Here is a 115,343-nt window from a genome sequence, read left to right on the forward strand (position 1 = left end):
CATCACGGGATATTACAGCCAGCTCAGACCTCATCAATATAATGGAGGTCTGACGCCGAATGAATCAGAGCGATTGTTCTGGAAAAACGCTAAAACCGTGGCCAGTTTTAGTTGACCACTACATGGATGCGTCATTGACCTTGCGGATCTTATCTGACTGGCGAGCCTGTGTCGGACTGACTCCATCCGCGACTTGCTTTTGTGTCTGCTGGCATTTATCACAGGCTGCTGCAAGTTTCACTCTCGGATATTCACCCAAGGCAAACATGCTGGATTTACCGTTGAGTTTAAACCGATAGCGCTATGTCTTTTTGCCATTGGGCTTCACCTGTAGGTAGAGACCGTTGAAGTCGTTAAGTCGGTAGGTTTTTTCTTTTGGCCTGGCAGTACGGCATGCGTATCAATGAGCATAACGGGGCCTTGTTTATTTATTATACCGTTATTGCACTCACTTAAAATGATGATGGAAGAATGTCGTACTCATCCATATACTCATTTTCGACTGCGTTGTTGCGAGATGAGTTGAGACTGTATGAAATGAAAAACCCACGCAATAGCGTGGATTTTATAGGTTTTTTATAACTCTATGAGATTCAATGAAACCTCACGAGACAACAAATTTTATTTAGACGTTAAACAGGAAGTTCATCACATCGCCATCTTTAACGATATAGTCCTTACCTTCTGAACGCATCTTGCCGGCTTCTTTCGCGCCTTGCTCACCTTTGTAGGTGATGTAGTCTTCAAAGCCAATTGTCTGGGCGCGGATAAAGCCTTTCTCGAAGTCGGTATGGATTTTACCGGCGGCCTGCGGCGCGGTGGCACCGACAGGAATGGTCCAGGCACGAACCTCTTTCACGCCCGCAGTGAAATAAGTTTGCAGGTTTAACAGGGCATAACCGGCGCGAATAACCCGATTCAGACCTGGCTCTTCCAGGCCCAGCTCGGCCATAAACTCTTCGCGATCTTCGTCTTCCAGTTCGGCGATATCGGATTCCACTGCGGCACATACCGGTACCACCACGGAGCCTTCTTTCCCGGCAATCTCACGGACCTGATCCAGATACGGATTATTTTCAAAACCATCTTCGTTAACGTTGGCGATATACATGGTTGGCTTCAGGGTCAGGAAGCTCAGATAGCGGATTGCCGCTTTGTCTTCTTCGCTCAGGTTCAGCGAGCGCAGCATCCCGGCATTTTCCAGGTGTGGCAGACATTTTTCCAGCGCGGCCTGTTCGGCTTTGGCGTCTTTATCGCCGCCTTTGGCGCGTTTCTGCACGCGCTGCAGCGCACGTTCGCAGGTATCCAGGTCAGACAGCGCCAGCTCGGTGTTGATCACCTCGATGTCGTCAGCCGGGTCAACTTTGTTGTTTACGTGAATGATGTTGTCGTTCTCGAAGCAGCGCACCACGTGGCCGATAGCTTCGGTTTCACGGATGTTGGTCAGGAACTGGTTGCCCAGACCTTCACCTTTGGACGCGCCTTTCACCAGGCCTGCGATATCGACGAACTCCATGGTGGTCGGCAGGATCCGCTGTGGCTTGACGATTTCTGCCAGCTTATCCAGACGATAATCAGGCATTGGCACCACGCCGGTATTCGGCTCAATGGTACAGAACGGGAAATTAGCTGCTTCAATGCCCGCTTTGGTCAACGCATTGAACAGGGTGGATTTACCGACGTTAGGCAGGCCCACGATACCGCATTTGAATCCCATAGTTGAATCACCTTAATCGCTTTATAATCAGAAAGTTGTGCATTTTTCTGATGTGTCTGAGAGTGTTGCCACTGCAAGTTTGTGCGCATTATACACGTTATCCGTGGCTATATGGCGCGGAATTCCGGTCACCGTCCGGGTTTGAGGTTGAGATCTGCTTCACATTCCTGGATACTGACACAACTTGACAACTGAGGGAGTTACCACCGATGCATCACCTGTTGCTTTTGATGCCCTGAGTTTCCTTCTCTGTGATTATCCTGTCTTTCTGCCTGTTCTGCCCCGGCTTTTTCTCTGGCAGAGCGCGAAGTCATCTGTATCATTATAAATAACGGAAAGTAAGTATGTTCAATCTGAGCAACGTCAGCGCTGTCGGCGTAAAAAATGACCTGCTGGCTGGTGCTGTTGTCTCTGTGGCACTGATCCCCGAAGCCACCGCCTTTTCTCTGTTGGCCGGACTGTCACCTGGCATTGGTCTGCACACCGCCTTTATTCTGGGCGTGGTTACCGCGTTGTTTGGCGGTAAACCGGGAATGATCTCCGGTGCGGCCGGCTCTATTGTGGTGGTGCTGGTCAGTCTTATTCAGAGCCACGGTTATCAGTATGTGCTGCTGGCTACCATTTTTGCCGGTGTTATCCAGATAGTAATCGGTGTTTTTCGCCTGGGTAAATTTATTCGTCTGGTACCACAGCCTGCGATTTATGGCTTTGTTAACGGGCTGGCTATTGTGATCGCGCTGGCGCAAATCCCAATGATCAAACATCAGGGACCGGTGATGTACGCACTGGTCGCCCTGGCGATGCTGATTGTCTGGCTGTTCCCAAAGTTAACCAGGGCGATACCCGGCTCACTGGTGGCACTGATTGCCATCAGTGCCATTGCGATTGGCTTTGGTCTGGATACAAAACGGGTTGGCGATCTGGCGGATATTTCCGGCACGCTGCCCGTATTTCACCTGCCTGATGCGCCGCTAAGCGTGGAAACACTGAGAATTGTGCTGCCTTATTCACTGATTATCGCTCTGGTGGGACTGATAGAATCTTTGCTGACGCTGGCGGTACTGGACGAAATGGGCAGCGGGAAGGGCGATGGTAACAAAGAGTGTGTGGCTCAGGGCATTGGCAACACGATTTGTGGTTTTTTCGGCAGCTTCGCCGGTTGCGCAATGATTGGTCAGTCGATCATTAATTTTACTTCCGGTGGTCGTGGTCGTCTTTCAAATCTGGTGGGGGCAGTGTTACTGATCCTCTTTGTAGTCAGCCTGTCAAAATACATTGCTCTGTTACCCGTGGCGGCACTCGCAGGCATTATGTTTGTGGTGTGTATCAACACCTTTGAATGGACCTCACTGAGCCGCCTGAAGCGAATGCCAAAATCGGATGCGGTGATCATGATTGCCGTAACGGTGGTGACTATCTTCACCGACCTTGCCATGGCGGTGATCTTTGGGGTGATTATTTCGGCGCTGGTTTTTGCATGGCAACATGCACGCATTACGCTGATTGCGCAGGAAGAGGGGGAGGGGCTAAAGATCTGCCGACTGGAAGGGCCGCTATTTTTTGGTTCTGTCGCCAGCTTCCATGAGCTGTTTCACCCGGAGAATGACCCGGAAAACGTGGTAATTGATTTTGCCCGCACGCGGGTGATGGACTCCAGCGGGGTAGAGGCGATTGATAAACTGACGGCCCGTTACCTTGCGGCTGGAAAAAACGTGCGTTTACGCCATCTCAGCCGCGATTGTGTCAGTCTGTTAAAGCAGGCAGGCCCGTTCTGTAGCTTTGACATGGATGACCCTGACTACAAAGTTGCCGCCGATAAGGCTTAATGCTTAAAGCCGTGAACATTAGTGCCGATATAGATAAAAAATCGTCGTACTGATGGTTAGGTACAGAGCAAACGGCTGAAGTTTATCTGTACGACGATTTTTAACACTGGCAGGATGCTCAGAAAACTGGCCTTTGAAGCATGATAAATAACTTAATTTGCGTTCCGATCCACACCCTTAACGGGGAATTGATCGCGCTTGATTTCACACAGATTAATTATCCGCTGAAGAAACATGTGCCGGAAATGGGGCAGATTGCGGAAAGTCGGCTGCTGAATCAGCTGCTGACCATTGAGCAATATGCTGACTATTTCAGGCTGCACAACCTGCTGTGCTGCGTCACGATCAATTTCCAGCTGGCGAAGGCGGTTATTGAATCAGTGCTTATCCAGCGTATTCTCAGCCATTTGCCGTTTGTGCGGCTGAAACTGTCAGAGGATTTTCCCAATCTGCATGATGGTCCCAATAACCCCATTCTGCGCACGCTGGTTGAACAGCTCAATGTTTTGTGGCTGGACGATTTGGGTGCCGGTGCGGCTAATCTGAACGCGCTTCAGTCAAAAATGTTTGAAGCGGTGAAGCTGGATCGACAGTTTTATCTTAAGAACGTCGGGAAGCCCTTTTTTAACGTGTTAATGAAGCATATTCGCCAGTATACCCACCGGGTGATTGTGGAAGGGGTTGAAAATAACCTTGGACTGGATAAGCTGGCAGACAATAAAATCTGGGGCGTACAGGGATACTACTTGCCCGTGGTGCCGTTTTCAGACCTCAGTGATATCAGCCCGCAAAAACATCCCTGATATCCCGGCACTGACGGCGTGATGTCCATCAGTGCCAGCCCTGACAAAAAAGCACTATTCCGCCTTAAAACTGTGCAGGCGGTTGATTGCTTTCACACTGCCTTCCTTTAGCCACAGTTCTGTACATCGCACTGCTTCATCCGTGGCCTGATCGATACGCGTTTGCTCGCTGGCTGGTGGTTTACCCAGTACAAACCCCACCACTTTATTCCTGTCACCGGGGTGCCCGATACCAATACGCAGGCGATGAAAATTCTGATTGTTGCCCAGTTTGCTGATGATGTCTTTCAGTCCGTTGTGACCACCGTGCCCGCCTCCCTGTTTGAATTTTGCCACGCCCGGAGGTAAATCCAGCTCATCATGTGCCACCAGAATCTCGTCCGGGGTAATACGATAAAACGTTGCCATGGCAGCCACCGATTTACCGCTCAGATTCATAAAGGTGGTGGGAACCAGTAGCCGCAGATCTGCACCGCCCAGGTTCAGACGGGCAGTGTAGCCATAGAATTTACTCTCTTCTTTTAACGGCTGATTATGGCGCTCTGCCAGTAAATCAACATACCACGCGCCAGCATTGTGGCGGGTTGCCGCATACTCGGCCCCCGGATTGGCAAGTCCCACAATCAGTTTGATGCTGCTCACTTATCTGTATTCCTGAAGAGTGCTAAAGAGGTGCGTCAGTTTACTAAGAGTGTCAGCAGAACTCAAAACCGTGTGCAGTAAACCTTCGTTCAGCCAGGTGATAATCTATTTTCTGTAAATCACACAGGGCAATGAATGTAAATCATTGTCAATAAATACGCTGTAAATGTGATCTGACCCGCAACCGATCAGGCCACTATTGCCTAAAATTATTGCCAGAAAAGCAGGTTAACAATCAGTCTGGAGGGGCGAAATGAAACGTAAACATGTCTGTTTAACCGGTAATGCGCTGATGGCGCTGGGGCTGGCGGTAATGGTTGTTGGAGTGGGCTTAGCGGTTTTAAACCAGTTACCTCAGCTACAGTTGCCTGAATTTATGGTTCATGGCGCGATTTTCAGTATTTTTGTTGGGGCGTTAATGTGGCTGGTAGGCGCACGTATCAGCGGGCGGGAAAAAATCACCGATCGTTATTATTGGGTGCGCCATTACGGTGATAAACGCTGTCGCAGAACGCCAAATCATCCTCAACACTGACAGACGTTTATTCAGCTCACTGCTGGAGCGCCAGGGCCTCAGAAAAATTTCAGCGAAGGTAACTGCTCATCCGCACGGTAAGCCGCAAAAAGAAGCGTCCGGCGTTTCTCAGACTCAAATGCAAAAACGAGGCTGGCAGTACGTGGTACTGAGTGGGTAAAAAAAAGGACGGAGTGTCCGCCCTTTTTCTTACCGCCGGATCTCAGACCGCGTTTATTAATGCTCAAACATTGCTGAGATAGACTCTTCGTTGCTGATGCGACGAATGGCCTCTGCCAGCATGCCAGAGAGCGTCAGAGTACGTACGTTAGGCAGTGCTTTAATCTCTTCCGGCAGCGGAATGGTGTCGCATACTACCACTTCATCAATTACTGAATGGCGCAGATTTTCCACAGCATTACCGGAGAAAATAGGATGCGTTGCGTAGGCGAAAACCCGTTTTGCGCCGCGCTCTTTAAGCGCTTCCGCCGCCTTGCACAGCGTGCCGCCTGTGTCGATCATATCATCGACCAGAACACAGTCCCGACCTGCTACGTCACCAATAATGTGCATCACCTGAGAAACATTGGCACGGGGGCGGCGTTTGTCGATAATCGCCATGTCCGTGTCGTTTAGCAGTTTAGCGATAGCGCGTGCGCGAACCACACCGCCGATATCCGGTGAAACCACAATCGGATTCTCCAGACCAATCTGTAACATGTCTTCCAACAGGATCGGGCTGCCAAAAACGTTATCAACCGGGACGTCAAAGAAGCCCTGAATCTGCTCTGCATGCAGATCAACCGTCAGTACACGGTCAACGCCCACGCTTGAGAGAAAATCGGCAACCACTTTGGCAGTGATAGGGACACGGGCAGAACGCACGCGGCGGTCCTGACGGGCATAACCAAAGTAGGGGATGACGGCAGTGATACGACCAGCGGAAGCACGGCGTAGCGCATCCACCATCACCACCAGTTCCATCAGGTTATCATTGGTGGGGGCACAGGTGGACTGGATGATGAAAATATCACCACCGCGCACGTTTTCATTAATTTGTACGCTTACTTCACCATCGCTGAATCGGCCAACGGCGGCATCGCCCAGGCTGGTATAGAGTCGGTTGGCAATACGTTGTGCTAGTTCCGGGGTGGCGTTACCAGCAAAAAGCTTCATATCAGGCACGAGAAGAACCTCAGGCTTTGCGTCCAGAGAATGAACATCATGGTCAGCAGCACTGGGCGGTATACCGCTGACTGGTTCATACGGATGTATCTGTGAGTGCTGTGCAACATCTGGAACAGGTTGAGGCTGTCACAGCAGCTCTTTATTACTTTGGCCCGAAAGGTGACGGTGCAGAGGCGACACATTGACGCCCCGTGCGACAAATGCCTGCCACTTTCTCGGAACAAGCTTATACACCTGACGGGCAGCACACTCGGTGTCAAATTCGGCAAACACACAAGCACCAGTCCCGGTCAGGCGTGACGGCGCGTATTCTAGCAGCCAGGAAACAAGCTGTTCAACCTCACGAAAACGTTTTCTTACCACTGGCTCACAATCATTGTGGTAATCCGCGAGTAATAAGTCAGTCAGTTCCCGTGATGGGGTATTGCGTGTCAGTTCGGGATCGTTAAAGATCAACGGAGTGGGGATATGCACCCCAGGATGGATCACCAGAAACCACTTTTCAGCCGGGGTTACCGGGGTCAGTTGTTCACCAACCCCTTCCGCAACCGCCGCATAGCCGTGCACGAATACCGGCACATCGGCCCCCAGTCTCAGGCCCAATGCAGCCAGCTCACTGAGGGTAAAACCCGTGTTCCAGCAGTAATTGAGCGCCAGAAGGACCGTGGCAGCATCGGATGACCCTCCACCCAGCCCACCGCCCATCGGCAGGTTTTTGGCGATCGCCAGACTCACGCCAGCCCGATCTGGCAACGTGCCGCGAAGCCGGGCCTGTTCACGCAGCAGCCTTGCAGCACGGACTATCAGATTTTGTTCTTCCGGCACGCCGTCCATGGCGGTCAACAGTCTGATTTCACCGCTGTTATCCGGCGTGAAGGTCAACTCATCGCCAAAATCCAGAAACTGAAATAACGTTTGTAGATTATGGTAGCCGTCGGGCCGCTTTCCGGTGACGTAAAGAAACAGGTTTAGCTTGGCGGGAGCCGGTAACGTTATGGACGATGACCCTGCTGTGAGGCGGTCTGCAATCATTTAACCGTCCAACCGTCCATTTTCAGTTTAATGCGCTGACTGCCTTCGTGCAGTTCAAGACTGGCGGGCAGAGTGGGGTCCTGCCTGGTGTCATAGCTCAGATAGTTCACCGTCCATTGCTGATTGTTGCGGCTGTAGTGGACTTCACGCAGGCGATACTGTTCATCCAGCGAATAATCCGTGGCATCACCTGGCAGGCCCATCATCCACTGGCGAAGGTTGTTAAGTGGGATCGCCATCCCGGTGAGCTGGGCGATCATTTTTTCGGCATCATTGCTGACATAGCGTTTGCCTTTATTGTCAACAATCTGCACCACGCTACCCTGGGCGTCCAGTTGCAGTTCGGTGCTGCCGAGCGGGTTGGTCAGCAATAAGCGATAGCGGTCTGGCGCGGTTTGCTGCCAGTTGAAACGTGCGTAGACTTTCTGGCTATCAGAAAGATAGGCAAAAGCGCCACGGGTCTGATATTGGACGATTTTTTGTACGGCCTGCTGGTGGTGCTGCCACTGTGGCGAGGTAATGCTCTGCCCAGGACCCTGGGGTTTATTAATGCTACAGGCTGCCAGCAACAGGCCAGCAAGCGGGAGAAGCCGCATCAGGCGGGGTTTCTGCATAAACATAAAGGGTCAGCTCCTCAGACTCCGGTCGGGAATAGATGCCAAAAATAACCGTTCACGCTAGCGACCCATCGGCATAACGTCAATGCTCAATTTGTCTTTTTTGCCAGAGGATGGCGGTATCCTGTGGCAGCGAACGATAAAGGACGGCTTTTATTGATCCCGCGCATCTTGTAGAATGCGCTGCACAAAACCCTATCAACAGTGGGATAACCCCCAATCACTTCCTATGACGTTGCTGGCTCTCGGAATTAATCACAAAACGGCACCTGTAGCTTTGCGAGAACGTGTGGCGTTCTCACCTGAGGCACTGGATCAGGCGCTGGACAGCCTTCTCTCCCAGCCGCTGGTGCAGGGCGGTGTGGTGCTGTCTACCTGTAACCGGACCGAATTGTATTTAAGTGTTGAGCAGCAGGAAAATTTGCAGGAACAACTGGTGCAATGGCTGTGTGATTATCATCAGCTCAGTGCTGATGAAGTTTGCGCAAGCCTTTACTGGCATCATGACAATGAGGCGGTCAGCCACCTTATGCGCGTCGCCAGCGGGCTGGACTCGTTGGTGTTAGGTGAGCCGCAGATCCTGGGGCAGGTAAAAAAAGCTTTCGCAGATTCTCACCGTGGCCTGCCGCTGGCCAGCGAGCTGGAGAGAATGTTTCAGAAGTCCTTTTCGGTGGCCAAGCGGGTGCGTACGGAAACGGATATCGGAGCCAGTGCCGTGTCGGTTGCCTTTGCCGCCTGTACGCTGGCAAGAAAAATCTTCGAATCCCTGTCGACGGTAAACGTGCTGTTGGTCGGCGCGGGTGAAACCATTGAGCTGGTAGCCCGCCATCTGCGCGAGCACCGTGTTCACAGGATTATGATTGCCAACCGTACTCACAGCCGTGCTCAGCGACTGGCGGATGAGGTGGGCGCTGAGGTCATTGGCCTTGCTGACATTGACGATCGTCTGGCGGAAGCCGACATCATTATCAGTTCCACGGCCAGTCCGCTACCGATCATCGGTAAGGGAATGGTGGAGCGGGCGCTGAAAAAACGCCGCAATCAGCCGATGCTGCTGGTGGATATCGCCGTGCCACGCGATGTGGAGCCGGAAGTGGGTAAGCTGGCTAATGCTTATCTTTACAGCGTGGACGATTTGCAGGTGATCATCGAAAGCAATATGGCCCAGCGTAAAGCGGCGGCGGTGCAGGCGGAAAGTATCGTTGTGCAGGAAAGCAGTGAATTTATGTCATGGCTGCGGGCCCAAAGCGCGGTCGACACCATCCGTGACTATCGATCGCAGGCAGATCAGGTGCGAAAGGAGCTGGAGGCTCGTGCGCTGGCGGCGCTGCAGCAGGGCGACGATCCCCAGACCGTGTTACGTGATATGGCCCACAGACTGACCAACCGTTTGATCCACGCCCCGACAAAATCGCTTCAGCAGGCTGCCCGTGACGGGGATGCTGAACGTTTGCAAATTTTACGTGACAGTCTCGGACTGGATTAGCGTTTTCTCTCAGGAATTATAAGGTAAGAAATTATTAATGAAGCCTTCTATTGTTGCCAAACTGGAAGCCTTGCAGGAACGTCATGAAGAAGTCGAGGCGATGCTGGGCGATGCGGGCGTGATTGCCGATCAGGACCGTTTTCGTGCTCTGTCGCGCGAGTATGCTCAACTGACCGATGTCAGCCGTTGCTTTCAGCGGTGGCAGCAGGCACAGGACGATATCGCTACCGCAGAAGAGATGCTGGGCGACAGTGAGATGCGTGAGATGGCGCAGGAAGAACTTAACACCGCGCGCGAAGCTAGCCACACTCTGGAGAAGGAACTGGAGATCCTGTTGCTACCGAAAGATCCCGATGATGAACGTAACTGTTACCTTGAAGTGCGTGCCGGGACGGGCGGTGACGAGGCCGCCATTTTCGCCGGCGATCTGTTTCGCATGTACTGTCGCTATGCGGAATCGCGCCGCTGGAAGGTGGAAGTGATGAGCGCTAACGATGGCGAGCATGGCGGTTACAAAGAGGTGATTGCCAAAGTGGCCGGAGAGGGTGCTTATGGTCGCCTTAAGTTCGAATCAGGTGGGCATCGCGTGCAGCGTGTACCGGAAACCGAATCGCAGGGGCGTATCCATACCTCGGCCTGTACGGTTGCGGTAATGCCCGAAGTCCCCGAAGCGGAATTACCGGATATCAATCCTGTCGACCTGAAAATTGATACCTTCCGCTCCTCTGGCGCGGGTGGTCAGCACGTTAACACCACTGATTCAGCTATCCGTATTACCCACCTGCCTACCGGCATTGTGGTGGAGTGCCAGGACGAACGCTCTCAGCACAAAAATAAAGCCAAAGCGTTGTCGGTGCTGGGGTCGCGCATTCGTGCGGAGGAGATGTCCCGCCGTCAGCAGGAGGAAGCTTCGACGCGTCGCAACCTGCTGGGCAGTGGCGATCGTTCCGACCGTAACCGCACCTACAATTACCCTCAGGGACGTATTACCGATCACCGTATTAATCTGACCGTCTACCGTCTGGATGAGGTGATGCAAGGCAAGCTGGATACGTTGATTGAACCGGTGGTACAGGAACATCAGGCGGATCAGCTGGCGGCGCTGTCCGGGCAGGAGTAATGCAGATACGCCAGTGGCTGCGGGCCGCGATTGTTCAGCTCGACGGGAGCGACACGCCGAAACGTGACGCAGAAATCCTGCTGAGTTTTGTTACCGGCCAATCCCGCAGCTGGCTGGTTGCCTTTGACGATACCTTTCTCAGCGTGGAAAATTTGGCACAGCTGTCTGCTTTGCTGGCCCGTCGCGCCGGCGGGGAACCGATCGCTTACCTTACCGGTGAACGCGAATTCTGGTCGCTGTCTCTTGCCGTGTCTCCTGCCACCCTGATCCCCCGTCCCGACACCGAATTACTCGTTGAGCAGGCGCTGTTGCATTTGCCCGCAGACGCAAAGGTTCTCGATCTGGGGACAGGCAGTGGGGCGATAGCGCTGGCGCTGGCCAGCGAACGACCAGACTGCACGGTGACCGGCGTGGACCGCATTGCGGCGGCGGTGGAACTGGCACGGCAAAATGCACATCATCTGGCGATAAGCAATGCGTCGTTTTACCTCAGTAACTGGTTCAGCGCGCTGGCCGGTGAGCAGTTCGATATGATCGTCAGTAATCCACCTTATATTGATGCCGCTGACAGACATCTCGCGTTGGGCGATGTGCGTTTTGAACCTGCCAGCGCGTTGATTTCGGCAGATAATGGTCTGGCTGATATTCGCCATATAGCTTCAACGGCGGCTGAGCATTTGCTATCCGGCGGCTGGTTGTTTTTGGAACATGGCTGGCAGCAGGCACCGCAAGTGCGCCAAATATTGAACGAGAACAGGTTTTTTCGCGTAGCAACCTGCCAGGATTATGGCGGTAATGAGCGGGTAACCTTTGCTCAGAAACCGTAGCCAGAGAGAGGCCACTGGTGACAGCCACAGCCCGGTAAACACAGGTCTCCTGCTTTTATCCCTTTTGACGACAGGAGCCAGGCTGACTGAAAAGCCATTTGGCGTTATTATCTCTGCCGCTCCGGGGTTTATTACCCAGGGGGGCGGCCAGTGGTGCGAACTCAGGGAGTGGGAATGTGTTTGTGTCCGTACCTGCCATACTGGCGCTGGTTCTTACCTGGCCACCACCAAAATGTCATTGTTGGGGAATGTATGACGTCGAGAGTAACAACAGATTTCACAGTGGCACCGCTGTGCGAGGGCGTGATAGCCGCGACGCAGGCTATTCGCGCGGATTTTTCTGCCGAAGAGGTCACCCGGCAGCTGGCGGCACTGGTGTGCGAAGCTCGCGCTGCTATCCCGCAAGATCTTGAGCAGGATTTGCAGCTCGAACAACTGATCGAGCTGTTCTGGACACAGTGGGGATTTGGTGGTGCCAGCGGTGTTTACCGTCTTTCTGATACGCTATGGCTGGATAAGGTCCTGAATTCGCGGCAGGGTACGGCGGTATCACTGGGGATAATTTTCCTGCACATTGCCGAGCAGCTCTCGTTACCGCTGATGCCGGTGATTTTTCCAACACAGTTGATACTCAGGGCAGACTGGCTGGATGAGGAGATGTGGCTGATTAACCCTTTTAATGGCGACACGCTGGACGAGCATACGCTGGAAGTGTGGCTGAAAGGAAACATTGGCCCGGTGGCGGAGCTGTATGAAGATGATTTGCTGGAAGCTGCACCGCAGCAGGTTCTGAGTAAAATGCTCGACACGCTGAAAGCCGCGTTGATGGATGAAAAGCAGATGGAGCTTGCCCTTCAGGTCAGCCAGCTACTGGTGAATATGGACCCGGAAGATCCGTATGAAATTCGTGACCGGGGGCTGATTTTTGCCCAGCTTGATTGTGAACATGTGGCACTCAGCGATCTGAACTATTTTGTTGAGCACTGCCCGGAAGATCCGATCAGTGAAATGATCAAGATACAGATCCATTCTATTGAACAAAAACAGATTACGCTGCACTGAATATAAGGCGATGACATGAAACAAAAAGTGGTAAACATTGGTGATATACAGGTGGCAAACGATCTGCCGTTTGTACTGTTTGGCGGTATGAACGTGCTGGAATCGCGCGATTTGGCGATGCGCATCTGCGAACACTATGTAACCGTGACTGGCAAGCTGGGTATCCCTTACGTGTTTAAAGCGTCGTTTGATAAGGCCAATCGTTCCTCAATACGTTCTTATCGTGGTCCGGGGCTGGAAGAAGGGATGAAAATCTTTCAGGAACTGAAGCAAACATTTGGTGTGAAGGTCATTACTGATGTGCATGAGGCCACTCAGGCGCAGCCGGTATCTGAGGTGGTGGATGTGATCCAGCTACCTGCATTTCTTGCCCGTCAGACCGATCTGGTTGAGGCGATGGCGAAAACCGGTGCGGTAATCAACGTTAAGAAACCCCAGTTTGTCAGCCCCGGTCAGATGGGGAACATTGTCGAAAAATTCGCTGAAGGGGGTAATGAGAAGGTGATCCTGTGCGATCGCGGCGCCAATTTCGGTTACGACAATCTGGTGGTTGATATGCTGGGCTTCAACGTGATGAAGCAGGTTTCAAACGGTAGCCCGGTCATTTTCGACGTGACCCATGCGTTGCAATGCCGCGATCCGTTCGGCTCTGCATCCGGTGGCCGTCGTGGACAGGTGACCGAACTGGCCCGTGCGGGTATGGCGGTGGGCCTGGCTGGTCTGTTTATTGAGGCGCACCCGGACCCGGCCCACGCAATGTGCGACGGCCCTTCAGCATTGCCACTGGATAAGCTTGAGCCTTTCCTCAAACAGATGAAAGCAATTGACGATCTGGTGAAGAATTTCCCGGAGCTGAATACCGATAACTGACTCGCACTGAGAGCTGGCCCGTGATGCCAGCTTTTTTACATGGAGTGAACGAATGAAGAAAAAGGGCATGGTGATACTGGCGGCAATACTGCTTTCGGGCTGTGGAGCCTTATCGGGGAACGCCGGCAATAATCCGCTGACCGATCATAATTATATTCTGAAAAGCGTCGATGGTAAGGTGGTGACGTCTCCCGCCGGAATGAAGCCAGGTATCAGCTTTTCGCAGGATATGCATGTCAGTGGCGTGATGTGCAATCGTTTCTTCGGTCAGGGTAAGCTGGAACACGGGGTTCTCAGTGTGCCCCAGATGGCTTCCACCCGAATGCTGTGTATCGACCCAGAACTGAATCAGTGGGAAGCGATTATCGGGAAAATGCTGGTGGCGGGTGCCACACTGCACCAGGATCGGAACACGCTGACCCTGGAGGGATCGGGGCATTCGCTGGTATACGTGAGAGATAATTAACCGGTATGGTTTGTTCAGAAACGGCCCCGAGTGCTAAATGCAACGGGGCCGTTTTTTTACAGCATGACGGTGATCAGATAACCGGCAAACAGGGCCAGATGCGCGGCTCCATTGAGTACGTTTGTACGGCCAGTGGAGAATGAAATCTGACACAGTAAAAGGGCCGCCACCATCATTACCATTTGCGGTGCATCAAGTCCGAAAATCAATCGCTGTCCGGTCAGGGTGGCGATGATTGTCACTGCCGGTACGGTCAGCGATATGGTGGCCAGCACCGAACCAAAAAAAAGATTCATCGCCCGTTGTACCTGATTAGCCAGAACGGCTTTGATCGCCCCCAGACCTTCAGGAGAGAGGATCAGCAGGGCCACCAGAAAGCCGACAAATCCTTCCGGGGCATTAAGCTGTTCCAGCAGCATTTCCAGCGGGGGCGCATCGGTTTTGGTGACGGCGATAACCGCGATCAGATGGACCACCAGCCATACGCTGTGCCAGCGGCTGGAATGATCTGACGGTTTCCCGTGATGTGGATCGCCATCGTCACTGTCGTCTTCATGCTGATAAACAAACAGACTTTGATGGGTTCGGGTTTGAATAAGCAGAAATACGCCGTACATTGCGGCGGAGATACCCGAGATAATCAGTGCCTGGCCGACACTGAAGTCGCCACCGGGCAACGCATTCGGGAACACCAGAACCAGGATCCCAAGTGGAAACAGCGCAATCAGATACTGTTTTACCCCAACGAGGTTGACAAACTGCGTGGCGAATTTACGGCCACCCAACAGCAGGGCAAATCCCACCAGGCCGCAGGTGACAATCATAATGATCGAATAGAGCGTATCGCGCATCAGCGCCGGTGCCGCATCACCAGTGGCCATCAGGGCTGAAATCAGGCTGACTTCAAGGATAACCACCGACAGGCTAAGGATCAGGGAGCCATAAGGTTCCCCCAGACGATGTGCCAACACGTCAGCATGGCGTACCACGCTGAAGGCACTGAAAAGTATCGCCACCAACGCGATAAGATTGATGCCGATGATCACCGGCATGGAACTACTTTGTCCCCAAAACCCTAAAATAACCAGTGCAGCGACCGTCAGCAGCAGCGACGTCTCTTTATGACGGGTTTTTGTACTATCTAATTCAGCCAAGGGTATCGTCTCCTTACTTTAGTGAGTCAGGGCCTGAGATCCGTCTGTTTAGTATTAACAGACGACATATTGTCATTGATTTGCTCAGGCATTATCACACAAGTTACAGTGTATTGAACCATTAATGAATAATTTTGATATTTACTCTTTTTTGCTGTAATAGCTTGTTTTTGTTTTTTTGCGCCTTATATTCCAATTATCTTTTTCATCATTATGATTTTAAAGTGTTAATTTAATATTTTTCAGCGTGCAGAAATGTAATTAAAGCCTCGTTGTGGTGGTTTTTTTGGCTAAAAAAAGCATCTTAACCACATATTTTATCAGGAGCTATAAAAGTATGTGAAAAATCAATGTGCTGTTTTTTTTCTCCGCCGTTAAGTTTTATCTGGCACTGCCGATAACCGGCATAAGGAATATTTTTTCTTTTGTGATGTGCATCAAACTTGATTGCCCAGTCTGAAATGGCTTATGGTCATAACCGACATTGAAATAAGGCGTTTCCTGGTAATCATTATTCAGGAACTGCCATGCAGGTTTTACCGGGAAACGTGAAGTGGCAGAGGAGGTTCTGTGTTAACAAGAGATTTCCTGAAAAAAGCAGATTGCCGTACGGCTTTTGGTGACGTTGAGGAATCCCTCTTATGGACCTGTGAACAGCGGGCAGCCTCGCTTGCTAACGTTCTGGCGCGTCGCCCGGACAGGAGTCCGGTATGGATTTTCGGGTATGGTTCACTGATGTGGAATCCGGTATTTGAATCTGACGATGTGGCCGTGGGGACTTTACAGGGCTGGCATCGGGCATTTTGTCTGCGGCTGACAGCCGGACGAGGAAGTGTGACTCATCCCGGCAGGATGCTGGCGCTGAAAGAGGGAGGAAGTACCACCGGACTGGCATTTCGGCTATCCGAAGCGCAGGTACAGGAAGACCTGGAGTTACTGTGGAAGCGTGAAATGCTTACCGGATGCTATCTTCCGACCTGGTGTGAGCTGGAACTGGCAGATGGCCGTCATGTGACGGCACTCGCTTTTGTTACGAATGCATGTCATCCGCTGTATGAAACCGACTCCTGTCCAAAAACTATCGCCCCGCTGATTGCTCAGGCCAGCGGACCGTTGGGAACCAACGCCCAGTACCTTTATTCACTGGAGCATGAACTGCAAAAACGCGGCCTGTATGATGATTGCCTCACCGATTTAGTGGAGCGAGTACGGGAGCTACAGCAATGCAGTGATCATGGGCTGGCAGGTCGGGAAATGACCTGCTGTGGATCAATTAACCATGTGCCCACATGACTTACCTCCAGCTGTTGCCATCGCACTGCGTTAGCGCTTTGCAACTCAATTTTATAGCTGCCTGCTGAAAGGTTAAGTGAAGCAAAACCGTTGATGTCCGGCTTCACATCCACAGGTTTACCATCCACGGTTAACCGTTCAGTGTTACTCATTTTCAGGTACACCCTTGCCATCAGAGTTCGGGTGTCCGCACCTGAAAAGGAGGGCTGCGAGGAGCCGTTCTCCTGCGAGATTTCGCCCACCTCCTGCCCCTTAGCGGGCGCATCATTGCGGTTCATCAACACTGTCGCCAGCGCTATGATCACGCCCAGTAGCGCCGTTACGCCAGTGACGGCCATCTTTTTTGAGATGTGGTGTACTGGCCTGGTGGTGACAGTTTCCATTTTCGCATCCGTCCCGGTGGGGGTGACCCCCTCAGGTTCAGCAAACGACGGTGGTTCAGCGCCAGGTCCCAGGAGAGGAGTGGCGGTGGCGACCAGCTCCTCTACCGTGCCGACGGAAAGTTCTATTAGCGACGCCAGCTCATCAATGCTCTGCGGGCGATCCTGTGGTTTCATGGCCAGCGAACGATCGATGGCGTTTAACAGGGGGAGTGAGAAACCCGGTGGACGTAACAGGGTCAGCGGCTGGTAGCGATCCTCAATGCAGCGTACCACGCTGACCGGCGGCGGTGACCCCATGACCAGCGTGTGCATTACGGCACCCAGCGCGTAGATATCTGTCCAGGGTCCCTGATCGTTATTGCTGTCTTCGCTATACTGCTCAATCGGCGCATAGCCCGGTTTGAGCATGATTTCGGTTTCATCAGAAAGGTTACCTATCTCCTTACGGGCTGAACCGAAATCAAGTAGCACCGGCAACTGATTGTCCTGAATCTGAATATTATCCAGAGAGATATCCCGGTGCAGATAACCTGCCTGGTGGATGGTGTTAATGGCCCCGAACAGAGGGGGTAACAGCTGACGTATCCAGGCATCGGTCAGCGTCTCCGGGCTGTTGTGTTGCCACTCTTTAAGCGTCATACCGCTGTAGTAGAGCGTGCCCATATAGGCTGTGCCGTTCTCTTCCCAGAAACGCAGAACGTGCAGCAGTCCCGGGTGATTAAAGCGCGCCAGCAGCCTTGCTTCGTGGATAAAACTGTTGAGCCCCGCGTTAAACAGTTTCTGACAGCGCTCCCCACGTATGACGATATTCTGATGATCGTGGCGGGTAGCCAGCGAGACGGGAAAGTATTCTTTGATAGCAATAGTCCGCTCAAGAAGATGATCCCAGGCACGATAAACAATGCCAAAGCCTCCTCCTCCAATGACCTCTTTTATTTCAAATTCATTGAAACGGTGTCCCGCCGGAAGTGCAGCGGATACATTTTTTGTTTTATCGTTTGCCGACATAGTAAGCACTCTCTGAGAGCTGATGCCCTGGATTATCCGGTAATAAGCAGATCAGTTAACGGTGCGCCAGGCACCAATGGTTGGGTCAGCCAGACCGACATGCGGGCCATCAACCAGCAGCACATTTATCTTTATTTGCTGATCCACCACTGAATTCCATGCGTGAAGTACCGACGCCACCCGCTGTTTCAGCAGGAGGGGATCGTCAGCCTCAGACCGCTTCATCTTGAGCAGCAGCGATCCCTCAAATGACCAGACATGCAACACAGGGTCAAATATCAGTACCAGCCAGGAGTCCGGTATGGCCTTTTTGCTGACGATAAGACGCTGATTATTTGCCGAGACAATGTTCAACTCTTCCGGCGCCGGATGCACCTTACGTAAAGGGAACCCCTGATAAAATTGCACGGGAACCTGTTGATTTTTACCTTTCACGGAGAGTGTCAGCACGCTCTTGCCTTCAAGCCAGCCGCCGGATGAGCAGGCGAGATTTTTGTCTTCAGGAATAAAAAGTGCTTTGCCATTTCCCTCCCATGAGGTACGAAAGTAACAGCCTGTCGGAAGGGTGAAACGCGGTAATGGCGCCCGACTGGCAGGTTGTGCCGCACCGGGCGTGATGTTAGCTGCTTCGCTGGCATCTGCAATTACAACAGGCCGCCAGCTCTGCTCTTTCGCTGCCGTACCAGTAGCCACTACCGCCCCCTTATCGTTGGTCATCTGCCAGGGCATTTCTTCAAGTTTGCCACACTGATTTTGCAGTAATGTGCCCACGCGTGGCAGAAAGCTGTTCAGTATGTTGGATTCCATGTTATTGCCAGAGACGATGCGTAACTGGATGTTTTCCTTACACCAGTCGCGCGGAGCACTGCTTGGCACATTATCGATAAACACCTCCAGCTCCATGCTGGGGGAGTAAACCACGCGATAATCCTCCGCCTGTACGGCAGTCGCTATCAACAGTGTGGCAGTGACAGGCAACCCAAATTTCATAGTGTTCCTTGATGTTATTTGCACGGCGGCAGAAACCGGGCTGAGTCCGCCATCAACTGTATCAGCGTGGCTTCCTGAGGTGAGCCGATCCAGATGGCCACCGCGCTTAAATTATCTTCTTTTTTACTACGATCAATTGCCGTATGCATCAGGGCCAGCCACTCTTCAGGTGAGTTGACCATGCGGAGCGCCTGTTCCATTTCTTCAGGCGTCAGATTGCACCAGAAACCGTCAGTGCAGACCAGAAAAGCATCGCCATCTTCCAGCAGATGTATGCCACTGTAGCTGGCCGGCTGTTGGCCGTCTGAACCCAGTGCATTATAAAGTAAATTACTGTTTATACCGGTATTATCAACACCAGCATCCTTTAATTGCTGAGCGAGGCTGTGATCGCGGGTGAAGGAGTGAATATAACCCCGGCGAAAGTGGTAAACGCGACTGTCTCCGGCGTGCATCCACCAGCATTGTTGAGAGAGACGATCGATAAACAGGGCGGCGAGTGTGGTACTCATCTGACTGAAATTTACCATCGTCTGCTGTGCCTGCCGGACGGCCTGTTCGGCATTTTCTACCCAACATTCGGTCTCCACGGGGGTGATAGGGAGGTCGTTTGCCACTGCCGAGAGCAACACATCTTTCGTAATACGGGCGGCAATTCCCCCACCCGCGGTGCCGGCTACGCCATCACAGACCAGAAAACAGGCGCAGTACTGTCCAAGCACCGCGCCTGTTTCATCCTGATTATTCTCCCGTGCGCCCTGATGCGACGTGGTTGCATAATTGATGTTCATTCTTCTTCCGGCCGGGACTGGGAGTCTTTGTACTGATTGACTTCCATATCATAGGCTTGCAGGAATGCGTTGCCAAAAAGCGTGTGGAAGTCGTCTTCTATCTCACCTGACATCTTCTGATAATGACGAAGAAAATAGTCCCACAGCGCGGCTTTTTTCATCATTCCCGGACTGATGCGTGGCATGTTTCCGTCGCGGCGGGCGAAGTCTTCCAGCCGCTGCGGGTTGAATGATTGCAACATGGCCGCAATAATGGCCCGGATCCCGGCAATCATTCCCAACTGATGTGCCTGCAAATCTACCAGAGCATCCCGAACGGCCTGTTCAGGCGGCATAAAGCCGGGCATCTCGCTTTGATAGATTTGCATCAGTACCGTTTTACCGGAGGGCAGGATCTTGAACGGGTTGTTAGCCTCATTGAGGATCATCGTCATTTCGGCTTTCACCCCACGTTTAAGGATGGAGCGTGAGGAGAGCAGGGCAACGGTCCCCTGTGAGAAAAGGCTGAGCATCCTTCCGGTGATGCGCATCTGATCTTCCGTCAGTGTCGGTTTATCGGCATGATAATCCAGCCCCATTCCGTCCATCAGCGCGGCGAGCAGGCGCTGTTCATTGCCAGGCGAAGTGGTGCGTTCTGACGGCATCATCGCATGATTAACCGGGTCAATACTTAACCGGGCGACGTTCTGCCGGGCTTGACGGGCGGATAATTGCTCCTCGGTGTGCAGCTCAAAAGTCTCCATCAGCACCGCTTCCTGATGACGTGAAATGCCCAGCGGATCGGACGCAGAGTTATCATCATGGGTAAACAGAGTCAGCGGGTCGATATCGCTGAAAGCCGTCTCCTCCTCGTGTGCCGGGTCACTGACCCGAATCTGGTAATGGCCAATGTTTAGTACGTCAGCATGCTGTAACAAAATCTGGCTTCCCCGCGCCAGCGGGACACGATTATGCACTACGGCAGTGACGCTGCCATGATTGGTCAGACGACAATCACCATTGCTGGCAACATGCACCACTGCCTGTAAACGTGAAATAGCACGGTCTTCATCCGGGAGTACCAGATCGTTGTCGACGCTCCGGCCAATGGTGCCGCCGGGTGGCACAAAATCACAGCAGGTAAGGGGTGTTCCATTTTTGCTTTCAACAATGGTAAATCGCATACGCTTTTCCTGAAGCCAGGGCCATCACAGGCCAAGAGACGCTATTCAAACATGGGGGGATAGAGTCCATGCCGCCCTGTTTGTGCCATAGCGGCCGGGTTGAATAGTTGCGAGAACAGCTGAGCAGTAAGGTTACCGCTGTGTTTGTGACTGGTAAGAGGATAGCCATCACTCTGATTGGTCCACCAGTAGCTGGTGTACCCTGTTGGATCAAAATGTGCGGCCACTTCCGGCCAGGCAAGCGTGCAGGGCATATTCTGATAGCCAATGATATCCATAATATCTGAACGACCATTGTCGGGGATCGCCAGCGATGGCAGGTTATCCAACGCCTGATCCAGTTGGTTGACCGTGAAAGGTACTTTCACCGCCTGATACATTGTGGCACCCAACAGCTGAAACCAGTCGCCGCAGATCATCAGTTGAGCCGGGTGCCAGTGCTTCAGCGCAACACGCTGCAGTACCAGTAGCGGCCATGCCCGTCCCACGCGATCTCTTGAAGGCATAAGACAGCCAATTTGCACTTGCTGCACGCCAAGCGTTGCCGGCATAGCAAAGTTCCACACTGGCGCATGCCTGAATTGTTCGCTAACGGCGTCACTGTGATGATGCCAGTGTGTCAGGCCCAGCTGGAACCAGTTAGACCAGTTGGTAACAATGTTCTCAGGAAGATGGCGTTGCAAAAAGTCACCGGTACCCGGCAGCTTGCCATACCATCCGGGCTGTTTTTTATCTGCCATGATCAATCCTCACCGGACGGATAATCGTCAGAAATCATTGGAATGGCAATCGAGCTGCTTGCGGCATGCTGGGGTTCACTGTCTGTATTTTTCAACATTTTATGCATGAGCGAATTATCGCGCGCATAAGGTGAGGTCTGGATTTGCCTGTCGAGCAGCTGGCTGAGGTGCCAGTCAAGCTGCTGAAGTTGCCTGGTGGTTACGCTATTTGGCAGCGTACGTTGCAGATTTTGCATCACCCAGCCCCGTAAAAATTCGCCATCGTAACTGCGTGGTTGATACAACATCTGATAGGCCCGCAAGGCATTACGGCTGAATTCACTGTCCCCACCTTTGTCATTCCGTAAAGCAAGGGTAATGGCCTGTGCCACACGAGGCAGCAGCAGGCTTCTCAGCGCGTTTTGATACAACCCCCACGCTGCGTTACCAATCTGCATACCCTGATATAGTCCTCCCCGCATACTCAGGGGTGGGTCATTGAGCGAAAAATGCGAACTTTGTGGTAATGCAACCAAATCGTTAAGGAAAGGTAGCAGATCAATAATTTCTCCGCGATTGTGGTTCTGAAATAGTGTGGCCTGCTGCTCAATGGGGACCAGACGGCTATCCACCTGTTGCAGATAGTGCTTATTTTGGTAATAGCTGGTGGTCCATAAACATGTGGCAGCGACCAGCGCCATCATCATCAAGGCATAACCTGCCCAGTGCATCTGCCGGTTGCGACGTTCCCACAGGGGATCGCTACCTGCGAGGCTACTCTCCTTAAAAACCAGATCGCTGAGCAGGGAGTGAATAAAATAGCTCTGGCCTTTGGTCGCCGGAATGGGGGCGTGGCGGGTGACACTGTTCCAGTTGGCAATGGTTTGATCGGCGTCCTGCGGCAGTTGTAGCTTCCGCGTTAGCTCACCCATAATACGGTCAAAAGGCAATCCCTCCTGAGTACCACTGGTGAAAAACAGTCCGCGAGGAACCCAGGGCATTTTGCCATTTTCTGCGGTGAAAACGATCTCGAAATATTCAGCCAGCAAGGGTTGCAGCGAGGCAAACTCCTGTGGAAACAGGAAACAATCCGCACGGAGGCTCAGGTCTTTCTCTCTGGCCATTTTGTCCGCCAGATTATCCCGCAGGCGCTGGGTCAGCTGACGGAACTGCTGTTCAAAGTATTTTTCCTGTGGGATGGCATTTTGCTGGTCTGGTTCAAGGGGAAAGGAGAAGCCCCATACTGCATCACGCTGTGCTTTATCCAGGTTAGCGTAATAGCTCATAAATCCCTTCAGCAGGTCGGTCTTGGTCACCATCACGTACACCGGGAAGTGGATACCGGTTTGCTGATGAAGTTCTGCCATGCGCTGACGCAGGGCATTAGCCTGAGTATAGCGGGCCTCAGCGGAATCACTTAGCAGGTCTGCGACGCTGATGGTTATAATCACGCCGTTGATGGGTTGCCGCGCGCGGTAGCGTTTCAACAGGGCGATAAATGTTTGCCATTCACCAGCGTCTCTTTCGCGCTGGCTCTCCTGTAGGGTGTAACGTCCTGCCGTGTCCAGCAAAACGGCGTCACGGGTAAACCACCAGTCACAATGGCGTGTGCCACCAACGCCGCGCAGCGCCGTTTTGCCCAGGCTGTCACTGAGTGGAAATTCCAGCCCGGAATTGATCAAGGCGGTGGTTTTACCTGCACCCGGCGCGCCAACAATCATGTACCAGGGGAGCTGGTAAAGGTACTGAGCGCTGAAGCGCTGCAGCCAGGCGTACTGTTTATTTTTCTGCGGCGAACTGAACTGGATCCTCTTCAACAGCATTGCCGCTTCGCTAAAGCGACTATTCAGTAGCTCGCCGGTTGCCTCCTGTTCGGCATAATCGATGCTATGTTTTTGTAAGTTGTGCAGCAGTTTGCTGTTAAACCATGCGCGGTAAAGCTGCGGGATCAGCTGCAATAAAATCCACAGGAAATAGCACAACCCAATGGCAATCTGGCGGTGGATGCCACTCTCCAGCCAGCGATTTCTGCCAAATGTGACCTGTGGGCCGATTGTCCAGATCAACGCAGACAGTGCGGTAATCCCCAAAAAACTCCACAGCAGTCGACTGAAGATGATTGTGGTGAAGAATGGCGGCATCAGGATTTATCCTTCTGACTGTCTGCTGTTACTGTTACAGGGAAAAGAATAATTTCCACACGACGGTTTTGTGCCCGGTTTTCATCACTGTCATTTGGTAACAGTGGATTGCTGTTGCCGAGCCCTTCACTACGGATAACATGCCCCGGTTTTTGTATCTGCAACATCAGCGTACTGATACCGCGTGCCTGTGCCAGTGAGATGTCGTGGTCAGATGTGAAGTGGGAGACTGGCATCGGACGATCGTCGGTGTAGACCCTGACCACCACCATGCCCTGAATATTATCCATAGCAGCCGATACACGGGTAATAATCGCACGCCCCCGTGGCGTCAGCTCGGTACTTGCTTCGCGAAACAGTCTGTCAGCGGCAATGATAACCTTGCTGCCGTTGCTGGTGTCAGTGACATCCACTTGACGGCTGATAATGAGGTCATCAAGGCGTTGGCGGATATCCAGTAAAGCCTGTGAAGCGTGGCTGAGTTTGCCCGGTTGCATCCTCGGCAGTGGTGTCTGCCAGATAGCGCGTAACAGAGGCCCGCTGGTGTTGTTCAGCTGCCAGTTAAAAGCGGAGTAGATGAGACTGGCAATAAATGCGGTGATGGTGATACAAACCCACAGTGGCACAGGAGGGCACCACCGCGCATTTTGGCTGGTCGCGGTTAATGGCTGAGGGACTGGGGTGCTTTCCGTTAACCCACGGGTATCGCGGATCAGCTGAGCCAGGCGTTCCCGCATTGCCTCACGTTGCAGGTGGCCTTGTTCCATTGCCCGATAACGCCCCTCATAGCCAAGCAGCAGGCAATAGTTAATGACTTCCAATAGCCAGAGATGTTGAGCTGGTGTCTGCGAAATGCGAGACAGCAACTGAAAAACTTTTTCGCCACCCCAGCTTTCGTTATGAAAAGTCACCAGTAATCCATTACCCGACCAGACGCTTCGGCTTCCCCATGGGGTTTGTCCCGCAGCTTCATCCAGTACACTGCACAGGCAGTAACGTGCACCAATAATCATATCAAAGGGTAAACCGGCTTGTTTGCTACGTCGTTCAAACTGGCGGACTTCATCAACGAGTTGCTGACGCAGCATGACAGGATCGTCATGGGTTGCAGCCGTGCGGATCTGCACGATGGCATTCAGCAATGGTGCGGCAGCTGTCATTAACCGATTTTCCTGGCCGACTGAGAGAGACGTGTCAGGGTGGTGTTCCTTATTCATCTGGTTTACTGTCTCTGCTGTAAGACCCTGCTGGGTAGGCATTTTGAACTGGTCAGACGCTGAACTGTTTCCTTTATGTGGTTCGTTGAGCCTATTCCAGAATCCAGGTTGCATTGTTGTTGTCACGACAGGCTTTGCTTTTATCGCCAACGTTCACGCAGATTTTTTTGCTATTTTTACGAACTTTTGGCCGATCGCTTTTAAGTGTGGCGTCATACAGAACACTTTTTACTCCAGCTTTAAATGGTACATAGCCGGTCAGCAATTGCCCATCGTCATCTGCTATCGCCAGCCAGTGGTTTTCCACCTTACCCAGCACGGTGAACGGTTTGCCATTTTCAAGATAGCGAATAATCTTGCCATCAAAGCCAGGCCTGTCCATCACTGATGCATTATACAATGCCCGATAAGTTTCATTGACTGGCGTAAAAGAGTGTGGCGCCTCAATGGCATGGCGATGGGTTAACTGGACTCCATCAACGACAGAGTTAATGAGTGTATCATCGGTAATCGGTGGGGTTGTTTGACAACCAGTCAGAAACAGCGCGGTCAGGAAGCTGAACGCGACGCTTAATTTCACATCATTTCTGGTGAGCATCATAACTAAGCCTTATATTTCACAAGCTAAATCCCAAATACGCACAGCAGTCCGAAGATAAAAATGACCGCTGCGCATTAAAAATATGCTGATTTATATGAAGATAAATTTCATGCCAGTTTACCTTAGGCTTTTAGGAATGGAAACAATTGAGGCGTACCACTTTACATGTTATTGGCCTCTCAGAGGGAGATAGTGCCGTAATGCCATTTCAAATAAGAGACAATGGTTAGCAATATTGATTATTCGTTTGATGTCCGATGCTTCGGGGCCATGTGCGGGGGGGACTGGCCTGCGGTTGAGCACCGCCGTATCAGCGGGAAACACATCAGCCCTGGCTGAAGAAGGGGGGGGCACAGGGTTGATCATTGCTTCTTACCGCACCTGGGCGGCTAACAGATTATGTTGATAAGCCACCAGATGGTTAGCAGCCAGTACTCTTATATTAACCGGCCCTGTCACGGTCACCGGCATCACCATCCCTGACACAGTGGCATTTTTTCATCAGACTCTTCCTGTTGTGAAATGCTCCCGGCTCTTGATGATAATCAGATGGTCTGTCAGTGAGTTATCTCTGCCCATTGACCGAAAAGAAGCGCTGGCTGGTGGGCGCACACGGGCAAAAATGTTAAGCTGGTCATGTTTTGAGGTCCTGAGCTACGTGTAACTTTGCCCTGACGGTGGGCAATGATGAGGTTATGAGAAGAGTAAATCGTACGGTATCCCTTCATCGCAGACTCATTTTGCTGGTTGCCGCGTTCAGCTGCCTTCAGGTGGCAGATGCCACCACTCCCGGTACCCAACTTGCCGATACACCTTTTGACGATCCTGCCCGTTTCAGTCGCTCACTTCCCGATTTGGGCAGTGCCGCATCATCCGATGCGGCGTTCGAAAAGCGTGTGGCACAGGCGATGAAAAGCATCGGTGAAGCCAGCATGAACAGTGATGATGATAAATCACTGGGTAGCTCTGCCGGGCAGTGGGCTTTTGACCATTTTCGTGATGAGGCTACCAGCCGGGCAGAAAGTGAAGGCAGGCAACTGCTTTCACCCTATGGTCGCGCCAGCCTGTCGCTGGACGTTGACAGTCGGGGGAATTTCGATGGTACATCGGCGCAACTGGTGACGCCGTGGCGGGATAATTACGCCGGGCTGACCTTCAGCCAGATTGGCATTCAGCAGAGCAGTAATGGCCTGTCAGCCAGCGCCGGACTGGGCCAGCGTTGGCTGACAGGCGGCTGGCGGCTTGGCTATAACGCGTTTATCGACGACCTGGTGGCGTCAGGACAACAGCGGGGATCGCTGGGCGCGGAAGCATCCGGTGACTTTCTGCGTTTCTCGGCTAACTACTACCAGCCGCTATCCGGCTGGCGTGACAATACCGAGATCACGCAGATGCGTATGGCACAAGGTTATGATATTACCACTGAAGGCTTTCTGCCGTTTTACCGGCAACTTGGGGTTTCACTGAGCTACGAGCAGTATTTTGGCGATAATGTTGGCCTGTTTAACAGTGGCACCTATGGCAATAATCCTGCTGCCGTTGAGCTGGGGATCAATTATACCCCCATGCCGTTGTTTACGCTTACCGCGTCAAGAAAAACGGCAGATACCGGTGAAACTCAGGATCAGCTGGGTCTGAAAATGAATTATCAGATTGGAGTAGCATTGAGTAAGCAATTGTCAGCCAGTAACGTCGCAGCCTCCCGATCCCTGAGTGGCAGCCGTTACGATCCTGTCAAGCGCAATAACACGCCGGTAATGGATTTCCGCCAGCGTAAAACCCTGTCGGTGTTCCTTGCCACGCCACCCTGGCAGCTTCATCCGGGTGAAGCATTGCCCCTGAAGCTACAAATCCGCCATGCTAATCCCATCAAAGCTATCAGCTGGCAGGGGGACACGCAGGCGTTGAGTCTGACCTCTGCGGCGAACAGCAGCGATCCGCAGGGCTGGAGTATCATTATTCCACAATGGGATAACTCACCTGATGCTGCCAACGCGTATCATCTGTCGGTAACGCTGGAAGACAGCCGGCAACAGCGGGTAACGTCGAACTGGATCACCATTAAACTGGCTCAGCCAGTGGCGATGGATAACCGTGACGATAATCAGTTTGATGTGATGGCTCCCTGACAGGCAACCGTATCAACGGCAGTGGCGGTGCTCCCGTCTGCCCGACAGGGCACCCGGCATATGAGATGCGGTGCAAAGGTTTTTTGTTCGGCTGTTGCAATGTGGAAGGGGGATGACCGGCTCGCCCGCCTTTGTGGAAGGGGGATGACCGGCTCGCCCGCCTTTGGCCGGCGCACCGGGAGTTTGCTGGTCCTTCCTGTGGCACAGCGCATTGGTGTGCCCTTTATTTCCTCAGTGTGATGAGAATAAGCTGCGCGAAAGGTTAAAAACAGAGATTCTTCATGACGCTTGTACCCTCAGTGATAACGGGGTTAAGCGCCACCCTGTCATCTACGGGTAAACAGCTCGCGTTTTTTTTCTCTGAAGCACTGTGCTACCAGTACCAGTAAACCAATGACCATAAAAACGGCGAAAATAATAAGCAGCCACTGAGGCATTTCCAGTGAGAATAACGACCACTGTTTTGCCGCGCAGTCACCGGAAGCGACAAAAACGGAAGGCAACCATTTGTCAAGTGGCAACCAGTCCGGGAACCGGACTGCGAAGTCGCAGGTGGTGAAGGGGTTTGGATGCAGCTGGATCATGGTGTGCTCCCAGGACAAACGCAGTCCTGTATATGCGCTGTAAAGCCATATCATGATTGCCACCCAGCGCAGTGGGGTTTTGGGGGCGATGGCACCCAGTAGTCCTGCTCCCATTACACCAAACAGCGCACAGCGCTCGTAGATACACATCACGCAGGGTTTCAACAGCATCACATGCTGGAAATAGAGCGCGACCATTTCCAGACAAAAGGCCGTGAATGCCATTAACAGCCAGGCACCACGGCCACGGGAACAACCATTTAAATATCGCAACATAATCAATCCATGTATTGGACACCAAACCGGCAGTGTAAACCAAAAGCGGCGGTGTTCCAGCGGCACCGCGCAAAATTTTCATCACCTGAAGGGTTTAAAAGCAATCTCACAACGCATTTATCTGTTTTTGTGCCTCATTGTTAATGAAAGTTAACTTTCAGATGCAAAAAATTAAGGACCTCATTATTTTGGGGGAATTAAGCGCAAGAATGTGGATTTTCATCTGTGGCCAGTCTAGGTGATGCAGAGGGCATCTGATATTATGAGCGGAATTTTTGCACATTGTGAATGTAACGGAAACAAAACCCTATGGTCATTAAGGCGCAGAGCCCTGCCGGTTTCGCGGAAGAATATCTTATCGAGAGTATCTGGAATAACCGTTTTCCTCCCGGAACTATTCTCCCCGCTGAACGGGAACTGTCGGAACTGATAGGTGTAACCCGAACCACGCTGCGTGAAGTTCTGCAACGTCTGGCCCGTGATGGCTGGTTGACTATTCAACATGGCAAGCCAACCAGGGTTAATAATTTCTGGGAAACATCAGGGCTTAATATTTTGGAAACGCTTGCTCGCCTGGACCACGACAGCGTTCCACAGCTGATTGATAACCTGCTTTCCGTGCGCACTAATATCTCATCTATTTTTATCCGCCGCGCAATTCGCATGTACCCTGATAAAGCGAAAGAAGTCCTTTTCACCGCAAAGGATGTCGAAGACAGGGCAGATGCTTATACCGAGCTGGATTACAGTATCTTCCGTGGACTTGCCTTTGCATCAGGCAACCCCATTTACGGACTGATCCTTAACGGACTGAAAGGCCTCTACACCAGGGTGGGGCGTCATTACTTTTCTAACCCGGAAGCGCGCCAGGTCGCACGCGACTTTTATCAGCAGCTCCTCGCTATCTGTCAGCAGCAGGAACAGTTTGATAAAATTGTCGACGTCGTAAGGGATTACGGACGTCGCAGTGGAGAAATCTGGCATGGTATGCAAAAAAGTATGCCAGCTGACCTGTCGGCTCAGTCGTGACAGGCCATAGCCGGCTGAGGGTAATCCGGCTACGCTGACAGGATGAAATCACAGGACAGAGGAACGGGGTGGACAGCGGTCAAGAATTTCAGTGCTGCCGTCTTCGTTCTGTTGTTCGAGGTGCACATCAAATCCCCACAGCCGGTGAACGTGCTTTAACACTTCACGGCGGCTTTTATCCAGTGGCGCACGGTTTTGCGGTACATAGCGCAACGTCAGGGAGCGGTCGCCGCGTAAATCCACATCGTAAACCTGAATATTCGGCTCCAGATTACTCAGATTGTACTGTGCAGACAGCTGTTGGCGTATCGCTCTGTAGCCTGCTTCATCATGGATTGCCGCAATCTCCAGAAAATTATTGCGATCGTCGTCCATCACCGTAAACAGACGAAAATCCCGCATCACTTTTGGTGACAGGAACTGACTGATAAAGCTTTCATCTTTAAATTCACGCATGGCGAAATGTAGCGTTTCCAGCCAGTCGCTTCCGGCGATATCAGGAAACCAGTGACGATCTTCTTCCGTGGGCTGCTGGCAAATGCGTTTAATATCCTGAAACATGGCAAAACCCAGCGCGTAAGGGTTAATGCCGTTATACCACTGACTGTTATAGGGTGGCTGATAAACCACGTTGGTATGACTGTGTAAAAACTCCAGCATAAATCGCTCGGAAACTTTTCCCTCGTCATACAAGTGATTAAGGATGGTGTAATGCCAGAATGTTGCCCAGCCTTCGTTCATAACCTGCGTTTGTTTTTGCGGATAAAAATACTGGCTGACTTTACGAACAATACGCAGGATCTCGCGCTGCCATGATTCCAACAGTGGCGCATTTTTTTCCATAAAATACAGCAGGTTTTCCTGTGGTTCAGAAGGATAACGTGTCGCTTTTGCCTGCGTTGATTCTCGTTCACGCCGTGGCAGCGTACGCCACAGCATATTAACCTGGCTTTGCAGATACTCCTCGCGGCTTTTCTGGCGGGCTTTCTCTTCCTGCAAAGAGATTTTTTGTGGTCTTTTATAGCGATCCACGCCGTAATTCATCAGGGCATGACAGGAATCCAGCAGCTTTTCAACTTCTTCCACGCCAAAGCGTTCTTCGCAATTTCTGATGTAATTGCGTGCAAAAATCAGGTAATCGACGATGGAACCGGCATCGGTCCAGCTGCGGAACAGATAGTTGTTTTTAAAAAAGGAATTATGTCCGTAGCAGGCATGTGCCATCACCAGTGCCTGCATGGTAATGGTATTTTCTTCCATCAGATAGGCGATACAGGGATTGGAATTGATGACGATTTCATAGGCAAGGCCCTGCTGACCGTGCTTATATCGTTGTTCCGTCTCAATAAACTTTTTACCAAAAGACCAGTGCGAATAGTTAATGGGCATACCAACGCTGGAATAGGCATCCATCATCTGTTCTGAGGTGATTACTTCAATCTGATGTGGGTAGGTTTCAAGCCGGTAAAGTTTGGCGACCCGATCGATTTCACCCAGATATACATCGAGTAGCTCGAAAGTCCAGTCCGGGCCATCACTCAGGCGTTTACCTGTTGTCATGGCATCATCAAAGATAGTCGTCATAGCGTGCCCCTTTTTTAAAACCGGTTTTCGGCGTTACAACACGTAGCGGCAAAACATCGGTTTTCATATTGACCTGCTGACACAGGTCTGTAACCAAAGCCAATCTTTCAATGATAGTTCACTCTCTCTGATTGGTCTGACGAATACAATTGAATTATTTAACAGAAAACAGAGTTGTCAGGGTGAATTTAAATGCTGCATATTTTATTATTATCAGCATAATGCTCTTTACGTTATGCGTGTGTGTTTTGATTGCTTTATTCTGTTAAAAGTGAAAAAAATCAACCTCGTAACAACATGATTCTTAAAAATAATGATTGTTAGTATATTACTCTGAATTTAAGGGTGGGGTTTATTTTTATTCGCATCCGGGATGAAAAAAAGGTGAAGTATATCGGCGCAATGTGGTCAGGCTGACCCCGGTTATTTCAACTGTTATTGTTGCAATAAGGCAGTGTATTCTTCTTTTGATAATCGGTGGAGCGGATATGCGAGTTGTCATTCTGGGGAGTGGGGTGGTTGGTGTGGCCAGCGCGTGGTATCTGGCGAAGGCAGGACATGAGGTCACGGTAATTGACCGTCAGCCTGATGTGGCAATGGAGACCAGTGCCGGTAATGCCGGGCAAGTTTCTCCGGGGTATGCCGCCCCCTGGGCAGCGCCGGGTGTACCGCTAAAAGCGGTTAAATGGATGTTTCAGCGACATGCGCCGCTGGCTATCCGTCCCGATGGCAGTCGTTTTCAGATACAGTGGATGTGGCAGATGCTGCGCAATTGTGATATCCAGCACTATCAACAAAATAAAAGCCGGATGGTGCGCATTGCCGAATACAGCCGTGACTGCCTCAAATCGCTGCGCCAGGAAACCGGCATCGCCTATGAGGGGCGTCAGGGTGGGACACTACAGCTGTTTCGCACTCCGCAGCAATTCGAAAGCGCCACCAAAGATATCGCCGTATTGAAAGAAGCGGGCGTGCCTTATCAGCTGCTTGAAGCCAGTCAGCTGACTGATGCTGAACCTGCACTGGCCGCCGTCCAGCATAAACTCACCGGTGGGCTGCGACTGCCCAACGATGAAACCGGCGACTGTCAACTCTTTACCCGGCGTCTTGCGGAGATGGCCACGGCGGCGGGGGTGAACTTCAGACTAAATACATCAATCGACGTACTGTTACAGGAAGGGAACCAGATCGTTGGCGTAAAATGTGGTGCTGACACGGTCACTGCTGATGCATTTGTGGTGGCGACAGGATCGTATTCCACCGGTTTACTGCAAGGCATCGTAGAGATACCGGTTTATCCCCTGAAAGGCTACTCGATTACCATTCCGGTTAAAAACAGCGCGGCCGCACCCGTATCCACCGTTCTCGATGAAACCTATAAGGTCGCCATTACCCGTTTTGATGATCGTATCAGGGTGGGCGGTATAGCGGAAATTGTTGGCTTCAATACCGCCCTGAGGCAGGCCCGCCGGGAGACGCTGGAAATGGTTGTTGGTGACCTCTTTCCACAGGGAGGCCACATTGAACAGTCCTGCTTCTGGACCGGGTTACGCCCGATGACACCGGACGGCACGCCCATTGTGGGCCGAACGCCGCTAAAAAATCTGTATCTGAATACCGGTCACGGAACACTCGGTTGGACCATGGCCTGCGGTTCCGGGCAGCTGATCTCTGATATTATCTCCGGGCGCACGCCGGCCATTAACGCGGACGATCTCTCAGTGATGCGCTATTTGCCGGGTTTTGAGCCTCATGTCGGGCAGTCGCTGCATGCGGTCCGTTAGTCTTTATCTGCGTATTTATAACCAGGAGAAGTTATGTCTCGTCCTATTGTCGCAACGATTGACACCAGTGCGTTGCGACACAACCTGGCCATTGTTCGTAAGGTGGCCGCCCGCTCGCGTGTCTGGTCAGTGGTTAAGGCCAATGCTTATGGTCATGGCATTGACCGGGTATGGCAGAGCCTGGCTGAAACCGACGGGTTTGCCTTACTCAATCATGAAGAAGCCATTCTGCTTCGCGAGCACGGCTGGAAGAAACCGATTCTGCTGCTGGAGGGTTTTTTTCATCAGGATGAACTGCCCCTTCTGGACCAGTATCGCCTGACAACCAGCGTGCACAGCCACTGGCAGATTGCAGCGCTGGAAAAGGCACGGCTCTCTGCGCCGCTCAATGTCTATCTGAAAATGAACAGCGGCATGAACCGGCTGGGATTTCAGCCTGAACAGGTTAATGAAGCATGGCATCGTCTGCGCGGGTTACGAAATGTGGGTGAAATAACGCTGATGGCGCATTTTGCCGATGCGGATACGCCGACAGGGATCACAGAGCCAATGAAGAAGATTAACCTTGCGGCACGGGGGCTGGAGTGCTCACGTTCCCTGGCGAACTCTGCAGCAACGCTCTGGCATCCTGACGCGCATGGCGATTGGGTGCGTCCCGGTATCATCCTCTATGGCGCTTCCCCCTCCGGGCGTTGCCAGGATATCGCCGACAGTGGATTACGCTCAGTAATGACACTGCAAAGTGAGATTATTGCGGTGCAAACACTGAAAGCCGGTGACGCCGTTGGCTATGGTAGCCGCTACCGTGCAACCGGAGAACAGCGGATTGGTGTCGTGGCCTGCGGTTATGCCGATGGTTATCCCCGCCATGCTCCTGGTGGCACGCCGGTCTGGGTTGATGGGGTTAAAACCTGCACCGTAGGCGCTATATCGATGGATATGATCACGGTGGATCTGACGCCCTGTCATCAGGCAGACATTGGCAGCCGCGTTGAGCTATGGGGCAACAGGGTGAAAATTGATGAAGTCGCTCAGGCTGCCGGTACGGTGGGCTATGAACTGATGTGTGCGCTGGCACCACGCGTACCGGTTCAGCTAAGCTAACTTTTCAGCGCGGTCAGCGTGCCGCGCACTTTTTTACTGTAGCGCCAGGCCAGCCCGGTCAGCACCGTACCTGCCACCATCATCAGCGCCAGCGCGGCTTTTTCCGCCAGTGGAAGTGCCATCATCAGCAGACCTGCCGACGCACCTCCCGCCATCTGAATAAATCCTGCCAGGGCAGAAGCCACGCCGGCCTGCTGCTGGTAAGGCTCCAGCGCATAGCTGGTGGCGGGACCAACGGTAAAGGCCAGCCCGGCCACCGAGATTGCCACCGGAAACATATAAAGCGCCCAATGGGTCTGCCAGTCAGTTGGCAACAGCCACACGCCACCCATCAGCGTAATCGCCCCCAGCGCCATCGCCAGACTGCCGGTTGCCAGGCAAAACGGCCGCCCCAGCTTACGGATCATTTTATTCACCAGCACGCTGACCAGCATGATCCAGAAGCCGTTTGCGCCAAAGGCAATGGAAAATTGCAGTGCGCTCAGTTCACCCTCGGTCATCAGCACCTGCGGCGCCAGCGAGACATAAGTCAGTACCATCCCCAGTGCCCCAGCGTTAGCAAAGGCGAAAGCAAGAAAGCGTGGCTGACGCAAAATGTTGTAATACTGCGTAAAAGGAAGGCCTTTCACCGCAACGGTATCCGCCGGACGGGTTTCAGGCAAAAAGGCGATCGTCAGCAGGGCGATCAGCCCGGCGTAGCCAGCCAGAAACCAGAACGGCGCACGCCAGCCAAAGGCATCCGCCAGAAAACCACCCAGCATCGGTGCCAGTGCCGGGACAATGTTCAGTGCGCCATTGAGAAAGCCGTAAGCCTTCGCGGCTTCATCACCATTTAATCGGTCGCGGACGCCGCTGAAAGCCACTACGGCGGTGCAACACACCGCGCACCCCTGGACCAGACGGGCAAGTAAAAATTGCGACCATCCATCTGCGCTGGCGGCCAGAATGCTCCCCAGCAGGTAAAGCAGCAGCCCGAGCAGCGCAATGGGTTTTCGGCCCAGTTTATCCACCAGAGGGCCGGCAACCAGCTGTCCCAGCCCCATGACCAGCAGGAACAGCGGAATAGTGGTCTGGATTTTACTGACCGGGGTATTCAGCCCCAGAGCGATCTCCGGCAGCGTGGGCAGATAAAGATCGATACCTAATGGGCCAAGCAGCACCAGGCTTAAAAGCAGTAAGGTAAATTTTTGCATCAGGTAAGGCGACGTCCGTTAACACAGCAGGCCGGACAGGGTAGTGACTAACGGGGAAAAAGAAAAGGATAATCTGGGATTGAACACGGAAGCCACGTTGCCGTCGGCATGTGACTTCCGTGTTCTGTTATCAGTAAGCGCCGTCCCGACGCAGAACCACACCGGCCGTTTTGAACAGAATAGCGATGTCGGTCCACAGCGCCCAGTTTTTCACGTACCATGAATCGAAATAAACGCGCGTATCGTAGTCGATGTCGTTACGGCCACTCACCTGCCAAAGTCCTGTCATACCGGGCTTGGCCATCAGATAGTAATCAACATCACCGGCATAGCGCTCAAGTTCTGCTTCGATCACCGGGCGAGGGCCAACCAGACTCATTTCACCGCGTAAAACGTTCCACAGTTGTGGCAGTTCATCGAGGCTGGTTTTACGCAGAAATGCGCCAATGCGGGTCACGCGGGGATCGTTTTTTAGCTTAAAGTCTTTATCCCACTCAGCCCGCGCTTCTTCACTGGTTGCCAGCAGTTCTTCAAGCACTTCTTTCGAGTTGGTTACCATTGAACGAAACTTCAGGCATTTAAATTTTTTGCCATCCTGGCCAACACGTTCATGACCATAGATTTTGTTGCCACCGTCGCGGCCCACCATCCAACAAATCAGGCCAAAAGCCGGGGCAAGCAGTAGCAGCAGCAATGACGCAACGACCACATCGAACGCGCGCTTCAGAATGCGTGAGGAACGCTTCGCGAGACTGTTGCTGACCCGCAGGATCATCACCTCATGACTGAAGATAAACGACATATCGGTTCCGTAAAGAGGCACACCACGCAGGGTAGGCACCACTGATACCGAGCGGCATTTCTTTTTCGACAGTCGCTTTAGCCAATTATCACGCAAGGCCTGCTGCTCATACTCCATCGCGACGATAAACTGCGTATTTTCAAGATCGATGGTGTCCCAGACAATATCTTTCGCGGTGATCACCGGCACACCATGCAGACTCTCCGCACCCTTATGGTTATTAGAAGCGACAAAGGCTTTCACTTCATAGCCGAGCAGCTCCTCGCTTTGTAACGCGGCGTAAGCCTCACGGGCATTTTTACCGGAACCGATGATGATGGTCTGTTTCTGCCAGTGACCTGCTTTAAGGATGGCGTTTTTGACACCGGAGCGAAGTAGTGGAACAAGGATCAGCGCGTATGCCCAGGTGAAACTCCATAACATGCGGGAAAAGTCCCATTTGGAGAATGCAATCAGGGCGAGATCCAGCAGGGAAAAGATCACCAGCGTTTTGAGTACTTCTTTTAGTTCAAACCAGAAAGGCTTACGGTAAGTGTAATGTCGCAGACGCATCCAGAACCATGCTGTGCAAACGACAGACATAACAAACTGAGCTATAAAACGGACCTTAACTTGCTGAGGTGGAATAAATATATCTAAATTACCCCAAATCCCTTGCACGGTTGCCGTTGATAAAAACAGCGCAAGATTAATTGAAATTAAATCCGCAAGACTTAACGCTATCTTTGAAATAATGTTTTTTCGTGTGCCGCTGAAGGCGCGACGTCGATCGTTCAGCACCAGAGTACTTGCCATAATACCTGCTCTCTTTTCATAAGGAGTAAGTGACCTGACGAGGATCAAACACGCGTTCAGGGGCTGGGGAACCAAATTAAACGCCTTTGGTTTCAATTCATTGTTGTGTTTTCTTTTGTAATAACTTTCACAAGGGCACGCTGAACCTGGTCAGACTTCAATTTTTATCATTCAGCGTCAGCAAGTATGCAGGAGAGATTTGGCTTAGTTAATACGGGTAATTCCTAAAATTTCCATGTTGATTTTTAAAGGAAATAGCAGAAACGGGGTGAGAAACAATAAAATAAATAAGTAAATTTGGTCTTCATTTGGCGCGAGGATAATCGTTGCCGGCAAAACAGCGAGCTACTCACCATGGTGGAAATCTGCGACGGTGAGTGGGGGTAAAAAGTCAGGCAGGTTTCTTCAGTACCCAGCGATGCTGCTGCTGGTCATAGTGCCCGATAGCCAGATCTACGGTCTGACCATCAATCCAGGCCGGCACACTGGTTTCATCATCCCAGCCATCCAGCTGACAGGTCAGACCCGGGTTGGTTTTGCAAGGAATACTGATGGTTTGCGCCTCCTGTCTGCCCAGCTCTGCATCAATAACTTCATAATGACCGATCTTTACGACATGACCCATGATATTCTCCAGTCGGCTAAGGCAAGAATATTAAGCGTAGTCGTTATTTCACACAAATCGAGCGATGATAACCAGGGCTATTCTTTATTCTCAGCCATTCTTAAACCGATCTTCATAATGTCGTTTCCTTCTTTCTCGGCAACCGTCCAGAGCATATTTTTCCATTCCACCTGATCGCCAACGACGGGAGCACCACCAATCATTCCGGCTATATGGTGGCCAAGCGTCTGTTGAACATTAATATTTTCCTCAAGCTCAATACCATAAATCTCTGAAATCGCGAGCAGTCTGGCATCTGCCTGTAAAATAAAATCGCCGAAAAAACGCTGATCGAGTGCCACAGGGGGGGACTGACTGAACAGCTTACCTAACTCTGGCAGATCTTTTTCACGACCAATGACGCAAAGTACATCGCCCTCATTCAACCGGGTATTGCCGGTGGGATGCAGTAACTGATTATCGCGAAACAGTGCGGCAATGCGCGTCTCTCTGGGCATGTGCAGGTCACGCAGCGCCGCACCCACACACCATTTATCCGCCCCAAGCTGATAAACGAACTGTTCCCACGGATTCTCAGGATGAATATCGAGACCAACACGGGAAACCGGCGAGGCCGTAGGGGGAACGATAACCCGTGCTTTGCGGGCAGCAAAGCCCAGGGAAGTTCCCTGTATCATCAGGGATACCAACACCACAAAGAAGGCAATATTAAAAAACAGGGTGGCATGCGGCAGACCTGCCATCATCGGAAATACGGCGAGAATGATTGGCACTGCCCCGCGCAGGCCAACCCAGCTGATAAATAATCGTTCGCGCAGATTAAAACCACGAAATGGCAACAGTCCAGCCAGTATCGATAACGGGCGGGCAACCAGAATCAACCAGACGGACAGTAGCATGGCGGGCAGGGCAATATTCCACAAATCGCTGGGTGTCACCAGCAGACCCAGCACCAGAAACATGCCAATCTGACTGAGCCACGCCATACCATCGAAAGTTTGCAGGATACCGTAGCGGTTGCGGATGGGGCGATTGCCAAGTACAAGGCCGCACAGGTAGACGGCCAGAATACCACTGCCTTCCAGCACGGTAGTCAGTGCAAACACCAGAATACCGCCACTCACTGCCAGCAATGGATATAATCCAGTGGCAAGAGAAACCCGGTTTATCAGTTGCAATAATGCCCAGCCCCCGCCGATACCCAGCACGATACCCAAGCCAAATTGCTGAACGAGGTGCGCAACGAACATCCAGCTCAGTCCGGTCTGGCCCTGCTGGATCATGTCGATAAGGGTGATGGTGAGAAATACAGCCATTGGATCGTTGCTGCCTGATTCAATTTCCAGCGTGGCGCTGACGCGTTCATTAAGTCCTTTACCGCCCAACAGGGAAAAAACGGCGGCGGCATCGGTTGAGCCAATAATGGCACCGATCAGAAAGCCCTCCATCAGATTGAGGTTAAAGAGCCATGCTGCCGCCATGCCCGTAAGCCCGGCGGTGATTAATACCCCGACGGTTGCCAGTGAAAGCGCGGGGCCGAGTGCGACCTTAAATGAACTGGCCTGCGTACGCATTCCCCCATCAAGTAAGATCACTGCCAGCGCCAGGTTACTGATCAGATAAGCGGCGGGATAATTATCAAAGGCGATACCGCCAATACCATCAATACCGGCCAGCATGCCAAGCGCCAGAAAAATCACCAGTATTGGAATGCCGAGTCTGGACGAGAAGGCGCTGAGTAAAATGCTTGCTGCGACCAGCACTGAACCAATAATAAACAAACTGTAAATCGCGCTGGCGTCCAATGAGGCCTTCTCCTGTGTACGGTAAATTAACTGCGGTAACAGTGTGTTGTAAGAATGCACCAAATGTCAAAGTTCTGGCAATAAGGTTGTGACTACGCTATTTATCAATGCTTGAGAAATTATTTGCATACAAGTTAATGATAATCTGAATATTATGGTTGGTGATTAACTGAACATCGACAAAAAAATAAGGTTACTTGCGGTATTGAAATACAAAAACTGGGAAGAGAAAAGGCGGGATGCACAGTAAGCCGTCATCAAAACCGTAACAGGCATTGATTTGAGCGTAGTGAAGACGATAAAAGGGGAGCGCGCTTGTTAACAAAAAAACAGCCAGTGGGGCCACTGGCTTTAAACGCATTGCTATCAGGCTTCAACCTGTTTATGAAACAGCGCTCGAAAAACAGGGTAGATATCTTCAGGCTCGCGAATATGTTGAATGGCGAAGTTATCAAACATTGCCTGAAGGTGTTCGTATTCCCGCCACAGGGTTTGATGTGCGCGGCGGGTGATTTCAATGTAGCTGTAGTAACGCACTACCGGGAGAATATTTTTAGCCAGCATCTCATGGCACAGTGGTGAGTCATCGGCCCAGTTATCACCATCTGAGGCCTGGGCTGCATAAATATTCCACTGTGCGGGGTTGTAGCGCTCTTTCACCACCTCATCCATCATTTTTAAGGCACTGGAGACGATAGTGCCGCCAGTTTCCTGCGAATAGAAGAACTCCTGCTCGTCCACTTCTTTTGCCTGAGTATGGTGGCGGATATACACCACCTCGACATTTTTGTAAGTACGGCTCAGGAACAGATAAAGTAAAATGTAAAACCGTTTCGCCATGTCCTTGGTCGCCTGGTCCATGGAGCCGGAAACGTCCATCAGACAAAACATTACCGCCTGGCTTGATGGCTCTGGCCGCTTTTCAAAATTTTTGTAACGCAGATCAAAAGTATCAATAAAGGGAACGCGCCTGATGCGCGCACGCAAATCGTCAATTTCCTTTTTAAGCCGCTCCTCTTCAAGCAGCTGTGCCGGTTCAGCCTTTTGAACCGCATCCAGTTCACTCTCCAGCTCACGCAGCATTCGGCGCTTGCCGGCGGTCATTGCGGTGCGTCGTGCCAGCGAATTTTGCAGCGAGCGAACCACGCTGATATTGGCAGGCACGCCGTTTGCGGTGTAACCGGCACGATGCGTCTTATACTCGTTAAGCTGACGATGCTGATTTTTCTTTAAATTGGGTAAAGCCAGGTCTTCGAATAGCAGGTCCAGATATTCATCCTTGGAAATATTGAAGACAAACTCATCCTGACCTTCTCCGTCCTGGCTGGCATTCCCCTGGCCACTACCGCCGCCACCGCCGCCCTGAGGGCGTTCAACGCGGTCGCTTTGCACGAAATGATCGTTCCCCGGGTGAACACGATGGCGATGGCCGCCCCGGCCCTGATGAAAAGAGGGCTCGTTGATATCATCAACAGGAATAGAAACCGACTCGCCGCTACTGATGTCGGTGACCGAACGCTTATTGATGGCCTCGGAGATCGACTGTTTGATTTGCGACTTGTAACGGCGTAAAAAGCGCTGACGGTTCACCGCGCTCTTGTTTTTACCGTTAAGACGCCGATCGATAAAATAGGCCATAATTCTCCCCCAAACAACGTTGCAAGCCGGGCCAGGTTACCCTGACCCCTGTGGCACTTATGAGTCTGGTATCAGGACGACTTACGCACCCGCAGATACCATTCACACAGCAGACGGACCTGCTTACGGGTATAGCCTTTTTCCATCATACGATCGACAAAATCATCATGTTTTTTCTGTTCATCGGTAGAGGTTTTTGCATTGAACGAGATGACCGGCAGCAGCTCTTCGGTGTTCGAGAACATTTTTTTCTCAATGACCGTGCGCAATTTTTCGTAACTGGTCCAGTTTGGATTACGGCCGTTGTTGTGGGCGCGGGCGCGCAGCACAAAGTTGACAATCTCGTTACGAAAATCCTTCGGATTACTGATCCCGGCAGGCTTTTCTATTTTCTCCAGCTCGGCATTAAGCGATTCCCGGTCAAACAGCTGGCCGGTATCCGGGTCGCGATATTCCTGATCCTGGATCCAGAAGTCCGCATAAGTGACGTAACGATCAAATATGTTCTGCCCGTATTCAGAGTAGGACTCAAGATAGGCGGTCTGAATCTCTTTGCCGATAAACTCAGCGTATTTCGGGATCAGATAGCCTTTCAGGTGCTCAAGATACTTCTCGGCCTGTTCCTGTGGGAACTGTTCACGCTCAATTTGCTGTTCCAGCACGTAAAAGAGATGAACCGGATTTGCTGCCACCTCCGCATGATCGAAGTTAAACACGCGTGAGAGGATTTTAAAGGCAAAGCGTGTTGACAGGCCGTTCATTCCTTCGTCAACGCCAGCATAATCCCGATATTCCTGATAGGACTTGGCCTTGGGATCGGTGTCTTTCAGACTTTCACCGTCGTAAACACGCATCTTGGAGTAGGTGCTTGAGTTTTCAGGCTCTTTCAGGCGTGAAAGAATTGAGAAACGGGCTAATGTCTCCAGCGTGCCGGGGGCGCATGGCGCATGAGTCAGTTCACTGTGGTCAAGCAACTTGTCGTAAATTTTAATCTCTTCTGACACGCGCAGGCAGTAAGGCACCTTGACAATATAAACACGATCCAGAAACGCTTCATTATTTTTATTGTTACGGAAGCTGACCCATTCTGATTCGTTAGAGTGCGCCAGAATTATCCCGTTAAAGGGAAGAGCAGAGATACCCTCTGTACCGTTGTAGTTACCTTCCTGAGTGGCAGTCAGAAGAGGATGCAGCACTTTGATCGGTGCTTTAAACATCTCAACGAATTCCATAATCCCCTGGTTGGCGCGGCACAGTGCGCCAGAATAGCCATAGGCATCGGGATCGTTTTGCGCATAGTTTTCAAGCTTACGGATGTCCACTTTACCGACCAGCGCCGAGATATCCTGATTATTCTCATCGCCGGGTTCTGTTTTGGCAATCGCCAGCTGTTCGAGAATCGAAGGCCAGACTTTCACCACTTTGAAACGTGAGATATCTCCACCAAAATCGTGCAGGCGTTTGGCGGCCCACGGCGACATGATCGTCCCGAGATAGCGGCGGGGTACACCATACTCTTTGTCAAGAATGGCGGCGTCTTCCTGTGGGTTAAACAGGCAAAGGGGATGGTCGTTGACCGGACTACGCTCGCCATCGGCGCTCAACACGTAAATGGGTACACGCTGCATCAGCGATTTCAGGCGCTCAGCCAGCGATGATTTGCCCCCACCAACAGGACCCAGCAGATAGAGGATTTGTTTTTTCTCTTCAAGGCCCTGGGCGGCATGTTTCAGATAAGAGACGATTTGCTCAATCGCCTCTTCCATACCATAAAATTCCTCAAAGGCAGGATAACGCGCAACTACCCGATTGGAGAACAGTCGCGAAAGGCGTGGCTCCTGAGCGGTATCAACCATTACCGGCTCACCTATAGCCATTAACAGTCTCTCTGCCGCATTAGCGTATGCACTACGATCTTGCCGACAGACGGTAAGGAATTCCTGTAGTGTGAACTCTTCGTCCTTGGCCGCTTCGTAACGCTGACGATAGTGATCGAATATATTCATAGCGATGCCCGTCCTTTCGTTTTTAGCACAGGTAACAGGAGCCTAAAAGTGTCAGCCCCTGAAGGAACTAATATTAAGCACAGCAACCCTTATGCCAACCTGGCGTTTTTTGATCGGAATAAATAACGCCTGCGGTTACCGGACTTGTAAAAAATCAGCTTATGTAAATAAAGCGTAGTTGGCATTTAAGAATTTTTCTGACATTTATATCTTTTTTGATGAAATTTCAATAACAAAGTCTCAGCCTTGTTCACGGTCCCCTTGACGGATGCGGTCTGGCTGATATTTGTAAATAAGCTGGTATAATCACGGCGTGTGCGCCAGTGGACTGTGATTAATCAGGGAAAGAACCGCCTGAATTTCGGCGTAAAATTGCGGGCCTGTTAAACTGCATTTTTTGATTGTTATATTGATGGAATTAATTGTGAACTGTTTCAAAGTTAACGCGCTCACGCTGACTTCAATAATCGGTTTTGCCTCTGTGGCAACACAGGCGAACCCATTATCTCTTGGCGCTTCGGTCATTTACAGCCAGAGCCCATATAAAGGTGGTGAAGGGCGCTATTTTCCTCTGCCCATAATCAATTATGAGGGCGACAACGTTTATTTCCGTAGTGTACAGGCGGGTTATTACCTGTGGAAAGATCGGCAGGATCAACTGTCGTTAACGGTTATGGGATCGCCACAGGGATTCGATACCGACCATACTGATGATAATCAACTGAAAAAACTTGATAATCGTCATATGACCCTGATGGCCGGGCTGGATTATCGTCACATTGCCGACTGGGGGATGGTGCGCACATCGCTGGTGGGCGACGCGCTGGGCAACAGTAACGGCTATCAGTGGGATGTTGCCTGGCTTTATCGCTTCCAAATGGGGAACTTCAGCCTGACACCCGGTCTGGGCGTGGTTTACAGCAGTGCGAAGCAGAATAATTACTATTACGGTATTTCAAAGCAGGAGTCCCGCCGCAGTAGCCTGGCCAGTTACGATGCCGGTGACAGCTGGGATCCTTATCTCGAAATGACCGCATCATGGTCACTGACTCCCCGCTGGAACGCCACACTTTCCGGGCGTTACACTCATCCGGGCAGTGCAGTAAAAGACAGCCCAATGGTGAATAATGATTTTCTGCTGTCGGTATGGACCGGGGTGAGTTACACATTCTGACCTGGCGTTTTTTGCACTATAAAAGGGCGCTCAACGCCCTTTCGCATGATGATGGTGAGATAAACTGGTGCAGGAGCAAATGATGAAAAGGGTGAAATTCAGCGCTGGTATAATGTTACCGGCAATCGGGCAGGGCACCTGGCATATGGGTGAGGACGTCGGCCAGCGTCAACAGGAGGTGATGGCACTGCAGTCTGGCCTCGAAAGAGGACTGGCGCTGATCGATACCGCTGAAATGTACGCAGAAGGTGAGGCCGAAACGGTGGTGGGTGACGCGCTTAAAGGGCGTCGGGAAAAAGCCTGGCTGGTGTCGAAAGTATATCCCTGGAACGCCGGTGCAATGGATGCTGTGAAAGCCTGTGAACGCAGCCTGAGGCGTTTAAAGACGGATTATCTGGATCTCTACCTGTTGCACTGGCGGGGTAATGTACCCCTGACGGAGACCATAACCGCAATGCAATCCCTGCAACAGTCGGGCAAAATTCTGCATTGGGGCGTCTCCAACTTTGACAGCGAAGACATTACAGAACTGCTCGCTGAAACGGGTGGTAGTGATTGTATGGCTAATCAGGTGCTGTATCACCTTGCTTCCCGCGGTATTGAATATGATCTTTTGCCTCAGTGTCAGCAGCTTCAAATCCCGGTGATGGCCTATTGTCCGCTGGCACAGGGGGGCAGGCTGCAACGTCAACTGATGGAAAATGCGATTCTGCGGCAAATAGCACAACAGAAAGGTATCAGTCTGGCACAGCTCCTGCTGGCGTGGGCGATCCGTGGGGAGGGCGTAATGGCAATTCCCAAAGCCAGTTCAGTTGCGCATGTGGCTGAAAATGCAGCTGCTCTGGACGTTGTACTGAATCATGAGGAACTGATGCTGATCAACCAGGCATTTCCCGCGCCGCAGCACAAAATGCCGCTGGAGATGGTATAAGCACAGGGTTGAGGGTAATTTTTGGCAACATACGCGTTTTCGTTGTCAGACCCGACTGACCGTTGGGTGCATACATCAGGTACGCCAGTAATGGATATTTCGTCAGGGTAAAGGAATGAAAAAACAGCAGTTTTGCGCACAAATATCGCACGGTATTCCCGCCACAAACAGCATCAAAATCTTACCGTTACGCGCATCATCTGGCGTGGAGAACCGCCAGTGAAGCGTCATGCGTTGCAATACGCGCCCTTCAGACACCTGTTTCTGGCACGTTTTTTCACCGTCACCGGGAATGGCATTGCCCCGATAGCGCTCGCTTTCGCCGTGCTGGATATTGGTGGTTCGGTAGCCGATCTGGGCATGGTGGTGGCAGCACGCTCGCTGTTAAATGTGATGTTCTTACTGCTTGGTGGTGTTCTGGCCGATCGCTATTCACGTAACCGGGTACTGTTCATTGCCTCCACGATGGCGGCTATTTCTCAGGGGACAGTGGCGTGGCTGGTACTTGATGGCATGGCCACGGTCACCGCGCTGGCATTACTGGGCATGGTTAACGGTGCGGCGGCGGGTATCGCGCTGCCGGCTTCAGCGGCAATGGTGCCGCAGACGGTTCCGGCTGAGAGGCTGAGGCAGGCGAATGCCTTCATTCAGCTGGGCGTTTATGGTGGCACGGTCATCGGTGCCTCGCTGGGTGGGATGCTGACCAGCGCTATTGGTCCGGGGTGGGGACTGGCTGTTGATGCGCTGGGTTTTGCCGCGGCCACACCACTCTGGTTGTTGATTCGGGTAAACTCGCAACACTTTCCGTCCCCGCAAGGCAATCTTCTGCATGAGTTGCGTGATGGCTGGAAGGTGTTTATTGCTCACCAGTGGATCTGGACCATTGTCGCTCAGTTTGCCATCGTGAATGCCGCCTTTAGCGGTATTGTGATGGTGCTGGGACCCGTCGTGGCGGATGCTTCCTTCGGACGCACGGCCTGGGGGATGATGATTGCCGCGCAAAGTGTGGGACTGATTGCAGGCTCGTGTCTTGCCCTGCAATGGCGCCCACGACGCGATATGCTGGCTGCGGTAATGCTGGTTGCGCTTTGTGCCTTACCCATGTTGCTACTCAGTGTGGCAGCGCCTTCTCCATTGCTAATCGGCGGCTTTTTTCTTGCCGGCATTGGCTTTGGTCAGTTTGGCGTGGTCTGGTCGCATTATCTGCAAACACGTATTCCTGCTGACAAGCTGGCCCGCATTTATGCCTGGGATGCGATGGGATCTTTCGTTGCGATCCCACTTGGCGAACTTGCTGCGGGCCCCCTGGCGATACATCTGGGCAGCAGTAGGGTACTGGCTGGCTGCGCCATCGCTGTGTTTTTTGCCACCCTGGCAACCAGTCTGGTTCCGGCGATCAGACTGCTCGGTCAGGGAGAGCAGGCCGGGTCCTGAGTTAAACGATAGCGGAGTGGTGTCGCTGGCAGCTGCCTTTGCCGGTTTATTGCTCTTTACGTAACCGGAATGTCGCTGCCAGCCTGGCCGGGGTTTCTCCGGCGCTGTGCAATGGTGAGGATATACGTGCTGTCTCCACGCAGACCATGGTTTTATATCCTTCGTTTGCCATATCGCTCATTGCACAGGAGAGTTCAGCGCCAGGGTTCCAGGTGACAACGTCACTGTGATAATGATGATAAATCTCCAGCACACGTTTACCTGCGCTGTCCCTGATGACACTACAATCTTCCGGCTGGGTGTAGATGCGGTCAGTACGCTGTGGGTAAGTCTGTTTGCCATCAGCACAATGGCTGATAACATCACCACTGACCTTATCAATGTATGGTTTGCCAAGTCCACTGACTTCCACGCCGTCAATATCCTCTACGCAGAAATAGCTGTGCAGCGCTGCGGTGGCGTCGTAATCGCCGTGGGCTTCCAGTTCAATCTCACAGCGTTCACTGAAGCGGAAACGCGCGATAAGGGTGAACTCATGCGGCCACAGCTTCAGCGTCTGCGGATTGCTTTTCAGCATCAGCGTGAGGATCACGCTCTGCTCATTTTCATCATGGGCAGAGAGCGTCCAGGGCTGTGTACGGGCAAAACCATGCGCCGGTTCACCCGCCGGGCCAAACCACGGCCAGCAAATGGGGACGCCCCCACGTATGGCCTTGCCCCGGGTCCAGGCCGTTTTGTCACTCAGCCAGATAACGGGTTTATTACCTGATGGTTGCCAGGCGATCAGATGTGCACCCTGTAAGGTCACCGCGGCACGTACTTCAGGATGGATAATCACCAGTACCGGCAACTCGCCAATTTTGCGCAACGAAATCCAGGGGGTGATTTGTTCTGTCACCGGCAGAGAAAAAAGTGTCTCGTTCATCAACAGTCCTTTCTTTCAGCAAAAAAAAAGGCGACCGAAGTCGCCCTTATGGTTTGTTCACCGTGCTTATTTAGCGATGTGAGCAACCAGATCCAGCACCTTGTTCGAATAACCTGTTTCGTTATCGTACCAGGAAACCAGCTTAACGAAAGTGTCGCTCAGGGCAATACCCGCTTTGGCATCGAACACAGAGGTCAGTTTTTCACCGTTGAAATCGGTAGAAACCACTTCATCTTCAGTGTAGCCAAGAACGCCTTTCAGTTCACCCTGGGAAGCAGACTTGATCGCTTCACAGATTTCTTTGTACGTGGCAGGTTTGGCCAGACGAGCCGTCAGGTCAACCACAGAAACGTTAGGCGTTGGCACGCGGAACGCCATACCGGTCAGTTTACCATTCAGCTCAGGGATAACTTTGCCCACTGCTTTCGCTGCACCGGTAGAAGAAGGGATGATGTTCTGTGCAGCGCCACGGCCACCACGCCAGTCTTTGTGAGACGGACCATCAACGGTTTTCTGCGTTGCGGTAGTGGCATGAACGGTAGTCATCAGTGCTTCAACGATGCCGAATTTGTCGTTGATAACTTTTGCCAGCGGTGCCAGACAGTTAGTGGTGCAGGATGCGTTTGATACGATTTCCTGGCCAGCGTATGACTTGTGATTCACGCCCATAACAAACATTGGGGTGTCATCTTTGGACGGCCCGGTCAGCACCACTTTTTTGGCACCGGCTTCAATGTGCTTACGTGCGGTTTCGTCAGTCAGGAAGATACCAGTGGCTTCAGCAACCACGTCAACACCGATCTCGTTCCATTTCAGGTTAGCCGGATCGCGCTCAGAGGTAACACGGATAGTTTTACCGTTAACAACCAGGTGTCCATCCTTGACTTCAACAGTGCCTTCGAAACGACCGTGGGTGGAGTCGTATTTCAGCATGTAAGCCATATACTCTGCGTCCAGCAGATCGTTGATACCGACGATTTCGATGTCAGAACGCTGCTGAGCAGCACGGAAAACGATGCGACCGATGCGGCCGAAACCGTTGATACCTACTTTAATAGTCATATATTCCACCAGCTGTTGTTAGTGAATAAAAGGTTGGCTGTAAAATTACAAAAACCTTATCAGGCGTCAAGCGGAATCGGTTCAATAGTTGCGACAAATCAAACCTCAGAGCAGGAATTATGGCACTTTTGTATCTTCTCTGACCGCCAGTGAACTATCATTTTGGGGCACGTTGCCTGAATATAAAGGGGGGTTGCACTTAAAGAGCGATCTGGATCACATTTTTTCCTCAGGAATACTTTCTGACTTCTGCCTGGCTGAAAAAATCCGCTGATGGTGTTAAATGTTTGTTATTATTGCTGCTGGCATCTTTCTCAGCAAAATCGTTTGAGAGTACTACTATGGCTAATCACCTTAAGCCTCCGGTTACACAAACTGGGCTGACCGACATGCAGCGCTATGTTACACAGGAACGTGGCACTGAACCGCCTTTCTCTGGCAAGCTGTTACACAACAAAACTCAGGGGATTTATCACTGTCTGCTGTGTGGAACTCCGTTGTTTTTTTCCGATAGCAAATTCGATTCCGGTTGTGGCTGGCCCAGCTTTTATCAGCCCTGCAGTGATAAGGCTGTCAGGTATCTTGCGGATGATTCGCACGGTATGCAGCGAACTGAAATTCGTTGTGGTCACTGTGACGCCCATCTGGGGCATGTGTTTCCTGATGGACCTCAACCCACGGGCGAACGCTACTGCGTTAACTCAGCCTCACTGAGTTTCACTGATGATGATGGCAAAAATATTAAAGGGTAGCTGCAATGGTGCTGGATGAGATGATCGCAGCGATGACGCCGGATGTTTATCAACGTCTGGTTACCGCTGTGGAAACAGGCAAATGGGCTGATGGTGTGGCGTTGACGCCGGAACAGAAGGAGAACAGCCTGCAACTGGTGTTGCTCTGGCAGGCTCACCATAACGAGCACCCACAGCACATGACGGTAGGCAAGGGCGGCGAACTGGTGGTAAAGAGTAAAAAGCAGCTCAAGGAAGAGTTTGGCATTGCGGATGACACGCTGACTCACATCCGCCTGCGGTAATTTGCTTAGACGATGATGGCGCCTTTAGCAGCCATCTCACCAAGGGCACGCTCACTGTCTCCCGGTTGTAAATCCACGCCCCGGCAGCCCGCAGCGATAACGGTAGTGGTATAGCCCAGTGCCAGCGCATCCAGAACGCTGTATTTCACGCAATAATCCGTTGCCAGTCCCATCACCGTCAGGGCAGTGACCTGCTGCTGCTTCAGCCAGCTGTCCAGCAGGGTTTGACGGCGGTGTCCGTTATCAAAAAAAGCGCTGTAGCTGTCCACTTTCACATCTTCACCCTTGTAGATTTTTGTGCTGATCAAATGTTCGTGCAGAACGGGGTGTAGCGCTGCGCCTTCTGAGTGTTGCACACAATGATCGGGCCACCAGATTTGTGGCAGGCCATCCAGTTCACCCTGTGTCCATGCTGGCTGGCCGGACGCAGAGCTAAAGCTGCCATGTCCGGCAGGATGCCAGTCCAGCGTTGCCACCACTGGCCGATTCCGCTGACGAAATTCAGCCGCATAGTGGTTGGCGATGGCGATCACACGATCGCCTTCGCCAACCGCCAGTGCGCCGCCGGGACAAAAATCATTTTGCAGATCGATCAGTAAAAGCGCGTGCTGGCTGGTCATGACTGATTCCTTACTCATTTGGGGTGAGTTCACCACGCAGATTGGTCTGCATCTGCTGGCGAATCTGTTCGCTGGAAAGGTCCTGACTTAACAGAAAATGCAGTTTGGTGAGCGTTGCTTCTACCGTCATATCCGCGCCGCTGATAACGCCTGCCAGCGCCAGCGCATTACCCGTGGCATAGCCTCCCATATTGACTTTGCCAGACATACATTGTGTCAGATTGACCACCACAGTGCCTCGTGATGAAGCGTCCTGCAATTCCTGCAGAAATGCCGGATCCTGAGGGGCGTTGCCGACGCCATAGGAGCGCAGGATCAGTGCTTTTACCGGTTGACGCAGGAAGTTACTTACCACGTCGGCTGAAATTCCCGGATAGAGCGTCACCACGCCAATGGGCTGTGGGGTAACCGGGCGCACCTTCAATGATCCCTGGCCTGTCGGCGCGGCGGGGGTGTTAAGACGGCGGATATGGATACCGGCTTCCAGCAGTGGGGGAAGGTTAGGCGAGGCGAAAGCGTTGAAGCCGTCGGCATGGGCTTTGGTGGTCCGGTTACCGCGATAGAGGGTATTGTTAAAAAACAGCGCCACTTCATTGATTGGATAGTTGGCCGCCACAAACAGCGAATTCAACAGGTTCTGCTGGCCGTCAGAGCGCAGTTCTGCCAGAGGTATCTGTGACCCTGTCACAATGACCGGCTTGGCGAGATTTTCCAGCATAAAAGACAGGGCTGATGCGGTGAATGCCATGGTGTCAGTGCCGTGAAGGATAACAAAGCCATCGTATTTATCGTAATTGGCCTTGATATCATCGGCAATCGATTGCCAGTCCTGCGGTGTCATGTCGGACGAATCGATTAATGGCTGGTATTCGTGAATAGTGAAATCCGGCATCTCAGACCGATGAAATTCTGGCATAGCAGCGAGCTGTTTTTGCAAATGGCCCGACACCGGAATATAGCCATGGCTGGATCGCTGCATACCAATGGTTCCGCCAGTATAGGCAACGTAAATTGATTTCTTGTGCATTGAATAACTCAGACTTAGCGCAAGGCGAAGTGTAAGGGAAGTCCACCAAAAGTCAGCCCGGTGTTATTACCGGGCTGTACGGCTATTTTATCTGACTACAGGTCAGGCAGATGGCATAGCGGTTCTGGGGATCGTTAAGGTTATCGAACAGGCCCGGCTGGTTTTTCATTGTCACCATTACCTCGGCGACTGGCGCGGGCAACCAGGCTTTTAACGCACCCGGAAGCACAGCCTGAACCGAGGCGTTCATCTGGCTGAATAACAGGTCGAAAAGGCCCGGTTCGTTCTGATACCAGCTCAGTTGGCCCTTGTGTAATTTCGCCAGTTCGGCGGCTTTTGTCACGGCGTCGTCAAAGTCGCCCATCGCATCCACCAGACCGTTGGCTTTGGCATCGCTGCCAGTCCAGACATGGCCCTGAGCAATTTGGTCAACCTGTTCTGGCGTTTTTCCGCGGGCATTGGCCACCAGGTCAATGAAATTTTTGTAGCCGTTGGCAATGCTCAGCTGCATCATTTGCTGAGCTTCAGGGGGTAAGGCGCGGGTGACTGCCACGTTTGCCAGCGGTGAGGTTGAAACGCCATCGGTATGTACCCCAATGGAATCCAGCGTGTTTTCGATGGTGTTAATCACCCCGAAGATACCGATAGAACCGGTCAGCGTACTGGGGCTGGCAAAAATGTAATTCGCTGGCGTGGAGATCCAGTAACCACCGGATGCTGCCATGCCACCCATTGATACCACCACCGGTTTGCCGGCTTCTTTTGCCGCCGCAAGCTCTTCCCGAATGGTTTCTGACGCCGTTACGCTACCACCGGGACTGTTAACGCGAAAGACAATCGCTTTGATCCTTGGATCCAGGCGAGCCTGGCGGATCTGCTGTGCGGTGGTATCGCCACCCACATTACCCGGCGTTTCGTCGCCGTCAAGGATCGCGCCATTGGCGAGGATCACAGCGATATTACCGTCGGCAGAGCTGTTATCCTTCACCTGATAATCGTAGATGCTGGTTCCCTTAAAATCGTTGGTCTGCTTGTCCCAGCCAAATATTTTGCTCATCTGCTGATTTACCACCGCCCGGGATGCCAGCTCATCAACCAGCTTATTCTCTTTGGCGTAAGCGGCCGTATCGCCACCCACTTTGTTCAGCCCATCAAGCACGCCCTGAGCACCCGGAAAAATCTGTTCAGGCGTTAACTGGCGGTTGGCGGCGATCGTGTTGAGGTAATTCTGCCACAGCTCGCCAATCCAGCGGCTGTCAGCATCGCGGGCTGCCGGTGACATATCATCACGCAGGTAAGGCTCCACGGCCGATTTATAGGTGCCAACCCGGAAAACATGGGAGGAGACCTTCAGCTTGTCCAGCAGGGCTTTGTAGTAAAGGCCATTGGTGGCAAAGCCGTGCAGATCTACCACGCCCTGTGGCGAGAGATAAATTTTGTTGGCAAAGCTGGCAAGATAGTATTGCCCCTGACTGTAGCTGTCGCCTGTGGCGAATATCGGCTTGCCGCTGTCACGGAACTCACGCAGGGCTTTACCAATATATTGCAGGGAAGACTGGTCAGTGCCGGCAAAGTCACGCAGATCAAGCACCATGCCGGTGATATTTGCATCGCCCTTTGCCTGACGGATGGCGTCCACCACATCGAATAACGAATTTTCTTTCAGGCGGTCGCTGCTGGTGCCAAGAAGCTGACGTCCGATCCGGCTGAGTTTATTACTGACGGAAGGTTTATCGACCACCGTGCCACTCAGATCAACAATCAGTGCACCTTTCTGTACTTCCGCCGGGGAGCTGGCTTTGGTGTACTGGAAATAGATCCCCGCACAAATCAGGATCAGGCATATCAGGAACAGATTGAGGATAAACTCCCGGACGAAATTAAGCAGTCGCCACGTCCATTTAAAAACACCAGCGATTGCTCGCCACAAAATTCGCATAAGTTCTCCATTATTGCGATAAAAAAGCCGGTTGCGTGGTGCAAATCCAGGGCAGGATGGCGCAAACCGGATTGGGATGGAGACATCCTAATTATCGGCGGAGCAATTGTCAGCAGGAAAAAGCCTGATGCTGTAACAAATCATCATCCTGTGCTAGTTTTCAGCAGAATAAAAATCATTATCAGGAGACAATTATGGATGCACTGGACCTGGTGGTTAATCGTCGCTCCGCCTCACGTCTGAGTGGACCGGCACCGGAAGGTGAAGCGTTGCAAAATATTCTGCGGGCGGGGATGCGCGCGCCCGATCATAAAGCCCTTCAGCCATGGCGTTTTATCGTTATCGAAAATGAGGGGCGTCAGCGTTTCAGCGAGTTGCTGGAAAAAGCAGCCCGTCAGGATAACATGGACGATAAAGCAACAGAAAAAGCCAGACAGGCGCCTTTTCGTGCGCCAATGATTATTACCGTGGTGGCCCATTGTGAAGAAAATCATAAAGTGCCTCGCTGGGAGCAGCTGATTTCCGCCGGATGTGCGGTGATGGCGATGCAGATGGCGGCGGTGGCGCAGGGATTTAACGGTATCTGGCGTAGTGGCGCATGGACAGAACATCAGACCGTCCGTGAAGCGTTTCACTGTCGCGAGCAGGACGCTATTGTCGGCTTCCTCTATCTTGGCACCCCGCAACTGAAAGCCGCCAAAACGGTTATCCCACCGGATACCACCTCTTTTGTCAGCTATTTCTGAAATACAGGTGTTTCTGATACGTGCAGGGCGCTGAAGCTCTGCATACTGCCGTGATTATGAGCATTTGAATTACCGTAGCCTTACTACGATCCGCTATCCGCGCTACCATAGGGACGGTAAAATTTGCAGCACGATAGTCTGTGACATTCCGCCATCCACTTTGCTCTCTGCTGCTACCCGGCCGTGTGGTCGGGCAGGCCAACAGCAGGTAGTGAGCGGCTGTAAGCCTGCTACCGTCGTTAACGCCGTTTTCTGAAGGACATCACTACCAGATGCGTCTGTTTATAGCTGAAAAGCCCAGCCTCGCCCGTGCCATTGCTGATGTGTTGCCTAAACCTCACCGACGGGGAGATGGCTACATTGCCTGTGGTAACGATTATGCGGTGACCTGGTGTGTGGGTCACCTGCTGGAACAGGCTCAGCCCGACTGTTACAACAGCCGCTTTGCCCGCTGGTCGCTGGGCGATTTACCCATCGTGCCGGAAAAGTGGCAGTTACAGCCACGGCCTTCGGTGGCAAAACAGCTTAAGGTGATTAAAGGGCTGCTTGACCAGGCCAGTGAAGTAATCCACGCCGGTGACCCCGACCGCGAAGGACAGCTACTGGTGGATGAAGTGCTGGATTATCTGGCGCTGCCGTCGGAAAAACGTGGAAAAGTGCGTCGCTGCTTAATTAACGATCTCAATCCGGCTGCGGTTGAGCGTGCCGTCGCACGCCTGCGGGAGAACCGCGAGTTTATTCCTTTGTGTGTCTCGGCACTGGCGCGGGCGCGGGCAGACTGGTTATATGGCATTAATATGACCCGGGCATACACGCTGCTGGGTCGTAATGCCGGTTATGACGGAGTGCTTTCGGTGGGGCGCGTGCAGACACCGGTTCTTGGGCTGGTGGTTCGGCGCGATGAAGAGATTGAAAACTTTGTGGCGAAAGATTTCTTTGAGGTAAAAGCGCACATTGTCACGCCCCAGAATGAACGTTTTTTAGCGCTGTGGCAGCCAAGTGAATCCTGTGAGCCTTATCAGGATGAGGAAGGACGACTGTTACATCGTCCGCTGGCGGAGCATGTGGTGAGTCGTATCATTGGGCAGCTGGCCTTGGTGACCAGCTACAACGACAAACGGGAAAATGAAACGGCGCCGCTGCCGTTTTCGCTGTCTGCCCTGCAAATTGAGGCAGCAAAACGCTTTGGTTTAAGTGCGCAAACGGTACTGGACACCTGCCAGAAACTCTATGAAACCCATAAGTTAATTACCTATCCCCGTTCAGACAGTCGCTATTTGCCGGACGAGCATTTTGCAGGAAGGCATGCAGTACTGAACGCGATTAATGTTCATCAGCATGGCCTGACGATCCCTGCTGATTTTGATGCGGATCGCAAAAATCGCTGCTGGGATGACAAAAAGGTGGACGCCCACCACGCCATTATCCCTACGGCACGCAGTAATAACATCAGACTGTCCGAAAATGAGAACAACATATATCGTCTGATAGCCACTCAGTATCTGATGCAGTTCTGTCAGGATGCCGTGTACCGCAAATGCGTGATCGAGCTTGATATCACTGGCGGGAAATTTGTTGCCAAAGCTCGTTTTCTGGCAGAGGCAGGCTGGCGCGCATTGTTGGGTGGTAAAGAACGTGACGAAGAAAATGATGGTACACCGTTGCCGGTAGTGGCAAAAGGTGATGAGCTTCTTTGTGAAGATGCTGAGGTGGTGGCAAAGCAAACCCAGCCCCCCAGGCCTTTTACTGATGCCACGCTGCTATCGGCCATGACCGGTATTGCACGATTTGTGCAGGATAAAGATCTAAAGAAAGTACTGCGTGCGACCGATGGTTTAGGGACAGAGGCGACGCGCGCCGGAATCATTGAGCTGCTTTTTAAACGAACGTTCCTGTTCAAGAAAGGGCGCTATATTCATTCCAGCCCCGCCGGGCGTGCGCTAATCCATTCGCTTCCTGAAATGGCGGCCCGGCCGGATATGACCGCTCACTGGGAATCCACTCTGACCAAAATCAGTGAGAAAGCCTGTAGCTACCAGGGTTTTATGCAGCCGCTGGTGGAGACGCTACATCAGCTGATATCGCAGGCCAGGCAGCAACCTGCCGCCCATGCTTTTCGAGGCCTGACCGCGCCGAAAAAGAGCAACCCCAAGCGCAGGTCAACCAAAGCAAAGGAGACAGAATGATAACTAAAAGTGTGATGATGGTGAGCGTACTGTTGTTCTGTGCTCAACCGCTGGTGGCGGCTGAGCAGTCTGACGATGTGAGCGTGGGTGAGGTGAACGGCACCAATGATGGTGGTTCAGGGTACAGCAGTAACGCCAGCCGCGGCAATGTGGTGGTGGATATGCCGCCCGAAGCCTGGACACGTGGACAGCATGGCAATCAGCCTCCATGCCAGCGCTGCTGTACCTATGAGGATCGTAGCTATACAGAGGGATCGGTGGTGAAGATGGACGGCGTGCTGTTGCAGTGCGTCCGTGATGAGCACTCTTTTGGCACCAATAATCTGGTCTGGAAAGCCCTCAGGCAATAACGCCGCTCCCGGTGGATCAACCGGGAGCGGCGATCACAGGCTGAACTCTGCCCAAACCGGGAGCGGCGATCACAGGCTGAACTCTGCCCAAACCGGGGCGTGGTCAGAGGGCTTTTCCATGCTGCGAATGGCATAGTCAATCCCGGTTGCCACACAGCGGTCGGCCAGTGGCTTACTGGCCAGCAGCAGATCGATACGCAGTCCCCGGTTATCATCAAAGCCTTTTGAACGATAGTCGAACCAGGAAAAACGGTCACTGACCTGCAAATTATGTGCACGCCAGGTATCCACCAGGCCCCAGTTAATCAGATTATCCATCCATTCCCGTTCTTCCGGCAGAAAAGAGCACTTGCCCGTCCGTAGCCAGCGTTTACGGTTATCTTCGCCAATGCCAATATCCAGATCGGAAGCGCTGATGTTCATATCGCCCATGATCAGCAGCGGATTGTTGGCGTTAAGCTCGCGTTCAAGATAGTTTTGCAGGTCGAGATAAAATTTGGCCTTGGCAGGAAACTTGGTGGGGTGGTCGCGACTTTCCCCCTGCGGAAAATAACCATTGATCACGGTGATGGTGCCCAACGGACTGGAAATATCTGCCATGATCACCCGGCGCTGGGCATCGTCCTGGTCATCAGGGAATCCGCGACGAATCATAACCGGCCGATCTCGGGTGAGCAGTGCTACGCCATAATGACCTTTCTGCCCGTGATAAAACACGTGATAGCCCAGCTTTTCAACGTCTTCCAGAGGAAACATATCATCATGAACTTTGGTTTCCTGGAGACCAATCACATCTGGCTGATGCTGGTCAATAATAGCTTCAAGTTGATGAGGACGGGCGCGCAGCCCGTTGATATTAAAAGAAACGAATTTCATTTTGGCGGCCGCCTGAGAGGGAAAAAGAAGCGGGAATGTTAGCAGAGTAAGACAGTTAATGTCATCCTGAACGCTGATGATAACCAGTATAAAACGTCGGCGCGGAAGAAGGGGTAATCCTTTCATCCAGGGGATGATTCTGTCATTCAGCGGGAAAAATGGCGTATTACGCAAGAACAGACTGTATCAGATGATGGCAGGGTATTATTCATCACGCAGGGTGTTGTGTTTCGCACGTTGCATTATGATGAGTGATGCTAACTTAATGAATATTAACCGGATTAGTACGTGATGCGCCTGAGTAGCAGGGCAGGATGGTGGTGGGGGAAGGATTCGAACCTTCGAAGTCGATGACGGCAGATTTACAGTCTGCTCCCTTTGGCCGCTCGGGAACCCCACCATGGGGAAGTTTTTTACACTAAACTGCCAGCTGGTCTGACTGCCAGTCGTTTAAGTGGGGCGCATCATATCAGATGATGTGCCGCTGTAAAGCCTGTGCTCAGGGAATTAATATCGTTTGCCGTTTTTTTACGCGGAGTGCAGCTTTTATCGCCAGGATGCACTCCTGTAAGGATTACAGAATGATGGTGCGGTTGCCATAGACAAATACGCGCTGTGCCAAAACTTCATAAAGCGCGCGACTCAACGCATTTTTTTCAACATCACGCCCGGCACGCATCATGTCTTCGGCGCTGTACGTATGATCAACGTGAATGACATCCTGCATAATGATCGGGCCTTCATCCAGACTGTCATTAACATAGTGAGCCGTTGCACCGATAATTTTTACCCCCCGCTCGTATGCCTGATGATAGGGGCGTGCACCGACAAAGGCGGGCAGAAATGAATGATGAATATTGATGATTTGATTGGGATAGCGTTGGACAAACGCCGGTGTTAGCACCCGCATATATTTTGCCAGCACCACATAATCGGGCTGATAGCGATCGATTTCCGCCGCCATATTGTTATCGTGCTGTTCGCGGGTTAAGCCTTCGTGACTGACCAGAATAAACGGAATATCAAAACGTTCAACCAGCGAGCGCAGGGTTTCATGATTACCAACCACCGCAGCAATTTCCACGTCCAGCCCGCCGTAGACGCTTTTCATCAGCAAATCGCCCAGACAATGTGCTTCTTTCGTCACCAGTATGACAATGCGACGGTTTGCCACGGCGTTCAGCTCACGTACTGAACCGGCAGGCAATGCGCTGTCAAGATCGGCCAGTAGCGTATTGTCATTGAAGATCCCCTCAAGTTCGGTGCGCATGAAAAAGCGCCCGGTGTGGTGATCAACGAACTCGTTGTTTTGCACAATATTCAGCTCGTGCTTGTAACAAATGTTGGTGATTTTGGCGATCAGACCTTTTGCGTCCGGGCAAATAGTGCGTAAAACTTTTCGTTGCGGTGTTTGAGCGTGCATTGCGATGGTAATCCTGTTGAAGCAACTCTTGATCGGGGAAAGGCCGTTACTGGCCACAACATTTTTTGAATTTTTTACTGGAGTCGCATGGACACCGGTCATTCCGCCCTGTCACAGGGTATGTACCGTCCATATAATACCAGCGTTGATCCACCTTGAGAAAGCGGGAACGCTCATGAATAAAGCGTTCACGTTGATTTTCAGAGTAACGGGCAAAAAATGTCACGTATCCCTCGGCGTTATCCCTACCAACTTGTGCTGAAATAACATGCAGGCTGAGCCATTCTGTTTCGGAAGCGCTCTGTTCAATGCTGGTGCGAAAACGCGCTGGTTGGCAGGCCGGATGCCATGTCGCCATCAGATAGTCTGTGTCCTTTTTGGCATAGGCGGTATAGCGTGAACGCATCAGGACTTCTGGTGTGCTCGGCAACGTCTTACCGCTCAGACAGGGCTGACAACATAGGTTATACTGCAATCCGCTACAGCACGGACAGGGTTCGGACACATCCACCTCACGAGCATATTTTAAAGATCGAATACGTTTGGCATCATGGTAACTGAGCGGCGCTGATGATGCCATGTGTTAGTTAAGCGAACACCCGAGGTTCAATGAGACAGGTTAAAATAGGATTGGCACTGGGTTCGGGTGCTGCCCGTGGGTGGGCTCATATTGGCGTACTCAAGGCGCTGGAAAGTATCGGGATTAAAGTGGATTTGGTAGCGGGATGTTCTGTCGGGGCCCTGGTGGGGGCGGTGTATGCCAGTAAACGCCTGCCGCTACTGGAAACCTGGGTTCGTTCGTTCAGCTACTGGGATGTGATTCGGCTGATGGATTTTTCGTGGCGTCGGGGCGGATTGCTGCGAGGGGAACGTGTCTTTAACCATATTCGTCGTCTGGTCAGTCATGACCTTATCGAACAGTGTGCGATGCCATTTGGCGCCGTAACAACCAATCTGAGTACCGGGCGGGAACTGTGGCTGACGGAAGGTGACTTACATCAGGCAATACGGGCCTCATGCAGTATTCCGGGTTTACTTGCCCCGGTTGCGTGGAACGGCTACTGGCTGGTGGACGGCGCAGTCGTTAATCCCGTTCCCGTTTCCCTGACCCGTGCCCTGGGTGCCGATATTGTTATTGCTGTTGATCTTCAGCATGACGCCCATCTGATGCAGCAAGATTTGATGTCCGCCACGTCTCATGCTGAGGAAGAGGAAGCTATTGCTGCTGCCACCAGCTGGACAGGGAGGCTGCGACAAAGTTTTTCACGTGGTGTACCGCGTAAAGTGAATCAGATGCCTGGCGCAATGCAAATTATGTCCACTTCAATTCAGGTATTGGAAAATCGCGTTAAAAGGAATCGTATGGCTGGCGACCCCCCGGATGTGTTGATTCAGCCGTTATGTCCGCAGATATCCACGCTGGATTTTCACCGTGCTGAAGAAGCGATTGAAGCCGGGAAGCGTGCTGTGGAGAAAAAAATAGATGAACTGCTCCCACTGGTTCGATGACAGGAGCTGCCGGATTAAAATGGAACTGCCGCAGAAAAATCGGAGAGGCGCAATCGTGGTTTATGAGCCACTATTGATTAAGCCGGTGTACAAGGGGGGAGAATGGAGAAGCCATTAAATGGTAAACAGATTCTGATCGTTGAAGACGAGATCGTTTTCCGCTCTCTGCTGGGTAATTTTCTGGCCGATCTTGGCGCCGCCACTGTGCTCGCTGACGATGGGCTTCAGGCGCTGGATTTGATGCAGCATCATGCGGTTGACCTTATTATTTGTGACCTTGCGATGCCACGAATGAATGGAATCAAACTGGTTGAGCATCTTAAAAGTAAAGGCAGCGACCTACCTGTGCTGGTGATTTCCGCAACCGAAAACATGTCTGATATTGCACAGGTTCTGCGACTGGGCGTACAGGATATCTTACTTAAGCCACTGAAAGATTTGGGTCGGGTACGTGACGCCGTCTACGAATGCCTGTATCCATCAATGTTTACTTCCAAGGTTGAGGAAGACGAACAACTTTTCCAGGATTGGGATGCCCTGGTGAGCGATCCAGCGGCTGCGGCTAAACTGCTACAGCAATTGCAGCCTCCTGTGCAGCAGACGATTGCCCACTGTCGTATTAATTACCGGCAATTAACAATGGCGGAGCAACCTGGACTGGTTCTGGATGTCGCCGCGTTGTCAGAGCATGACCTGGCATTTTATTGTCTGGATGTAACACGAGCGGGTAATAATGGCGTGCTGGCAGCGTTGTTGCTTCGTGCGTTATTCAATGGTCTGTTGCAGGAGCAATTATCTGGTCATGCACAAGAGTTGCCGGAATTAACGTCATTGTTGAAACAAGTCAATCAGCTTCTGCGGCAGGCGAATCTGACAGGGCAGTTTCCTTTACTGGTGGGGTATTATCACCAGGGAATTAAAAATCTGGTTCTGGTTTCCGCGGGCTTAAATGCCACACTCAATATTAATACCCACCAAATTCAACTCAGTAATGGCCTGCCTCTCGGCACGCTGGGAAGCCCCTATGTTAATCAGATGACGCAGAAATGCGATGCGTGGCAGTGTCAGGTATGGGGGGCAGGAGGCAAGCTGCGCCTGATGTTGTCAGCGAATTGAACAATATCTGTGAGTGTTTATTGTCGGGGCGTACACAAAGGGCCAAAAACGGCTTTACAATTGGGTAATAATCTTAATTTACGCTGAAATTGTTTAACCAGGATAAATCCACCTGGATTCAGCTGGTATACTCACTTCGTTTTTTAACTCGACATATCAAGTAATAACTTGAACGGCCTATAAGAGAGGTACTTTGATGTCTGCCTATAAGTCCAAAGTAAAAAAAGCGGTTATCCCTGTAGCAGGTTTGGGTACTCGCATGTTGCCAGCCACCAAGGCGATCCCAAAAGAGATGCTGCCGCTGGTTGATAAGCCGTTAATTCAGTATGTCGTTAATGAGTGTATCGCCGCCGGAATTAACGAGATTGTGCTGGTTACGCACTCATCGAAGAATTCCATTGAAAACCACTTCGATACCAGTTTTGAGCTGGAAGCAATGTTGGAAAAACGCGTAAAGCGTCAACTACTGGAAGAAATTCAGTCCATCTGCCCACCTCATGTCACTATCATGCAAGTACGGCAGGGGCTGGCAAAAGGCCTGGGTCACGCTGTGATGTGTGCTTATCCGGTTGTGGGTAACGAACCAGTGGCCGTTATTCTGCCAGACGTCATTATTGACGAATATGAATCAAACCTGTCTAAAGACAACCTGGCTGATATGATGCGTCGCTTTGACGAAACAGGACACAGCCAGATAATGGTTGAACCTGTTGCAGATGTTACCGCCTATGGTGTGGTGGATTGCCAGGGGGCAGAGCTGAGCGAGGGCCAGAGTGCACCGATGGTTGGTGTGGTTGAGAAGCCGAAAGCAGATAAAGCACCTTCCAACCTGGCGGTTGTAGGCCGTTACGTGCTCTCTGCAGACATCTGGCCTTTACTGGCTAAAACGCCTCCGGGTGCGGGTGATGAAATTCAGCTGACCGATTCCATTGCCATGCTGATGGAAAAAGAAACGGTTGAAGCATACCACCTTAAAGGTATCAGCCACGACTGTGGTAATAAACTGGGCTATATGCAGGCTTTCGTTGAGTACGGTGTGCGTCACAATACGCTGGGCAGCGATTTTAAAGCCTGGCTGGAAAGCACCGTGGGCAATAAAAAGTAATTTTAATTTCTAACCGGGACAATTCAATGAAAGTCACCGTATTTGGTATCGGCTATGTCGGTCTGGTTCAGGCTGCTGTTCTGGCCGAAGTCGGACATGACGTTCTTTGTATCGATGTTGACGAAAAAAAAGTCGACAATCTGAAGAAAGGGATCATTCCTATTTTTGAACCGGGTCTGACGCCTCTGGTGATGAAAAACTACGAGTCAGGACGGCTCAGGTTTTCCACCAATGCAGAAGAAGGCGTGCACCACGGTATTATGCAGTTTATCGCGGTGGGAACACCGCCTGATGAAGACGGTTCGGCCGATCTGAAATATGTTACTGCCGTAGCCCGCACCATTGCACAACACATGGAAGATAGCAAAGTTGTTATCGACAAATCGACCGTGCCTGTAGGTACGGCCGACCGCGTTCGTGCCGTGATGGAAGAAACCCTGAAAGCCCGGGGTGTTAATATTTCCTTTGATGTGGTTTCCAACCCGGAATTTCTCAAAGAAGGTGCGGCAGTAGCGGATTGTATGCGTCCTGAGCGTATCGTCGTCGGTACTGATAATGATGCTGTCGTGGAGCTTTTACGTGAGCTTTATGAGCCGTTTAACCGTAATCATGATCGCATGATTCTGATGGATATTCGTAGTGCTGAACTGACCAAATATGCAGCCAACTGCATGTTGGCGACTAAAATCAGCTTTATGAATGAGATCTCAAATCTTGCTGAACGATTGGGTGCCGATGTTGAGAAAGTCCGGCAGGGAATAGGCTCAGATTCACGTATCGGATATTCATTCATTTATCCCGGCTGTGGTTACGGCGGCTCATGCTTCCCGAAAGATGTGCAGGCGCTGATCCGCACCGCTGAGCAAATTGGTTATCAGCCACGTTTGCTCCAGGCCGTGGAAGATGTCAATGATTCACAAAAGAACAAGCTGCCAACCTTTATCAAACGTCACTTTGGTGACAATCTCCAGGGTAAAACTTTTGCACTGTGGGGTCTGTCTTTCAAGCCAAATACCGATGATATGCGAGAGGCATCCAGCCGTGTCCTGATGGAAGCGTTGTGGCAGGCCGGGGCCAGCGTTCAGGCTTTCGATCCTGAAGCGATGGATGAAGCACAGCGTATTTATGGCCATCGTGACGATTTGAAATTGATGGGAACCAAAGAGGCCGCTTTGCAGGGGGCTGATGGTTTGGTTATCTGTACTGAATGGCAAAGCTTCCGTGCACCGGATTTCGATGTCATTAAAAATGCCCTGAAAGAACCCGTGATTTTTGATGGTCGTAACCTGTATGATCCAGAAAGAGTCAGCAAACGCGGTTTCGTTTATTATGCAATCGGCCGCGGAGCTTCTGTTCAAATTGCATAATTAATGAGGGTAGTATGAAATATCTGGTTACCGGCGCAGCAGGGTTTATTGGTTTTCATGTTGCGCAACGTCTGCTCAGCGCCGGTCACCAGGTTGTCGGTCTCGACAACCTGAATGATTACTACGACGTTAAACTCAAACTTGCCCGCCTTGATATACTACGCGCTTATTCTACGTTTTCTTTCGCTAAACTTGACCTTGCTGACAGAGAGGGAATCGCGTCTTTATTCAGTAAAGAGAACGTTGAACGCGTTATCCATCTCGGTGCCCAGGCTGGTGTCCGCTATTCGCTCGAAAATCCTTCAGCCTATATTGACGCGAATATTAGCGGTCATCTGAATATACTGGAAGGATGTCGTCACGCTAAGGTTGCCCATCTGCTTTACGCCTCCTCCAGTTCAGTCTACGGCCTGAACCGGAAACTGCCTTTTTCTACCGATGATTCTGTCGATCATCCTATTTCACTTTATGCAGCGACAAAAAAAGCTAATGAGCTGATGTCTCATACCTACTCACATCTTTATGGCATACCCACTACCGGTCTTCGCTTTTTTACCGTCTACGGCCCCTGGGGACGTCCTGACATGGCGTTGTTTAAATTTACCCGCGCTATGCTGGCTGGCGAGGAAATCGATGTGTATAACAACGGTCAGATGCGGCGTGATTTTACCTACATTGATGATATTACCGAAGCAATATTCAGGTTACAGGATGTCATTCCGCAAGCTGATGCAGGCTGGACGGTTGAAGAGGGTAGTGCTGCTGACAGTTCCGCGCCATACCGCGTTTATAATATCGGCAACAGTAGTCCGGTCAAACTAATGGCGTATATTAACGCTCTGGAAAATGCCTTAGGGATCGAGGCCAATAAAAATATGCTGCCAATACAACCGGGGGATGTCCTTGAAACCAGTGCGGATACTTCGGAGCTGTACAATGTGATTGGTTTTAAACCACAGACGAGTATTGATGAAGGGATTAAAAACTTTGTGAGCTGGTATCGTTCATTTTATCAGGTCTGATATTCGTGCCCCTGTCATTGACGATGGGGGCACAAATCATCGCTGATTGCAGGATTACAGCACGAAATCTTCCAGCTGTTTACCTTGTTCTTCAATCGCTTTTTTAATCACGGCAGGGGTACGTCCCTGACCTGTCCATGTTTTAGTTTCGCCATTTTCATCTATATACTTATATTTAGCAGGGCGTGCTGCGCGCTTTGTTTTGCCGGGTGTTTTAGTGGCAGACAGCGTTGAAAGTAATTCATTAGGGTCAATACCGTCTGCAATCAACATTTCGCGATATTGTTGTAGTTTACGGCTACGTTCTTCAATTTCAGCCTGAGCATGGTGCTCTTCGTCGCGACGTTCGGTAACAACGACTTCCAGTTTCTCCAGCATTTCTTCCAGAGTTTCAAGTGAACACTCTCGTGCCTGCGCGCGCAGAGTACGAATGTTGTTCAGAATTTTAAGTGCTTCGCTCATGTTCCTGATCTCAAATTATAAAGGGTTGGGTAGTTCTGCCTGATAATAATAGAGTGCAGTAATACGAACTGCAATAGTAATTTTTGTAATATAGTCAGAATAAGGAATGACGATGATTTAGCGAAATGATTATTAACGATGTATGACAACTAATTAGAGTTGAATAAACATTCTTTTACTGCACTTAGCTAAACTCTTTCGATTACGTACGTAACTAAATTGATTGCAGGATATTTAATCTTTCTGGTGAAAGAATTCATTGGCTAACCAAGCTAACTTGAAGAAAACTCAGGAGATATTAGTGTGGTGATTTGAGTTTTTTTTATCCATTAGCTTCAATGTAATGCTAAGGGGAAAACTATTTAGTGAGCTGTTATGGTTAGTCGTTAAACGGGAACCGAACATAAATTGGCAGACAAAATGAACAGAACATGCCGGGAAAAACAGTGATTAATGCCTTTGAGGGGAGCTATGCTATAATTGCGCACATCACTGTCCAGTCCTGTTTACGGAGCACTGCCTGATGGCCCAGCTTTATTTCTATTATTCCGCCATGAATGCCGGAAAATCCACGGCTTTGCTGCAATCTTCATATAACTACGTTGAACGCGGTATGCGTACATTGGTGTATACGGCCGAGGTTGATAATCGCTTTGGCTATGGCAAGGTCAGTTCCCGTATAGGACTTTCTTCTGCAGCGAAACTGTATAATAACGGTACGGAATTTATTGCTGAGATTAATTATGAACATGAACTGGATCCCGTTCATTGTGTTTTGATTGATGAATGCCAGTTTTTGACGCGGGAACAGGTTAAAGCTTTATCTGATGTGGTGGACGTTCTGGATATACCTGTACTTTGTTACGGTTTGCGTACAGATTTTCGCGGTGAATTATTTAGCGGAAGTCAGTATTTATTGGCGTGGTCAGATAAGCTTGTCGAATTAAAAACGGTTTGTCATTGTGGCAGAAAAGCCGGGATGGTTTTAAGAATTGATGAAAAAGGTATGCCTTTTAAAGAGGGAGAACAGGTTGTGATTGGTGGTAACGAACGTTATGTTTCGGTTTGCCGCAAACATTACAAAGTGGCAATTGAACAGAATTGCTTACGTGCCGTAAATGGAAAACTGGGTGTTAAATAATCAGTGCTTATCGGCCAGAAACTATTCTGAGTGAATACCAGTACACCGCAGATATTAATCTGGTTCAGAATAAAATCCCATCTGGCAGAAGATACACGGGACAAAAAAAAGCCTGAGCCGGTGAAATGTTGGACTCAGGCCAGAGGGAAGTCCGCTTCATTCTTTCTTCTGACTGCCGTCAGGAATGTCACGGACTGCCCGCTTTCAGGCGATATTTATTTCTTGACTTTCTTTTCCGTCTGCTTTGTTGCCTTTTCCTCGACGGGAGCGCTTACCATGGCAGACGACTCGGTAAATTCACGACCATAAAAAGAGTCGAGCATAATTTGTTTCAGTTCGCTAATCAGTGGGTAGCGTGGGTTGGCTCCGGTACACTGGTCATCTAATGCATCCTCTGCAAGTTTATCAACCTTTGCAAGGAAGTCCGACTCCTGAACCCCGGCCTCGCGGATGGACTTTGGAATACCCAGTTCAGTCTTAATCCCTTCGAGCCATAGCAGCAGCTTTTCAAGTTTCTGCGCGGTGCGATCGTCGGCAGCGCTGAGGCGAAGGTGATCGGCTATTTCAGCGTAGCGACGGCGTGCCTGAGGTCGATCGTACTGACTGAATGCGGTTTGTTTGGTGGGATTATCATTCGCGTTATAGCGTATAACGTTGCAGATCAGCAGGGCGTTGGCCAGACCATGCGGAATGTGGAATTCGGACCCCAATTTGTGGGCCATGGAGTGGCACACGCCGAGGAAAGCATTCGCAAAAGCAATACCAGCGATGGTGGCAGCATTGTGGACGCGCTCACGGGCAATCGGATTTTTTGCGCCCTGGTGGTAGCTGGCAGGCAGATTTTCCTGAAGCAATTTCAGTGCCTGCAGTGCCTGTCCATCAGAGTATTCGTTAGCCAGTACAGAAACGTACGCTTCCAGTGAGTGGGTGACCGCATCAAGGCCTCCGAACGCACACAGGGACTTTGGCATGTCCATCACCAAATTGGCGTCGACAATAGCCATATCAGGTGTCAGCGCATAATCCGCCAGCGGATATTTCTGTCCGGTGCTGTCATCGGTTACCACCGCAAACGGAGTTACCTCAGATCCGGTACCCGATGTTGTGGTGATCGCAATCAGCTTCGCTTTCACACCCATTTTAGGGAATTTGTGGATGCGCTTACGAATATCCATAAACCTGAGCGCCAGTTCTTCAAATGCGGTCTGCGGATGTTCATACATTACCCACATAATTTTTGCCGCATCCATTGGTGAGCCACCACCAAGTGCAATAATCACATCAGGTTTAAAAGAATTCATCTGTTCAGCCCCTTTGCGCACGGTACTTAACGTAGGGTCTGCTTCAACGTCGAAAAACACCTCTGTCTCAATACCGTGTTTTTTCAGTACTGAGACAATTTGATCGGGATACCCGTTGTTAAAGAGGTAACGGTCAGTGACAATAAAGGCACGCTTAGCTCCATCTGTAGCCACTTCTTCCATAGCGATTGGCAGCGAACCACGACGGAAGTAGATAGACTTGGGAAGTTTATGCCACAACATATTTTCTGCTCGCTTAGCCACAGTTTTTCTATTGATAAGATGTTTAGGTCCGACGTTTTCGGAAATGGAGTTACCACCCCATGAGCCGCAGCCCAGTGTCAGTGATGGGGCAAGTTTGAAGTTGTACAGGTCACCGATACCGCCCTGTGAGGCCGGGGTATTAATCAGAATACGCGCGGTCTTCATTTTGTCGCCAAAGTGGTTAACGCGCTCGCGCTCGTTGTCCTGGTCGGTGTAGAGGCACGAGGTGTGGCCAATACCGCCCATCGCCACCAGTTTCTCTGCTTTGCCGATCGCATCTTCAAAATCTTTGGCACGGTACATGGCGAGGGTAGGTGACAGCTTCTCATGAGCAAAAGGTTCTGATTCATCGACCAGTTTAACTTCGCCGACCAGGATTTTTACATTGTCAGGAACGCTGATTCCCGCAATTTCAGCAATTTTTACCGCAGGCTGTCCGACGATCGCTGCATTAAGTGCGCCATTTTTCAGGATAACATCCTGAACAGCTTTGAGCTCTTTGCCCTGTAAAATATGGCCCCCGTGGCTGGCAAAACGCTCACGTACCGCGTCATAAACGGAATCCACCACAATAACGGATTGTTCAGACGCACAAATAACACCGTTATCAAAGGTTTTTGACATCAGGATTGAGGCTACGGCGCGTTTAATATCTGCCGTCTCATCAATCACCACAGGCGTGTTGCCCGCGCCTACACCGATCGCGGGTTTACCTGAGCTATAGGCCGCCTTGACCATACCGGGACCACCGGTTGCGAGGATCAGGTTGATATCCGGGTGGTGCATTAGCTGATTGGACAGTTCGACGGACGGAACATCAATCCAGCCGATGATATCTTTAGGTGCACCCGCTGAAATGGCAGCCTTGAGCACAATCTCTGCCGCTTTATTGGTGGCATTTTTGGCTCTTGGGTGAGGCGAAAAAATAATACCGTTGCGTGTTTTGAGGCTAATCAGTGCCTTGAAGATGGCGGTGGAGGTAGGGTTGGTCGTGGGGACGATACCACAGATAATACCTGTCGGCTCGGCGATGGTAATTGTACCAAATGTCTCATCAGTGCTGAGGATACCGCAGGTTTTTTCGTCCTTGTAGGCATTGTAGATATATTCAGAAGCGAAATGGTTTTTGATGACTTTGTCTTCAACAATTCCCATTCCTGATTCTGCCACGGCCATTTTTGCCAGCGGGATGCGGGCATCAGCGGCAGCAAGGGCGGCAGCACGGAAAATTTTGTCAACCTGTTCTTGAGTGAAAGTGGCGTATTCGCGCTGTGCTTTTTTAACACGTTCAACCAGTGCGTTAAGTTCGGCAACATTAGTAACGGCCATAATGCTCTCCTGAAGGAAGTTTAAACTCTGTTAGTAAACAAGTCAGAACCTGGGAGTATAGCCACGGTAGATAAATTTGCTGCGATAAAAAGGGTGGCTATCCGTACTAATTTAACGTTTAGTTCCAATGATTTACTGAAAGAGTCTAATAATTAAAACCTGATGGGAAGACGTTGCGACTATGGTTGCCTGCCTAAGCATAATGATAAATCTTACGCACAATGCATTTTGATAATATTGATCTGGGTCATGCCATGAGAAAGCTGACTCCTTTCAGCTTGACCTTTTGCGGTGCTTGAGGTGGTTTTTGATGCAGGTAATTATTCCAAAAATAATCCTGCAGGTTTATTTGCTAATTATTGTTTTTCATGTGGTTTTTACTGCCAATCCAAAGGCTCCAGAGCAGATAAAAACACCTGATTATGTGCATAGTAACAGCGATGATTTTCCATTAAATTAGCCATCAGTAAATTGGCCTGCTCAGGAGCTTAGTGTGAACCCGGCACTTTTCGATTTTTCCATTTATATAAAATTTTTCGTTGGACTTTTTGCCCTTGTCAATCCGTTTGGCGTTATTCCTGTTTTTATCAGCATGACCAGTTATCAGGTGCCTGCTGCCCGTAATAAAACCAATCTGACGGCCAATCTTTCAGTGGCAATTATTTTATGGACCTCCCTGTTTCTTGGGGACATTATTTTGCATTTCTTTGGTATTTCCATTGATTCTTTTCGCATTGCAGGCGGGATTCTGGTGGTAACCATTGCGATGTCAATGATCAGCGGTAAGTTGGGGGAAGATAAGCAGAACAAACAGGAGAAGTCAGAAACTGCTATCAGGGAGAGTATTGGCGTGGTGCCACTGGCCTTACCGCTGATGGCCGGACCGGGCGCGATCAGCTCAACCATCGTCTGGAGCTCGCGATATCACAGTTGGCAGAATCTGATTGGTTTCAGCATATCAGTGGGGTTATTTGCCGCCTGTTGCTGGCTGTTGTTTCGTGCGGCACCATTAATGGTGCGTGCGTTGGGACAAACAGGAATCAACGTTATTACCAGGATCATGGGATTATTGCTTATGGCTCTGGGGATAGAGTTTGTGGTGACCGGGATTAAAGCGCTGTTTCCGGGGCTGGCCAGCTAAAAATCTCTGACTGTAAACTCGATGTTAAAGCGCATATCATGCGCTTTTTTTTCGCTGGTCATCAACCTGTGCACCATTTTGGTGCTATCCGGCTTTTTTATCTCTCATTATGGCTAGAATATTCGCGTGTCTTAACATTTTAATAATATTATTAGTATAATTACTGCAACTGGTTAATGTAAAAGAAGATAATGTGTAGCTGTGTTATTTTAATTCAGATTTTAATGCTTATCCATCGCAATAAATAAGCTTTATAAACTATGAAAAGGTGTCATTTAAAGATATAAAGCTAAAAAGTTGCTTAACTGCTATAAGTGCTTTAATTTATTGACAAAATCCCATTGTTTATTGGGGTAATGGTTATTATTTTTTATAATTTGTTGATTTTATTAGCTTAAATATTATTTTTTTATATGAAATAATGCTTCACCTGGGAAAAATCTCATGATAAAAAAGAAATAGTTAACAACCCCGCCATTCTGGGTTCGCTGCTTAAACCGTGTTCTGTCAAAGTGCAAAGAATACCTGGCATCAGTTGTGCATGGTGGTTGTGCCACACGATTGCTGATTGCTGATTGATGGTTCAAGATAATAATTAACACAGGTTGCTTACCCTTAATGAAACGTTCATTTTTTGTCAGTCGTCCGAGGTATCAGGCCATATTGATGAGTATGGCTGTTGTTACCAGCCATGCATTTGCCGCCAGCGTGCCGTCAGATGTCACCCTTGCTTCTGAGCAGTCCATCGTTATTAACAATGGTGGTGAGGTCTCATCCCTTGATCCTCAGAAGACTGAAGGGGTTCCTGAAAGCAGCGTGATTATGAACCTGCTTGAAGGGCTGGTGACAACGGACAACAACGGGCGACTTGTGCCAGGCGTGGCGGAAAGCTGGCACAGCGATCGGGATAAAATCTGGACTTTCACTCTCAGAAAAGAGGCAAAATGGAGTAATGGTGATCCTGTTACGGCGGCAGATTTTGTCTACAGCTGGCAGAGGCTGGCAGATCCTGCCACCGCATCCCCCTACGCCAGCTACCTGCAATATGCCCACATTGGCAATATCGACGCGATCCTCGCCGGGAAAAAAGCCCCGCAAACACTTGGGGTGAGAGCGATTGACCAGCATCATCTGCAGGTTACTCTCACGGAACCGGTACCCTATTTTATTACCCTTGTAGCCAACACCTCGATGATGCCAGTTAACCGGCAGGTGTTGGAAAAATGGGGCGATAAGTGGACGCTTTCGGGCCACTATGTTGGCAATGGTGCTTATACACTCAGTGACTGGGTGATTAATGAAAAGATTGAAGTAAAGCGTAACCCGTTGTACTGGAATGATAATAAAACGGTCATCAGCAGAGGGACTTTCCTGCCAATCACGTCAACTACCGCTGATGTTAATCGCTATCGTAGCGGTGAAATTGATATCACCTACAGCGTATTGCCCCCGGAACAATTCCCGATGCTGAAAAAAACCTTGGGAACACAAGTGCATGTCAACCCGCTGCTGTGCACATTTTATTATGAACTGAATAATAAACGTCCCCCCTTTAACGATCCACGCGTGCGCACTGCGGTTAAATTAACGCTCGATCGGCGCATTATCACAGAAAAAATCATGGCACAGGGACAGATCCCGGCGGGTACCTTTACACCACCGTTTATTGATGGTGCGCATTTCACCCAGCCAGACTGGATGACTCTGACTCAACAGCAGCGCAACCAACAGGCAAAAAAACTACTGAAGGAAGCGGGGTACAGTTCCGATAACCCTCTGAGTTTTACCCTGCTGTACAACTCTTCTGATGTTAATCAAAAGCAGGCTATCGCTGCCGCCTCAATGTGGAAAAAGAACCTCGGCGCCAACGTAAGTTTAAACAATCAGGAATGGAAAACCATGCTGGATACCCGTCATCAGGGGAATTTTGACGTGGCGCGTGCCACATGGTGCGCTGATTACAACGAGCCGTCCACCTTCCTTAACGCCATGTTAAGCAACTCGTCTGTCAACACGGCGTTTTACCACAGCGAAAAATTTGATGCGTTGATGGCAAAAACGTTAACAGCCAACAGCGATCGTCAGCGGGCGGAGTATTATCAGCAGGCTGAACAGCAACTCGACAGTGATTCTCCGATTGTTCCGGTGTATTACCGGGTAAGCAGCCGGCTGGTAAAACCCTGGGTAGGTGGTTTTACCGGCAAAGATCCGCAGGATCTGACTGGTTTGCACTATTACTACATTATTAAACATTGAAACTGTCAGAGGCCGGGATGGGTTGACCGGGGTGAAAGCTGACAGTAAAGGTAAAGTAAAAACGGCTACAGATGCCACTGCTTCGGCAACTGAGATATCCGGTTGATGAATGTCGCGGACAAGCCATGAGTACAGCAGCAATAAATATAACTGGAGTTAATAATTACATGATCAACATCACCAAAAAAAGCCTGGTTGCTCTGGGCGTACTGACTGCACTGGCGGGCCCTGTGGCAATGGCAGCAACGATCCCGGCGGGTGTCGAGCTGGCAGCAAAACAGGAACTGGTAAAAGGTAACGGTAGCGAAGTGCAGTCGCTTGATCCGCACAAAATTGAAGGTACCCCGGAATCCAACGTTAGCCGCGATCTGCTGGAAGGGCTGGTCATCAGCGATTTGCAGGGGCATCCTGTTCCTGGCGTGGCAGAAAGTTGGGAAAACAAAGACGGCAAGGTATGGACCTTCCACCTGCGTAACAACGCCAAATGGTCTAACGGCGAACCCGTCACGGCCCAGGACTTTGTGTACAGCTGGCAGCGTCTTGCCGATCCCAAAACGGCTTCTCCCTATGCCAGCTATCTGCAATACGGTCATCTGGAAAATGTTGATGATATCATCGCCGGTAAAAAGTCGCCTGATACATTGGGTGTGAAGGCCCTGGATGCGCATACCTTGCAGGTAACACTGACGGAATCTGTACCGTATTTCTATAAGCTTCTGATTCACTCCTCAATGTCACCTGTCTACAAGCCCGCCGTTGATAAATTTGGCGATAAGTGGACCCAACCTGAAAACTGGGTGGGTAATGGTGCATTTAAGTTACAAAGCCATGTCATTAATGAAAGTATCGTTGTAGTACGTAACCCGGACTACTGGGATAATGCCAATACAAAACTCGAAAAAGTCACCTTTCTACCTATTTCTTCTGAGGTGGGAGACGTCAACCGCTACTTTAGTAACGGTGGCAGCGATATGACGTATAACAATATGCCCATTGAGCTGTTCAAAAAACTTCAGCGTGATAATCCTAAAGACCTGCATGTTGATCCTTACCTCTGTACTTATTACTACGAAATCAATAACCAGAAACCACCTTTCAACGATGTGCGCGTGCGTACCGCGCTGAAACTGGGCCTGGATCGTGACATTATGGTGAATAAGGTGCTGGCACAGGGACAATTACCTGCCTGGAGCTTTACGCCACCGGCGACAGACGGCGCCACATTAATCAAACCAGAGTGGACTACCTGGTCACAGGAAAAACGTAACGAAGAGGCGAAAAAGCTGCTGGCGGAAGCCGGTTACACTGCGGATAAGCCGTTAAGCTTTGAACTGCTTTACAACACCTCTGACCTGCACAAAAAACTGGCTATTGCCGCCTCATCGATCTGGAAGAAAAACCTGGGCATAAATATCAAGCTCAACAATCAGGAATGGAAAACCTTCCTGGATACCCGTCACCAGGGGACCTTTGATGTGGCACGTTCTGCGTGGTGTGCGGATTACAACGAGCCCACCTCATTCCTTAACACCATGTTAAGTGGTAGTAGCATCAACACTTCTCACTATTCATCTGCGGAGTTCGATAAGGTGATGGCTGCGGCAGGTAAGGCAAGTGATGAAAAAGACCGCAGCGGCTTCTATGCCAAAGCCGAGCAGGTGCTGGATAAAGATTCCGTTATCGCACCGGTTTACTATTACGTGAATGCCCGTCTGGTTAAAACCTATGTGGGTGGCTACACCGGTAAAGATGCTCTGGACAACGTTTACGATAAAAATTTGTATATTATCAAACACTAATGGCAATGTGGGGGAAGGGATCCTTCCCTCTGTCACTGTTTTTAAGCCGTGCTGAGGCACAGGCCAGCAGGTACGGGCAATGTTAAAGTTTATTTTACGTCGTTTTCTTGAAGCGATTCCGACGTTACTTATTTTAATCACCATCTCTTTCTTTATGATGCGACTGGCACCAGGCAGTCCTTTTACCGGTGAGCGAACGCTGCCACCGGAAGTCATGGCCAACATCGAAGCTAAATATCATCTGCACGATCCCATCTGGAAGCAGTACAGCGATTATTTGTTGCAACTGGCGCATGGCGACTTCGGACCTTCATTTAAATACAAAGACTATTCGGTTAATTACCTGGTAGGGCATGCTTTTCCGGTATCGGCCAAACTGGGTCTGGCCGCGTTTATTCTGGCGATAATTTTGGGGGTTACGGCAGGTGTTATCGCTGCGCTGAAGCAGAACAGCAAGTGGGACTTTATGGTAATGGGCGTGGCGATGACCGGCGTGGTGATCCCAAGCTTTGTTGTCGCGCCGCTGCTGGTTCTGATCTTTGCCATTGCGCTTAAATGGTTACCTGGGGGAGGCTGGAACGGAGGACAACTGAAATTTATGATCCTGCCGATGGTGGCACTGTCACTGGCCTATATTGCCAGCATCGCCCGCATTACCCGCGGCTCGATGATCGAAGTGCTGCACTCCAACTTTATCCGTACCGCACGCGCCAAGGGACTGCCAATGCACCGTATCGTACTGCGACACGCGCTAAAACCGGCAATGTTGCCAGTCATATCCTATCTCGGCCCTGCCTTTGTTGGCATTATCACTGGTTCAATGGTGATTGAAACCATCTATGGTCTGCCGGGAATCGGCCAGCTGTTTGTCAATGGGGCGCTTAACCGGGACTATTCGCTGGTGTTGAGTCTGACTATTCTGGTGGGCGCTTTAACCATTCTCTTTAATGCGATTGTTGACGTGCTGTATGCGGTTATCGATCCAAAAATTCGTTACTGATTCTGGAGCAGGCAATGATGTTAAGTAAAAAAAATAGCGCCGCTCTCGACACCCTCAGCGAGAGGCTGGAGATAGAAGGTCGAAGCCTCTGGCAGGATGCGCGACGACGGTTTATCCATAACCGGGCCGCACTGGCCAGCCTGTTGGTTCTGCTGCTTATCGGTTTATTTGTCGTATTTGCGCCGATGATGTCATCATTTACCTATGACGACACTGACTGGGGCATGATGTCAACTGCACCGGACATCGCCACAAAACATTATTTTGGCACGGATTCGTCCGGTCGTGACCTGCTGGTCAGGGTGGCAATTGGTGGTCGCATTTCGTTGATGGTGGGCATTGCTTCCGCGATGGTCGCCGTGCTGGTGGGCACGCTTTATGGATCGCTGGCCGGGTATCTTGGTGGCAAAACTGACTCGATAATGATGCGGCTGCTGGAGATCCTTAATTCCTTTCCGTTCATGTTCTTTGTGATCCTGCTGGTAACCTTTTTTGGCCGTAACATACTGCTGATATTTGTCGCCATTGGGCTGGTTTCCTGGCTGGATATGGCGCGTATCGTTCGCGGCCAGACACTAAGCCTTAAGCGCAAAGAGTTTATTGAGGCCGCTCAGGTCGGCGGCGTTTCCACCACCCGTATTGTGTTAAAGCACATTGTGCCAAACGTGCTGGGTGTCGTGGTGGTGTATGCCTCTCTTCTGGTGCCGAGTATGATCCTGTTTGAATCTTTCCTCAGCTTTCTTGGCCTGGGAACACAGGAGCCACTTAGTAGCTGGGGAGCCTTACTCAGCGACGGTGCGAATTCAATGGAAGTATCTCCGTGGTTACTGTTGTTCCCGGCGGGATTCCTGGTAATTACGCTGTTCTGTTTTAATTTTATCGGTGATGGCCTGCGTGATGCCCTCGACCCGAAAGATCGCTAAGGAGTTGCCGATGCATGTTACTGAATTACAGCCAGCCGTGGCGAAAGATGCGCACAGCGAGTTTTTACTTAGCGTAAGAGATTTGCGGGTCACTTTTGGCACGCCAGACGGTGATGTTACGGCGGTTAACGACCTGAACTTTAGTCTCCGGGCGGGTGAAACACTCGGTATCGTGGGCGAGTCCGGTTCCGGTAAATCACAAACCGCTTTCGCGCTGATGGGCTTACTGGCCAGCAATGGTCGGATCGGTGGGTCGGCCCTGTTTAATGGTAATGAAATCCTTAATCTACCGGAGAAACAGCTAAATCGCCTGCGGGCCGAGCAGATCGCCATGATTTTTCAGGACCCGATGACCTCGCTTAATCCTTATATGCGCGTGGGCGATCAGCTGATGGAAGTACTCAAACTTCACAAAGGGATGAGCAGTTCGCAGTCTTTTGAAGCGTCGGTGAAAATGCTGGACGCGGTTAAAATGCCCGAAGCGCGTAAACGGATGAAGATGTACCCGCATGAGTTCTCAGGCGGAATGCGCCAGCGAGTGATGATCGCTATGGCGCTGTTATGTCGGCCAAAACTGCTTATTGCTGATGAACCGACCACCGCGCTTGATGTGACGGTACAGGCACAGATTATGATGCTGTTGAACGATCTGAAAAGAGAATTCAATACGGCAATCATTATGATCACCCATGATCTTGGCGTGGTAGCCGGGATTTGTGACCAGGTTCTGGTGATGTATGCCGGCAGAACCATGGAATACGGCAGGGCAAGGGATGTCTTTTATCAGCCAACCCATCCCTATTCAATTGGTCTGCTTAACGCCGTGCCCCGTCTTGATGCAGAGGGGGATTCGCTGACGACTATTCCCGGTAATCCACCTAATCTTCTGCGTTTGCCGCAAGGCTGTCCTTTCCAGCCACGCTGCTCTCATGCGATGGCAGTGTGCTCCTCTGCACCTCCCCTGATGCCGTTTGCACAAGGACGTGAGCGTGCCTGCTTTAAACCCCTGGAGGAACTGGTATGAGTGCGGTAGCGGAAAAACAAGTCCTGCTGGAAATTGCCGATCTGAAGGTCCATTTTGCCATCAGGGATGGTCATCAGTGGTTCTGGCAGCCGCCGAAAAGCCTTAAGGCCGTTGATGGCGTCAGCCTTCGCCTGTATGAAGGGGAAACGCTGGGCGTGGTCGGTGAATCTGGCTGTGGCAAATCTACCCTGGCACGCGCCATTATTGGCCTGGTTAAAGCCACCGAAGGGCGTGTTGCCTGGTTGGGACGTGATTTACTGGGGCAGAGTGAGGAGGAGTGGCGCAGGGCGCGCAGTGATATTCAGATGATTTTCCAGGATCCACTTGCTTCCCTTAATCCACGCATGACCATCGGTGAAATCATTGCGGAACCGCTTCGCACTTATCATCCTCAAATGCCCCGCGAAGAAGTTAAAGAGCGGGTCAAGGCGATGATGATGAAAGTGGGTCTGTTGCCAAACCTGATTAACCGCTATCCTCATGAGTTTTCCGGCGGTCAGTGCCAGCGCATCGGTATCGCCCGTGCGCTGATCCTTGAACCGAAGCTGATTATCTGTGACGAGCCGGTTTCTGCACTTGACGTTTCAATCCAGGCGCAGGTGGTTAATCTGCTGCAAAAATTGCAGCGTGAAATGGGGCTGTCGCTGATCTTTATTGCTCACGATCTGGCGGTGGTTAAACATATCTCCGACCGGGTGCTGGTGATGTATTTAGGCCATGCGGTAGAGCTGGGGACCTATGATGAGGTGTATCAGAATCCACAGCATCCCTACACAAGGGCGTTGATGTCGGCGGTCCCGATCCCCGACCCGGATCTGGAGAAAAACAAGGTTATTCAGCTGTTGGAAGGTGAACTGCCGTCTCCCATTAACCCGCCATCTGGCTGTGTGTTCCGCACCCGTTGCCCGATTGCCGGGCCTGAATGTGCTAAAACCCGTCCACTGCTTGAGGGTAGTTTCCGCCATGCCGTATCCTGTCTGAAGGTGGATCCTATGTAACTATATCTCTGCCTGTTGAGTATGTTCGCTTGTGTGACATGTTAGTGAAACGGCGGGGGAGGTAATGCGTCTTGCGGCAGGGATGGGCGAGACGCACAGGGTAAAGACGCGTTTTTGTCTAATCAGCGGGAGAGTGTCTGCACTGTTTATTCACGCCACAGAATGTGGCAGAGCTTGTTATCTTTTTCGCGGCACATCAGTACGCGTGCAAATATGTCAGTTACAGGCTCGCCTTCGGCTTCACCCAGTCCAATCACCACTTCGGCGAAAAAATCCGGGTTCAGGTCGAAATCGACATGATCTACCCAGTCGTCTGAAGGGTCAAACAGCTCCGCGCCGCCGCGTTCTTCAAACTGAAGATTGAACAGGATAATATCGGCCGGGTCGAGATTGTCTGCTGCCAGTTCAAGAAAAATATCATAGGCTTGTTCAAGCGTTTCATCATCGGTAAGGCGGTTATTCAAATCCATAGCATTTCCCATAAGGCCCGCAGGCGCTGTGCAATCCCGCTCGTTTTACAGTAAAGGGCTGAAGAAGTAAAACAGCCGTTCAACAATTCGCTGCCAGTAAGCACGACGTGACCAGCGTTTTTCATCTACCAGTCGCGAACGGGCAATATAATCATCCTGTACGCGAGCCAGATCGCTGCCGAAACCATCATCATCAATCACCAGCGTGATTTCAAAATTAAGCCACAGGCTACGCATATCCAGATTGACCGTGCCGACCAGGCTTAACTGACCGTCTACCAGTACGCTTTTGGTATGCAGCAAACCGTCTTCAAACTGATAAATCTTAACGCCCGCATCCAGTAGCTCGGCAAAAAAAGCCCGACTGGCCCATCCCACCAGCACGGAGTCGTTATGCCGTGGCACGATAATGCTGACATCCACGCCACGGTGAGATGCGGTACAGATAGCATGGAGCAGGTCGTCACTGGGCACGAAGTATGGCGTGGTCATAATCAGCTGCTCGCGGGCAGAGTAGACGGCGGTTAGCAGTGCCTGATGAATCAAATCTTCCGGGAAGCCGGGGCCGGAGGCAATCACCTGGATAGTATGGCCGCTCTCCTGTTCGAAAGGCATGATATTACCATCAGGTGGCGGTGGCAAAATACGCTTACCGGTTTCAATCTCCCAGTCACAGGAATAGATAATTCCCATCGTGGTGGCGACAGGGCCTTCCATTCGCGCCATGAGATCAATCCACTGGCCAACGCCCGCATCCTGTTTGAAATAGCGCGGATCCACCAGATTCATGCTGCCGGTATAGGCAATATAGTTATCAATTAACACCACTTTCCGGTGCTGGCGCAGATCCATACGGCGAAGAAAAACACGCAGCAGACTGACCTTGAGTGATTCTACTACGTCAATTCCTGCATTACGCATCATGGTGGCCCACGGGCTGCGGAAAAACTGCACGCTTCCGGCCGAGTCCAGCATCAGACGACAGTGAACACCGCGTCGTGAAGCAGCCATCAGGGATTCGGCTACCTCATCAGCCAGTCCGCCGGGCTGCCAGATATAAAACACCATTTCAATGTTATGCCGTGCCAGCTGAATATCGCGGATCAGTGCATGGAGGGTGTCATCGGTGGAGGTGAGCAGCTGCAACTGATTGCCTTTAACACCGGCAACGCCCTGACGATTTTCACACAACTGAAAAAGCGATCGGGCAACATCGCTGTTATCGTTGGCAAAAATCTGGTGGCAGGATTTCAGCTCACTTAACCAGCGAGCAGTGGAAGGCCACATGGTGCGGGCGCGTTCGGCACGACGCTTTCCTAAATGCAGTTCACCAAATGACAGGTAAGCGATGATACCCACCAGTGGCAGTATGTAAATAATCAACAGCCAGGCCATGGCGGAAGGCACTGCACGACGTTTCATCAGAATACGTAGCGTGATCCCAGCAATCAGCAGCCAGTAACCAAAAACCAGCAGCCAACTGAGTACAGTATAAAAAGTCGACATGTCAGTGGACGTCCCGTTCACCCTTAAGTAGAGAGAGTTTACGTGCAGATGGCAATTGACGAAACCTTTTCTGCTCTGAAGCCATCTGGTATGGCGGACGTCGGGGGTGTTTGCCATCTGCCGCACTTATTCCGATCGAAGAGGCCGGGGTGAGTCCGGGCAAAAATATCGTTGGCCAATGTCACATATCGCGTCAGGTCAGGTGGTGGGCAGGTAAGTCAATAACTACCGCCGATCTGACAATACGGATGGGCTGTGTTCAGCACCAAATTTTGCAGATGTGTGGGAAGATTCTGATAGAAAGCAGGGTACAGGCAGCCGTGTCTTTATCAAAAACTGGCAGGAAGCTGGAGCTTTGAGATGATGGCGAGTCTGTTCTGATGTTGCTGAGGATTCCCCCACAGCCACTGTTCGTAATGACCAACATCATCATCCGATCTCATTTCATGCAGGTCACAGCTGAGCATGTCGTAAGCATAAACTTTAAAACCATATGCCAGGGCGTCGTACATTCTCGCCTGCCAGAAAGACATACCATCATGAGTTTGATTCATATCAGAGACAATAACGTCATATTGCTCAAGCAGATAGCTAAAAAAAATGGTTCCTGCCAGCTCATGAAGTTCTTTTCGGTGTTTTGGCTTCTGGGTACGCCATACCAGCACCTGAGTGACAGGTCGGCAGTTGAGGAATGTGTCAGGCTGGATAACGACCCTGTTATAATAAGCAATATCCTCGGACACATCATTAATAAGTGCCAATTCGAAATGGTTTTGACTCAGACGGTCGGAAAGTCGTCCGTCTACGCGGACAAGGCGATAACCGGGTGATAGAGTGATGCCTCTGATTTCAACGCTTGTCCCCGCGGCCAGAGCGGAATAGAGGGTACTGTTATCCTCGCTTTCGTTCAAATGAGCGAAAACCTGGTTAACTTTTGCCGCATTGAGCAATTTTGCTGGCATATCGCCCCCTTTCTGTCGGCTAAAAAATAGCCGCACTGTTAGCGGCAATTGTATCGCCGCACCGATTTTTTATCAATAACAGGCCAATGCTGTCGCAGGCGGGGCATCAGGGGCCAGCCGGTTAATAATATTTTGCGCTTTTATACCGTTATCCGCCATGGTAGCAGTGTCGTGCGTGTTGCCGTATTTTAACGGGGAAGATAAAACGGGGTCACTTAAGGCTAACCTGGCGTGTTCAGTTCGGCTTAAGGACTAAGCAGGCTGCCTGGTCTGCACGACCAGCAGAGTGTACAGAATACAGCGCGTTACCCATGCCAGAGTAGCGTTTTGCTTCGCTGCATTTATTCATGACCGATCTCTTTTATTGGCCCCTGTTTTACCAAATAATCGCATCGTGATGATATTCACCTGAACTTACTCTTAATTCGCCAGGTGATTGAAGATGAGAGGTATTTGTCATTTTCAGGGAATGGGTGAATATTGTGAGTGCTGCCATGTTGTCAAACCCGGCGAGGATGGGCGAAAGAGACCTGCACTCAGGATCATCAGCCGGGAAGATGCCGATTTATGCAGCCTGGAAGACGTATTTTGTCTCAGGCAGACATATCATATTTCATTGAAAATAAATTTTTTATCAAAATACCCGTTTGAAGGGTTTAACGGCAACCTGTCTGTAGACCCCTGCGGCAATATAGGGATCATCCTGAGCCCAGGCCTGTGCAGCTTCCAGCGAGGAGAATTCGGCAATAATTGTCGAGCCGCTGAAACCCGCCGCGCCGGGGTCATTACTGTCTACTGCTGGCATTGGCCCGGCAACAATCAGTCTGCCTTCATCTTTAAGCAGCTGAAGACGAGCAAGATGGGCTGGGCGAACGGCAGCGCGTTTTTCCAGTGAATCACTGTTATCTTCCGCGTAAATTACGTAGAGCATGATGACAACTCCTGTGGATCAGTAAGATTGGGTTCTCACGGTAAGGGATCACCTGTCATTCTGCAAATGAAAGATATCTGTAAACGAAAGATATGTTTGGCTGCAAATCATCCAGTATTCATGCTGTTGTGTTTAAATGGCATCTGAAAACAGTGATGTTATTGAAACTGATTGCTATTTGCATTTAAACTGGCGTTTCACTACTTTTCACAGACTGATTATGACGACGCTGACTGAAGATTCCTTACCCCGCCGTATTTCACTGCCAATGCTGTTTTCACTTGGACTGCATGCAACGGTGATCGGCGCCATACTCTATGCTTCTTATCACCAGAAAGTGAATATCCCCAAAGCGTCGCAGCCCATCAGCGTTTCCATGATTGCGCCAGAAGTGCAGCCAGAGCCTGCGCGGCAACCTGCTGTCGAACCGGCACCCACTCCCGAACCGGCACCTATTCCTGAACCGGCACCCATTCCCGAACCGGCACCGGTTCCTGAACCCGTAGCCATGCCTTTGCCAAAGCTAAAGCCAAAGCCGGAACATAAACCTAAACCGGTGAAGAAAGAGGTGGTGAAACCGAAGAAAGAGGTCAGGCCACATACCGTAGCGAAACAGGCATCGCCATTCAATGATGAAAGGCCGTCCACAGCGCCAAAGCCTTCCACAGCGCCAAAGACTTCATCAGCGTCTTCCTCGTCGATACCGGTTGGCCCAAAGCGTATCAGCGTTGCCAAGCCTGAATACCCAACCCGCGCTCAGGCCCTGGGTCTTGAAGGGAGCGTGCGGGTACAATTCGATGTGGACAGCACCGGTGGCGTGACCAATATCCGTATTCTCTCCGCTGAGCCTCGTAACATCTTCGAAAGGGATGTGCGTCTTGCGATGAAAAAATGGCGTTATGAACCCGGAAAGCCAGGAAAAGATTTGACTTTGAACATTGTCTTTAAACTGAAAGGCGGTACGACGCTGGAATAAGTGGCCTGAAATTCGCGCCACAGAGCGCGAAACAGGCTAGCTATTTAACGTTAACGGCGTTTAACCCTGCTGTCTGGTCAGCCTGAGAAGTGACTTTTATCAGCTGGCAATGGGCGAGATTCTCCTTGTTGATCCACTGCAACATAAATAAACACCGCTTCCGTGGTGCAGTAGCGTAGTCCAATTGGCTCTGATGAGACCTTCTTAATCCACACTTCAACATTAATGGTAACAGAGCTGCTCCCTGTACGGATGCAGCGTGCATAACAGCTCACCACATCACCGACGGCAACGGGTTTGAGAAACGTCATGCCATCGACCCGAACGGTAACCACCCGTCCACCGGCAATTTCTTTTGCCAGGATGGCACCACCTATATCCATCTGAGACATAAGCCACCCGCCAAAAATATCGCCATTTGCGTTGGTATCGGCAGGCATGGCCAGCGTCCGTAGCACCATCTCGCCCTGTGGGAGTCGGTTATCAATATCACTCATGCTGTTGCTTCCGGCTGGTAGAGAGAGGGTGGCCCGACGATTATCGGGCGTTAAAGGATTATTTTTCTTCCTGTGGCATCAGGCGATAGATATACAGGCCACTGATCAGGGTGAACAACAACGTCAGACCGGTTAAACCGAACACTTTAAAGTTAACCCAAAATGCCTGAGATAACCAAAAGGCGACATAGATGTTGGCAAGTCCACAGGCGAGGAAAAAAGCCGCCCACGCAAGATTCAGCTTACGCCAGGCAAAATCAGGCAGTTTCAGTTCCTTACCCAGCATACTTTGGATCAGCGGTTGCTCCATCCAGAAATGGCTGAACAACAGTGCCAGTGCGAACAGAGAATAAATCACCGTTACTTTCCATTTAATAAATTCGTCATTGTGGAAAACCAGCGTCAGCGTGCCGAACACCGCAACCAGCACAAAAGTGAAAATAGTCATCTTCTCAACTTTGCGGAACATCACCCAGCTGGCGATAAGCGCCAGCGCAGTTGCCACAATCAACGCACCTGACGCAACATAGATGTCATACAATTTGTAGAAAATAAAAAAAACTACCAGTGGAAGAAAATCAAATAACTGCTTCATAAAGGTTTCCAGATACCAGACAGACAAAACACCACGTTATTCGGTCACAGCGCACAGGAAGATGCGGCGGCAGATCAACGCAACAGCATATAAAGGCGATAAAGATAGATTATCAGTATGGCTGAAATAAGGTTGCTCAGGGCGTTGAGCAGGACCGAAGCGATATTGGCAGGCAGAATGGTCAGCGAGGATGCCAGCAACACTACCGCCAGCTTCGCCATCAGCCAGACTGACACGCCGGGGGCAACCACCTTCATCTGACCCCAGACCAGAGACATGCTGGTTCGCATCGCCCTGAAGACACCGGTTTTTTCAGTAGTGAGAACTATCGGTGAAAGTGCCAGTACAATACTCAGAATAACGCCCGGAACGACCAGAACCATAAAGCCAAGTTGCACCACCAGCGTCATCAGAAACACCAGCAGCAGCAGGTGGGGCAGCATGGGGGCCGAGGTGCCAATTGCCCGCAGCGCGCTGACCCGTTGACCTGCCGATACCATTGGGAGCAGGGTCAGCATGGCGCCCAGTAGCAGCGTATTACCTACCAGCGAGGCAAAGGTCCCCGCAGCAGAAGCACGCAACAGGATCCGCTGCTGATCGGTGGACATGTTCTGCACCATCTCCAACAGACTACCTGAACCGTTATCGCCGTCGGTGAGAATTGAAAGCTGATCCGCTCCAGGGGTCAGAGCATGGCCAATCATAACGGTAATGAACGAACTCAGCAGTGATACCAGGGCAATAGTAATTAACTGATGGCGGAGAAAATTCCCCGTGTCACGGTATAACGAACCTGCCGTGAAAGACATGTACTCTCCTTGAAGAACCAGTATTAGCGATCCGGGGATTGTACATTGTCTGATGCCAACCTGGCACCCTGACTTACATAACTTTCTATTAAAGGAGGCCCGGTAAGTACCAACCGCGGCGGCAGACCATATTGTGCTCTGGCGCGATCGCAGGCCTGGTTGTGTTGACTGTTTTCCCCTGATGGAGAAAAGTCACGACACAACTGGGGTCGCTGCGCATAGACGCTACAGGACACACAACCATCAATTTGCCTTCCGGCGCCACGCCGCGTGGTGAACGGTTATTGGTTTTCCCGCATGTTTCGCATAAAAAGATTCAGTGATTCGGTGAAATACCTCCGCCATCATCGGGTTTCGACCAGTAAACGACACGCGGAAATGAGCGCAACAGGCGCCGCAGTGAACACAGGGATTTAAGCGTTTCGCTCATCTGATTGCCAGCCCCTTTGGGGCTTCGAGCCAAAATCACATGGATGGAGGGCAGTAACATAATCGGGCGTTTTTTTCTGCAAGCGCATTGTTAGCCGTGTTCAGCCTGGCAGGCTGCTGTGTATTAATTTTTTGTTTTAATTGCTTTTTGTTGGATTTTTTGCGGGGCGTCTGACCACCCGGCCAATGGGGGACCGGGGAATGCCACAGTGGCACAGCGATTTCTTGTGCCCAGGTATCAAAGTACCGGTTTCCAGTGCATCAGCAGGTCTTCGCGCAACATACTCAGGGCTGTTTTCTGTGTCTTAAGGTCGGCCGCAAAGAATGCGGCATCGAACACGTCCCCCATTCTTTGTTTACTGGCTTGAGCCTGGCGTTGCATCCGGTTCGCCTGATCCGGTGAGATATCTGAGTAGCTGAATACCGGCAGCATATTATGAGTCGACGTACCCGGAAGGGGCTGACCGGCGGCGAGTAACGCCCCGGCGTAGCACTCGGCAAGGTGCTGACCACCACGCAACTGGCCGGCTAACCACATCTGCGATTCTGTTCGCTGTGACGCAACCTGCGGATAAATCTGTGCCGCGGCGCTGGAAACTTTTCGGATCGCGTCGTCGTCACCGCTGAAAAAAGCACGGTGCAGGGTGTCTTCCCCCACTTTTTTTTCAATATCCTGTGCGGCCTGGGGCCACGACTTACCGGAGGGCAGTTTGAAGGTGTGATAGGCGTCTTTACCCGAATGCCAGAACCGGCGGGTACTGGGCACTTTTTCCGTCAGATGCGTGGTGAGACCTTCATTCATTGCCTGCCATGAGGGATGTTTTTCGTTACGCGCCCGGAATTCGGGATGGGTATAGCAGTGCACAAACTCATGTGCGGCAACCTCCGCGGGCGGTGTTTGCAACTGAATATTATTACTCAGTTCAACCAGCGATTTTCCGGGGTACCAGCGCCCCTGGACATTTGACGGAAGAGAGTGTGTTATTTCCGCTCTGGCACCGTAGCAGGGACTGTCATCAGGAATATAGTGACTGTAGCGGTCGATGACCGAGTGGTTGCCTGTCTGCAAATGTTCAGCAGTGGCGCGCTGTGCCAGATTGATCGCTGCCCATAGCGTACCGCCGGGATCTTTGGCGAAATCTCCGGGATAAGTGGCTACCCGGTGTCCGGCCAGCAGTGCCAGACTGCCAGTCATCAGTTTGGCAAAAAGGGTAATGGGGTTTGTGGACGCCGGCTGGTTTTGTCGGCAGGCGTCCGGGGCGACGCGTTGTACCGTCTGGTCAGTCGATGCTGTCGGCGTTGATCCTGAGGCATGCAGCCGCAGGTTCGACGGCGAATCCAGTGGCGGTAGTGCCTGCTGACCCCGTGCGGCATCCATACGCATCGGCAGCGGATGGTTATTGCTGACGGCATTCGTGGAGGCGACTTCGCCTGTGGAGTTAATTTTATTCATGTTTACCGTTCCTTAGCTGAAGGTCAGCCGCTGTGCTGCCTGACGCAACGCCATTGCCGTGGCGGAGAAATTGGCCAGAAGACTTTCAAATCGCGTTTTGCTCAGGGTGCTCAGTACCTGCTCGTAGGAATAAACCAGCGTTTTTTCATCGGGATTGATTGTCAATGCGCCCCCACGCAACCGCAGACCGGGGAAAGCATAGGCCAGCATTTTTCTGAGCAGCAGATCGTCCTGCGGGGTATTTTGCAGTGGGGTGATTTCAGCGAGAAAGGTCAGCGATGGGCCATTGACATACAGGGTAAGGGGGATGCCATCAGGTGAGTCAACGGCATGTATTCCCACATTGCCAGAGTCAGTGTGCTGAAGATCGTTAAAAAGTTTCTGCGACGCAAAATAGTTGCTCATGATGGTAACGGCACCGGTAAAATTTGGAATCTGGCACACACGACATGTGCTAAAAAGAAGACCGAAAGCGTGTTTCGCCGGGAAAAATATCTCAGCCAAACCTGCTCTCCAATCCCTGTGCTAAACGCTGTTTTGGTATGTGGTAAGGGATAGCAGGAAAGTTCCCTGAATAAAGATCATGGTCACGGGGCAGTATTTTAAGGGGTTCTGCGGCGCGTATGGCACAGCGAACAGCCCAAGGGGGAAGCGTAAAACGGCCAGCAGTCATCTTCTGCACGCCACAGAAGTGGCGCCTGGCCAGCAACAAAAAAGGCGCAAAAATGCGCCTTTTATCGTTTATCACAACTTACTTAATCTGCATTTTGTTGGTCACTGAAGTAACACCTTTCACGCTGCGGGTGAGAGAAACGGCACGATTAGCCATTTGTGGTGAGCTGACAAATCCACTCAGCTGAACGCGGCCTTTAAAGGTTTCGACGTTAATTTCAGTGGATTTTAATGAATCATCCTGCAGCAATTGCGTTTTAACTTTGGTAGTGATCACCGTGTCATCAAGATAACCGCCGGTGCCTTCCTGCGTTTTTGTCGGCGCACAGGCGCTGACAGAAAGCGCCACAACTGCCGCAACAACCATACTTGTCAGAATTTTCATCAACTTCATTGTTTTCTCCCTGCCATTTACCCATTGGCCTTCGCCGTTATTACAGATTTGCTCTGTAAAAGAAGCTTAGCTCCGGGGACGGAATTAGCAATGTGGAGTAGTAAAAACGGCTGAAAAATAGTGCCTTACCGGTAAAAAGTAGGGCACTCAACGACGGTTAGCGGGTGGCGGCTTTCAGGCTGGCGACAAAGCTTTTCAGCTCCGCCAGCAAGGCGGGCGGATTGGCGTGATTTTTTTCAATAATTCTGACAATCGCCGAGCCGGAGATGGCGCCAGCTGCACCTGCTTCAATGGCCTGTTTTACCTGGGCTGGCTCAGAAATGCCAAAACCCTGGATCGGTGGGGCGGCATTAAACTCCCGCAGTCGCGTGACCAGATGTTGCAGAGACAGACTTTCACCACGTTGTTCTACACCGGTCACCCCGGCGCGCGACAGCAGATAGGTATAGCCACGACCATGAGAGGCGATCTCACGCAGAAGATCGTCATCAGCATTGGGTGGGCAGATAAAAATTGGCGCAATATTATGCCGCATGGCTGACTGGCGGAATGGGGCAGACTCTTCAACCGGCACATCCGCCACCAGTACGGAATCAATACCGACCTGCTCGCAACGGGTATAGAAGTTATCAATGCCATTAGAAAAGACCAGATTTGCGTACATCAACAAACCAATCGGGATTTCAGGATATTTCTGGCGCACGGCACTCAACAGTTCAAAACAATGTGACGGTGTCACGCCAGAAGCAAAGGCGCGCAGGGTCGCGTTCTGGATAGTTGGGCCGTCGGCCAGCGGATCGGAAAAGGGGATGCCCAGCTCCAGCGCATCGGCTCCACCTTCGATCAGCGCATCAATAATTTGCAGCGAAAGCTCCGGCGTCGGATCGCCAAGGATAACAAAGGGAACAAAAGCGCCTTCTTTACTGGCGCTCAGACGTTTAAACAGCTGATCATAGCGTTCCATCAGATTTCTCCTTTGGCTGTCAGAATATCATGGACGGTGAAAATATCTTTGTCGCCACGCCCCGAAAGGTTAACCACCAGAAGTTGCTCTTTTTCCGGGGCCTCGCGCATCATTCTCAGCGCATGAGCCAGCGCATGGGAAGATTCCAGCGCCGGAATAATGCCCTCGCTGCGACACAGTATCTTGAACGCATCCAGCGCCTCTTCATCGGTCACTGAGACGTAATCGGCACGACCGCTGCTGTTAAGATGGGCGTGCTGTGGTCCGACCGACGGAAAATCCAGCCCCGCAGAAATGGAATAGGACTCTTCAATCTGTCCGTCTTCTGTCTGCATCATTGGTGCTTTCATGCCAAAGTAGATACCGACCCGCCCATGCTTGAGCGGTGCACCGTGTTCGCCGGAGTCAATACCGTGCCCGGCAGGTTCAACGCCGATCAGGCCAACCGCAGGTTCATCAATAAAGTCGGCAAACATGCCAATTGCATTGGACCCGCCGCCAACACAGGCAATCACCGCGTCCGGGAGGCGACCCTCTTTTTCCTGTATCTGTGATTTGGTTTCTTCACCGATCATCCGCTGGAATTCCCTTACGATGGTTGGAAACGGGTGCGGACCCGCCGCGGTACCCAGCATGTAGTGAGCACTTTCATAGCTGCCGGACCAGTCACGTAATGCCTCATTACAGGCATCTTTCAGCGTAGAGGAACCACTGTGCACCGGGATCACCTCAGCCCCCATCAGCTTCATGCGGAATACGTTAGGTGACTGACGTTCAATGTCTTTTGCGCCCATGTAAATACGGCACTTCAGACCAAGCAGGGCGCTGGCCAGCGCTGACGCCACGCCATGCTGACCGGCGCCCGTTTCGGCGATAATTTCGTTTTTACCCATGCGTTTCGCCAACAGGGCCTGGCCTAATACCTGGTTGGTTTTGTGCGCACCGCCATGGAGCAGATCTTCACGTTTAAGATAGAGCCGGGTTTTTGTCCCCTTGGTCAAATTCTGACATAAGGTCAGCGCTGTCGGACGGCCTGCATAGTTCTTCAGCAGATCGTTGAACTCAGCCTGAAAGGCAGGGTCACGCTGTGCGCTGACAAAAGCCTCTTCCAACTGACGCAGGGCGGGCATAAGGATTTGCGGCACGTACATGCCACCAAATTCGCCAAAATAGGGGTTCAGTAAGGTCATAATGCTTCTCTTTTCGCTAAACGAAGCAGCCAGAGCTGCTCCATACGGTCAGTACGCTCTCAGTGTCTGAAAAACTGAGGCAATCTTCATGGGATCCTTGATCCCCGGCGCGCTTTCCACACCGGAATTAAAATCCAGACCGGCACAACCAAGGCGGGCTGCTTCGACGCAGTTATCGGCACCGAGACCACCTGCCAGCAGCACATTGTCCAGAGATTGTCCGGCCAGCAGGGTCCAGTCAAAGCGCTGGCCGCTACCACCGTTACCGCTGTCAAAGACATAGCGGTCCACATCGGACCAGTCGCGTGCTGGCAGGGCATCATTAATACTGAACGCTTTCCAGATTTTGGTTGCGGCAGGTAACCGGCGTCGTAATTCGCTCACCCATTGCTGGTCTTCATCGCCGTGCAGCTGTACGGCATCCAGCTGGAGGTCGGTTGCAATCGTGACAACGTAACTTAAGTCATTATTACGGAAAACACCGACATACCTGAGTACCGCACCACTCATTACTTCTCTGGCGGTATCCGGTGTAATTTTGCGCGGTGAGCTGTCAGCAAAAATCAGCCCACCATAAATTGCACCAGACTCCAGAGCACTTCGCGCATCTTCTGCCCGGGTGAGGCCGCAAATTTTATTGTCACCCATAATCACACGACGCACGGCGGCAGTCAGATCATCCTCCGCCATCAGTGCTGAACCAATCAGAAAGCCGTTGGCGAAGTGGCTCAGTTCACGCACCTGTGCATAGCTGTTAATACCCGACTCGCTGATCACCGTCACGCCATGTGCCACGCCCGGCGCCAGTCGGCGGGTACGTTCAAGGTCAATCGACAGGTCACGCAGGTCACGGTTATTGATCCCCACCACTTTTGCACCCAGTGCGGTAGCGCGTTCCAGTTCTTCTTCACTGATGACTTCAGTCAGCACACCCATGTTGAGACTATGAGCCACTGCCGAAAGCTGGCGATACTGTTCATCTGTCACCACTGAGAGCATCAGCAAAACAGCATCAGCCTGATAGTAGCGTGCCAGGTAGATCTGATAGGGATCGATAATAAAATCTTTGCACAGCACCGGTTGAGTGATGGCCGCACTGACGACAGGCAAAAAATCAAAGCTTCCCTGAAAATATTTTTCATCGGTCAGCACGGAAACGGCGGAAGCATAGTGCCGGTATACGCCAGCAATGGTTGCAGGGTCGAAATCTTCGCGGATCAATCCTTTTGACGGTGAGGCCTTTTTACATTCCAGAATAAAGGCGGTACGGGCACCCTGCAATGCATCATAAAAGCTGCGCGTGGACGGCGTTATTTGATTTTGAAAGGCAGGCAGTGGCTGTTTCTGCTGACGCTCTGCCAGCCAGACTGCTTTGTCCTGCACAATCCGGGTAAGTACGGTTTCCTGCATGATTATCCTCTTGCTGCCAGAGCGACAACGCGTTGGTAGGCCTCACCGCTGCGGATAGCTTCCAACGCCTGCCGGGCATTTTGTTTCAGATCTTCATTGCCAAAAATTTTCAGCAACAACGCCACGTTCGCCGCGACGGCCTCTTCATGTGCACGTTGGCCTTTACCCTGGAGCAATCGTGTCAGAATGTCACGGTTTTCTTCAGGCGAGCCACCGGCCAGAGCCTCCTGGGGCCATGCACTAAGACCGAAGTCCTCAGGCGTAAGCTGATAACTGGTGATCTCACCGTCGCGCAGTTCGGCTACGTGGGTGGCACTGTGAAGCGCCACCTCATCCATGCCGCCTCCGTGGACCACCGCAGCCCGCTGATATCCCAGGATCCGAAGCGTTTGCGCAATGGGCAATACCAGCTCAGGGCTGTAGACACCAATCACCGCCAGAGGCGGCCGGGCGGGATTGATTAACGGGCCGAGGACATTAAACAGAGTGCGGGTTTTCAGTTGTTTTCGTACCGGCATCGCGTGGCGAAAACCGGTGTGATAATGCGGCGCAAACAGAAAACAGACATTGAGATCGTCCAGCGCCTGACGAGCCTGTTCTGCGGGCAACTCCAGACTGATGCCAAAAGCTGCCAGCAGGTCGGACGATCCCGATTTACTTGAGACGCTGCGGTTGCCGTGCTTCGCCACTTTCAGCCCACAGCTGGCGGCGACAAAGGCGCTGGCGGTGGAAATATTAATGCTGTTGCTGCCATCGCCTCCGGTACCGACGATATCGGCAAAGGCGTAATCAGGCCGTGGAAAAGGCTGTGCATCGGCAAGCAGTGCGGTGGCCGCGCCAGCGATTTCTTCCGGCTGTTCGCCGCGTACTTTCATGGCGATCAGCGCGGCGGCCAACTGCGTTGGCTCCAGCTGGCCGGTCACTATTGCGGAGAACAACTGTTCGCTTTCGCGACGTGTCAGCGTGTGTCCCTGGTAAAGTTTTTCGAGGATGGCGTTCATCGTTGCTCCTTGTTATGTGGTCAGCGCCCATGCGAGGGTCTGTTCCAGCAGACGAGCACCCTGGCTGGTAAGGATCGATTCGGGATGGAACTGGAAACCGCAGACACGATCTGCATCGTGACGAACGGCCATCACCATACCATTGAATGTGGCGTTTACTACCAGTTCAGTCGGCACATTACTGCCCACCAGGGAATGATAGCGGGCCACAGGCAGTGGATTGCTCAACCCGGCAAACATACCAACGCCGTCATGAGTAATGGAAGACGCTTTGCCGTGCAGAATTTCGCCCGCCTGACCAACATGACCACCGTAGGCTTCCACGATGGCCTGATGGCCCAGACAGATACCAATAATTGGCAGACGGCCCCGCAAACGCTTAAGCAGTTCTGGCATACAGCCTGCCTCAGACGGCGTGCCAGGTCCCGGTGATAACATTAATACGGGGTTTTCCATTGCCTGAAGGCATTCAGTCAGGACTTCAGCCGGAGCGCTATTGCGATAAATCAACACGTTATGACCAAAGGCACGTAACTGGTCGACGAGGTTGTAGGTAAATGAGTCAATATTGTCGAGCAGCAGAATATCAGCCATCAGAAAATCTCCTTGCAGTGGTGAGCCGTGGCAATGGCGCGTAGTACCGCGCGAGCTTTATTACGGCTTTCGTCGGCTTCTGCCTGCGGTACAGAATCCAGCACCACTCCCGCGCCGGCCTGCACAGTGGCAATGCCACCCTCCACATACGCGGAGCGGATAACGATACAGGTATCAAGGTCACCGGTAGCGGTAAAATATCCCACGGCGCCGCCATAGCTGCCACGCCGGGTACCTTCCGCCGCGGCAATCAGCTGCATGGCACGCACTTTCGGCGCGCCACTCAGCGTGCCCATATTCATGCACGCCTGATAGGCGTGCAGTACGTCAAGATCCTCTCGTAATTGTCCCACCACGCGGGAGACCAGATGCATAACGAAAGAGTAACGATCAACCTTAGTGAGATCCGCCACGTAGCGGCTGCCGGGCTTGCAAATTCGTGCCAAATCGTTACGCGCAAGGTCAACCAGCATAAGATGTTCTGCCAGCTCTTTATGGTCCGTGCGCATTTCCAGTTCAATACGGCTGTCCAGGTCTCGATCCAGCGAACCGTCGGCATGGCGTCCCCGTGGACGGGTACCGGCGATCGGGTAGATTTCAATCTGCCGCGTGGTGGCATCGTATTTCAGCGAGCTTTCCGGTGAAGCACCAAACAGGCTGAAATCCTGATCCTGCATAAAAAACATATACGGGCTTGGGTTGCTGTTTTTCAGTGTGTCATAGGCTGCCAGTGGAGAAGGACAGGGCAGTGAGAAGCGGCGGGATGGCACCACCTGAAAAATCTCCCCGATCCGAATCTCCTGCTGTAACTGAGTGACCACCTCACAATATGCTTCATCGCTCTGATTGCAGCTCAGTGTCATTGTTTCAAGATGCTGAACTGGTAAAGGATGAGCGGGTTGCAACATCTGGGCATGTAACGCTTCAATACGGCTTTGCAGGCGTAAAAATTCGTCGGGTGCGCCAGTAAAGAGGCTGGCCTGCAGGCGTGCTGTCTGGCTCTGATGGTCGATAACCAGCAACGTTTCCGCCAGATAGAAGCAGTAATCCGGGCAGGCCTGCTGGTTATCAAGTGCTGGCAGGTCTTCGAATCCGGCCACCAGATCGTAGGCAAACAGTCCACCAAGGAGCATGGCTTCACGTTCATCCTCCGGGCAGTTGAAAAGCTGAGGGATCAGACGCAGGGCATCAAAAACGGAGGTCGATTTGAGTCGCGAATCCTCATCCTGGACTTCACTGTTGGCAGGAAAAGTCAGTTCAACGCCGTCTGGCCGCCGTGCAGGGATAACATGGGGCGGCAGAGCATCAATCATCAGTGGCAGAATCGCCCGCCCATTTTCTGACAATGCCTGCACGGATACGGAGTCACCCAGTGCTTTAATTCGCAGAGCACTGTCGACAATAAGCAGGCTTTTCAGGTTGCGTTTGCTGTCAATATCAGCCGATTCCAACAGCAGCGTGGCCGGGCGTGCACCGCACAGCTGATGAAAAACAGCAGCCGGATCGTCGCGGTAGGGGGCGTTACCGGTGATCAGTTTCATTCCAGGTTTGGCATTTTGCATCAGGTTAGTCTCTGAAATTTGCTAAAAAAAAACCCGCTGGCGGCGGGCTGGGTATCTGCATTTTCGCGGGTTGCGTGCATCACTCTTTCGCCCATTCAGGGAAAGCTACGCCACCATGGTGCGATCATTGTATAGATTACTGTCATCATTGCGATACCCTTGAAGGTGAACTTGTGTACTAGTTAACTGGTTCATGGCGAAAATGTCAATACCCTTTTTCCCGATAATAAAATCCAGCTATCATGCGGCAACGTATTCTCCGCTGAAACGGGAGCAGCTTTGAACGATTCAATCCCGGAAATCCCCTGGCCTGTGTACGATCTCCACAGTCATACCCTGGCTTCTGATGGCTTACTGACGCCAGAGGAGCTTGTGCTGAGAGCCGTTGCGCATCGGGTATCGGTGTTGGCCATTACCGATCACGACACGGTTGAGGGTATTGCGCCTGCCCGTGATGCCATTGCGAGACACAAACTTCCGCTGCACCTGATTGCGGGGGTGGAGGTGTCAACGCTGTGGGAAAATCATGAAATTCATATTGTTGGTCTTGGCGTTGACTGCCAGCATCCGGTGCTGAGCACATTTCTCCAGCAGCAGACCGACTGCCGGATGGCTCGCGCAGAATTAATTGCCGCAAGGCTGGAGAAAGCCCATATTGCTGATGCCCTCGCGGGGGCGCTGGCGCTGGCAGAAGGTGGCGCGGTGACGCGTGGACATTTTGCCCGCTTTTTGATTGCGCAGGGCAAAGCAGACAACATGGCGCAGGTGTTCAAAAAATACCTCGCCAAAGGGAAAACCGGCTACGCCCCGCCGCAGTGGTGTACAATGAAACAAGCCGTTGATACCATTCATCATTCTGGTGGTCGTGCCGTGCTGGCCCATCCCGGACGATATGGTTTGTCCGCCAAATGGCTTAAGCGTCTGCTCACCTGTTTCTGTGAGGTGGGTGGTGACGCGATGGAAGTGGCACAATGCCAGCAGGCGCCCAACGAGCGTAATCAGCTGGCTCGTTATGCTCAGGACTTCCAGCTGGCTGCATCACAGGGTTCTGATTTTCATCAGCCCTGTGCGTGGATCGAGCTGGGTAAGAAATTATGGCTTCCGGGAGGCGTTGAGGCAATCTGGCAGCGTTTTCCTGACATTACACAGGTTTGAGCACCCAATGTGCGGCAAACGAGAGGGTAGTTATGAGTCAGTTTTTTTATATTCACCCGGAAAATCCGCAACCGAGGCTGATCAACCAGGCGGTTGAGCTACTCAACAAAGGCGGGGTGATTGTTTATCCGACCGATTCGGGTTATGCGCTGGGGTGCAGGCTGGAGGACAAAAACGCGATGGATCGTATATGTCGTATCAGGCAGTTGGAAGGGGACCATAACTTTACCCTGGTCTGTCGCGATCTGTCAGAGCTGTCCACCTATGCGCATGTTGATAACACGGCTTTTCGTCTGATCAAAAACAACACGCCGGGAAACTACACGTTTATTTTGAAAGCAACCAAAGAAGTTCCTCGCCGTCTGATGAGTGAAAAGAGAAAAACGATTGGCCTGCGTGTACCGTCAAATCAGATCTCTCTTGCGCTGCTTGCCGCGCTGAATGAACCTTTGATGTCGACGTCCCTGATGCTTCCGGGAAATGATTTCACCGAGTCAGACCCGGAGGAGATACAGGATGCCATTGGTAAACGGGTGGATTTAATTATTCACGGTGGCTACCTTGGGCAGAAACCAACGACGGTTATTGATCTGACTGAAGATACGCCGGTTGTGATGCGGGAAGGGGTGGGCGATATACAACCTTTTATGTAGCGGTTCAGTAAAAGTGCGCTTATCACAAGCGCACTATCGTTTACGTTCTGCGGGGATGGCGCGATGATCAGCAGACAGCCGCTAAATAAATGGCGTTAAGCTGCTGTTTGAATGCGACAGGATCGTGATCCCGTCTTATTCTTTCCAGCGCCTGTACAGATTTGTTAACAACCGACTGCCGGGTTTCCAGGGCAGAAATAATATGCGTCTTGAGCTGTTCAGTTATTGCCTGTCTTAACGTATTTTTTGCGTTCTCACTATCAACGACGAATTCATACATATCGCTCAACGGACAGGTAATTAGCCATCCGGCCGATTCTGGATTGATCTCAGCCAGTGCACGTACATTGGTGGTGATAACCGGACAGCCACTTGCCTGCATTTCAAGAACGGAAAAACCATAGGTATCCTGCCAGGTAGGTAAAAGCCCCACGTCACTCCCTGCAAGCAGTTTCATTACTTCTGCATTGGGCAGGCTGTTGTGGTGTATGAAAAAAGGATATTTTGCAATGCACGCTTCAATATGACGGTGAAAATCTGCCGTATCCTGCCAGTCCCGATGGGCGATATTGTGTTTTCGGGACAGGTCGCCAATCAGATTGACCTGAAGGTGGTCGCCGTTGATTAACCCTGCATCGGCCAGAGCAGAGAAGGCCAGAACCACCTCAGCGCCACCTTTACGGTAAAACTCATTACCTACAAAGGTAAAAATCAGCTTACCGTGGTTAACTTCGCGTGGGATTGTCGCCAACAGAGCCTGTGGAGGATGCAAAACGCACAGTTTGTCATTGAGTATTTTTTCCCACGCAGGAAATGAGGTCAGCAGTTTTTTCTGGATCTGACGGGTTGCTTCCGAGATGGCGATGAGCCGGACGCAGGACTTCTCAGCTGCCAGCCGCAGCAGCTGATGGAGTTCGGGGTTTTTTGTCTTAGCCACGCCGGGAACGGGCAGTACCCTGGGGATTTCCGTTTCGAAGGTCGCTATCCAGGGTGTGGATGTACTGGCGACCTCATTGAAAAGATGAATAACTTTGACATCAGCCGGTAACATGCCTGGCAGTGGCTTAAAAATGAACTTTTTATTCTTTTTCAGTAATTTATTTCTTATTGCATTGATATAAAGATAAGTATTTTTCTTTTTGCAATTAACATAGTCGTTTTGCGGGTCGACGACGATGTTTCTTTGCTCAGGATAACCCATGCTGCTGATCGCAATTTTCATAATTTCCCTGACATTTCGTTATCATTTCGAGAGGATGGCCCTGTTAAGTCTCTTAAACCATCTATTAGCTATTCTTAACGGTTTACACTAAATTTAGCCGTCTGATAATAGGATTTTTCCTTACCCTTGCGTACAACCTTAATCACCGCTGACCACCGCGTAATATTACGGGTTACATCCTTAATGACTTACGGTATAATGGCGTGAACATATAAACTTAAGTTATTGATTTTTAAGTGTATATAAATAAATTCGACGCCTGGGAAGGCGACAAAGAGGTAGTGCCATGAGCGAAAAGTTACAAAAAGTCCTTGCCCGTGCCGGGCATGGCTCACGCCGTGAAATTGAAACCATGATTTCTTCCGGTCGCGTCAGCGTTGACGGCAAGATCGCGACGCTGGGCGATCGTGTTGAACCCAGTAAAGCGCTGAAAATCCGTATTGATGGACACCTTATATCCGTTGCAGAATCGACCGAAGAAGTTTGTCGCGTACTGGCCTACTACAAACCTGAAGGGGAATTGTGTACCCGCAACGATCCAGAAGGACGTCCTACCGTGTTTGATCGCCTGCCAAAACTGCGTGGCGCCCGCTGGATTGCCGTTGGCCGCCTGGATGTCAATACCTGTGGTCTGTTACTGTTCACCACCGATGGTGAGCTGGCCAATCGCCTGATGCATCCAAGCCGTGAGGTGGAGAGAGAATACGCGGTCAGGGTCTTTGGCCAGGTTGATGATGACAAACTGAAACAACTGAGTCGTGGCGTGCAACTCGAAGATGGTCCTGCGGCATTCAAAACTCTGAAATTCAGCGGTGGCGAAGGGATTAATCAGTGGTACAGCGTTACCCTGACAGAAGGACGAAACCGTGAAGTGCGCCGTTTGTGGGAATCCGTTGGCGTACAGGTGAGCCGTCTGATCCGCACCCGCTATGGTGATATCGATCTGCCTAAAGGATTACCTCGCGGCGGTTGGACTGAACTGGATCTGGCACCGGTAAACTATCTGCGCGAACTGGTTGGTTTGCCAGCGGAAACGACCAGCAAAGTGCCTGTTGATAAGGATCGTCGTCGGACCAAAGCAAATCAGATTCGTCGCGCTGTCAAACGCCACTCTCAGGGCAGCAGCGTCCGTCGGTCAGCGAGCAAGCGTCAATCGTAACTCCTGCTCAGGGAGGCGAAAATTTGCCTCTCTTTTCGCTCTGACTTTATCATTCCGGTGAAAATCATCCCAATGCCGCCTGTATCCGTTGCTGATGCTAACCGGCTTTGTTCCGTCGCTGGTGGCAGTTCTCTGACATTATTCAGCCGCTCCGGGCTTACGGGCTGGCTGGGCATCAAAACTGATCCCTGTCTTATTTTTACTGTCGTCTCCCATTAAATAGAGATAGAGCGGCATGATGTCGGCAGGTGTTTTCAGTCTGGTGGCATCTTCCTGCGGGAATGCACTGGCACGCATTTTGGTTCGCGTACCACCGGGATTAATGCAGTTTACCCGCAAACGTTGGTCATCATACTCTTCAGCCAGCACCTGCATCATGCCTTCGGTGGCGAATTTCGAAACGGAATAAGCCCCCCAGCCGGCGCGTCCTTTGCGTCCGACGCTGGAGGTGGTGAAAACCAGCGATGCGCCGGGGGATTTGAGCAACAGGGGCAGAAGCGCCTGGGTCAGATAAAAAGTGGCGTTAATATTGACCTGCATCACCTGCTGCCACACCAGCGGATCTTGCTGTTCCATCGGGCTGATATCACCGAGAAGGCCTGCGTTATGCAGTACGCCATCCAGGCGGGAAACCTGTTTTGCCACCTCTTCGGCCAGATGTTGACAGTCTGCTGGCGTGGCGAAATCCAGATCCAGAATAAATTTGCGGGCCGGCGGCAGGCCGTGTGCGGCAATATCATCCATCACCGCCTGCAGCTTTTGTGGGTTGCGTCCGGTCAGCAGGACCTGTGCGCCATAGCGGGCGTAGGTCAGTGCAGCTTCACGGCCAATGCCGTCACTGGCTCCTGTCACCAGAATAATGCGATCGGTCAGCAAATTGCTTTTCGGTTGATAATCCACAGGCGCTCCTCTGGCGTTGATCAATAAGGCGTGACGGCGTGACCGCCGCCGTGCTGGCAGGGGAGTTTATGCCTGAAAATCGCCGTCAGTTCAATGTGAATGCGGTGTAAAACGCACTGAAGCAGCAGGAACCTGGCGACGTAAGCCGTTGACTCCGCTACACTAGCGGTTTTGCTTAAACGATGATAACTAAGGCGGATTGAGTGGAACTACTCTCTTATTATGGACTTTTTCTGGCAAAAACACTCACCATCGTGCTGGCGATTGTTGCTGTGGTTATTGTTATTGCCAATCTTGCGATGCGTAAACGGGGCCAGGGTGGTCAGCTGGAACTAACCAATCTGGGTGAATATTATCGCGACATGAAAGATGACATGCTGCTGGCAAGAATGAAACATCCCGAGCAGAAACTGTGGCAGAAAGAACGCAAGAAAAAGCAAAAATCTGACGCTAAAAGCGCCAGGCAGCTGGCAAAACAGGGGATAAGGCAGAGCACTGACAAACCGGGCCTGTTTGTGATTGATTTTCGTGGCAGCCTGGATGCTCATGAAGTTTCCTCTTTGCGCGAAGAAGTTTCGGCGGTACTGGCGGTAGCAAAACCTGAAGATGAAGTGTTGTTACGCCTGGAAAGCCCCGGTGGCGTAGTGCATGGTTATGGTCTGGCTTCGTCACAATTACAGCGACTGCGTGATAAGGGCATCAGGCTGACTGTCGCCGTGGATAAAGTGGCAGCCAGCGGTGGTTATATGATGGCGTGTGTAGCCGATCGTATCGTTGCTGCGCCCTTTGCAATTGTCGGTTCCATCGGCGTGGTTGCTCAGATCCTCAACGTAAACCGCCTGCTAAAACGGAGCGAAATCGATGTGGAATTGCATACTGCCGGGGAGTACAAGCGTACGCTGACTTTTCTTGGTGAAAATACCGATCAGGGCCGCGAAAAATTCCGTGAAAATCTGAATGAAACGCACGTATTGTTCAAGCAGTTTGTGCAACAGATGCGCCCGGCACTGGATATCGACAGCGTGGCAACGGGCGAACACTGGTTTGGTACTCAGGCCCTTGAAAAAGGGTTGGTTGATGCTGTTGGCACCAGTGACGATCTGATTATTGAACAGCTTAGCAGCCGTGAAGTGATTGCGGTACGCTATGCCAGACGCAAAAGATTTATCGAACGCTTTACCCATAGTGCGGCTAACAGCACTGAACGCCTGCTGTTGCGCTTATGGCAACGGGGTCAGAAGCCGCTGTTATAATCAGTCGACACCTGTGGGCGTTAATTTTCCAGCTGGTAGCGGGGCGACAGTTCCGTTGCCAGATATTTCAACACGTTAAATACCACGGTGCTTTTATCTCCCGGCAGGCCGTGTTCGTCCAGAAAACAGTTGCCACGAAACACCAGCACATCGCCTCTTTGTTCCACATCCGATACGGCCATACCATAAAAGTAATGCGCATGTTGTGCCATCATTTCGTTAGCTATTTCCAGCAAGGCCGTTTTACCGATCGCTTCAGTCTGCTTCATTCCCGCTCTCCTTTATAATGGCTGTTATCAGTCATTGTATGCTGCCCATGCTAAACGAAAGTCCTGTGTTCGTGCACTTCTGGTGAGGCACACTCTTTTTATCGCTGGCTCTGGCGCAAATTGGCAGCAGGTGCTAATTAAGTTGCGTATCAGATTTTATCAGGTAGAGTGTGGGCGTTTCGGGTTCCGGGCGTAAAACTGTCTTTACGCACTGTGGACAGACCGCTGGAAAGGTTGTAAAAAGTGACGTTAATCAATGAATTATCCTGCTGAGTGGCAGTCTCTAATCTGGTCAGATATGACAGGGATGAAAAAGACAGAGCCGGTAGCTACATGGTGATTGCGCCGGTTGTTCCCCTCGTGAAACGGCACATTTTACTCTCGTATGTTTCAATCAGGTAAAGGTAAATATGGGTAAAGCTCTCGTAATAGTTGAGTCCCCGGCAAAAGCCAAAACGATCAATAAATATCTTGGAAATGACTACGTGGTGAAGTCCAGCGTTGGCCATATTCGTGATTTGCCGACCAGTGGTTCAACAGTTAAAAAGAGCGCTGACTCTACAACCAGTAAAACGGCCAAAAAGGTAAAAAAGGACGAAAAAGCGGCATTGGTAAGCCGCATGGGCGTTGACCCTTATCATGGCTGGGATGCGAATTATCAGATTTTGCCCGGTAAAGAGAAAGTGGTTTCCGAGCTGAAGTCTCTGGCACAGGATGCGGACCATATCTATCTTGCAACCGACCTTGATCGTGAAGGGGAGGCTATCGCCTGGCACCTTCGTGAGGTGATCGGTGGCGATGATTCCCGTTTCAGCCGCGTGGTGTTTAATGAAATAACCAAAAATGCTATCCGTCAGGCGTTTGAAAAACCGGGAGAGCTGAACATAGATCGGGTCAATGCCCAACAGGCACGCCGGTTTATGGACCGCGTGGTGGGATATATGGTTTCCCCGCTGCTCTGGAAGAAAATTGCCCGTGGTCTGTCCGCAGGCCGGGTGCAGTCGGTTGCTGTGCGCCTGGTCGTTGAGCGTGAGCGTGAGATCAAAGCGTTTGTCCCGGAAGAGTACTGGGAGCTGCACGCCAACCTCAACACGCCAAAAGGCAGCGATCTGTCGATGGAAGTCACGCATCAGCATGACAGTCCTTTCAGGCCGGTCAACAGTGAGCAGACCCATGCGGCAGTCAGTCTGCTGGAAAAAGCCCGGTATCTGGTCGCTGAACGTGAAGATAAACCAACCAGCAGCAAGCCCGGCGCGCCATTTATCACTTCAACGTTGCAGCAGGCAGCCAGTACGCGTCTTGGTTATGGTGTCAAGAAAACCATGATGATGGCACAACGCCTGTATGAAGCAGGGCATATTACCTACATGCGTACTGACTCGACCAACATCAGTCAGGATGCACTCGGCATGGTACGTGACTACATTGAAAATGAGTTTGGCAGTAAGTATCTGCCAAAGGAGTCTAACGTTTATGCCAGCAAAGATAACTCACAGGAAGCCCACGAGGCGATCCGCCCTTCTGATGTAGGGGTGTTATCTGAGCAGCTGAAGGATATGGAAGCGGATGCACAAAAGCTGTATGGGCTTATCTGGCGTCAGTTTGTAGCCTGCCAGATGATGCCGGCCAAATATGATGCGACCACGCTTACGGTTATTGCCGGTGATTTTAAATTAAAAGCGAAAGGGCGCACATTGCGTTTTGATGGCTGGACGAAAGTGATGCCAGCACTGCGTAAAAATGATGAGGACAGCGCTCTGCCACCGATTGAGGTGGGTGAAGAACTCAAACTGCTGCAGCTCAAACCGAGCCAGCATTTTACCAAACCACCGGCCAGGTTCAGTGAAGCGTCACTGGTTCGTGAGCTGGAGAAACGTGGTATCGGGCGTCCTTCGACTTACGCTTCCATCATCTCGACTATCCAGGATCGTGGCTATGTTCGGGTAGAGAGTCGCCGTTTCTATGCCGAAAAGATGGGCGAGATCGTGACAGATCGTCTGGAAGAAAATTTCAGGGAGCTGATGAATTACGATTTCACCGCCCATATGGAAAACAGCCTCGACCAGGTAGCTAATAATGAGGCGCAGTGGAAAAGCGTACTTGACACCTTTTTTGCTGATTTCAGCCAACAGCTGGAACAGGCAGATAAGGATCCTGAAGAAGGCGGTATGCAGCCCAATCAGATGATCCTGACATCCATTGACTGTCCGGTCTGTGGCCGAAAAATGGGGATACGCACCGCCAGTACCGGTGTATTCCTTGGCTGTTCGGGGTACGCCTTACCCCCTAAGGAGCGCTGTAAACAGACCATTAACCTCATCCCGGAGAATGAAGTTCTGAATATCCTGGAAGGAGATGATGCTGAGACCAATGCGCTGCGTGCACGCCATCGCTGCAACAAATGCGGAACGGCAATGGACAGCTATCTGATTGATAATCAGCGCAAGCTTCATGTTTGCGGTAATAATCCGGGCTGTGAGGGTTACGAAATCGAGCAGGGTGAGTTTCGTATTAAAGGCTATGATGGGCCGGTGGTGGAATGCGAGAAGTGTGGCTCTGAAATGCATCTGAAAATGGGGCGTTTCGGCAAATACATGGCCTGTACCAATGACGAGTGTAAAAACACCCGTAAGATCCTGCGTAATGGTGATGTCGCGCCACCTAAAGAAGATCCGGTTCCGTTGCCAGAGTTGACCTGTGAAAAATCGGATGCCTATTTTGTATTACGTGACGGTGCAGCCGGGGTGTTTCTTGCCGCGAATACTTTCCCGAAATCCAGGGAGACTCGCGCACCGCTGGTGGAAGAGCTGCTACGTTTTCGCGATCGTTTACCTGAGAAACTACGCTATCTTGCTGACGCCCCAACGGCTGACGATGAAGGCAATAAATCGCTGGTACGCTACAGTCGCAAAACAAAACAGCAGTATGTCAGTACTGAAAAAGACGGCAAAGCCAGTGGCTGGTCAGCTTTTTATGTCGATGGAAAATGGCAGATCACCACTAAAAGTGCCGCCAAAAAGTGACTTCTGTGGCCAGCCTGTGCTGGCCTTTATTCCTTCAGCCGTTATCTTTCTCCGTTTCACTTCCCCCCCGGTTTTGGTATAGTTGTTATAGAAAATACTTTTCTTATTATTAAATCGTATTAAACCGGATAACCCCGGACCTGAGGTTGTCATACTTGCATCTGACAGCACGGTTGATGGGTGCGCGGCTTACAACCCTTGGATGGAATCAACATGAAATTGCAGCAGCTGCGTTATATTGTTGAGGTGGTTAATCATAATCTCAATGTCTCTTCCACGGCCGAAGGGCTTTATACCTCCCAACCCGGTATCAGTAAACAGGTGCGAATGCTGGAAGATGAGCTGGGCATTCAGATCTTTGCCCGCAGCGGCAAACATCTGACTCAGGTTACCCCTGCGGGCCAGGAAATTATTCGTATTGCACGTGAAGTGCTCTCCAAAGTTGATGCCATTAAATCGGTTGCGGGTGAACATACCTGGCCTGATAAAGGTTCCCTCTATGTTGCCACCACACATACCCAGGCCCGTTATGCGCTTCCTAACGTGATTAAAGGCTTTATTGAACGTTATCCACGGGTTTCGCTGCATATGCATCAGGGCTCGCCAACACAAATTGCTGAAGCAGTATCCAAAGGTAACGCCGATTTTGCCATTGCAACAGAAGCGCTGCATCTGTATGACGACTTGATTATGTTGCCCTGTTATCACTGGAACCGGGCTATTGTGGTCACGCCGGATCATCCGTTAGCAGCCAGAGAGAAAGTCTCTATCGAAGAGCTGGCTGAGTATCCGCTGGTCACTTACACCTTTGGTTTTACTGGACGATCTGAGTTGGATACGGCGTTCAATCGTGCAGGACTGACCCCACGGATTGTATTCACCGCGACCGACGCCGATGTTATTAAAACATATGTACGGCTTGGGCTGGGGGTAGGGGTGATTGCCAGCATGGCGGTTGATCCGGTTTCTGATCCTGATCTGGTGAGAATAGAAGCAACAGATGTTTTCAGCTACAGCACGACAAAAATCGGTTTCCGCCGCAGTACTTTTTTGCGTAGCTACATGTACGACTTTATACAACGTTTTGCTCCACATTTGACCAGAGACGTGGTTGATACAGCCGTAGGGCTGCGCTCTAACGAAGATATTGAAGCGATGTTTAAAGACATCAGGCTACCGGCAAAATAAATAACCATGCGAAGTGTGTTGTTATAAGGGCCGAATGCGGCCCTTATAATTATGATTGGTCTTTTTTTGTTATTCTTATCGATAAATCCTTTTTATTATTTTTTTGTTAATAAAGCGCGCATCACATGTTTTTTCTTTGTTATTCATTAAATGAGAAATGGGACACACTTTTCAGTCTGTGCCTTTGCGTTACTCCAGGACAAATCCTACACTCTTATTTAAACCACCCTGTGACAGTATCTCTACAAAGGATCGTAGACAAATAAGCCGTTGTAAGTGGATCCGAACAGGATGGTTGTATTATAGGTTTGGCTTAATTTCAAATTAAACAGTCTCATTTTTATTTAACAAAGATAAATGCTGTTTAACTGTTTTGATAAAGGTTCTTAATCGTTTAGTTCAATAAAAATGACTGGATTTCGCGCCAAAAAATGTTTAGGATTCATCCTAATTTCTGATTGGCTTCTTCAATCGTTTCAATGAGAGTGATTATCGATAACTATGAATACCAGACTAACTGTAGAACCCAATTTTGGGCATGAGATCATACCGGTTCAACGTAACAGGAACCTCAAACGCAAAGCGTGGATGGCTGTTTTCGCCTGCTCAGCAATGTTCTGGCTGGCGATCGCATTGATGATTTGGCGCGTGTGGGGAAGATAATGTATCTGGAGACGTTTAACCATAAGCCTCAACAGCAAACTAAGGTGAAACAACGCTTTTGTAAAAGTAATGACGCTGAAGTCGTTACGATCCCAGACTCATGGTGTCTTAACGAGCTTCAGCGCAGTTTTATTGATTCAATGATTGATAAAGAAAATAAGTAATAAAGCCAAATTACCGATGCTATTTCTGATATAAAAATTATAATTTCAGATTGTTAATATATTTTTTACTTTTCAGGTCAGTTTGATCACTTTGGGACAAAAAATATCCACCGTTTAACGGTAATCTGTTATGTACAGTGCCTGTCTGCAGGACCTTGATTGTTCATAGCAGTGCAAGTTTTATATTATCTCAGATTCAGTACTTATGCTGTTCAATGTCGCTCTCAGGTTTTATCTGACTCCGGCGACCGGATAATTAATAATGATGCATAAAGTATGCATATTAAGACAAATAAAAATTCTGTAAAAACGCCTCACTGGTTAACATCCGTGAGGCGTTTTGTTTTAGCTGTATCTGGTTTATGTCTAACTTATTCTTTATCAAGACGTTAATTTATGTCTGTAGTGCCATCGGGACAGATATGTCATGAAGCAATCTCAACATATTTATGGCGAGACTTGAAAGGCGTTCACCGACACAAATCACACCACTTTTGCCCGGATACACCAGGTGCGGAGTATTGCCCGTTGATGTAATGCTCCTTGCGGATGTAACCCCCCAACATGCTGGCTATCCGGTGACTGGTATCATTACGGCAGGAAGCCGCGTTGTTGAGGTAGTTTTACCGTACGGGCGAACGGATTATGCTCAACCCTGAAGCACCGAAATGCGTGATTTGCGGTGCAACGTGGCTATCTGCAAGGGATTACCACCCCGGTAAAAATTTATGGGAGTAAATGGCCCATCCTTGTTGCTTTAGTATCAAGATAATGCGCGTTTTCAGGATTGCGCCCTACAATAAGCGGCATGCGTTCAACGATGTTGATGCCGGCATCGCTCAGGATTTCAACTTTGCGTGGGTTATTTGTCAGCAGACGTACTTCATTCACTCCCAGCAGTCTGAACATATCAGCGCACAGAGTAAAATCGCGCTCATCCGCAGCAAAACCCAACTGATGGTTGGCCTCCACCGTGTCATAGCCTTTATCCTGCAACGCATAAGCGCGTATTTTATTCAGCAGGCCAATGTTGCGGCCTTCCTGACGATGATAAAGCAATACACCACGACCTTCTTTTGCGATATGACTGAGCGCTGCCTCAAGCTGAAAGCCACAATCACAGCGCAGACTGAAAAGTGCATCACCGGTCAGACATTCAGAATGTATGCGCGCAAGCACTGGTTTACTGCTGCTGATATCGCCATAGACAAGGGCCACATGATCGTGCCCGGTTGCCAGTTCTTCGAAACCAACCATCAGGAAATCTCCCCATGGCGTGGGCAGATTGGCTTCTGCCACCCGTTTAAGCTGCATGTGACTCTCCAGATATTTCATCATATTGCCTGGCACATTCCGACCGGATGTGACAGGCAGGCTGTAATCCGCAATAGCAAATATTTTGCCACAATCGCCATAGCGACGGTTAACAACTTGGAGCGATTACTGTGATACTGCACAATTATCATCATTCAAAGCAGTATGTTATTATTTTTTCTCATATTGTCAGATGGAAAGACAACAAAACCAGTAAAGTTTGAGGAATTTTATGTTTGATATTGTCAGGCGGACCATGCTGGGTGCTGTATTGTTGCTGATTATGCCTGTCATGGTCTGGATTTCTGACTGGCAATGGCGACCGGGGGAGAACGGACTTTGGCAGCGGATGCTGTTTTGGATGACAGAGACGGTGACCAGTCCGTGGGGCGCTGTGACCAGTGTCGTGCTGTGCGTCTGGTTTACCTGGTGCCTGCGCTACAGACTGAAACCCACCCTCATGTTACTGGCCATTATGCTTCTGGCGATCCTGGCAGGGCAGTGCCTTAAGACATTGATTAAAGAGCAGGTGCAAGAGCCACGCCCTTATGTGCTTTGGTTGGAAAAAAGCCATGCCCTTGATGAGAAAACGTTCTATCAGCAGCCACGTCAGCAGCGCAGCGAACTGGTAGTCAAGGCGGTGGCCAGCAACAACTGCCTGCCTGTCTGGCTGAAATCGCACTGGGCATTTGAAACGGGCTATGCTTTTCCTTCCGGCCATACTATGTTTGCTGCCAGCTGGGCATTGCTGGCAATTGGCCTGCTTTGGCCGCGACGTCGGTTCGTCACATTAACCGTGCTGTTTATCTGGGCCACAGGGGTAATGGGCAGTCGACTTGTGCTGGGAATGCACTGGCCGCGCGATCTGGTTATTTCAACCCTCATCAGCTGGCTGCTGGTAACCTGTGCCACGTGGCTGGTACAACGATATTGTGGACCACTCAGCGTGCAGCCAGAAGAACAGCGGGAAATCAATGAGCGAGAACGTCGGTGATTGTTATTACGGCTTGCTGTCCCCATAACATGAAACAGGAATGTGGGGCAGAATTTCTTCTGCCATTTTTTGTTGATGCATCAGACAAGCAACAGGCTGGTTTTTTTGGCATAATTCATCTGGTTATCACCAGACTACGGGACGGACTGTGAAATACTTGCTGATTTTTTTACTGGTTTTAGTGATCTTCGTTATCTCCATTACCCTTGGGGCGCATAACGATCAGGTTGTGACATTCAATTATCTGTTGGCACAGGGAGATTTTCGTGTTTCCACCCTGGTTGCAACGCTGTTTGCCGCTGGTTTTATCCTTGGCTGGGGGATTTGTGGTCTGTTCTGGTTGCGACTGCGTGTTTCTTTAGCAAATGCCCAGCGTAAACTAAAACGTTTGCAGCAGCTGACGCAGACTGAAGATAACGTGACAACGTCACCTCAGCAGATCGCAAAGGAATAACTTCTCATGTTGGAACTGCTGTTTCTGTTATTGCCCGTTGCCGCAGCCTATGGCTGGTACATGGGGCGCAGAAGTGCGCAACAGGATAAACAGCAGGAGGCCAGTCGGCTATCGCGTGATTACGTGGCCGGAGTTAACTTCCTGCTATCAAACCAGCAGGATAAAGCAGTTGATTTGTTTCTGGAGATGCTCAGAGAAGATAGCGGAACGGTAGAAGCCCACCTGACTCTGGGTAACCTGTTTCGTTCAAGAGGGGAAGTGGATCGCGCTATCAGGATCCATCAGGCGCTCATGGAAAGTGCCTCCCTGACCTACGATCAGCGCCTGCTCGCCATACAGCAACTTGGCCGTGATTATATGGTGGCTGGTTTTTATGATCGTGCGGAAGAAATGTTCAGCCAGCTGACTGATGAAACGGATTTTCGCATTAGTGCACTGCAACAGCTGCTGATTATTCATCAGGCGACCAGTGACTGGCCGAAAGCGATTGAGGTTGCCGAACGCCTGGTCAAACTGGGCAAAGACAGACAGCGTATGGAAATCGCCCATTTCTATTGTGAACTGGCATTACAGGCGATGGGAAGTGACGATCTTGACCGCGCGATGAGCCTGCTCAAAAAAGGCGAGGCAGCCGATCGCCAGAGCGCGCGTGTCTCCATCATGATGGGACGTATCGCTATGGCGAAAGGGGACTACACTCGTGCTGTCGGGATCCTGCAGCGGGTCATTGAGCAGGATAAGGACCTGGTAAGTGAAACCCTGGAAATGCTGGAAAGTTGTTATGCTCAATTGCAGCAACCCCACATCTGGGCTGACTATCTCAGGCGCTGTGTGGAAGAAAACACAGGGGCAGCGGCTGAGCTTTATCTCTCTGATATTATTGAGCATGACGAAGGTGGGGAGTCCGCACAGCTCTATATCAACCGTCAGTTACAGCGCCATCCCACGATGAGACTTTTTCACCGTCTTATTGACTTCCACCTTAATGAAGCAGAAGACGGCAGGGCAAAAGAGAGTCTGATGGTGCTGCGGGACCTGGTAGGAGAGCAAATCCGTACCAAACCCCGTTATCGTTGCCTGAAGTGTGGTTTTACTGCCCATGCGCTTTACTGGCATTGTCCTTCCTGCCGTGCCTGGTCATCGGTTAAACCGATACGTGGGCTGGATGGACAGTAATGCTGAACCTGTGCATTCAACGTTACCTATTTTAGTTACAACATACTAATTATTATTCCTGCTTTAATGTGCCAGCAACACCAGTGTTATAGGCAGCCAGGCAAGGGAAAGGAAAAACTCCGGCGATGAACTGTGAATTTGCTGACGGCACAGGTAAAATGCCTGTCGTTTATTTCCAGCGCCTGACGGTGCTCAATTTTCAGAAGGTTTTGCCATGCATTCAGTTCAGGCCAGTGATTCCCCGATTCTGATCGCATTAGATTATGCCGATCTCAACCGTGCTCTGGCTTTCGTGGACCAAATTGACCCGCGAAGCTGCCGCCTGAAAGTGGGAAAAGAAATGTTTACTCTTTTTGGCCCACGGCTGGTGCGCGATTTGCAGCAGCGAGGCTTTGAGCTGTTTCTGGATCTGAAATTCCATGACATTCCCAACACCACGGCGCATGCAGTTGCGGCCGCGGCGGATCTTGGTGTCTGGATGGTCAATGTTCACGCCAGCGGCGGGGCGAGAATGATGAACGCCGCGCGAGAAGCCCTGGTTCCTTTTGGCGGAGATGCTCCATTGCTGATAGCGGTTACCGTTCTGACCAGTATGGCAGCAGACGATCTGAAACAGATTGGCATCAATGCGTCACCCGGCGATCATGCCGAAAGGCTGGCTTCCCTTACCCGACAATGTGGCCTTGACGGGGTGGTCTGCTCGGCGCACGAAGCGGGGCGGCTGAAGCAGTCGATCGGCGCTGATTTTCGTCTGGTTACGCCGGGTATTCGTCCGCAGGGCAGCGAGGCGGGCGACCAGCGTCGGATTATGACGCCACAGCAGGCCAGGCTTGCCGGCGTTGACTATATGGTGATCGGACGTCCAATTACTCAGGCTGCCGATCCGGCTGCAGCGCTTAACGGCATTCTGACCTCATTACAGGAATCATAATGGCTGATAATAACAGCCGCCTGGTGTACTCCACTGAAACCGGGCGGATCGCGGAGTCTGCGCCCGTCGCTCTGCGCCCGAAAGGCGATGGTATTGTGCGTATTCAGCGTCAGACCAGCGGCAGAAAAGGTAAAGGCGTGTGTCTGGTGACGGGTCTGGATCTGTCAGATGCTGAGCTCAATACCCTGGCGGCAGAGCTGAAGAAAAAATGTGGCTGCGGTGGTGCGGTTAAAAGCGACGTGATAGAAATCCAGGGAGACAAGCGGGATCTGATTAAAACGCTACTGGAGGCCAAAGGTCTCAAGGTTAAACTGGCCGGCGGTTGATTGCGTCAGGCCGTCTGTTTCCTGTCATCGCCGGCTCAGGAGCAAAATTTCAGGCCTTGCGTTATCAGCGTCAACCACCGTTCAGGTGATGATTGAAGCCGAGGGCTTCTTGCCTGACCTGCCAAAATATATTATCTGACGCTTTACAGGCAGGATCGGCTCACCATATCAGCCTTACCGGAATGGATCGCTTTTTTCCGCGGCGGACAGCCCGGCGAGATAATTCAATAAATACGGACTACAGCCTATTGTTATCGCGTTCATTTTAATTTCGTAAAAATTCATGACAGCCCTCGACCGGCATCAGAACGTGGATTATGCTGGAAAGCTGCCGGACTACCTTCTTATGGAGTTTCTTAATGAAAGCTGCATTTCTCTTTGCAGGCGTTGTGCTGTTGCTGTCGGGCTGTAGCAGCAATACCGACAACGAGCCACCACAACAAGCGACTGCGGCACATGCCCCGACGCATATTGAAATGTCCAGCCTGGCGGAGAATGCCTGTGCGAATGCCGGTGGCGTCATCGCATTGTCGCGCCAGCTGGATGGTAGTTCTGTTGGTATGTGCCAGCTGGCAAATGGTCGGCGCTGTGGGGAAAATGCGCTGGTGAATGGGCGTTGCGCACGTTGATAAGAGGTGGGAAGGCCGGATAATCCGGCCTGCGGTAATGATTCAGACAGTCAGTTCGTATGGACAATGCTGACCTGCTTTCAAGGTCCTGAGGTTTTCCAGCGTCGTTTGCGCAATACTTGTCAGCGCTTCGGCAGTAAGAAACGCCTGATGACCGGTAAAAAGTACATTGTGGCAGGCAGAAAGGCGTCGGAAAACATCATCCTGAATGACATCATTAGATTTATCTTCAAAGAATAAATCCCTCTCATTTTCATAAACATCCATGCCAAGTGAACCAATCTTCTGTATCTTAAGCGCATCAATCGCTGCCTGAGAGTCAATTAATCCACCCCGGCTGGTATTGATGATCATCACGCCATTTTTCATTTGTTCAAAGGCGGACATATTGAGCAGGTGGTTATTTTCAGCTGTCAGCGGGCAGTGTAGCGAAATGACGTCGGACTCGCGGAAAAGCGTATTCAAATCGACATATTTCGCGCCCAGTTCCGGCACCTGCGAATCAGGATAAGGATCGAAGGCCAACAGACGCATGCCAAACCCTTTAAGAATACGCAGCGTGGCGATACCAATTTTCCCGGTGCCGATAATCCCGGCAGTACGACCATGCATATTAAAGCCGATTAATCCCTCCAGCGAAAAGTTGGCATCGCGGGTGCGCTGGTAAGCACGATGAATGCGTCGGTTAAGCGTCATCATCATTCCAACGGCATGTTCAGCCACGGCTTCCGGCGAATAAGCCGGAACGCGGACCACTTTAATTCCCAACTCCCGCGCTGCATCAAGGTCAACGTTATTAAATCCGGCACAGCGAAGAGCCACAAAGCGAATGCCCAGCTTTGCCAGTTCCTCCAGCACCATGCGGCTGCCATCGTCATTGACAAAAAGACACACTCCCTCACAGCCTGAAGCCGTTTTAGCCGTTTTTTCCGTCAACAGGAAATCGAAAAACTCCATTTCATAGCCGTAAGTCATATTAACCTGCTCAAGGTATTTCCTGTCGTACTGTTTGGTACTGTAGACCGCGAGTTTCATTATCTCTCCTGTGAACCTGAACTTAAAAAGGGCTGCGAAGATAATAACAATAATTATCATTATGCGGCGATGCACTTTGCATATCAGATAATTCCCGCCAGCGTTTTTCTGATAGCGCTTCTCGCAGGACAGATAACGTGACATTATTCAACCCCATGACTTTCACGGAATTAATGGAATATCTGCCATGACCCGCAGCGGAAAGCTGTTCACTGCGACAACAGTGCTGCTGCTGTCAGTCAGTGTCACCTTATTTCTGACCATCACCCATTGGTTACCCCGGCTTGCCGGCGTGTGGCTACCGGCTAACACCACCCTTCATCTGGACAGTCATGTATCCTGGCGCAATGGTGGTTTGTGGTTACCCGCTGTGAGCTATCGTGTGGGGACATGTGAAATGGTCACTGTCCGCAGTTTGTCACTGAAAAGGAGTGACGGGCGTTGGCAGTTACATGCCGGAAATGTGGAGATAAACAGCGATTGTGCCAGTCAGTTGCCATCGGGCAGCCAGGTACCCTCCCCAACATCACAGCTCGACTGGCCGTCTTTATTACCAGCCGCCGACGTGGCGATCGAGCGGCTGGCTGTCAGTCCCTGGCAGGACTGGGCGGGTTCACTGCAACTCAGACTGGACAGTAAACAGCAGCGGGTCAGCTATCAGGGAAAAAATGTCAAGCTGCAAGCCATGTTACAAGACCAGCAGCTTAATATTTTGTCACTTTCCGTTAATGTTCCCGGTCTGACGCAGCCGGTTACGGTATCCGGCAAGGTAACGCTGTCAAAGAGGCTTGACACTTTGCCTGAGTCTGGTGCTTTGCAGGCGGGGCTGACAATGGAAGATATTCCACATCCGCTAAAGGCGAATCTGAACTGGCAACAGGATCAGGGTGAACTGACCTTGACGCAGAAGGATGACGGGATGTCCCTGTTCAAATTGCCCTGGCAGGTTACATCGTCGCAAATCACCGTTGCGCGGGGACAATGGCGTTGGCCTTATGCCAGTCAGCCGCTGTCAGGGGGAATTAATCTCTCACTGAGAAACTGGCGGCTGGGGCTGGCGCAAACTGACATCAATGGACGTCTTAACATGCTGACACAGGGACGTGGCGGAATAGGTAACATGGTGCTAACCCTCGGCCCGGGACGCCTGGACTGGAGTCACAGCCAGTTACCGTTTCGGTTGACGGGTGAAAGCAAAGTGTCTCAACTGCTTTTTTTTGCTGCTATCCCGGGCGAAGTGCAGGGGGCGTTGCTCGATCCGGTTCTGGCGCTTAAACCCGGTGCGTTGCTGAGAATGCGTGGAAGATTGCTCTCAACACTGGACGTGGATGAGGCGCGTTGGCCACTCTCCGGCGTCATGGTGTCCTCTGCTGGCGTCATGGGACGATTGCAGGCCATTCTGACCGCGCACGATACCAGCAAAGGTCAGTTTCGTTTACATCTGGATGGCCGGGCAAACAGTTTCTGGCCTGATAAAGGTCAGTGGCAGTGGCGGTATTGGGGGGATGGGGTGTTGGCGCCTCTGCACGCCAGCTGGGACGTGAGTGGTAAGGGAAAATGGCAGGACAAATCGATCGAATTACAGTCCCTGTCGACCGGTTTTGATCAGATAAGCTACGGCAGCGTCAACATCCATGCACCAAGACTGACGCTGGAAACACCGCTACGCTGGCAGCGTGATCGGACCGGGCCGTCTTTCAGTGGCAAATTGCGACTGGCGGCGCAACAAACCACGTTCAGCGACGGTGGATATCTGCCGCCAGCAACGCTGGTGATGAACCTCCATGGGCGTGATCCCGGTTCTTTTCTGCTGAAAGGCTCGTTGGAGGCCAGTCCGATTGGTCCGGTGCGCCTTCAGGGGCGCTGGGATGGAGAGCGCCTGCGCGGCCAGGCATGGTGGCCTGAACAGCCGCTGACGGTATTCCAGCCGCTGCTCAGTAACGCCATGAA

At 51.1% G+C, this 115,343-nt stretch carries 101 protein-coding genes, 1 tRNA gene and 3 pseudogenes (1 of these 105 running past the window's edge); 50 read left to right on the plus strand and 55 right to left on the minus strand.

All coding sequences use genetic code 11. From position 1 onward, the window contains the following. Positions 1 to 124: 124 nt before the first annotated feature. Together EB241_RS07490 and ychF are read right to left on the minus strand one after the other, a co-directional pair. Positions 125 to 411, minus strand: a pseudogene (locus EB241_RS07490) (Arm DNA-binding domain-containing protein); the annotation flags it as partial. 214 nt (positions 412 to 625) lie between these two features. Beyond that, positions 626 to 1,717 (minus strand): redox-regulated ATPase YchF, encoded by a 1,092-nt coding sequence (gene ychF, locus EB241_RS07495; RefSeq protein ID WP_124232580.1) that lies wholly within the window; start codon positions 1,715 to 1,717, stop codon positions 626 to 628. 344 nt (positions 1,718 to 2,061) lie between these two features. Between ychF and EB241_RS07500 the strand changes: the two genes are divergently transcribed. Further along, on the plus strand, positions 2,062 to 3,543 hold the full coding sequence (locus tag EB241_RS07500; protein ID WP_124232581.1) for a SulP family inorganic anion transporter: 1,482 nt from the start codon (positions 2,062 to 2,064) through the stop codon (positions 3,541 to 3,543). A gap of 140 nt (positions 3,544 to 3,683) precedes the next feature. Continuing rightward, entirely contained in the window at positions 3,684 to 4,346 is a 663-nt protein-coding gene (locus EB241_RS07505; RefSeq protein ID WP_124232582.1) for an EAL domain-containing protein, read from the plus strand. Between the two features lie 54 nt (positions 4,347 to 4,400). Here EB241_RS07505 and pth read toward each other — a convergent pair whose 3' ends face one another. Further along, on the minus strand, positions 4,401 to 4,988 hold the full coding sequence (pth, locus tag EB241_RS07510; protein ID WP_124232583.1) for an aminoacyl-tRNA hydrolase: 588 nt from the start codon (positions 4,986 to 4,988) through the stop codon (positions 4,401 to 4,403). 253 nt (positions 4,989 to 5,241) lie between these two features. Between pth and ychH the strand changes: the two genes are divergently transcribed. After that, on the plus strand, positions 5,242 to 5,523 hold the full coding sequence (ychH, locus tag EB241_RS07515) for a stress-induced protein YchH (RefSeq protein ID WP_124232584.1): 282 nt from the start codon (positions 5,242 to 5,244) through the stop codon (positions 5,521 to 5,523). Positions 5,524 to 5,739: 216 nt separating this feature from the next. On the opposite strand, the gene prs is transcribed toward ychH, so the two are convergent. The 3 genes from prs to lolB all read right to left on the minus strand — a co-directional run bounded on the left by prs (position 5,740) and on the right by lolB (position 8,342). Continuing rightward, positions 5,740 to 6,687, minus strand: a complete 948-nt coding sequence (gene prs / locus EB241_RS07520) for a ribose-phosphate diphosphokinase (protein ID WP_124232585.1) — start codon at positions 6,685 to 6,687, stop codon at positions 5,740 to 5,742. A gap of 129 nt (positions 6,688 to 6,816) precedes the next feature. Further along, entirely contained in the window at positions 6,817 to 7,722 is a 906-nt protein-coding gene (ispE, locus tag EB241_RS07525; protein ID WP_124232586.1) for a 4-(cytidine 5'-diphospho)-2-C-methyl-D-erythritol kinase, read from the minus strand. Continuing rightward, positions 7,719 to 8,342: a lipoprotein insertase outer membrane protein LolB gene (lolB, locus tag EB241_RS07530; RefSeq protein ID WP_124232587.1), complete on the minus strand. Its 624-nt coding sequence runs from the start codon at positions 8,340 to 8,342 to the stop codon at positions 7,719 to 7,721. Before lolB ends, ispE begins: the two co-directional genes overlap by 4 nt. Before the next feature lie 226 nt (positions 8,343 to 8,568). Between lolB and hemA the strand changes: the two genes are divergently transcribed. The 6 genes from hemA (at position 8,569) to EB241_RS07560 (ending at position 14,170) form a co-directional block, all read left to right on the plus strand. Continuing rightward, positions 8,569 to 9,825 carry a glutamyl-tRNA reductase gene (hemA, locus tag EB241_RS07535; protein WP_124232788.1) on the plus strand — a complete coding sequence of 419 codons (1,257 nt, stop codon included), beginning with the start codon at positions 8,569 to 8,571 and terminating at the stop codon, positions 9,823 to 9,825. A 37-nt stretch (positions 9,826 to 9,862) separates the two neighbouring features. Then, a complete protein-coding gene (gene prfA / locus EB241_RS07540) occupies positions 9,863 to 10,945 on the plus strand; it encodes a peptide chain release factor 1 (protein WP_124232588.1) in 1,083 nt (360 codons plus the stop codon). Further along, positions 10,945 to 11,772 carry a peptide chain release factor N(5)-glutamine methyltransferase gene (gene prmC / locus EB241_RS07545; protein WP_124232589.1) on the plus strand — a complete coding sequence of 276 codons (828 nt, stop codon included), beginning with the start codon at positions 10,945 to 10,947 and terminating at the stop codon, positions 11,770 to 11,772. Before prfA ends, prmC begins: the two co-directional genes overlap by 1 nt. 252 nt (positions 11,773 to 12,024) lie before the next feature. Next, the gene (gene sirB1 / locus EB241_RS07550; protein WP_124232590.1) at positions 12,025 to 12,834 is read left to right on the plus strand and encodes an invasion regulator SirB1; all 810 of its coding nucleotides are present in this window, start codon (positions 12,025 to 12,027) and stop codon (positions 12,832 to 12,834) included. 15 nt (positions 12,835 to 12,849) lie between these two features. Then, positions 12,850 to 13,704, plus strand: a complete 855-nt coding sequence (gene kdsA, locus EB241_RS07555; protein ID WP_124232591.1) for a 3-deoxy-8-phosphooctulonate synthase — start codon at positions 12,850 to 12,852, stop codon at positions 13,702 to 13,704. A gap of 52 nt (positions 13,705 to 13,756) precedes the next feature. Further along, complete coding sequence (locus tag EB241_RS07560) at positions 13,757 to 14,170, plus strand: META domain-containing protein (RefSeq protein WP_124232592.1); 414 nt, start codon at positions 13,757 to 13,759, stop codon at positions 14,168 to 14,170. A 56-nt stretch (positions 14,171 to 14,226) separates the two neighbouring features. On the opposite strand, the gene chaA is transcribed toward EB241_RS07560, so the two are convergent. Beyond that, positions 14,227 to 15,324 carry a sodium-potassium/proton antiporter ChaA gene (gene chaA / locus EB241_RS07565; protein ID WP_124232593.1) on the minus strand — a complete coding sequence of 366 codons (1,098 nt, stop codon included), beginning with the start codon at positions 15,322 to 15,324 and terminating at the stop codon, positions 14,227 to 14,229. Between the two features lie 570 nt (positions 15,325 to 15,894). Here chaA and EB241_RS07570 point away from each other — a divergent pair. After that, positions 15,895 to 16,617 (plus strand): gamma-glutamylcyclotransferase, encoded by a 723-nt coding sequence (locus EB241_RS07570; RefSeq protein WP_124232594.1) that lies wholly within the window; start codon positions 15,895 to 15,897, stop codon positions 16,615 to 16,617. On the opposite strand, the gene EB241_RS07575 is transcribed toward EB241_RS07570, so the two are convergent. The 8 genes from EB241_RS07575 to EB241_RS07610 form a co-directional block, all read right to left on the minus strand. Next, positions 16,557 to 18,008, minus strand: coding sequence for a serine/threonine protein kinase (locus EB241_RS07575; protein ID WP_124232595.1), 1,452 nt, complete (start codon positions 18,006 to 18,008; stop codon positions 16,557 to 16,559). The genes EB241_RS07570 and EB241_RS07575 overlap by 61 nt on opposite strands. A gap of 51 nt (positions 18,009 to 18,059) precedes the next feature. Continuing rightward, positions 18,060 to 18,998 (minus strand): hypothetical protein, encoded by a 939-nt coding sequence (locus tag EB241_RS07580; RefSeq protein ID WP_124232596.1) that lies wholly within the window; start codon positions 18,996 to 18,998, stop codon positions 18,060 to 18,062. A gap of 14 nt (positions 18,999 to 19,012) precedes the next feature. Continuing rightward, the gene (locus EB241_RS07585) at positions 19,013 to 19,789 is read right to left on the minus strand and encodes a PP2C family protein-serine/threonine phosphatase (protein WP_124232597.1); all 777 of its coding nucleotides are present in this window, start codon (positions 19,787 to 19,789) and stop codon (positions 19,013 to 19,015) included. Then, on the minus strand, positions 19,786 to 20,952 hold the full coding sequence (tagH, locus tag EB241_RS07590; protein WP_124232598.1) for a type VI secretion system-associated FHA domain protein TagH: 1,167 nt from the start codon (positions 20,950 to 20,952) through the stop codon (positions 19,786 to 19,788). Before tagH ends, EB241_RS07585 begins: the two co-directional genes overlap by 4 nt. A 41-nt stretch (positions 20,953 to 20,993) precedes the next feature. Then, on the minus strand, positions 20,994 to 21,692 hold the full coding sequence (gene tagF / locus EB241_RS07595; RefSeq protein ID WP_124232599.1) for a type VI secretion system-associated protein TagF: 699 nt from the start codon (positions 21,690 to 21,692) through the stop codon (positions 20,994 to 20,996). 2 nt (positions 21,693 to 21,694) lie between these two features. After that, positions 21,695 to 23,812: a type VI secretion system membrane subunit TssM gene (gene tssM / locus EB241_RS07600; protein ID WP_124232600.1), complete on the minus strand. Its 2,118-nt coding sequence runs from the start codon at positions 23,810 to 23,812 to the stop codon at positions 21,695 to 21,697. Further along, positions 23,812 to 25,029: a type IVB secretion system protein IcmH/DotU gene (gene icmH / locus EB241_RS07605; RefSeq protein WP_124232601.1), complete on the minus strand. Its 1,218-nt coding sequence runs from the start codon at positions 25,027 to 25,029 to the stop codon at positions 23,812 to 23,814. Before icmH ends, tssM begins: the two co-directional genes overlap by 1 nt. A 91-nt stretch (positions 25,030 to 25,120) precedes the next feature. Then, positions 25,121 to 25,627, minus strand: a complete 507-nt coding sequence (locus EB241_RS07610; protein WP_124232789.1) for an SH3 domain-containing protein — start codon at positions 25,625 to 25,627, stop codon at positions 25,121 to 25,123. A gap of 698 nt (positions 25,628 to 26,325) precedes the next feature. Here EB241_RS07610 and EB241_RS07615 point away from each other — a divergent pair. Next, the gene (locus EB241_RS07615) at positions 26,326 to 27,759 is read left to right on the plus strand and encodes a YchO/YchP family invasin (RefSeq protein WP_124232602.1); all 1,434 of its coding nucleotides are present in this window, start codon (positions 26,326 to 26,328) and stop codon (positions 27,757 to 27,759) included. Positions 27,760 to 28,085: 326 nt separating this feature from the next. On the opposite strand, the gene dsbB is transcribed toward EB241_RS07615, so the two are convergent. After that, entirely contained in the window at positions 28,086 to 28,619 is a 534-nt protein-coding gene (gene dsbB, locus EB241_RS07620) for a disulfide bond formation protein DsbB (protein WP_124232603.1), read from the minus strand. 309 nt (positions 28,620 to 28,928) lie between these two features. Between dsbB and fadR the strand changes: the two genes are divergently transcribed. After that, entirely contained in the window at positions 28,929 to 29,648 is a 720-nt protein-coding gene (fadR, locus tag EB241_RS07625; RefSeq protein ID WP_124232604.1) for a fatty acid metabolism transcriptional regulator FadR, read from the plus strand. Positions 29,649 to 29,696: 48 nt separating this feature from the next. Here fadR and EB241_RS07630 read toward each other — a convergent pair whose 3' ends face one another. After that, complete coding sequence (locus EB241_RS07630) at positions 29,697 to 31,232, minus strand: SpoVR family protein (protein WP_124232605.1); 1,536 nt, start codon at positions 31,230 to 31,232, stop codon at positions 29,697 to 29,699. Between the two features lie 488 nt (positions 31,233 to 31,720). Here EB241_RS07630 and EB241_RS07635 point away from each other — a divergent pair, with 488 nt between their 5' ends. Both EB241_RS07635 and dadX read left to right on the plus strand, forming a co-directional pair. Then, on the plus strand, positions 31,721 to 33,016 hold the full coding sequence (locus tag EB241_RS07635; RefSeq protein ID WP_124232606.1) for a D-amino acid dehydrogenase: 1,296 nt from the start codon (positions 31,721 to 31,723) through the stop codon (positions 33,014 to 33,016). 33 nt (positions 33,017 to 33,049) lie between these two features. Then, positions 33,050 to 34,120 carry a catabolic alanine racemase DadX gene (gene dadX, locus EB241_RS07640; protein ID WP_124232607.1) on the plus strand — a complete coding sequence of 357 codons (1,071 nt, stop codon included), beginning with the start codon at positions 33,050 to 33,052 and terminating at the stop codon, positions 34,118 to 34,120. Here the strand turns inward: dadX and EB241_RS07645 are convergent. The 6 genes from EB241_RS07645 to yeaG all read right to left on the minus strand — a co-directional run bounded on the left by EB241_RS07645 (position 34,117) and on the right by yeaG (position 42,984). Continuing rightward, positions 34,117 to 35,313: a multidrug effflux MFS transporter gene (locus EB241_RS07645; protein WP_124232608.1), complete on the minus strand. Its 1,197-nt coding sequence runs from the start codon at positions 35,311 to 35,313 to the stop codon at positions 34,117 to 34,119. The genes dadX and EB241_RS07645 overlap by 4 nt on opposite strands. Positions 35,314 to 35,443: 130 nt before the next feature. After that, positions 35,444 to 36,910, minus strand: a complete 1,467-nt coding sequence (gene wbaP / locus EB241_RS07650) for an undecaprenyl-phosphate galactose phosphotransferase WbaP (RefSeq protein ID WP_124232609.1) — start codon at positions 36,908 to 36,910, stop codon at positions 35,444 to 35,446. 391 nt (positions 36,911 to 37,301) lie between these two features. After that, the gene (locus EB241_RS07655; protein WP_124232610.1) at positions 37,302 to 37,535 is read right to left on the minus strand and encodes a DUF1480 family protein; all 234 of its coding nucleotides are present in this window, start codon (positions 37,533 to 37,535) and stop codon (positions 37,302 to 37,304) included. Between the two features lie 77 nt (positions 37,536 to 37,612). Next, complete coding sequence (locus tag EB241_RS07660) at positions 37,613 to 39,340, minus strand: potassium/proton antiporter (RefSeq protein ID WP_124232790.1); 1,728 nt, start codon at positions 39,338 to 39,340, stop codon at positions 37,613 to 37,615. Between the two features lie 366 nt (positions 39,341 to 39,706). Continuing rightward, complete coding sequence (locus tag EB241_RS07665; RefSeq protein ID WP_124232611.1) at positions 39,707 to 40,978, minus strand: YeaH/YhbH family protein; 1,272 nt, start codon at positions 40,976 to 40,978, stop codon at positions 39,707 to 39,709. 71 nt (positions 40,979 to 41,049) lie between these two features. Then, positions 41,050 to 42,984 carry a protein kinase YeaG gene (gene yeaG / locus EB241_RS07670; protein ID WP_124232612.1) on the minus strand — a complete coding sequence of 645 codons (1,935 nt, stop codon included), beginning with the start codon at positions 42,982 to 42,984 and terminating at the stop codon, positions 41,050 to 41,052. A gap of 424 nt (positions 42,985 to 43,408) precedes the next feature. Between yeaG and EB241_RS07675 the strand changes: the two genes are divergently transcribed. The 3 genes from EB241_RS07675 to EB241_RS07685 all read left to right on the plus strand — a co-directional run bounded on the left by EB241_RS07675 (position 43,409) and on the right by EB241_RS07685 (position 46,523). Continuing rightward, positions 43,409 to 44,158, plus strand: coding sequence for a MipA/OmpV family protein (locus tag EB241_RS07675; protein ID WP_124232613.1), 750 nt, complete (start codon positions 43,409 to 43,411; stop codon positions 44,156 to 44,158). A gap of 79 nt (positions 44,159 to 44,237) precedes the next feature. Next, positions 44,238 to 45,089, plus strand: a complete 852-nt coding sequence (locus EB241_RS07680) for an aldo/keto reductase (protein ID WP_199737333.1) — start codon at positions 44,238 to 44,240, stop codon at positions 45,087 to 45,089. Positions 45,090 to 45,287: 198 nt separating this feature from the next. After that, positions 45,288 to 46,523, plus strand: coding sequence for an MFS transporter (locus tag EB241_RS07685; RefSeq protein WP_407644262.1), 1,236 nt, complete (start codon positions 45,288 to 45,290; stop codon positions 46,521 to 46,523). 46 nt (positions 46,524 to 46,569) lie between these two features. Here the strand turns inward: EB241_RS07685 and EB241_RS07690 are convergent, their stop codons facing one another. Together EB241_RS07690 and gapA are read right to left on the minus strand one after the other, a co-directional pair. Beyond that, positions 46,570 to 47,448: a D-hexose-6-phosphate mutarotase gene (locus tag EB241_RS07690; protein WP_124232614.1), complete on the minus strand. Its 879-nt coding sequence runs from the start codon at positions 47,446 to 47,448 to the stop codon at positions 46,570 to 46,572. Positions 47,449 to 47,514: 66 nt separating this feature from the next. Then, positions 47,515 to 48,510, minus strand: coding sequence for a glyceraldehyde-3-phosphate dehydrogenase (gene gapA, locus EB241_RS07695; protein ID WP_124232615.1), 996 nt, complete (start codon positions 48,508 to 48,510; stop codon positions 47,515 to 47,517). 341 nt (positions 48,511 to 48,851) lie between these two features. Between gapA and msrB the strand changes: the two genes are divergently transcribed. Beyond that, a complete protein-coding gene (gene msrB / locus EB241_RS07700; RefSeq protein WP_124232616.1) occupies positions 48,852 to 49,262 on the plus strand; it encodes a peptide-methionine (R)-S-oxide reductase MsrB in 411 nt (136 codons plus the stop codon). A 5-nt stretch (positions 49,263 to 49,267) separates the two neighbouring features. Beyond that, a complete protein-coding gene (locus EB241_RS07705; RefSeq protein WP_124232617.1) occupies positions 49,268 to 49,546 on the plus strand; it encodes a YeaC family protein in 279 nt (92 codons plus the stop codon). A gap of 5 nt (positions 49,547 to 49,551) precedes the next feature. Here the strand turns inward: EB241_RS07705 and pncA are convergent, their stop codons facing one another. The 3 genes from pncA to sppA form a co-directional block, all read right to left on the minus strand. Then, a complete protein-coding gene (gene pncA / locus EB241_RS07710; RefSeq protein ID WP_124232618.1) occupies positions 49,552 to 50,166 on the minus strand; it encodes a bifunctional nicotinamidase/pyrazinamidase in 615 nt (204 codons plus the stop codon). Between the two features lie 10 nt (positions 50,167 to 50,176). Next, positions 50,177 to 51,193 carry an asparaginase gene (gene ansA, locus EB241_RS07715; protein WP_124232619.1) on the minus strand — a complete coding sequence of 339 codons (1,017 nt, stop codon included), beginning with the start codon at positions 51,191 to 51,193 and terminating at the stop codon, positions 50,177 to 50,179. Between the two features lie 82 nt (positions 51,194 to 51,275). Beyond that, positions 51,276 to 53,132 (minus strand): signal peptide peptidase SppA, encoded by a 1,857-nt coding sequence (sppA, locus tag EB241_RS07720; RefSeq protein ID WP_124232620.1) that lies wholly within the window; start codon positions 53,130 to 53,132, stop codon positions 51,276 to 51,278. 194 nt (positions 53,133 to 53,326) lie between these two features. On the opposite strand from sppA, the gene EB241_RS07725 reads away from it, so the two are divergent. The 3 genes from EB241_RS07725 to EB241_RS07735 all read left to right on the plus strand — a co-directional run bounded on the left by EB241_RS07725 (position 53,327) and on the right by EB241_RS07735 (position 56,414). Next, positions 53,327 to 53,878, plus strand: coding sequence for an NAD(P)H nitroreductase (locus tag EB241_RS07725; protein ID WP_124232621.1), 552 nt, complete (start codon positions 53,327 to 53,329; stop codon positions 53,876 to 53,878). A 272-nt stretch (positions 53,879 to 54,150) separates the two neighbouring features. After that, positions 54,151 to 56,064 carry a DNA topoisomerase III gene (locus EB241_RS07730; RefSeq protein WP_124232622.1) on the plus strand — a complete coding sequence of 638 codons (1,914 nt, stop codon included), beginning with the start codon at positions 54,151 to 54,153 and terminating at the stop codon, positions 56,062 to 56,064. Beyond that, positions 56,061 to 56,414, plus strand: coding sequence for a DUF1496 domain-containing protein (locus tag EB241_RS07735; RefSeq protein ID WP_124232623.1), 354 nt, complete (start codon positions 56,061 to 56,063; stop codon positions 56,412 to 56,414). Before EB241_RS07730 ends, EB241_RS07735 begins: the two co-directional genes overlap by 4 nt. Positions 56,415 to 56,483: 69 nt before the next feature. Here EB241_RS07735 and xthA read toward each other — a convergent pair whose 3' ends face one another. From xthA to EB241_RS07755, 4 genes are all read right to left on the minus strand, one after another. Next, complete coding sequence (gene xthA, locus EB241_RS07740) at positions 56,484 to 57,290, minus strand: exodeoxyribonuclease III (RefSeq protein WP_124232624.1); 807 nt, start codon at positions 57,288 to 57,290, stop codon at positions 56,484 to 56,486. A 315-nt stretch (positions 57,291 to 57,605) separates the two neighbouring features. Then, a tRNA-Tyr gene (locus EB241_RS07745) sits at positions 57,606 to 57,690 on the minus strand. Positions 57,691 to 57,864: 174 nt separating this feature from the next. Then, on the minus strand, positions 57,865 to 58,713 hold the full coding sequence (gene purU, locus EB241_RS07750; protein WP_124232625.1) for a formyltetrahydrofolate deformylase: 849 nt from the start codon (positions 58,711 to 58,713) through the stop codon (positions 57,865 to 57,867). A gap of 46 nt (positions 58,714 to 58,759) precedes the next feature. Beyond that, positions 58,760 to 59,218, minus strand: coding sequence for a YchJ family protein (locus EB241_RS07755; protein WP_124232626.1), 459 nt, complete (start codon positions 59,216 to 59,218; stop codon positions 58,760 to 58,762). A 104-nt stretch (positions 59,219 to 59,322) separates the two neighbouring features. Between EB241_RS07755 and rssA the strand changes: the two genes are divergently transcribed. The 5 genes from rssA to EB241_RS07780 all read left to right on the plus strand — a co-directional run bounded on the left by rssA (position 59,323) and on the right by EB241_RS07780 (position 64,832). Next, the gene (rssA, locus tag EB241_RS07760) at positions 59,323 to 60,222 is read left to right on the plus strand and encodes a patatin-like phospholipase RssA (RefSeq protein WP_124232627.1); all 900 of its coding nucleotides are present in this window, start codon (positions 59,323 to 59,325) and stop codon (positions 60,220 to 60,222) included. 102 nt (positions 60,223 to 60,324) lie between these two features. After that, positions 60,325 to 61,338, plus strand: coding sequence for a two-component system response regulator RssB (gene rssB / locus EB241_RS07765; RefSeq protein ID WP_124232628.1), 1,014 nt, complete (start codon positions 60,325 to 60,327; stop codon positions 61,336 to 61,338). 196 nt (positions 61,339 to 61,534) lie between these two features. Then, complete coding sequence (gene galU, locus EB241_RS07770; protein WP_124232629.1) at positions 61,535 to 62,443, plus strand: UTP--glucose-1-phosphate uridylyltransferase GalU; 909 nt, start codon at positions 61,535 to 61,537, stop codon at positions 62,441 to 62,443. Between the two features lie 26 nt (positions 62,444 to 62,469). Continuing rightward, positions 62,470 to 63,810 carry a UDP-glucose dehydrogenase family protein gene (locus tag EB241_RS07775; protein ID WP_124232630.1) on the plus strand — a complete coding sequence of 447 codons (1,341 nt, stop codon included), beginning with the start codon at positions 62,470 to 62,472 and terminating at the stop codon, positions 63,808 to 63,810. A gap of 14 nt (positions 63,811 to 63,824) precedes the next feature. Then, complete coding sequence (locus tag EB241_RS07780; RefSeq protein WP_124232631.1) at positions 63,825 to 64,832, plus strand: NAD-dependent epimerase; 1,008 nt, start codon at positions 63,825 to 63,827, stop codon at positions 64,830 to 64,832. 54 nt (positions 64,833 to 64,886) lie between these two features. Here the strand turns inward: EB241_RS07780 and hns are convergent, their stop codons facing one another. Next, complete coding sequence (hns, locus tag EB241_RS07785; protein ID WP_124232632.1) at positions 64,887 to 65,294, minus strand: histone-like nucleoid-structuring protein H-NS; 408 nt, start codon at positions 65,292 to 65,294, stop codon at positions 64,887 to 64,889. Positions 65,295 to 65,817: 523 nt separating this feature from the next. Here hns and tdk point away from each other — a divergent pair. Next, positions 65,818 to 66,435, plus strand: a complete 618-nt coding sequence (gene tdk, locus EB241_RS07790) for a thymidine kinase (RefSeq protein WP_124232633.1) — start codon at positions 65,818 to 65,820, stop codon at positions 66,433 to 66,435. Between the two features lie 215 nt (positions 66,436 to 66,650). Here the strand turns inward: tdk and adhE are convergent, their stop codons facing one another. Continuing rightward, positions 66,651 to 69,329, minus strand: a complete 2,679-nt coding sequence (adhE, locus tag EB241_RS07795) for a bifunctional acetaldehyde-CoA/alcohol dehydrogenase (RefSeq protein WP_124232634.1) — start codon at positions 69,327 to 69,329, stop codon at positions 66,651 to 66,653. Between the two features lie 493 nt (positions 69,330 to 69,822). Here adhE and EB241_RS07800 point away from each other — a divergent pair, with 493 nt between their 5' ends. The 7 genes from EB241_RS07800 (at position 69,823) to oppF (ending at position 78,470) form a co-directional block, all read left to right on the plus strand. Next, positions 69,823 to 70,470 carry a YchE family NAAT transporter gene (locus tag EB241_RS07800; protein ID WP_124232635.1) on the plus strand — a complete coding sequence of 216 codons (648 nt, stop codon included), beginning with the start codon at positions 69,823 to 69,825 and terminating at the stop codon, positions 70,468 to 70,470. A gap of 666 nt (positions 70,471 to 71,136) precedes the next feature. After that, entirely contained in the window at positions 71,137 to 72,726 is a 1,590-nt protein-coding gene (locus EB241_RS07805) for an ABC transporter substrate-binding protein (RefSeq protein WP_124232636.1), read from the plus strand. Positions 72,727 to 72,893: 167 nt separating this feature from the next. Continuing rightward, positions 72,894 to 74,525, plus strand: a complete 1,632-nt coding sequence (gene oppA / locus EB241_RS07810; RefSeq protein WP_124232637.1) for an oligopeptide ABC transporter substrate-binding protein OppA — start codon at positions 72,894 to 72,896, stop codon at positions 74,523 to 74,525. A 79-nt stretch (positions 74,526 to 74,604) separates the two neighbouring features. After that, positions 74,605 to 75,525: an oligopeptide ABC transporter permease OppB gene (gene oppB, locus EB241_RS07815; RefSeq protein WP_124232638.1), complete on the plus strand. Its 921-nt coding sequence runs from the start codon at positions 74,605 to 74,607 to the stop codon at positions 75,523 to 75,525. Between the two features lie 14 nt (positions 75,526 to 75,539). Then, positions 75,540 to 76,448 (plus strand): oligopeptide ABC transporter permease OppC, encoded by a 909-nt coding sequence (gene oppC, locus EB241_RS07820; protein ID WP_124232639.1) that lies wholly within the window; start codon positions 75,540 to 75,542, stop codon positions 76,446 to 76,448. A gap of 10 nt (positions 76,449 to 76,458) precedes the next feature. Then, positions 76,459 to 77,472: an ABC transporter ATP-binding protein gene (gene oppD / locus EB241_RS07825; protein ID WP_124232640.1), complete on the plus strand. Its 1,014-nt coding sequence runs from the start codon at positions 76,459 to 76,461 to the stop codon at positions 77,470 to 77,472. After that, positions 77,469 to 78,470 carry a murein tripeptide/oligopeptide ABC transporter ATP binding protein OppF gene (oppF, locus tag EB241_RS07830; protein ID WP_124232641.1) on the plus strand — a complete coding sequence of 334 codons (1,002 nt, stop codon included), beginning with the start codon at positions 77,469 to 77,471 and terminating at the stop codon, positions 78,468 to 78,470. Before oppD ends, oppF begins: the two co-directional genes overlap by 4 nt. 146 nt (positions 78,471 to 78,616) lie before the next feature. Here the strand turns inward: oppF and EB241_RS07835 are convergent, their stop codons facing one another. From EB241_RS07835 to EB241_RS07850, 4 genes are all read right to left on the minus strand, one after another. Next, the gene (locus EB241_RS07835; RefSeq protein ID WP_124232642.1) at positions 78,617 to 78,940 is read right to left on the minus strand and encodes an HI1450 family dsDNA-mimic protein; all 324 of its coding nucleotides are present in this window, start codon (positions 78,938 to 78,940) and stop codon (positions 78,617 to 78,619) included. 45 nt (positions 78,941 to 78,985) lie between these two features. Beyond that, positions 78,986 to 80,446, minus strand: coding sequence for a cardiolipin synthase (gene cls, locus EB241_RS07840; protein ID WP_124232643.1), 1,461 nt, complete (start codon positions 80,444 to 80,446; stop codon positions 78,986 to 78,988). A gap of 329 nt (positions 80,447 to 80,775) precedes the next feature. Continuing rightward, the gene (locus tag EB241_RS07845) at positions 80,776 to 81,408 is read right to left on the minus strand and encodes a hypothetical protein (protein WP_124232644.1); all 633 of its coding nucleotides are present in this window, start codon (positions 81,406 to 81,408) and stop codon (positions 80,776 to 80,778) included. Positions 81,409 to 82,042: 634 nt separating this feature from the next. Next, positions 82,043 to 82,339 carry a YciI family protein gene (locus EB241_RS07850; RefSeq protein WP_124232645.1) on the minus strand — a complete coding sequence of 99 codons (297 nt, stop codon included), beginning with the start codon at positions 82,337 to 82,339 and terminating at the stop codon, positions 82,043 to 82,045. Positions 82,340 to 82,559: 220 nt separating this feature from the next. Here EB241_RS07850 and tonB point away from each other — a divergent pair, with 220 nt between their 5' ends. Next, the gene (tonB, locus tag EB241_RS07855) at positions 82,560 to 83,315 is read left to right on the plus strand and encodes a TonB system transport protein TonB (protein ID WP_124232646.1); all 756 of its coding nucleotides are present in this window, start codon (positions 82,560 to 82,562) and stop codon (positions 83,313 to 83,315) included. Between the two features lie 77 nt (positions 83,316 to 83,392). Here tonB and yciA read toward each other — a convergent pair whose 3' ends face one another. The 12 genes and pseudogenes from yciA to EB241_RS07920 all read right to left on the minus strand — a co-directional run bounded on the left by yciA (position 83,393) and on the right by EB241_RS07920 (position 94,885). After that, entirely contained in the window at positions 83,393 to 83,812 is a 420-nt protein-coding gene (gene yciA, locus EB241_RS07860) for an acyl-CoA thioester hydrolase YciA (RefSeq protein WP_124232647.1), read from the minus strand. Between the two features lie 58 nt (positions 83,813 to 83,870). Further along, positions 83,871 to 84,407 (minus strand): septation protein A, encoded by a 537-nt coding sequence (locus tag EB241_RS07865; protein WP_124232648.1) that lies wholly within the window; start codon positions 84,405 to 84,407, stop codon positions 83,871 to 83,873. Positions 84,408 to 84,481: 74 nt separating this feature from the next. Beyond that, positions 84,482 to 85,216, minus strand: coding sequence for a YciC family protein (locus EB241_RS07870; RefSeq protein WP_124232649.1), 735 nt, complete (start codon positions 85,214 to 85,216; stop codon positions 84,482 to 84,484). A gap of 23 nt (positions 85,217 to 85,239) precedes the next feature. After that, positions 85,240 to 85,588: pseudogene (locus EB241_RS21380) on the minus strand (YkgJ family cysteine cluster protein). A gap of 295 nt (positions 85,589 to 85,883) precedes the next feature. Further along, positions 85,884 to 87,098 (minus strand): type III effector, encoded by a 1,215-nt coding sequence (locus tag EB241_RS07880; protein ID WP_124232650.1) that lies wholly within the window; start codon positions 87,096 to 87,098, stop codon positions 85,884 to 85,886. Positions 87,099 to 87,110: 12 nt separating this feature from the next. Further along, positions 87,111 to 87,503 (minus strand): CesT family type III secretion system chaperone, encoded by a 393-nt coding sequence (locus tag EB241_RS07885; protein ID WP_124232651.1) that lies wholly within the window; start codon positions 87,501 to 87,503, stop codon positions 87,111 to 87,113. A gap of 346 nt (positions 87,504 to 87,849) precedes the next feature. Continuing rightward, complete coding sequence (locus tag EB241_RS07890; protein WP_124232652.1) at positions 87,850 to 88,164, minus strand: BON domain-containing protein; 315 nt, start codon at positions 88,162 to 88,164, stop codon at positions 87,850 to 87,852. 157 nt (positions 88,165 to 88,321) lie between these two features. Continuing rightward, a complete protein-coding gene (gene trpA / locus EB241_RS07895; protein WP_124232653.1) occupies positions 88,322 to 89,128 on the minus strand; it encodes a tryptophan synthase subunit alpha in 807 nt (268 codons plus the stop codon). After that, entirely contained in the window at positions 89,128 to 90,321 is a 1,194-nt protein-coding gene (gene trpB, locus EB241_RS07900; protein WP_124232654.1) for a tryptophan synthase subunit beta, read from the minus strand. Before trpB ends, trpA begins: the two co-directional genes overlap by 1 nt. Positions 90,322 to 90,366: 45 nt before the next feature. Next, a complete protein-coding gene (gene trpCF / locus EB241_RS07905; protein WP_124232655.1) occupies positions 90,367 to 91,728 on the minus strand; it encodes a bifunctional indole-3-glycerol-phosphate synthase TrpC/phosphoribosylanthranilate isomerase TrpF in 1,362 nt (453 codons plus the stop codon). A gap of 2 nt (positions 91,729 to 91,730) precedes the next feature. After that, positions 91,731 to 93,323, minus strand: a pseudogene (gene trpD / locus EB241_RS21385) (bifunctional anthranilate synthase glutamate amidotransferase component TrpG/anthranilate phosphoribosyltransferase TrpD). Beyond that, entirely contained in the window at positions 93,323 to 94,885 is a 1,563-nt protein-coding gene (locus tag EB241_RS07920; protein ID WP_124232658.1) for an anthranilate synthase component 1, read from the minus strand. Before EB241_RS07920 ends, trpD begins: the two are co-directional and overlap by 1 nt. A 279-nt stretch (positions 94,886 to 95,164) precedes the next feature. On the opposite strand from EB241_RS07920, the gene rnm reads away from it, so the two are divergent. Then, positions 95,165 to 96,040, plus strand: a complete 876-nt coding sequence (rnm, locus tag EB241_RS07925) for an RNase RNM (protein ID WP_233592564.1) — start codon at positions 95,165 to 95,167, stop codon at positions 96,038 to 96,040. Positions 96,041 to 96,072: 32 nt separating this feature from the next. Next, entirely contained in the window at positions 96,073 to 96,693 is a 621-nt protein-coding gene (locus EB241_RS07930; protein WP_124232659.1) for an L-threonylcarbamoyladenylate synthase, read from the plus strand. A 67-nt stretch (positions 96,694 to 96,760) separates the two neighbouring features. On the opposite strand, the gene EB241_RS07935 is transcribed toward EB241_RS07930, so the two are convergent. After that, positions 96,761 to 97,915 (minus strand): glycosyltransferase, encoded by a 1,155-nt coding sequence (locus EB241_RS07935; protein ID WP_124232660.1) that lies wholly within the window; start codon positions 97,913 to 97,915, stop codon positions 96,761 to 96,763. Between the two features lie 286 nt (positions 97,916 to 98,201). Between EB241_RS07935 and rluB the strand changes: the two genes are divergently transcribed. Further along, positions 98,202 to 99,074, plus strand: coding sequence for a 23S rRNA pseudouridine(2605) synthase RluB (gene rluB / locus EB241_RS07940; protein WP_124232661.1), 873 nt, complete (start codon positions 98,202 to 98,204; stop codon positions 99,072 to 99,074). A 138-nt stretch (positions 99,075 to 99,212) separates the two neighbouring features. On the opposite strand, the gene EB241_RS07945 is transcribed toward rluB, so the two are convergent. Continuing rightward, positions 99,213 to 99,974 carry a YciK family oxidoreductase gene (locus tag EB241_RS07945; protein WP_124232662.1) on the minus strand — a complete coding sequence of 254 codons (762 nt, stop codon included), beginning with the start codon at positions 99,972 to 99,974 and terminating at the stop codon, positions 99,213 to 99,215. A 203-nt stretch (positions 99,975 to 100,177) separates the two neighbouring features. Here EB241_RS07945 and sohB point away from each other — a divergent pair, with 203 nt between their 5' ends. After that, entirely contained in the window at positions 100,178 to 101,227 is a 1,050-nt protein-coding gene (gene sohB, locus EB241_RS07950; RefSeq protein WP_124232663.1) for a protease SohB, read from the plus strand. A 20-nt stretch (positions 101,228 to 101,247) separates the two neighbouring features. Here the strand turns inward: sohB and EB241_RS07955 are convergent, their stop codons facing one another. Continuing rightward, complete coding sequence (locus tag EB241_RS07955; RefSeq protein WP_124232664.1) at positions 101,248 to 101,496, minus strand: DUF2498 family protein; 249 nt, start codon at positions 101,494 to 101,496, stop codon at positions 101,248 to 101,250. Positions 101,497 to 101,906: 410 nt separating this feature from the next. On the opposite strand from EB241_RS07955, the gene topA reads away from it, so the two are divergent. The 3 genes from topA to EB241_RS07970 all read left to right on the plus strand — a co-directional run bounded on the left by topA (position 101,907) and on the right by EB241_RS07970 (position 106,370). Next, positions 101,907 to 104,519 carry a type I DNA topoisomerase gene (gene topA, locus EB241_RS07960; protein WP_124232665.1) on the plus strand — a complete coding sequence of 871 codons (2,613 nt, stop codon included), beginning with the start codon at positions 101,907 to 101,909 and terminating at the stop codon, positions 104,517 to 104,519. A 213-nt stretch (positions 104,520 to 104,732) separates the two neighbouring features. Continuing rightward, a complete protein-coding gene (gene cysB / locus EB241_RS07965) occupies positions 104,733 to 105,707 on the plus strand; it encodes an HTH-type transcriptional regulator CysB (RefSeq protein WP_124232666.1) in 975 nt (324 codons plus the stop codon). 501 nt (positions 105,708 to 106,208) lie between these two features. After that, the gene (locus EB241_RS07970) at positions 106,209 to 106,370 is read left to right on the plus strand and encodes a YmiA family putative membrane protein (protein WP_124232667.1); all 162 of its coding nucleotides are present in this window, start codon (positions 106,209 to 106,211) and stop codon (positions 106,368 to 106,370) included. An 890-nt stretch (positions 106,371 to 107,260) separates the two neighbouring features. Here the strand turns inward: EB241_RS07970 and ribA are convergent. Continuing rightward, positions 107,261 to 107,848 (minus strand): GTP cyclohydrolase II, encoded by a 588-nt coding sequence (gene ribA, locus EB241_RS07975; RefSeq protein ID WP_124232668.1) that lies wholly within the window; start codon positions 107,846 to 107,848, stop codon positions 107,261 to 107,263. Positions 107,849 to 108,080: 232 nt separating this feature from the next. Between ribA and pgpB the strand changes: the two genes are divergently transcribed. From pgpB to EB241_RS08005, 6 genes are all read left to right on the plus strand, one after another. Continuing rightward, positions 108,081 to 108,842 carry a phosphatidylglycerophosphatase B gene (gene pgpB / locus EB241_RS07980; RefSeq protein WP_124232669.1) on the plus strand — a complete coding sequence of 254 codons (762 nt, stop codon included), beginning with the start codon at positions 108,081 to 108,083 and terminating at the stop codon, positions 108,840 to 108,842. Between the two features lie 148 nt (positions 108,843 to 108,990). After that, positions 108,991 to 109,296: a LapA family protein gene (locus EB241_RS07985; RefSeq protein WP_124232670.1), complete on the plus strand. Its 306-nt coding sequence runs from the start codon at positions 108,991 to 108,993 to the stop codon at positions 109,294 to 109,296. Between the two features lie 6 nt (positions 109,297 to 109,302). Continuing rightward, on the plus strand, positions 109,303 to 110,472 hold the full coding sequence (gene lapB / locus EB241_RS07990) for a lipopolysaccharide assembly protein LapB (RefSeq protein ID WP_124232671.1): 1,170 nt from the start codon (positions 109,303 to 109,305) through the stop codon (positions 110,470 to 110,472). 214 nt (positions 110,473 to 110,686) lie between these two features. Continuing rightward, positions 110,687 to 111,403: an orotidine-5'-phosphate decarboxylase gene (gene pyrF / locus EB241_RS07995; protein ID WP_124232672.1), complete on the plus strand. Its 717-nt coding sequence runs from the start codon at positions 110,687 to 110,689 to the stop codon at positions 111,401 to 111,403. Then, positions 111,403 to 111,729, plus strand: a complete 327-nt coding sequence (yciH, locus tag EB241_RS08000) for a stress response translation initiation inhibitor YciH (RefSeq protein WP_124232673.1) — start codon at positions 111,403 to 111,405, stop codon at positions 111,727 to 111,729. The genes pyrF and yciH overlap by 1 nt, the downstream gene beginning before the upstream one ends. A gap of 359 nt (positions 111,730 to 112,088) precedes the next feature. Continuing rightward, the gene (locus EB241_RS08005) at positions 112,089 to 112,358 is read left to right on the plus strand and encodes a putative hemolysin (RefSeq protein WP_124232674.1); all 270 of its coding nucleotides are present in this window, start codon (positions 112,089 to 112,091) and stop codon (positions 112,356 to 112,358) included. 42 nt (positions 112,359 to 112,400) lie between these two features. Here EB241_RS08005 and EB241_RS08010 read toward each other — a convergent pair whose 3' ends face one another. After that, a complete protein-coding gene (locus tag EB241_RS08010; RefSeq protein ID WP_124232675.1) occupies positions 112,401 to 113,393 on the minus strand; it encodes a 2-hydroxyacid dehydrogenase in 993 nt (330 codons plus the stop codon). Positions 113,394 to 113,580: 187 nt separating this feature from the next. On the opposite strand from EB241_RS08010, the gene EB241_RS08015 reads away from it, so the two are divergent. Further along, on the plus strand, positions 113,581 to 115,343 hold the 5' portion of the coding sequence (locus EB241_RS08015) for a YdbH family protein (RefSeq protein ID WP_124232676.1). Its footprint extends 865 nt past the window's final position; the window shows 1,763 of its 2,628 coding nt (coding positions 1-1,763); the start codon lies at positions 113,581 to 113,583; its stop codon lies beyond the right edge, outside the window.

Origin of the sequence: Erwinia psidii, assembly GCF_003846135.1 — a bacterium.
In the GTDB taxonomy this organism is placed as follows: domain Bacteria; phylum Pseudomonadota; class Gammaproteobacteria; order Enterobacterales; family Enterobacteriaceae; genus Erwinia; species Erwinia psidii.

Coding starts and splice junctions, on each gene's coding strand:
- lolB (WP_124232587.1), bottom strand. CDS start 8,342: ATGTTTATGCAGAAACCCCGCCTGATGCGGCTTCTCCCGCTTGCTGGC.
- EB241_RS07725 (WP_124232621.1), top strand. CDS start 53,327: ATGGATGCACTGGACCTGGTGGTTAATCGTCGCTCCGCCTCACGTCTG.
- adhE (WP_124232634.1), bottom strand. CDS start 69,329: ATGGCCGTTACTAATGTTGCCGAACTTAACGCACTGGTTGAACGTGTT.
- EB241_RS07805 (WP_124232636.1), top strand. CDS start 71,137: ATGAGTATGGCTGTTGTTACCAGCCATGCATTTGCCGCCAGCGTGCCG.
- EB241_RS07850 (WP_124232645.1), bottom strand. CDS start 82,339: ATGCTCTACGTAATTTACGCGGAAGATAACAGTGATTCACTGGAAAAA.
- rssB (WP_124232628.1), top strand. CDS start 60,325: ATGGAGAAGCCATTAAATGGTAAACAGATTCTGATCGTTGAAGACGAG.
- EB241_RS07505 (WP_124232582.1), top strand. CDS start 3,684: ATGATAAATAACTTAATTTGCGTTCCGATCCACACCCTTAACGGGGAA.
- kdsA (WP_124232591.1), top strand. CDS start 12,850: ATGAAACAAAAAGTGGTAAACATTGGTGATATACAGGTGGCAAACGAT.
- ispE (WP_124232586.1), bottom strand. CDS start 7,722: ATGATTGCAGACCGCCTCACAGCAGGGTCATCGTCCATAACGTTACCG.
- fadR (WP_124232604.1), top strand. CDS start 28,929: ATGGTCATTAAGGCGCAGAGCCCTGCCGGTTTCGCGGAAGAATATCTT.
- EB241_RS07775 (WP_124232630.1), top strand. CDS start 62,470: ATGAAAGTCACCGTATTTGGTATCGGCTATGTCGGTCTGGTTCAGGCT.
- purU (WP_124232625.1), bottom strand. CDS start 58,713: ATGCACGCTCAAACACCGCAACGAAAAGTTTTACGCACTATTTGCCCG.
- EB241_RS07610 (WP_124232789.1), bottom strand. CDS start 25,627: ATGCTCACCAGAAATGATGTGAAATTAAGCGTCGCGTTCAGCTTCCTG.
- EB241_RS07705 (WP_124232617.1), top strand. CDS start 49,268: ATGGTGCTGGATGAGATGATCGCAGCGATGACGCCGGATGTTTATCAA.
- EB241_RS08010 (WP_124232675.1), bottom strand. CDS start 113,393: ATGAAACTCGCGGTCTACAGTACCAAACAGTACGACAGGAAATACCTT.
- EB241_RS07870 (WP_124232649.1), bottom strand. CDS start 85,216: ATGTCTTTCACGGCAGGTTCGTTATACCGTGACACGGGGAATTTTCTC.
- prmC (WP_124232589.1), top strand. CDS start 10,945: ATGCAGATACGCCAGTGGCTGCGGGCCGCGATTGTTCAGCTCGACGGG.
- tagH (WP_124232598.1), bottom strand. CDS start 20,952: ATGCGATTTACCATTGTTGAAAGCAAAAATGGAACACCCCTTACCTGC.
- pgpB (WP_124232669.1), top strand. CDS start 108,081: ATGTTTGATATTGTCAGGCGGACCATGCTGGGTGCTGTATTGTTGCTG.
- tdk (WP_124232633.1), top strand. CDS start 65,818: ATGGCCCAGCTTTATTTCTATTATTCCGCCATGAATGCCGGAAAATCC.
- EB241_RS07630 (WP_124232605.1), bottom strand. CDS start 31,232: ATGACGACTATCTTTGATGATGCCATGACAACAGGTAAACGCCTGAGT.
- yciA (WP_124232647.1), bottom strand. CDS start 83,812: ATGAGTGATATTGATAACCGACTCCCACAGGGCGAGATGGTGCTACGG.
- EB241_RS07580 (WP_124232596.1), bottom strand. CDS start 18,998: ATGAAATTTGGGTTGCCTGTCACTGCCACACTGTTGATAGCGACTGCC.
- yeaG (WP_124232612.1), bottom strand. CDS start 42,984: ATGAATATATTCGATCACTATCGTCAGCGTTACGAAGCGGCCAAGGAC.
- rssA (WP_124232627.1), top strand. CDS start 59,323: ATGAGACAGGTTAAAATAGGATTGGCACTGGGTTCGGGTGCTGCCCGT.
- oppD (WP_124232640.1), top strand. CDS start 76,459: ATGCATGTTACTGAATTACAGCCAGCCGTGGCGAAAGATGCGCACAGC.
- cysB (WP_124232666.1), top strand. CDS start 104,733: ATGAAATTGCAGCAGCTGCGTTATATTGTTGAGGTGGTTAATCATAAT.
- EB241_RS07615 (WP_124232602.1), top strand. CDS start 26,326: ATGAGAAGAGTAAATCGTACGGTATCCCTTCATCGCAGACTCATTTTG.
- ansA (WP_124232619.1), bottom strand. CDS start 51,193: ATGCACAAGAAATCAATTTACGTTGCCTATACTGGCGGAACCATTGGT.
- EB241_RS07880 (WP_124232650.1), bottom strand. CDS start 87,098: ATGAATAAAATTAACTCCACAGGCGAAGTCGCCTCCACGAATGCCGTC.
- EB241_RS07730 (WP_124232622.1), top strand. CDS start 54,151: ATGCGTCTGTTTATAGCTGAAAAGCCCAGCCTCGCCCGTGCCATTGCT.
- ribA (WP_124232668.1), bottom strand. CDS start 107,848: ATGCAGCTTAAACGGGTGGCAGAAGCCAATCTGCCCACGCCATGGGGA.
- EB241_RS07500 (WP_124232581.1), top strand. CDS start 2,062: ATGTTCAATCTGAGCAACGTCAGCGCTGTCGGCGTAAAAAATGACCTG.
- xthA (WP_124232624.1), bottom strand. CDS start 57,290: ATGAAATTCGTTTCTTTTAATATCAACGGGCTGCGCGCCCGTCCTCAT.
- EB241_RS07635 (WP_124232606.1), top strand. CDS start 31,721: ATGCGAGTTGTCATTCTGGGGAGTGGGGTGGTTGGTGTGGCCAGCGCG.
- EB241_RS07935 (WP_124232660.1), bottom strand. CDS start 97,915: ATGAAAATTGCGATCAGCAGCATGGGTTATCCTGAGCAAAGAAACATC.
- sirB1 (WP_124232590.1), top strand. CDS start 12,025: ATGACGTCGAGAGTAACAACAGATTTCACAGTGGCACCGCTGTGCGAG.
- EB241_RS07780 (WP_124232631.1), top strand. CDS start 63,825: ATGAAATATCTGGTTACCGGCGCAGCAGGGTTTATTGGTTTTCATGTT.
- EB241_RS07845 (WP_124232644.1), bottom strand. CDS start 81,408: ATGCCAGCAAAATTGCTCAATGCGGCAAAAGTTAACCAGGTTTTCGCT.
- dsbB (WP_124232603.1), bottom strand. CDS start 28,619: ATGTTGCGATATTTAAATGGTTGTTCCCGTGGCCGTGGTGCCTGGCTG.
- oppB (WP_124232638.1), top strand. CDS start 74,605: ATGTTAAAGTTTATTTTACGTCGTTTTCTTGAAGCGATTCCGACGTTA.
- rluB (WP_124232661.1), top strand. CDS start 98,202: ATGAGCGAAAAGTTACAAAAAGTCCTTGCCCGTGCCGGGCATGGCTCA.
- oppA (WP_124232637.1), top strand. CDS start 72,894: ATGATCAACATCACCAAAAAAAGCCTGGTTGCTCTGGGCGTACTGACT.
- EB241_RS07735 (WP_124232623.1), top strand. CDS start 56,061: ATGATAACTAAAAGTGTGATGATGGTGAGCGTACTGTTGTTCTGTGCT.
- galU (WP_124232629.1), top strand. CDS start 61,535: ATGTCTGCCTATAAGTCCAAAGTAAAAAAAGCGGTTATCCCTGTAGCA.
- trpCF (WP_124232655.1), bottom strand. CDS start 91,728: ATGCAGGAAACCGTACTTACCCGGATTGTGCAGGACAAAGCAGTCTGG.
- oppF (WP_124232641.1), top strand. CDS start 77,469: ATGAGTGCGGTAGCGGAAAAACAAGTCCTGCTGGAAATTGCCGATCTG.
- EB241_RS07680 (WP_199737333.1), top strand. CDS start 44,238: ATGATGAAAAGGGTGAAATTCAGCGCTGGTATAATGTTACCGGCAATC.
- tonB (WP_124232646.1), top strand. CDS start 82,560: ATGACGACGCTGACTGAAGATTCCTTACCCCGCCGTATTTCACTGCCA.
- EB241_RS07690 (WP_124232614.1), bottom strand. CDS start 47,448: ATGAACGAGACACTTTTTTCTCTGCCGGTGACAGAACAAATCACCCCC.
- msrB (WP_124232616.1), top strand. CDS start 48,852: ATGGCTAATCACCTTAAGCCTCCGGTTACACAAACTGGGCTGACCGAC.
- pyrF (WP_124232672.1), top strand. CDS start 110,687: ATGCATTCAGTTCAGGCCAGTGATTCCCCGATTCTGATCGCATTAGAT.
- EB241_RS07890 (WP_124232652.1), bottom strand. CDS start 88,164: ATGAAGTTGATGAAAATTCTGACAAGTATGGTTGTTGCGGCAGTTGTG.
- trpA (WP_124232653.1), bottom strand. CDS start 89,128: ATGGAACGCTATGATCAGCTGTTTAAACGTCTGAGCGCCAGTAAAGAA.
- prfA (WP_124232588.1), top strand. CDS start 9,863: ATGAAGCCTTCTATTGTTGCCAAACTGGAAGCCTTGCAGGAACGTCAT.
- pncA (WP_124232618.1), bottom strand. CDS start 50,166: ATGACCAGCCAGCACGCGCTTTTACTGATCGATCTGCAAAATGATTTT.
- oppC (WP_124232639.1), top strand. CDS start 75,540: ATGATGTTAAGTAAAAAAAATAGCGCCGCTCTCGACACCCTCAGCGAG.
- icmH (WP_124232601.1), bottom strand. CDS start 25,029: ATGAATAAGGAACACCACCCTGACACGTCTCTCTCAGTCGGCCAGGAA.
- yciH (WP_124232673.1), top strand. CDS start 111,403: ATGGCTGATAATAACAGCCGCCTGGTGTACTCCACTGAAACCGGGCGG.
- ychH (WP_124232584.1), top strand. CDS start 5,242: ATGAAACGTAAACATGTCTGTTTAACCGGTAATGCGCTGATGGCGCTG.
- lapB (WP_124232671.1), top strand. CDS start 109,303: ATGTTGGAACTGCTGTTTCTGTTATTGCCCGTTGCCGCAGCCTATGGC.
- EB241_RS07920 (WP_124232658.1), bottom strand. CDS start 94,885: ATGCAAAATGCCAAACCTGGAATGAAACTGATCACCGGTAACGCCCCC.
- hns (WP_124232632.1), bottom strand. CDS start 65,294: ATGAGCGAAGCACTTAAAATTCTGAACAACATTCGTACTCTGCGCGCG.
- EB241_RS07560 (WP_124232592.1), top strand. CDS start 13,757: ATGAAGAAAAAGGGCATGGTGATACTGGCGGCAATACTGCTTTCGGGC.
- EB241_RS07665 (WP_124232611.1), bottom strand. CDS start 40,978: ATGGCCTATTTTATCGATCGGCGTCTTAACGGTAAAAACAAGAGCGCG.
- cls (WP_124232643.1), bottom strand. CDS start 80,446: ATGTCGACTTTTTATACTGTACTCAGTTGGCTGCTGGTTTTTGGTTAC.
- gapA (WP_124232615.1), bottom strand. CDS start 48,510: ATGACTATTAAAGTAGGTATCAACGGTTTCGGCCGCATCGGTCGCATC.
- EB241_RS07835 (WP_124232642.1), bottom strand. CDS start 78,940: ATGGATTTGAATAACCGCCTTACCGATGATGAAACGCTTGAACAAGCC.
- wbaP (WP_124232609.1), bottom strand. CDS start 36,910: ATGGCAAGTACTCTGGTGCTGAACGATCGACGTCGCGCCTTCAGCGGC.
- EB241_RS07970 (WP_124232667.1), top strand. CDS start 106,209: ATGAATACCAGACTAACTGTAGAACCCAATTTTGGGCATGAGATCATA.
- dadX (WP_124232607.1), top strand. CDS start 33,050: ATGTCTCGTCCTATTGTCGCAACGATTGACACCAGTGCGTTGCGACAC.
- EB241_RS07955 (WP_124232664.1), bottom strand. CDS start 101,496: ATGAAGCAGACTGAAGCGATCGGTAAAACGGCCTTGCTGGAAATAGCT.
- EB241_RS07645 (WP_124232608.1), bottom strand. CDS start 35,313: ATGCAAAAATTTACCTTACTGCTTTTAAGCCTGGTGCTGCTTGGCCCA.
- sppA (WP_124232620.1), bottom strand. CDS start 53,132: ATGCGAATTTTGTGGCGAGCAATCGCTGGTGTTTTTAAATGGACGTGG.
- tagF (WP_124232599.1), bottom strand. CDS start 21,692: ATGGCAGATAAAAAACAGCCCGGATGGTATGGCAAGCTGCCGGGTACC.
- EB241_RS07585 (WP_124232597.1), bottom strand. CDS start 19,789: ATGAACATCAATTATGCAACCACGTCGCATCAGGGCGCACGGGAGAAT.
- hemA (WP_124232788.1), top strand. CDS start 8,569: ATGACGTTGCTGGCTCTCGGAATTAATCACAAAACGGCACCTGTAGCT.
- EB241_RS07930 (WP_124232659.1), top strand. CDS start 96,073: ATGAGTCAGTTTTTTTATATTCACCCGGAAAATCCGCAACCGAGGCTG.
- ychF (WP_124232580.1), bottom strand. CDS start 1,717: ATGGGATTCAAATGCGGTATCGTGGGCCTGCCTAACGTCGGTAAATCC.
- EB241_RS07865 (WP_124232648.1), bottom strand. CDS start 84,407: ATGAAGCAGTTATTTGATTTTCTTCCACTGGTAGTTTTTTTTATTTTC.
- EB241_RS07655 (WP_124232610.1), bottom strand. CDS start 37,535: ATGGGTCATGTCGTAAAGATCGGTCATTATGAAGTTATTGATGCAGAG.
- EB241_RS07575 (WP_124232595.1), bottom strand. CDS start 18,008: ATGTCGGCAAACGATAAAACAAAAAATGTATCCGCTGCACTTCCGGCG.
- tssM (WP_124232600.1), bottom strand. CDS start 23,812: ATGCCGCCATTCTTCACCACAATCATCTTCAGTCGACTGCTGTGGAGT.
- EB241_RS08005 (WP_124232674.1), top strand. CDS start 112,089: ATGAAAGCTGCATTTCTCTTTGCAGGCGTTGTGCTGTTGCTGTCGGGC.
- EB241_RS07885 (WP_124232651.1), bottom strand. CDS start 87,503: ATGAGCAACTATTTTGCGTCGCAGAAACTTTTTAACGATCTTCAGCAC.
- topA (WP_124232665.1), top strand. CDS start 101,907: ATGGGTAAAGCTCTCGTAATAGTTGAGTCCCCGGCAAAAGCCAAAACG.